This is a genomic window from Pseudomonas sp. NY11955 (assembly GCF_048068035.1).
Classification (GTDB): domain Bacteria; phylum Pseudomonadota; class Gammaproteobacteria; order Pseudomonadales; family Pseudomonadaceae; genus Aquipseudomonas.
Genome location: NZ_JBLUPS010000007.1, coordinates 1 through 115,343, shown reverse-complemented (window position 1 = coordinate 115,343; position 115,343 = coordinate 1). Strand labels below are relative to the sequence as shown.

Annotated in this window: 95 protein-coding genes and 11 tRNA genes (1 of these 106 running past the window's edge); 37 read left to right on the top strand and 69 right to left on the bottom strand. The window is 63.5% G+C overall.

Annotated elements, in window-relative coordinates; genetic code table 11:
* The 3 genes in view from ACNFBR_RS15155 to cobA are tightly spaced (at most 27 nt apart) and all read left to right on the top strand, a layout consistent with a single transcriptional unit that may run on beyond the window.
* Positions 1-161: the final stretch of a nitrate/nitrite transporter gene (locus ACNFBR_RS15155; RefSeq protein ID WP_416735644.1), read on the top strand. It extends 1,051 nt beyond the left edge of the window; the window shows 161 of its 1,212 coding nt (coding positions 1,052-1,212); the start codon falls outside the window, past its left edge; its stop codon occupies positions 159-161.
* Between the two features lie 9 nt (positions 162-170).
* Positions 171-1,841: a protein kinase domain-containing protein gene (locus ACNFBR_RS15150; protein ID WP_416735643.1), complete on the top strand. Its 1,671-nt coding sequence runs from the start codon at positions 171-173 to the stop codon at positions 1,839-1,841.
* Positions 1,842-1,868: 27 nt separating this feature from the next.
* On the top strand, positions 1,869-2,609 hold the full coding sequence (gene cobA, locus ACNFBR_RS15145) for a uroporphyrinogen-III C-methyltransferase (RefSeq protein ID WP_416735642.1): 741 nt from the start codon (positions 1,869-1,871) through the stop codon (positions 2,607-2,609).
* A gap of 78 nt (positions 2,610-2,687) precedes the next feature.
* On the opposite strand, the gene ACNFBR_RS15140 is transcribed toward cobA, so the two are convergent.
* From ACNFBR_RS15140 to ppsA, 8 genes are all read right to left on the bottom strand, one after another.
* Positions 2,688-3,722, bottom strand: a complete 1,035-nt coding sequence (locus tag ACNFBR_RS15140) for an OmpA family protein (RefSeq protein WP_416735641.1) — start codon at positions 3,720-3,722, stop codon at positions 2,688-2,690.
* A 111-nt stretch (positions 3,723-3,833) separates the two neighbouring features.
* Positions 3,834-4,400: an RNA polymerase sigma factor SigX gene (gene sigX, locus ACNFBR_RS15135; protein ID WP_003248665.1), complete on the bottom strand. Its 567-nt coding sequence runs from the start codon at positions 4,398-4,400 to the stop codon at positions 3,834-3,836.
* Between the two features lie 113 nt (positions 4,401-4,513).
* A complete protein-coding gene (locus ACNFBR_RS15130) occupies positions 4,514-5,338 on the bottom strand; it encodes a mechanosensitive ion channel family protein (protein WP_416735640.1) in 825 nt (274 codons plus the stop codon).
* Positions 5,339-5,340: 2 nt separating this feature from the next.
* On the bottom strand, positions 5,341-5,613 hold the full coding sequence (locus tag ACNFBR_RS15125) for a CrfX protein (RefSeq protein ID WP_416735639.1): 273 nt from the start codon (positions 5,611-5,613) through the stop codon (positions 5,341-5,343).
* Positions 5,614-5,802: 189 nt separating this feature from the next.
* A complete protein-coding gene (locus tag ACNFBR_RS15120; RefSeq protein WP_416735638.1) occupies positions 5,803-6,798 on the bottom strand; it encodes a zinc transporter ZntB in 996 nt (331 codons plus the stop codon).
* Positions 6,799-6,825: 27 nt separating this feature from the next.
* Positions 6,826-7,317: a ribonuclease E activity regulator RraA gene (gene rraA / locus ACNFBR_RS15115; RefSeq protein WP_003248652.1), complete on the bottom strand. Its 492-nt coding sequence runs from the start codon at positions 7,315-7,317 to the stop codon at positions 6,826-6,828.
* An 85-nt stretch (positions 7,318-7,402) separates the two neighbouring features.
* Positions 7,403-8,407, bottom strand: coding sequence for an alpha/beta fold hydrolase (locus tag ACNFBR_RS15110; protein WP_416735637.1), 1,005 nt, complete (start codon positions 8,405-8,407; stop codon positions 7,403-7,405).
* A gap of 66 nt (positions 8,408-8,473) precedes the next feature.
* Entirely contained in the window at positions 8,474-10,849 is a 2,376-nt protein-coding gene (gene ppsA, locus ACNFBR_RS15105; protein ID WP_416735636.1) for a phosphoenolpyruvate synthase, read from the bottom strand.
* Positions 10,850-11,040: 191 nt separating this feature from the next.
* Here ppsA and ACNFBR_RS15100 point away from each other — a divergent pair, with 191 nt between their 5' ends.
* The gene (locus ACNFBR_RS15100; RefSeq protein ID WP_016714844.1) at positions 11,041-11,859 is read left to right on the top strand and encodes a pyruvate, water dikinase regulatory protein; all 819 of its coding nucleotides are present in this window, start codon (positions 11,041-11,043) and stop codon (positions 11,857-11,859) included.
* Between the two features lie 164 nt (positions 11,860-12,023).
* On the opposite strand, the gene ACNFBR_RS15095 is transcribed toward ACNFBR_RS15100, so the two are convergent.
* A complete protein-coding gene (locus ACNFBR_RS15095) occupies positions 12,024-16,889 on the bottom strand; it encodes an NAD-glutamate dehydrogenase (protein ID WP_416735635.1) in 4,866 nt (1,621 codons plus the stop codon).
* Positions 16,890-17,163: 274 nt separating this feature from the next.
* Here ACNFBR_RS15095 and ACNFBR_RS15090 point away from each other — a divergent pair, with 274 nt between their 5' ends.
* Positions 17,164-17,517: a hypothetical protein gene (locus ACNFBR_RS15090; protein ID WP_416735634.1), complete on the top strand. Its 354-nt coding sequence runs from the start codon at positions 17,164-17,166 to the stop codon at positions 17,515-17,517.
* Positions 17,518-17,671: 154 nt separating this feature from the next.
* On the opposite strand, the gene ACNFBR_RS15085 is transcribed toward ACNFBR_RS15090, so the two are convergent.
* On the bottom strand, positions 17,672-18,577 hold the full coding sequence (locus ACNFBR_RS15085; protein WP_416735633.1) for a LysR family transcriptional regulator: 906 nt from the start codon (positions 18,575-18,577) through the stop codon (positions 17,672-17,674).
* 123 nt (positions 18,578-18,700) lie between these two features.
* Here ACNFBR_RS15085 and lysA point away from each other — a divergent pair, with 123 nt between their 5' ends.
* The 4 genes from lysA (at position 18,701) to ACNFBR_RS15065 (ending at position 24,077) form a co-directional block, all read left to right on the top strand.
* Positions 18,701-19,933, top strand: a complete 1,233-nt coding sequence (gene lysA / locus ACNFBR_RS15080; protein ID WP_416735632.1) for a diaminopimelate decarboxylase — start codon at positions 18,701-18,703, stop codon at positions 19,931-19,933.
* A 106-nt stretch (positions 19,934-20,039) separates the two neighbouring features.
* A complete protein-coding gene (locus ACNFBR_RS15075; RefSeq protein ID WP_416735631.1) occupies positions 20,040-20,540 on the top strand; it encodes a sigma-70 family RNA polymerase sigma factor in 501 nt (166 codons plus the stop codon).
* 4 nt (positions 20,541-20,544) lie between these two features.
* Positions 20,545-21,480: a FecR domain-containing protein gene (locus ACNFBR_RS15070; RefSeq protein ID WP_416735630.1), complete on the top strand. Its 936-nt coding sequence runs from the start codon at positions 20,545-20,547 to the stop codon at positions 21,478-21,480.
* Positions 21,481-21,590: 110 nt separating this feature from the next.
* Positions 21,591-24,077, top strand: coding sequence for a TonB-dependent siderophore receptor (locus tag ACNFBR_RS15065; RefSeq protein WP_416735629.1), 2,487 nt, complete (start codon positions 21,591-21,593; stop codon positions 24,075-24,077).
* A gap of 154 nt (positions 24,078-24,231) precedes the next feature.
* Here the strand turns inward: ACNFBR_RS15065 and ACNFBR_RS15060 are convergent, their stop codons facing one another.
* Entirely contained in the window at positions 24,232-25,155 is a 924-nt protein-coding gene (locus tag ACNFBR_RS15060; RefSeq protein WP_416735628.1) for a LysR family transcriptional regulator, read from the bottom strand.
* Positions 25,156-25,560: 405 nt separating this feature from the next.
* On the opposite strand from ACNFBR_RS15060, the gene ACNFBR_RS15055 reads away from it, so the two are divergent.
* Both ACNFBR_RS15055 and ACNFBR_RS15050 read left to right on the top strand, forming a co-directional pair.
* Positions 25,561-26,004, top strand: coding sequence for an acetyltransferase (locus tag ACNFBR_RS15055; protein WP_416735627.1), 444 nt, complete (start codon positions 25,561-25,563; stop codon positions 26,002-26,004).
* A gap of 67 nt (positions 26,005-26,071) precedes the next feature.
* Complete coding sequence (locus tag ACNFBR_RS15050; RefSeq protein WP_416735626.1) at positions 26,072-26,809, top strand: GntR family transcriptional regulator; 738 nt, start codon at positions 26,072-26,074, stop codon at positions 26,807-26,809.
* A 62-nt stretch (positions 26,810-26,871) separates the two neighbouring features.
* Here ACNFBR_RS15050 and ACNFBR_RS15045 read toward each other — a convergent pair whose 3' ends face one another.
* Complete coding sequence (locus ACNFBR_RS15045; RefSeq protein WP_416735625.1) at positions 26,872-29,955, bottom strand: MexW/MexI family multidrug efflux RND transporter permease subunit; 3,084 nt, start codon at positions 29,953-29,955, stop codon at positions 26,872-26,874.
* Positions 29,952-31,049 carry an efflux RND transporter periplasmic adaptor subunit gene (locus ACNFBR_RS15040; protein WP_416735624.1) on the bottom strand — a complete coding sequence of 366 codons (1,098 nt, stop codon included), beginning with the start codon at positions 31,047-31,049 and terminating at the stop codon, positions 29,952-29,954. The genes ACNFBR_RS15045 and ACNFBR_RS15040 overlap by 4 nt, the downstream gene beginning before the upstream one ends.
* Positions 31,050-31,133: 84 nt before the next feature.
* Here ACNFBR_RS15040 and soxR point away from each other — a divergent pair, with 84 nt between their 5' ends.
* A complete protein-coding gene (soxR, locus tag ACNFBR_RS15035) occupies positions 31,134-31,589 on the top strand; it encodes a redox-sensitive transcriptional activator SoxR (protein WP_416735623.1) in 456 nt (151 codons plus the stop codon).
* Between the two features lie 43 nt (positions 31,590-31,632).
* Here the strand turns inward: soxR and ACNFBR_RS15030 are convergent, their stop codons facing one another.
* Positions 31,633-31,929 (bottom strand): DUF3144 domain-containing protein, encoded by a 297-nt coding sequence (locus ACNFBR_RS15030; protein ID WP_416735622.1) that lies wholly within the window; start codon positions 31,927-31,929, stop codon positions 31,633-31,635.
* 217 nt (positions 31,930-32,146) lie between these two features.
* Here ACNFBR_RS15030 and ACNFBR_RS15025 point away from each other — a divergent pair, with 217 nt between their 5' ends.
* The 4 genes from ACNFBR_RS15025 to ACNFBR_RS15010 all read left to right on the top strand — a co-directional run bounded on the left by ACNFBR_RS15025 (position 32,147) and on the right by ACNFBR_RS15010 (position 35,935).
* A complete protein-coding gene (locus tag ACNFBR_RS15025) occupies positions 32,147-32,929 on the top strand; it encodes an aldolase (protein WP_416735621.1) in 783 nt (260 codons plus the stop codon).
* 44 nt (positions 32,930-32,973) lie between these two features.
* Positions 32,974-33,867, top strand: coding sequence for a dihydrodipicolinate synthase family protein (locus ACNFBR_RS15020; RefSeq protein ID WP_416735620.1), 894 nt, complete (start codon positions 32,974-32,976; stop codon positions 33,865-33,867).
* Between the two features lie 73 nt (positions 33,868-33,940).
* Positions 33,941-34,675 carry a type 1 glutamine amidotransferase gene (locus ACNFBR_RS15015; protein ID WP_416735619.1) on the top strand — a complete coding sequence of 245 codons (735 nt, stop codon included), beginning with the start codon at positions 33,941-33,943 and terminating at the stop codon, positions 34,673-34,675.
* Positions 34,676-34,717: 42 nt separating this feature from the next.
* Positions 34,718-35,935, top strand: a complete 1,218-nt coding sequence (locus ACNFBR_RS15010) for an MFS transporter (protein WP_416735618.1) — start codon at positions 34,718-34,720, stop codon at positions 35,933-35,935.
* 23 nt (positions 35,936-35,958) lie between these two features.
* Here the strand turns inward: ACNFBR_RS15010 and ACNFBR_RS15005 are convergent, their stop codons facing one another.
* On the bottom strand, positions 35,959-37,269 hold the full coding sequence (locus tag ACNFBR_RS15005) for a phospholipase effector Tle1 domain-containing protein (protein WP_416735617.1): 1,311 nt from the start codon (positions 37,267-37,269) through the stop codon (positions 35,959-35,961).
* Between the two features lie 228 nt (positions 37,270-37,497).
* On the opposite strand from ACNFBR_RS15005, the gene ACNFBR_RS15000 reads away from it, so the two are divergent.
* The 6 genes from ACNFBR_RS15000 to ACNFBR_RS14975 are packed head-to-tail and all read left to right on the top strand — an operon-like array spanning position 37,498 to position 44,312.
* On the top strand, positions 37,498-38,457 hold the full coding sequence (locus ACNFBR_RS15000) for an AAA family ATPase (RefSeq protein WP_012271235.1): 960 nt from the start codon (positions 37,498-37,500) through the stop codon (positions 38,455-38,457).
* A gap of 4 nt (positions 38,458-38,461) precedes the next feature.
* Positions 38,462-39,406, top strand: a complete 945-nt coding sequence (locus tag ACNFBR_RS14995) for a DUF58 domain-containing protein (RefSeq protein ID WP_416735616.1) — start codon at positions 38,462-38,464, stop codon at positions 39,404-39,406.
* Positions 39,403-39,897, top strand: a complete 495-nt coding sequence (locus ACNFBR_RS14990) for a DUF4381 domain-containing protein (RefSeq protein WP_416735615.1) — start codon at positions 39,403-39,405, stop codon at positions 39,895-39,897. Before ACNFBR_RS14995 ends, ACNFBR_RS14990 begins: the two co-directional genes overlap by 4 nt.
* Entirely contained in the window at positions 39,890-40,966 is a 1,077-nt protein-coding gene (locus ACNFBR_RS14985; protein WP_416735614.1) for a vWA domain-containing protein, read from the top strand. Before ACNFBR_RS14990 ends, ACNFBR_RS14985 begins: the two co-directional genes overlap by 8 nt.
* The gene (locus ACNFBR_RS14980; RefSeq protein ID WP_416735613.1) at positions 40,963-42,681 is read left to right on the top strand and encodes a tetratricopeptide repeat protein; all 1,719 of its coding nucleotides are present in this window, start codon (positions 40,963-40,965) and stop codon (positions 42,679-42,681) included. Before ACNFBR_RS14985 ends, ACNFBR_RS14980 begins: the two co-directional genes overlap by 4 nt.
* Positions 42,678-44,312, top strand: a complete 1,635-nt coding sequence (locus tag ACNFBR_RS14975) for a BatD family protein (RefSeq protein WP_416735612.1) — start codon at positions 42,678-42,680, stop codon at positions 44,310-44,312. The genes ACNFBR_RS14980 and ACNFBR_RS14975 overlap by 4 nt, the downstream gene beginning before the upstream one ends.
* 153 nt (positions 44,313-44,465) lie before the next feature.
* Here ACNFBR_RS14975 and ACNFBR_RS14970 read toward each other — a convergent pair whose 3' ends face one another.
* Positions 44,466-45,122, bottom strand: a complete 657-nt coding sequence (locus tag ACNFBR_RS14970; protein ID WP_416735611.1) for an RHS repeat-associated core domain-containing protein — start codon at positions 45,120-45,122, stop codon at positions 44,466-44,468.
* 211 nt (positions 45,123-45,333) lie between these two features.
* Here ACNFBR_RS14970 and ACNFBR_RS14965 point away from each other — a divergent pair, with 211 nt between their 5' ends.
* Genes ACNFBR_RS14965 through ACNFBR_RS14955 form a run of 3 tightly spaced genes read left to right on the top strand, consistent with a single transcriptional unit; the run spans position 45,334 to position 50,803 of the window.
* Positions 45,334-46,572 (top strand): exonuclease SbcCD subunit D C-terminal domain-containing protein, encoded by a 1,239-nt coding sequence (locus ACNFBR_RS14965; RefSeq protein ID WP_416735610.1) that lies wholly within the window; start codon positions 45,334-45,336, stop codon positions 46,570-46,572.
* Positions 46,569-50,213: an AAA family ATPase gene (locus ACNFBR_RS14960; RefSeq protein ID WP_416735609.1), complete on the top strand. Its 3,645-nt coding sequence runs from the start codon at positions 46,569-46,571 to the stop codon at positions 50,211-50,213. The genes ACNFBR_RS14965 and ACNFBR_RS14960 overlap by 4 nt, the downstream gene beginning before the upstream one ends.
* Positions 50,210-50,803, top strand: coding sequence for a glutathione S-transferase (locus tag ACNFBR_RS14955; protein WP_416735608.1), 594 nt, complete (start codon positions 50,210-50,212; stop codon positions 50,801-50,803). The genes ACNFBR_RS14960 and ACNFBR_RS14955 overlap by 4 nt, the downstream gene beginning before the upstream one ends.
* A 13-nt stretch (positions 50,804-50,816) precedes the next feature.
* Here the strand turns inward: ACNFBR_RS14955 and ACNFBR_RS14950 are convergent, their stop codons facing one another.
* The 11 genes from ACNFBR_RS14950 to ACNFBR_RS14900 form a co-directional block, all read right to left on the bottom strand.
* Positions 50,817-50,996 (bottom strand): hypothetical protein, encoded by a 180-nt coding sequence (locus tag ACNFBR_RS14950; protein ID WP_416735607.1) that lies wholly within the window; start codon positions 50,994-50,996, stop codon positions 50,817-50,819.
* Positions 50,997-51,118: 122 nt separating this feature from the next.
* Positions 51,119-52,249 (bottom strand): lactonase family protein, encoded by a 1,131-nt coding sequence (locus ACNFBR_RS14945; protein WP_416735606.1) that lies wholly within the window; start codon positions 52,247-52,249, stop codon positions 51,119-51,121.
* Positions 52,215-52,505: a DUF5629 family protein gene (locus ACNFBR_RS14940; RefSeq protein WP_416735605.1), complete on the bottom strand. Its 291-nt coding sequence runs from the start codon at positions 52,503-52,505 to the stop codon at positions 52,215-52,217. Before ACNFBR_RS14940 ends, ACNFBR_RS14945 begins: the two co-directional genes overlap by 35 nt.
* 150 nt (positions 52,506-52,655) lie before the next feature.
* A complete protein-coding gene (locus ACNFBR_RS14935; RefSeq protein ID WP_416735832.1) occupies positions 52,656-55,031 on the bottom strand; it encodes an efflux RND transporter permease subunit in 2,376 nt (791 codons plus the stop codon).
* A gap of 20 nt (positions 55,032-55,051) precedes the next feature.
* The gene (locus ACNFBR_RS14930) at positions 55,052-56,092 is read right to left on the bottom strand and encodes a WD40/YVTN/BNR-like repeat-containing protein (RefSeq protein ID WP_416735604.1); all 1,041 of its coding nucleotides are present in this window, start codon (positions 56,090-56,092) and stop codon (positions 55,052-55,054) included.
* 275 nt (positions 56,093-56,367) lie between these two features.
* Positions 56,368-59,025: an aminopeptidase N gene (gene pepN, locus ACNFBR_RS14925; protein ID WP_416735603.1), complete on the bottom strand. Its 2,658-nt coding sequence runs from the start codon at positions 59,023-59,025 to the stop codon at positions 56,368-56,370.
* A 13-nt stretch (positions 59,026-59,038) separates the two neighbouring features.
* Complete coding sequence (locus ACNFBR_RS14920) at positions 59,039-59,869, bottom strand: DUF2797 domain-containing protein (protein ID WP_416735602.1); 831 nt, start codon at positions 59,867-59,869, stop codon at positions 59,039-59,041.
* On the bottom strand, positions 59,866-60,126 hold the full coding sequence (locus ACNFBR_RS14915; RefSeq protein WP_003260154.1) for a YeaC family protein: 261 nt from the start codon (positions 60,124-60,126) through the stop codon (positions 59,866-59,868). The genes ACNFBR_RS14920 and ACNFBR_RS14915 overlap by 4 nt, the downstream gene beginning before the upstream one ends.
* Positions 60,127-60,139: 13 nt before the next feature.
* Complete coding sequence (locus tag ACNFBR_RS14910) at positions 60,140-61,042, bottom strand: rhomboid family intramembrane serine protease (RefSeq protein WP_416735601.1); 903 nt, start codon at positions 61,040-61,042, stop codon at positions 60,140-60,142.
* Positions 61,039-62,013 (bottom strand): metallophosphoesterase, encoded by a 975-nt coding sequence (locus ACNFBR_RS14905; RefSeq protein ID WP_416735831.1) that lies wholly within the window; start codon positions 62,011-62,013, stop codon positions 61,039-61,041. Before ACNFBR_RS14905 ends, ACNFBR_RS14910 begins: the two co-directional genes overlap by 4 nt.
* A complete protein-coding gene (locus tag ACNFBR_RS14900; protein ID WP_016485536.1) occupies positions 62,010-62,900 on the bottom strand; it encodes an NAD(+) kinase in 891 nt (296 codons plus the stop codon). Before ACNFBR_RS14900 ends, ACNFBR_RS14905 begins: the two co-directional genes overlap by 4 nt.
* 88 nt (positions 62,901-62,988) lie before the next feature.
* On the opposite strand from ACNFBR_RS14900, the gene ACNFBR_RS14895 reads away from it, so the two are divergent.
* On the top strand, positions 62,989-63,921 hold the full coding sequence (locus ACNFBR_RS14895) for a DUF1853 family protein (protein ID WP_416735600.1): 933 nt from the start codon (positions 62,989-62,991) through the stop codon (positions 63,919-63,921).
* Between the two features lie 207 nt (positions 63,922-64,128).
* The gene (locus ACNFBR_RS14890) at positions 64,129-64,674 is read left to right on the top strand and encodes a cytochrome b (protein ID WP_416735599.1); all 546 of its coding nucleotides are present in this window, start codon (positions 64,129-64,131) and stop codon (positions 64,672-64,674) included.
* Here the strand turns inward: ACNFBR_RS14890 and ACNFBR_RS14885 are convergent.
* Together ACNFBR_RS14885 and ACNFBR_RS14880 are read right to left on the bottom strand one after the other, a co-directional pair.
* Positions 64,665-65,555, bottom strand: a complete 891-nt coding sequence (locus ACNFBR_RS14885) for a 1-aminocyclopropane-1-carboxylate deaminase/D-cysteine desulfhydrase (protein ID WP_416735598.1) — start codon at positions 65,553-65,555, stop codon at positions 64,665-64,667. The two genes, ACNFBR_RS14890 and ACNFBR_RS14885, sit on opposite strands and share 10 nt — an antisense overlap.
* Positions 65,556-65,694: 139 nt before the next feature.
* Complete coding sequence (locus ACNFBR_RS14880; RefSeq protein ID WP_416735597.1) at positions 65,695-67,731, bottom strand: FAD-dependent oxidoreductase; 2,037 nt, start codon at positions 67,729-67,731, stop codon at positions 65,695-65,697.
* 328 nt (positions 67,732-68,059) lie between these two features.
* Here ACNFBR_RS14880 and ACNFBR_RS14875 point away from each other — a divergent pair, with 328 nt between their 5' ends.
* The 4 genes from ACNFBR_RS14875 (at position 68,060) to ACNFBR_RS14860 (ending at position 73,314) form a co-directional block, all read left to right on the top strand.
* Positions 68,060-69,292, top strand: a complete 1,233-nt coding sequence (locus ACNFBR_RS14875) for a TULIP family P47-like protein (RefSeq protein ID WP_416735596.1) — start codon at positions 68,060-68,062, stop codon at positions 69,290-69,292.
* Positions 69,293-69,317: 25 nt separating this feature from the next.
* A complete protein-coding gene (locus ACNFBR_RS14870) occupies positions 69,318-70,961 on the top strand; it encodes a TULIP family P47-like protein (protein WP_416735595.1) in 1,644 nt (547 codons plus the stop codon).
* 189 nt (positions 70,962-71,150) lie between these two features.
* On the top strand, positions 71,151-72,269 hold the full coding sequence (locus ACNFBR_RS14865; protein ID WP_416735594.1) for a nitrilase-related carbon-nitrogen hydrolase: 1,119 nt from the start codon (positions 71,151-71,153) through the stop codon (positions 72,267-72,269).
* Positions 72,270-72,273: 4 nt separating this feature from the next.
* Positions 72,274-73,314, top strand: coding sequence for an AraC family transcriptional regulator (locus tag ACNFBR_RS14860; protein ID WP_416735593.1), 1,041 nt, complete (start codon positions 72,274-72,276; stop codon positions 73,312-73,314).
* A 245-nt stretch (positions 73,315-73,559) separates the two neighbouring features.
* Here ACNFBR_RS14860 and ACNFBR_RS14855 read toward each other — a convergent pair whose 3' ends face one another.
* The 21 genes from ACNFBR_RS14855 to leuC form a co-directional block, all read right to left on the bottom strand.
* The gene (locus ACNFBR_RS14855; protein WP_416735592.1) at positions 73,560-74,372 is read right to left on the bottom strand and encodes a DUF2242 domain-containing protein; all 813 of its coding nucleotides are present in this window, start codon (positions 74,370-74,372) and stop codon (positions 73,560-73,562) included.
* 200 nt (positions 74,373-74,572) lie between these two features.
* Positions 74,573-74,649, bottom strand: a tRNA-Asp gene (locus tag ACNFBR_RS14850).
* A gap of 141 nt (positions 74,650-74,790) precedes the next feature.
* Positions 74,791-74,867 (bottom strand) — tRNA-Asp (locus ACNFBR_RS14845).
* 99 nt (positions 74,868-74,966) lie between these two features.
* Positions 74,967-75,043: transfer RNA gene (locus tag ACNFBR_RS14840), tRNA-Asp, on the bottom strand.
* Positions 75,044-75,108: 65 nt separating this feature from the next.
* Positions 75,109-75,184: transfer RNA gene (locus tag ACNFBR_RS14835), tRNA-Val, on the bottom strand.
* Positions 75,185-75,383: 199 nt separating this feature from the next.
* Complete coding sequence (locus tag ACNFBR_RS14830; protein WP_416735591.1) at positions 75,384-76,157, bottom strand: SDR family oxidoreductase; 774 nt, start codon at positions 76,155-76,157, stop codon at positions 75,384-75,386.
* The gene (locus ACNFBR_RS14825) at positions 76,154-77,365 is read right to left on the bottom strand and encodes an O-succinylhomoserine sulfhydrylase (RefSeq protein WP_416735590.1); all 1,212 of its coding nucleotides are present in this window, start codon (positions 77,363-77,365) and stop codon (positions 76,154-76,156) included. Before ACNFBR_RS14825 ends, ACNFBR_RS14830 begins: the two co-directional genes overlap by 4 nt.
* 16 nt (positions 77,366-77,381) lie before the next feature.
* The gene (gene purF, locus ACNFBR_RS14820) at positions 77,382-78,887 is read right to left on the bottom strand and encodes an amidophosphoribosyltransferase (RefSeq protein WP_416735589.1); all 1,506 of its coding nucleotides are present in this window, start codon (positions 78,885-78,887) and stop codon (positions 77,382-77,384) included.
* A 42-nt stretch (positions 78,888-78,929) separates the two neighbouring features.
* On the bottom strand, positions 78,930-79,487 hold the full coding sequence (locus ACNFBR_RS14815) for a CvpA family protein (protein ID WP_416735588.1): 558 nt from the start codon (positions 79,485-79,487) through the stop codon (positions 78,930-78,932).
* 273 nt (positions 79,488-79,760) lie between these two features.
* Positions 79,761-80,411: an SPOR domain-containing protein gene (locus ACNFBR_RS14810; RefSeq protein ID WP_416735587.1), complete on the bottom strand. Its 651-nt coding sequence runs from the start codon at positions 80,409-80,411 to the stop codon at positions 79,761-79,763.
* A complete protein-coding gene (gene folC / locus ACNFBR_RS14805; protein WP_416735586.1) occupies positions 80,395-81,702 on the bottom strand; it encodes a bifunctional tetrahydrofolate synthase/dihydrofolate synthase in 1,308 nt (435 codons plus the stop codon). Before folC ends, ACNFBR_RS14810 begins: the two co-directional genes overlap by 17 nt.
* On the bottom strand, positions 81,702-82,595 hold the full coding sequence (accD, locus tag ACNFBR_RS14800) for an acetyl-CoA carboxylase, carboxyltransferase subunit beta (RefSeq protein WP_416735585.1): 894 nt from the start codon (positions 82,593-82,595) through the stop codon (positions 81,702-81,704). Before accD ends, folC begins: the two co-directional genes overlap by 1 nt.
* A 222-nt stretch (positions 82,596-82,817) precedes the next feature.
* Positions 82,818-83,438, bottom strand: a complete 621-nt coding sequence (locus ACNFBR_RS14795) for a phosphoribosylanthranilate isomerase (RefSeq protein WP_416735584.1) — start codon at positions 83,436-83,438, stop codon at positions 82,818-82,820.
* Between the two features lie 61 nt (positions 83,439-83,499).
* Complete coding sequence (gene truA, locus ACNFBR_RS14790; protein WP_416735583.1) at positions 83,500-84,360, bottom strand: tRNA pseudouridine(38-40) synthase TruA; 861 nt, start codon at positions 84,358-84,360, stop codon at positions 83,500-83,502.
* A 212-nt stretch (positions 84,361-84,572) separates the two neighbouring features.
* On the bottom strand, positions 84,573-87,308 hold the full coding sequence (locus ACNFBR_RS14785; protein ID WP_416735582.1) for a FimV/HubP family polar landmark protein: 2,736 nt from the start codon (positions 87,306-87,308) through the stop codon (positions 84,573-84,575).
* Positions 87,309-87,379: 71 nt separating this feature from the next.
* Complete coding sequence (locus ACNFBR_RS14780) at positions 87,380-88,384, bottom strand: aspartate-semialdehyde dehydrogenase (RefSeq protein WP_416735581.1); 1,005 nt, start codon at positions 88,382-88,384, stop codon at positions 87,380-87,382.
* 156 nt (positions 88,385-88,540) lie between these two features.
* Positions 88,541-89,653 (bottom strand): aspartate-semialdehyde dehydrogenase, encoded by a 1,113-nt coding sequence (gene asd / locus ACNFBR_RS14775; RefSeq protein ID WP_416735580.1) that lies wholly within the window; start codon positions 89,651-89,653, stop codon positions 88,541-88,543.
* Positions 89,654-89,716: 63 nt separating this feature from the next.
* Positions 89,717-90,799, bottom strand: a complete 1,083-nt coding sequence (gene leuB / locus ACNFBR_RS14770; protein ID WP_013971603.1) for a 3-isopropylmalate dehydrogenase — start codon at positions 90,797-90,799, stop codon at positions 89,717-89,719.
* 54 nt (positions 90,800-90,853) lie between these two features.
* Positions 90,854-91,618, bottom strand: coding sequence for a class I SAM-dependent methyltransferase (locus ACNFBR_RS14765; protein WP_416735579.1), 765 nt, complete (start codon positions 91,616-91,618; stop codon positions 90,854-90,856).
* A gap of 147 nt (positions 91,619-91,765) precedes the next feature.
* Positions 91,766-92,410, bottom strand: coding sequence for a 3-isopropylmalate dehydratase small subunit (gene leuD, locus ACNFBR_RS14760; RefSeq protein ID WP_416735578.1), 645 nt, complete (start codon positions 92,408-92,410; stop codon positions 91,766-91,768).
* On the bottom strand, positions 92,407-93,840 hold the full coding sequence (gene leuC, locus ACNFBR_RS14755) for a 3-isopropylmalate dehydratase large subunit (protein WP_003247191.1): 1,434 nt from the start codon (positions 93,838-93,840) through the stop codon (positions 92,407-92,409). Before leuC ends, leuD begins: the two co-directional genes overlap by 4 nt.
* A 131-nt stretch (positions 93,841-93,971) precedes the next feature.
* Here leuC and ACNFBR_RS14750 point away from each other — a divergent pair, with 131 nt between their 5' ends.
* Both ACNFBR_RS14750 and ACNFBR_RS14745 read left to right on the top strand, forming a co-directional pair.
* Positions 93,972-94,850, top strand: coding sequence for a LysR family transcriptional regulator (locus ACNFBR_RS14750; protein ID WP_416735577.1), 879 nt, complete (start codon positions 93,972-93,974; stop codon positions 94,848-94,850).
* Between the two features lie 62 nt (positions 94,851-94,912).
* Entirely contained in the window at positions 94,913-98,209 is a 3,297-nt protein-coding gene (locus ACNFBR_RS14745) for a PAS domain S-box protein (protein ID WP_416735576.1), read from the top strand.
* 57 nt (positions 98,210-98,266) lie between these two features.
* Here ACNFBR_RS14745 and ACNFBR_RS14740 read toward each other — a convergent pair whose 3' ends face one another.
* The 12 genes from ACNFBR_RS14740 to gltX form a co-directional block, all read right to left on the bottom strand.
* Positions 98,267-98,710, bottom strand: coding sequence for an Hsp20 family protein (locus tag ACNFBR_RS14740; protein ID WP_019473804.1), 444 nt, complete (start codon positions 98,708-98,710; stop codon positions 98,267-98,269).
* A 232-nt stretch (positions 98,711-98,942) separates the two neighbouring features.
* The gene (locus ACNFBR_RS14735) at positions 98,943-99,914 is read right to left on the bottom strand and encodes a tRNA dihydrouridine synthase (protein ID WP_416735575.1); all 972 of its coding nucleotides are present in this window, start codon (positions 99,912-99,914) and stop codon (positions 98,943-98,945) included.
* A 51-nt stretch (positions 99,915-99,965) separates the two neighbouring features.
* A complete protein-coding gene (locus ACNFBR_RS14730) occupies positions 99,966-100,400 on the bottom strand; it encodes an acyl-CoA thioesterase (RefSeq protein ID WP_016500875.1) in 435 nt (144 codons plus the stop codon).
* A gap of 155 nt (positions 100,401-100,555) precedes the next feature.
* On the bottom strand, positions 100,556-101,389 hold the full coding sequence (locus ACNFBR_RS14725) for an alpha/beta fold hydrolase (protein ID WP_416735574.1): 834 nt from the start codon (positions 101,387-101,389) through the stop codon (positions 100,556-100,558).
* Between the two features lie 15 nt (positions 101,390-101,404).
* Positions 101,405-101,944, bottom strand: a complete 540-nt coding sequence (locus ACNFBR_RS14720; protein ID WP_416735573.1) for a TetR/AcrR family transcriptional regulator — start codon at positions 101,942-101,944, stop codon at positions 101,405-101,407.
* 172 nt (positions 101,945-102,116) lie between these two features.
* Positions 102,117-102,192 (bottom strand) — tRNA-Glu (locus tag ACNFBR_RS14715).
* 42 nt (positions 102,193-102,234) lie between these two features.
* Positions 102,235-102,310: transfer RNA gene (locus tag ACNFBR_RS14710), tRNA-Ala, on the bottom strand.
* Positions 102,311-102,372: 62 nt separating this feature from the next.
* Positions 102,373-102,448: transfer RNA gene (locus ACNFBR_RS14705), tRNA-Glu, on the bottom strand.
* A 42-nt stretch (positions 102,449-102,490) separates the two neighbouring features.
* Positions 102,491-102,566 (bottom strand) — tRNA-Ala (locus tag ACNFBR_RS14700).
* A 53-nt stretch (positions 102,567-102,619) separates the two neighbouring features.
* A tRNA-Glu gene (locus tag ACNFBR_RS14695) sits at positions 102,620-102,695 on the bottom strand.
* A 72-nt stretch (positions 102,696-102,767) separates the two neighbouring features.
* Positions 102,768-102,843, bottom strand: a tRNA-Ala gene (locus ACNFBR_RS14690).
* Positions 102,844-103,124: 281 nt separating this feature from the next.
* Positions 103,125-104,606, bottom strand: coding sequence for a glutamate--tRNA ligase (gene gltX, locus ACNFBR_RS14685; protein WP_016715155.1), 1,482 nt, complete (start codon positions 104,604-104,606; stop codon positions 103,125-103,127).
* Between the two features lie 143 nt (positions 104,607-104,749).
* On the opposite strand from gltX, the gene ACNFBR_RS14680 reads away from it, so the two are divergent.
* Positions 104,750-105,805 (top strand): HlyD family secretion protein, encoded by a 1,056-nt coding sequence (locus ACNFBR_RS14680; RefSeq protein WP_416735572.1) that lies wholly within the window; start codon positions 104,750-104,752, stop codon positions 105,803-105,805.
* Between the two features lie 49 nt (positions 105,806-105,854).
* On the top strand, positions 105,855-107,345 hold the full coding sequence (locus ACNFBR_RS14675) for an MDR family MFS transporter (protein ID WP_416735830.1): 1,491 nt from the start codon (positions 105,855-105,857) through the stop codon (positions 107,343-107,345).
* A 200-nt stretch (positions 107,346-107,545) separates the two neighbouring features.
* Here the strand turns inward: ACNFBR_RS14675 and uvrB are convergent, their stop codons facing one another.
* Positions 107,546-109,561, bottom strand: coding sequence for an excinuclease ABC subunit UvrB (gene uvrB / locus ACNFBR_RS14670; protein ID WP_416735571.1), 2,016 nt, complete (start codon positions 109,559-109,561; stop codon positions 107,546-107,548).
* A gap of 287 nt (positions 109,562-109,848) precedes the next feature.
* On the opposite strand from uvrB, the gene ACNFBR_RS14665 reads away from it, so the two are divergent.
* Both ACNFBR_RS14665 and ACNFBR_RS14660 read left to right on the top strand, forming a co-directional pair.
* Positions 109,849-111,045: an amino acid aminotransferase gene (locus ACNFBR_RS14665; RefSeq protein ID WP_416735570.1), complete on the top strand. Its 1,197-nt coding sequence runs from the start codon at positions 109,849-109,851 to the stop codon at positions 111,043-111,045.
* A 62-nt stretch (positions 111,046-111,107) separates the two neighbouring features.
* Positions 111,108-111,183: transfer RNA gene (locus tag ACNFBR_RS14660), tRNA-Asn, on the top strand.
* Between the two features lie 58 nt (positions 111,184-111,241).
* On the opposite strand, the gene ACNFBR_RS14655 is transcribed toward ACNFBR_RS14660, so the two are convergent.
* The 6 genes from ACNFBR_RS14655 to ACNFBR_RS14630 all read right to left on the bottom strand — a co-directional run.
* A complete protein-coding gene (locus tag ACNFBR_RS14655; RefSeq protein WP_416735569.1) occupies positions 111,242-111,643 on the bottom strand; it encodes a cupin domain-containing protein in 402 nt (133 codons plus the stop codon).
* 154 nt (positions 111,644-111,797) lie between these two features.
* Complete coding sequence (locus ACNFBR_RS14650) at positions 111,798-112,358, bottom strand: DUF1285 domain-containing protein (RefSeq protein WP_416735568.1); 561 nt, start codon at positions 112,356-112,358, stop codon at positions 111,798-111,800.
* A gap of 10 nt (positions 112,359-112,368) precedes the next feature.
* Positions 112,369-112,974 carry a DUF4823 domain-containing protein gene (locus ACNFBR_RS14645; RefSeq protein ID WP_416735567.1) on the bottom strand — a complete coding sequence of 202 codons (606 nt, stop codon included), beginning with the start codon at positions 112,972-112,974 and terminating at the stop codon, positions 112,369-112,371.
* A gap of 66 nt (positions 112,975-113,040) precedes the next feature.
* Positions 113,041-114,009, bottom strand: coding sequence for a GTP 3',8-cyclase MoaA (locus tag ACNFBR_RS14640; RefSeq protein WP_416735566.1), 969 nt, complete (start codon positions 114,007-114,009; stop codon positions 113,041-113,043).
* A gap of 209 nt (positions 114,010-114,218) precedes the next feature.
* Positions 114,219-114,854 (bottom strand): TetR/AcrR family transcriptional regulator, encoded by a 636-nt coding sequence (locus ACNFBR_RS14635; RefSeq protein WP_012271171.1) that lies wholly within the window; start codon positions 114,852-114,854, stop codon positions 114,219-114,221.
* A 282-nt stretch (positions 114,855-115,136) separates the two neighbouring features.
* Positions 115,137-115,343: hypothetical protein (locus ACNFBR_RS14630; RefSeq protein WP_416735565.1), on the bottom strand; the 207-nt coding region annotated here is incomplete at its 5' end.

The window sequence follows — 115,343 nt, the reverse complement described above, 5'->3', positions numbered from 1 at the left end:
CGGCAGGGCTTGGCACCATCAAGCAGCACACCGGCGATTACCAGCTAGGGCTGTGGCTGTTCGCCAGCCTGGGCCTACTTGCCTGGTTCGGCCTGCATGGTGTGAAACAGCGCTGGCGCACCACCTGGGGCTCGGCTGCAGTCACTGCGGCGCGAGTCTGAGGCACACCGATGAGCCTGCAACTGAGCTTTGCCCAAGCCAGCGCCATCGGGCCGCGCGCGGAAAACCAGGATGCCCTGCGCCTGGTAACCCCAGCGCCGGAGCTTGCCGCCAGCAAAGGCTACCTGTTCGCCCTGGCCGACGGCGTCAGCCAATGTGCCGACGGTGGCCTGGCGGCGCGGGCCACCCTGCAGGCGCTGGCCCTGGATTACTACGCCACCCCGGCGACCTGGAGCGTGGCCCAGGCCCTCGACCGCCTGTTGTTGGCGCAAAACCGCTGGCTGCGCGCCCAGGGCAGCGGCCAGCCGCTGCTGACCACGCTTAGCGCGCTGGTGTTGCGTGGCCGGCGTTTTACCCTGGCTCATGTTGGCGACTGCCGGGTGTACCGCTGGCACGACGGGAAACTGCAATGCCTGAGCGAAGACCATGTATGGGACCAGCCGGGCATGCACCACGTGCTCAAACGCGCGCTGGGCCTGGACCAGCACCTGCTGGTGGACTACCTGGAAGGTGAGCTGCAACAAGGCGAGTGTTTCTTGCTGCTCAGCGACGGGGTGTGGGCCAGCCTGGGCGAGCAGCACATCCAAGCTGTGCTGCGCGAGCAACCTGACCTGCAACTGGCCGCTGACACCTTGGTTGCCAGCGCGCACCTCAACGGCAGCCAGGACAACGCCAGCGCCTTGCTGGTACACGTCGAGCAACTGGGCACGGCCAACCTGGGCGATACCTTGGCACAGTTGCAACAATGGCCAGTGCCCGGCCCGCTACGCGAAGGCCAGGTGATCGACGGATGGCGGGTTGAAACACTGCATGCGCAGAGCCGCCAGTCCCTGCTGTATCGAGTACGCGATAGCCAGGACCAACCGTGGCTACTCAAAACCCTGCCCACTGCGCGCGAACAGGAGCCGGGGGCTGCGCAAGGGTTGTTGCTGGAAGAGTGGTTCCTGCGCCGTATCGCGGGCCGGCACTTCCCCGAACTGCATGCCGCCAGCCAGCGCCAGCACCTGTACTACGTGATGCGCCAATACCCTGGCCAAAGCCTGGCGGCACTGCTGGCCGAGCACGGCCCACTGCCGCTGACGCAATGGCTGGAGATCGCCCGGCAACTGCTGCAGGCAGTCGGCGTGCTGCATCGGCGCAACCTGCTGCACCGCGACATCAAGCCAGACAACCTGCACTTGGGCCGCGATGGCCAGCTGCGTCTGCTGGACTTCGGCCTGGCCTATTGCCCCGGCCTGTCCGAAGACCCACTGCACGAGCTGCCTGGCACGCCTTCGTACATTGCTCCGGAAGCATTCGACGGCCAGCAACCCAGCCCGCGCCAAGACCTCTATGCAGCGGGCGTGACGCTGTATCACCTGCTGACCGGGCACTACCCGTACGGTGAAGTAGAAGCCTTCCAGCGTCCGCGCTTCGGCCAACCGGTCAACCCTGCGCGCTACCGCCCCGATCTGCCGGAATGGTTGCAACACAACCTGCAGCAAGCGGTGGCGGTCGACCCGGCGCAGCGCTTCGAAACCGCCGAACATTGGCTATTGCTGCTTGAGCGCGGCGACCGCCAGGAACTGCCCAGCCGGCCACGGCCACTGTTGGAGCGCGAACCGCTGAAGGTATGGCGCACCCTGGCCCTGCTGTCGCTGCTGACCAATCTGATACTGCTGCTCGCCCTGCTCAAGGGTTGAGCACACCTTGCCGATGAGGAAACCCTGATGAATGCGAAAGTGTGGCTGGTCGGTGCCGGCCCAGGTGACCCTGAACTGCTCACTCTCAAGGCCGTGCGCGCCTTGCAGCAAGCCGCCGTGGTCATGATCGACGATCTGGTCAACCCTGCGCTGCTGGAGCATTGCCCGCAGGCCCGGGTAATTGCCGTGGGCAAGCGCGGCGGCTGCCGCTCTACACCGCAAGCGTTCATCCAGCGCCTGATGCTGCGCCATGCGCGACAGGGTCGCTGCGTGGTACGGCTCAAGGGCGGCGACCCGTGCATCTTTGGTCGAGGTGGTGAAGAGGCATCGTGGCTGCGAGGGCAAGGTATCGAGGTGGAGTTGGTAAATGGCATCACCGCCGGGTTGGCCGGGGCCACACAGTGCGGGATTTCCCTGACGTCACGGGGTGTGAGCCGAGGCGTGACGCTGGTGACGGCGCATACCCAGGATGACAGCGAGCTGAACTGGGCGGCCTTGGCCCAGGGCGGGACAACGCTGGTGGTGTACATGGGGGTGGCACGGTTGGAGCAGGTGCGCCAGGGGTTGCTGGCGGGAGGCATGGCACCGGAGATGCCGGTGGCGATGATCGAGAATGCCTCGCTGCCGCAACAGCGAGAGTGCAGGAGCGATGTGCGGGGGATGACTGAAGATGCGCGCAGGTTTGGCTTGCGCAGCCCGGCGGTGCTGGTGATTGGGCAGGTGGTTGGCGAGCAGCGGGTTCTGCGACTCGACGCAATCGCGGGCTGAACGCTCCTACAGACCGGATAAATCCCAGGCAAAGAAAAACCCGGCCGAAGCCGGGTTTTTCATGAAACATCAGGCCAATTACTTGGACTGAGCTTCTACCTGAGCTTCAACGCGACGGTTGATAGCACGGCCTTCTTCGGTGGCGTTGTCAGCAACCGGACGGGTTTCGCCGTAGCCAACCGAGTCAACACGGCTGGATTCTACGCCGTACTGCTGGGTCAGCACTTGCTTGACAGCGTTGGCACGACGCTCGGACAGCTTCTGGTTGTAAGCGTCTGGACCCACGGAGTCAGTGTGACCTTCAACCACGGTGGTGGTTTGTGGGTACTGCTTCATGAAGTCAGCCAGGTTCTTGATGTCGCCGTAGCTGTTAGGCTTGACGACCGACTTGTCGAAGTCGAACTTGACGTCCAGCTCAACGCGAACGACTTCGGCAACAGCCGGGCAGCCGTCGGCGTCAACGGTAACGTTGGCCGGGGTGTCTGGGCACTTGTCGACGTTGTCGCAAACGCCGTCGTTGTCGGAGTCGGAGCAGACTTCAGCAACTGGTGCCGGAGCGACTTCAGCTTGCTTCGGGCTACCGCCGAAGTTCAGGCCAACGCCAACGCTCGGGGCCCACTCGGTGTCGCCCTGGTCGATGTTGTACTGAGCTTCTACGCCGGCACGGGCGTAGAACATGTCGGTGATGTACCACTTGGCGCCAGCGCCAACGTTGGCGAAGGTGGAGTGGTCACGACCGCCACGGCCGGTCTGGCCCAGCGACTGGTGCGAGAAACCAGCGGAAACGTACGGACGGATGGCGTCGTACGGGTTGTTGAAGTGGTAAACGGCGTCCAGGGCGGTGTTCGAGCCCTTGATGTTCTTGCCGTCTTCGCCACGAGCGTTGTGCACTTCGTCGTAGCCCAGACGCAGTTCAACGTCGTCGGTCAGGAAGTAACCGATCGAGCCGCCGAACAGGTTGCCGTCGTTCTTGAAGTCGCGCTGGCTGTCGAAGAATTCTTTTTTGTAGAAAACTTCGGTCTCGACGGCGCCTTGACCTTGTGCCATAGCGCCAATCGAAGTGGCGGCTACGAGCGAACCAATGGCCAAGCCCAAGGTGTTTTTCAATTTCATCCGTTAAATCCCCATCTGGTGATAGTTAAGCAGTCCCACCACAAACACGGGGGACAACTCGACGGCAAGTCTAGCAGAACTCGCCGGTTCGTTAGAGATATTTGCACGCCACTAAGTTTCATCGAGGCCGGCAAATTTCTCCCGAAGCTTGTCTAGCGCGCGCTTGTAACGCATTTTCGTCGCGCTCAGGCCCATGTGCATGATGTCGGCAATTTCCTGAAATTCCAGTTCTGCGACAAATCGTAGCACCAGAATTTCCCGGTCAATCGGGTTCACATGCACCAGCCATTTGTCCAGCCCGCCTTTTTCTTCCGGCTTCGGGGCCTTGTCTTCGGACGCCTCTTCAACAGGGTCCAGACTCAAGGCATCCATCAACCGGCGTTTACGGCGCTCCTTGCGGTACTGGGTAATGCACTCGTTGTAGGTGATGCTGTAGAGCCAGGTCTTGAACTTCGACTTACCCTCGAAGTTTTTCAGCCCGTACAGCACTTTGAGCATCACTTCCTGACAGACATCGTCCGCGTCACGGTCGTTCCCCAGATAACGCGCACAGACGTTGAACAGGGTCCGCTGGTAGCGCCGCATGAGCTCCTCATAGGCGCGGGTAACGTGGTACAGCTCCTCATGCGAACGCGCCACCAACTCTTCGTCGGTGAGCTCGCGGGGGTCATAACGCATGGGCGGCGAATGCACTTTATTCAAAACGGATCTGGCCGACAGTCAGGTCAATGTCGCCGCGCGACCCCTTGGGTCGAATTTCGCGGCGGCATACATTAACAGCTTTTGTGCGGTTAGCGGCTATTGACGCGCTGTTCGAGCAGCTCGCGGTTGGACAGCGACACCAGTTCGCCACCATCGGTCAGCAGTGTCGTCTTCACCGTACCGATCTCCTCGATATGCCCTTCAACCTCACCAATCCGCACCTGCTGGCCCACCTGGTACAACTCGCGTACGTAAATACCGGCCAGGATCTGCCCTGCGATTTCACGGCTGCCAAGGCCCATGGCCAGGGCAACGGCCAGACCAACGGTAATCAACCCGATGACGATGACGTGGTTCAGCAGGTCGGTTTTCACCTCCAGCTGGCTGATGGCCACCGAGATGCTGATGATGATCACCAAGCCCTGGGTAATGCGCCCAAGGCCCGCCGAATATTCCAGGCCGATGCCTTCGGCGGCGCCACGCACCAGGCCGTTGGCCACTTGTGCCAGCAGCACGCCAGCCAGCAGCACCAGGGCCGCGCCAAACACCTTGGGCAGGTACAGGGCGAGCATGTCGAGGGTAGCCGAGACCCGCTCCAGGCCCAACGACTCGGCGGCCGATACCAGGAAGATGAGCAGCACGAACCAGTAGACGATCTTGCCGATCAAGGTCGAGATCGGTACTTGGATGCCAACCCGGCCGAGCATCTTGGTGAGGCCGGTGCCGGCCATCAGGCGGTCGAGGCCAAACTTGGCCAACAGTTTGGACAACAGCGTGTCGAGCAGCTTGGCCACCACGAAACCGAGCAGCACCACGACCAGCGCGCCGAACAGGTTGGGGATGAAGTTCGCCACCTTGGTCCAAAGGGCGGTCATCGCGGTGACCAGGCTCTGGGTCCAGAGATCGAGTTCCATATTCAATCGGCCTTATCTGCTTTGCTGCCGGTGGCAGCGTTGCGGGAAGAGTGTCGACGCACCGGCGCGACATGCGCCGAGCCATTATTGACGGCAATCAGCAGCGCCTGGCTCCAGCGGCCAAGCAGGCTGAACAGATCACCCGCACCAACCTGACGGTTGGCGGTTTTCAGCACGCGACCCAGGCAGGCAGCGTCGTCCTGGTCATCCCGGTCATTGCCGGAGGGGGACGCCTTGAGCAGGTCGCGCAGGGATTCTTCAAACGGATCGTGCATAGGCACCTCGCGCAGTGTCAGCAAGAGACGAGATGGCCAGGCAATGGGTCACACATCCCATTGGGACGAATGTTTCAAAATGCACGCGCGGTGGATGCTTCGCGGGCACGCCCGCTCCCACAGGAAGCCTTGCGTTCTCCCGATGGGAGCGGGCGTGCCCGCGAAGAGGCCGGTGCAGGCAGTGCACGGCTATACCCACCGCAACCGCCGAAACAGCCACCACTGCCCCACCGCCAGCCCCAGCACGACGATGCAGGCGAACAAAAAGCCCAACGGGTTCTCCGCCCCGGGGATACCGCCGACATTGATGCCCAGCAGCCCGGTGATGAAGCTCATGGGCAGGAAGATGCAGGTGATGATGCCAAAGCGGTACATGGTGCGGTTCATCCGCTCGCTACGCCGGCGGTCTTCGCTTTCCAGCACCAGCGCAGCACGCTCGCGGGTCAGTTCCAGTTCTTCGAGGTAGCGGATCAGGCTGTTGTTCAGCTCGTTCCAGTAATCGGCATCGGCATCGGCGAACCAGCTCCATTTGCTGCGCGACAACTGGGCGTAGATCTCCCGCTGAGGGGCAAGGAAGCGGCGCAAGCCGGCGGCACGGCGGCGAATTTGCTGCAGGCTGCCCTGCTCTGGGGTATACCGCTCGTCGGATTCGACCTTTTCTTCCTCCAGGTCGACCAGTTCGGAAAGGTCACTGACCAGGCCCTGGACCTTTTCAGTCAGCAGTTCACCCATCAACAGCAACAGTTCAGAGGCCGATTTCGGCCCCCTCCCCTGCTCCAGCAGTTGGAGAATTTCATCGCTGGCACGCAACGGCCGCAGCCGCAGCGAGATCACCCGCTGCGCCTCGGCAAAGATACGTACCGACACCATGTCCTCGGGCTCGGCACCGGGGTTGAGGTTGACCCCACGCAGAAACAGCAACAGCTGTTCGTCCGCCATGGGCAGCAGGCGTGGCCGGGTGTTTTCTTCCAGCAGCAGTTCGCAGGCAAACTCGCTCAGACCACTGTCATGCAGCAGCCAGGTGCGGGTTTGCGGATGGCTGCGGTCCCAGTGCAGCCACAGGCTCTGCTCCGGTTGCAGCTGCAGGTCGTCCAGTTCGGTACGGGCAATCGAGCGCGCGCCGCCTTTGCCATCGAGCACCAGGGCATGCACCAGCCCCCACTGCGCGTTGTCTTCCTCGAACATCAAAGCTCCATCAGCGCGTGCGGCGCATCACTCCGGCATTTTCAGCGGGCTTGGCGAAACCAGCACGCCATTGTTGTCGGCATACACATACTCGCCCGGACGGAAGGTTACCCCGGCGAAGGTCACCACCACGTTGAGGTCGCCGATGCCACGCTTGTCGGTCTTCATGGGGTGGCTGGCCAGGGCCTGCACGCCAACATCGGTCTGGATCAGCACGTCGACGTCACGCACGCAGCCGTAGATCACCAGGCCTTCCCAACCGTTCTTGGCGGCCTTTTCGGCGAGCATGTCGCCGAGCAGCGCACGGCGCAGCGAACCACCGCCATCGACCACCAGCACCTTGCCCTTGCCGTCGAGTTCGACCTGCTCCTTGACCAGCGAGTTGTCCTCGAAGCACTTGATAGTGACGATTTGGCCGCCGAACGAATCGCGGCCGCCAAAATTGCTGAACATCGGCTCCAGCACTTGTACCAGGTCCGGGTAGGCGTCACACAGGTCGGGCGTTACGTAATGCTGCATGGGAAGCTCCTGTCAGTCACAACGAAAGCGGGTATCGGCCAAGGCTACACCTTGGAGGCTGTCGCAGTCATCCGGGACCGGGCAGTCATTTGTATTCATCCTGTACCGGCAACAGCGGGTTGCGCAACCAGCGTTCCACCAGCGGCCACACCTGCACCTGCGCGGCTTTGCTTACCAGCATGTCGACATGCCCGAACGCCTCGAAGCCCTCCTCACGCCCCAGCCGCAGGAACTGCTTGCGCTCGCCCCCCAACTGCTCGAACAGCTTGCGGCAGGCCCACACCGGGTCCTGGAAGTCCCCCGCCCCGGCCACCGCCAGCAAAGGTACATCCACCTCAGCCAGCCCCGCCCACCAATCGTGCTTCTTGTCGCCAAAACGCCCGAACAGGCCATGCCAACGCATGCTTTCCAGGGCCAGGCCAACCGGCTCGTCTTCCGGGCCACGCTTGAAGCGCGGGCCAGATATCTGCCCCCAGCGCTTGAGCAGCAGTTTCGCGCCCCAGGCCAACGGAGGCACTTTCAACGGCCAATAGACGCGGCTGATCTGAGTGCCGAACAATGCCACGCTGGCCACTTGGTCGGCAGCCAGAAAACCACCGCCCAGTGCGGCCACCAGGGTGGTACCACCCAGGGAGTGGCCAAGCCAATGTGGCGCCTGGCCCGATTGCTCGCGCACGAACGCGTTGATCAGCGGCAGGTCATCGCGGGCGTAGGCGGCAACACTGTTGTGCTTCCACGCCTGGTTACGCGGCGACAGGCCGTGGCCGCGCATTTCCGGGATCCACACATCGAAACCGGCGCGCGCAAGATAGGCCCCCAGGCCAATACCTTTGGGCGAATACCAGAAGCGCCGATTGGAGAAACTGCCGTGCAGGAGAATGACCGGCACGCCCTGGGCCTGGCCCTGATCGGCCAGCCCCAGGCGGGTCACAGCCAGCTCGACGCTGGGGTCCGGGCCGTTGCCGGCCTTGATCCGGTACACGTCTTCGCTGAGGTCGCCGCGGCGCTCGGCACTGAGCAGGGCCACGGGAAATAGAGTGCTGCTGCTTTGCATAAGGTTGCTTGGTGCACAAAAAAGGGCGGGATCCATTGCTGGAGCTCGCCCTGGAAAAAACCAGGCGGGGGAACGCCAGACGTCCCCCCGCGTTTTACCGCATCAGGCCGCGCCCTGGCCTTCAGCCAGGAAGAACCAGGTTTCGAGGACCGAATCCGGGTTCAGCGACACGCTTTCGATGCCCTGCTCCATCAGCCACTTGGCCAGGTCCGGGTGGTCCGATGGGCCTTGGCCGCAGATGCCGATGTACTTGCCGGCCTTGTTGCACGCGGCGATGGCGTTGGCCAGCAGCTTCTTCACCGCAGGGTTACGCTCGTCGAACAGGTGGGCAATGATGCCCGAGTCGCGGTCCAGGCCCAAGGTCAGCTGGGTCAGGTCGTTGGAGCCGATCGAGAAGCCATCGAAGTACTCCAGGAACTCTTCGGCGAGGATGGCGTTGGACGGCAGTTCGCACATCATGATCACGCGCAGGCCGTTGTCGCCACGGGCCAGGCCATTTTCAGCGAGCAGGTCTACGACCTGGCTGGCTTCGCCCAGGGTACGCACGAACGGCACCATGATTTCGACGTTGGTCAGCCCCATCTCGTTGCGCACACGCTTCAGCGCACGGCACTCGAGCTCGAAGCAGTCACGGAACGATTCGCTGATGTAACGCGAAGCACCGCGGAAGCCCAGCATCGGGTTTTCTTCTTCCGGCTCGTACAGCTTGCCGCCGATCAGGTTGGCGTACTCGTTGGACTTGAAGTCCGACAGGCGCACGATGACCTTTTTCGGGTAGAAGGCCGCAGCCAGGGTGCTGATGCCCTCGACCAGCTTCTCGACATAGAAGCCGACCGGGTCGTTATAGCCGGCGATGCGCTTGTCGACGCTGTCTTTCAGGTCGGCAGGCAGGCCCGCATAGTTCAGCAGCGCCTTGGGGTGCACACCGATCATGCGGTTGATGATGAACTCCAGGCGCGCCAGGCCAACACCGGCGTTGGGCAGCTGGGCGAAGTCGAAGGCACGGTCCGGGTTGCCGACGTTCATCATGATCTTGAACGGCAGCTCCGGCATGGCATCGACCGAGTTCTGCTTCACGTCGAAGCCCAGCTCACCTTCGAAGATGAAGCCGGTGTCGCCTTCGGCACAGGAAACGGTCACGCCCTGGCCGTCCTTGAGTACCTGGGTGGCGTTGCCGCAACCGACTACCGCCGGAATACCCAGCTCACGGGCGATGATCGCCGCGTGGCAGGTACGGCCACCGCGGTTGGTGACGATGGCGCTGGCGCGCTTCATCACCGGTTCCCAGTCCGGGTCGGTCATGTCGGAGACCAGCACGTCGCCCGGCTGCACCTTGTCCATTTCCGAGACGTCGTTGATCACGCGAACCTTGCCGGCGCCGATGCGCTGGCCGATGGCACGGCCTTCGACCAGCACGGTGCCTTTTTCTTTCAGCAGGTAGCGTTCCATGACATTGGCGCTGGAGCGGCTCTTCACCGTCTCAGGGCGGGCCTGGACGATGTACAGCTTGCCGTCGTCACCGTCCTTGGCCCACTCGATGTCCATTGGGCGCTGGTAGTGCTGCTCGATGATCATGGCCTGCTTGGCCAGCTCGCTGACCTCGGCATCGGTCAGGCAGAAGCGTGCGCGCTCGGCGCGGTCGACTTCGACGGTTTTCACCGAACGGCCGGCCTTGGCTTCTTCGCCATAGACCATCTTGATCGCCTTGCTGCCCAGGTTGCGGCGCAGGATAGCCGGGCGGCCAGCCTGCAGGGTGTTCTTGTGCACGTAGAATTCGTCAGGGTTGACCGCACCCTGCACCACGGTTTCGCCCAGGCCGTAGGCGCCAGTGATGAACACCACATCGCGGAAGCCCGACTCGGTGTCGAGGGTGAACATGACGCCGGCGGTGCCGGTTTCGGAGCGGACCATGCGCTGCACACCGGCAGACAGGGCGACCAGCTTATGGTCGAAGCCCTGGTGCACGCGGTAGGCGATGGCGCGGTCGTTGAACAGCGAAGCGAACACTTCCTTGGCCGCGCGGATCACGTTGTCGACGCCGCGGATGTTGAGGAAGGTTTCCTGCTGGCCGGCGAACGAGGCGTCCGGCAGGTCTTCGGCAGTGGCCGAAGAGCGCACGGCAACGGCCATGTTGTCGTTGCCAGCCGCCATTTCGGCGAAGGCCGTACGGATTTCCGAATCCAGGCGTGGCGGGAATTCGGCTTCCATGACCCACTGGCGAATCTGCGCGCCGGTCTTGGTCAGGGCGTTGATGTCATCCACGTCCAGTGCGTCGAGCGCGGCGTGAATCTTGTCGTTCAGACCACTCTGTTCGAGAAAATCGCGGTACGCCTGCGCCGTAGTGGCAAAGCCGCCCGGCACCGATACACCAGCACCGGCAAGGTTGCTGATCATCTCGCCCAGGGATGCGTTCTTGCCCCCCACATGCTCCACATCATGGACGCCGAGCTTATCGAGGGAAACTACGTACTCTACCAAGGTGATCTCTCCACTAACTGTGTTGGAAAAGCTCAAAAGGCGCCCGCCTGTCTTCTGTGACTTGGCCGGGCGTTTGTGGCCTGTACCTGGAAAATAGGCTCTGCAAATGTGGCAGAATGTCGACAGCCGCATTCGGCAAACCGAACTTATCATATCCAAGAATCGTCATCAGCTTAAGGCCCAGATCGCAAATGAAACGAACCGCGTTCTTCATCTCCGACGGCACCGGTATCACTGCCGAAACCCTGGGCCAGAGTCTGCTGGCACAATTCGAAAGCATTCCGTTCAACAAATTCACCCGTCCCTACATCGATTCGCCCGACAAGGCGCGGACCATGGTCCAGCAAATCAACGCCGCTGCCGAGCGTGACGGGGTCCGCCCGATCATCTTCGACACCATCGTCAACCAGGACATCCGCGAGATCCTGGCGACGTCCAATGGCTTCATGATCGACATCTTTTCTTCGTTTTTATCCCCACTTGAGCAAGAATTGACCGCCCATTCGTCGTATTCCGTGGGCAAATCGCACTCAATCGGCGGCAATTCCAACTACATGGAGCGCATCGAGGCGGTCAATTTCGCCCTGGACAACGACGATGGCGCGCGCACCCACTACTACGACAAGGCCGACCTGATCCTGGTGGGCGTATCGCGCTGCGGCAAGACCCCGACCTGCCTGTACATGGCCATGCAGTTCGGTATTCGCGCCGCCAACTACCCGCTGACCGAAGATGACATGGAGCGCCTGCAGCTGCCGGCGGTGCTGAAAAAGCACCACAACAAGCTGTTCGGCCTGACCATCGACCCCGACCGCCTTACGGCCATCCGCCACGAGCGCAAGCCCAACAGCCGCTATTCCAGCTTTGCCCAGTGCGAGTTCGAAGTGCGTGAAGTGGAGAACCTGTTCCGCCGGGAGAACATCCCCAACATCAACTCCACGCATTTCTCGGTGGAGGAGATTTCGGCGAAGATCCTGGTCGAGAAAGGCGTGGAGCGCAGGTTCAAGTAAGCCTGTACCAGCCCCTTCGCGGGGCAAGCCCGCTCCCACAGGTTCACCACTGCCCTCAGGCTCAGCGGGGTACCTGTGGGAGCGGGCTTGTCCCGCGAAGAGGCCGGTACTGAGAAAAAAAGCCCCGGCATCACTGCCGGGGCTTTTTCATTTCAGCCTGATGATCAGGACGGCACTACCGCCGCCTGTCCGCTCATGGCCAGGTCGACCAGCTCGCGGTTGGCCACCGCGTACATCGCATAGTCGGTGCCGGTGGCATTGCGCAGGTCGTCCAGCATGGCACGCCAGCGTTCCACCATCACCCGGTGCTGCTCGGCCCACAGTGCCACGCGGGCGTCCATGTCTTCCGGTGCATCGGCCATCTGCAGTACCGAGATGGTGATCGCCCGCTGCTGCAGGTCGATGTCGTCGCGGAACGCCTCGCGGGCCAGCGCCTGCCAGTTGTTTTCCACCGGCAGGTTGCTGATTTCCTGCAGGTACCAGGTCAGGTCTAGCGCACTGCCCACGGCGAAGAACGCCTTGGCCACCTGCGCCGGGTCATGGCCGGTGACGTCAGCCGCTTCAATGATCGGCAGCAGGGTATACAGGTGGCTGGTGCCCGCCACCATACGCGCCAGCAACTCCGGTACACCGGCCTCGACAAAGCCCTGGTAGCGCACCATCCAGCGTTCGCGGGTCGGGCCTTCGAGCAGTTCGTCAAGCTTCAGGCCCAATTGCGCGATCTTCGGCCCGAAGTGCGCGGTGTCTCGCCCGGCGTCCTGTTCGTTGCGGCGGCTACGCAGGAACCAACGGGTAGCACGGCGGCCCAGGCGCATCAGCTCGTCCATCAGGGTGAGCTGGATTTCTGCCGGCACCTGGTAGTCCAGTGCCTCGATCTGGCGGAACCAGTGCGGCAGGTGGAAGATGTCGCGCACGATCACATAGGCCCCGGCGACGTTGGCCGGGCTCATGCCGGTCGACTCCTTCAGGCGCTGGACGAAGGTGATGCCCATGTTGTTGACCAGGTCGTTGGCGATCTGGGTGCTGACGATTTCGCGCTTCAGGCGGTGGCGGCGCATGGCCTCGGCGAACTTGCTGACCAGCGACGGCGGGAAGGCGGTTTCCATGTCGCGGGTCAGGTAGTCGTCGTCCGGCACCAGCGACTTGAGCAGTTGCTCCTTGAGGTCGATCTTGCTGTACGAAATCAGCACCGACAGCTCAGCCCTGGTCAGGCCCTGGCCGGCGGCCAGGCGTTCGGCCAACTGCTCTTCGGACGGCAGGAACTCGATGGCGCGGTCCAGCTTGCCACGCGCTTCCAGGTCAGCCATCAAGCGCTTGTACTCGGCAATCCGCTCACGGGCGCGGCGTGCCGCCAGCGATAGCGCCTGGGTCTGCTTGTAGTTGTTGCCCAGCACCAGGCCGGCCACCTCATCGGTCATGCTGCCCAACAGCTGGTTGCGCTGCTTCTCGGTCATGTCGCCACCCTGCACCACTTCGTTGAGCAGGATCTTGATGTTGACCTCGTGGTCGGAGCAGTCCACGCCGCCGGCGTTGTCGATGAAGTCGGTGTTGGTGGCACCGCCGTTCAGGCCGAACTCGACCCGACCGAGCTGGGTCATGCCCAGGTTGCCGCCCTCGCCCACCACCTTGCAGCGCAGTTCGTTGCCGTTGACCCGCAGCGCATCGTTGGCCTTGTCGCCGACATCGGCGTGGCTTTCGCTGCTGGCCTTCACGTAGGTACCGATACCGCCGTTCCAGAGCAAGTCCACCGGGGCCTTGAGCAGCGCGTTGAGCAGCTCGGTCGGTGTCAGGCGGTCTGCTTCGATGGCGAAGCGCTCTTTCATCTGCGGGCTGATGGCGATGCTCTTGGCACTGCGCGGGAAGATCCCGCCGCCTTCGGACATGATGCTGGTGTCGTAGTCGCTCCAGGCCGAACGCGGCAGGTCGAACAGGCGCTTGCGCTCGGCAAAGCTGGACGCCGGCTCAGGGTTCGGGTCGATGAAGATGTGCAGGTGGTTGAACGCCGCCACCAGTTGCAGCTTGTCGGACATCAGCAGGCCGTTGCCGAACACGTCGCCGGCCATGTCGCCCACGCCGATGACGGTAATCGGGTCTTCCTGCACGTTGATGCCGCGCTCGCGGAAGTGGCGCTGCACGCCCACCCAGGCGCCGCGCGCGGTAATGCCCATCTTCTTGTGGTCGTAACCGGCCGAGCCGCCCGAGGCGAAGGCGTCACCCAGCCAGAAGCCGTAGTCGATGGCAATGCCGTTGGCGATGTCGGAGAAGGTCGCGGTGCCCTTGTCCGCCGCCACCACCAGGTACGGGTCGTCATCGTCATGACGTACCACGTTGGCCGGCGGCACCACGCCACCGTCCTTGAGGTTGTCGGTGATGTCCAGCAGGCCGGAGATGAAGATGCGGTAGCACGCCACGCCCTCGGCGGCGATCTCGTCACGGCCGCCGCCGAGCGGCAGGCGGCGCGGCAGGAAGCCGCCCTTGGCACCGACCGGCACGATGACCGAGTTCTTCACTTGCTGGGCTTTGACCAGGCCCAGCACTTCGGTGCGGAAGTCCTCTTCGCGATCGGACCAGCGCAGGCCGCCACGGGCGACGTTGCCAAAGCGCAGGTGCACGCCCTCGACGCGCGGCGAGTAGACGAAGATCTCGAACTTGGGCACCGGCTTGGGCAGTTCCGGGATCAGCTTGGGGTTGAACTTGAAGCTGAAGTACGACTTGTTCTGGCCGTTGGCGTCCGGCTGGTAGAAGTTGGTGCGCAGGGTGGCTTTGATCAGGTCCAGGTAACGGCGCAGGATGCGGTCTTCGTTGAGCACCTGCACGTCATCCAGCGCGGTCAGGATGGCCTGCTCCAGGCGCTGCTGCTTATCGTCCAGGTCGTCCTGGGTGAGCTTGCGCGCCAGGTAGAAGCGGGTCTTGAACAACCGGGTCAGCTCACGGGCGATGTCGGTGTGGTTGTTCAGGGTGCTGGCGATGTAACCCAGGTCGAAGCCCAGGCGGATCTGCTTCAGGTAACGGGCATAAGCACGCAGCAGCGCCACGTCGCGCCATGGCAGGCCGGCAGTCAGCACCAGGCGGTTGAAGGCGTCGTTCTCGGCGTCACCACGGACGATGTGGATGAAGGCGTCTTGCAGGGTGTCGTTGAGCTGCTGGATATCCAGGCTCAGGCCTTCGCTGTAGGTAAAGGCGAAGTCGTGGATCCAGTAGCCACGGCCATTGGCATGGCGCAGGCGGTAGGGGAACTCGCCAAGCACGCGCAAGCCAAGGTTTTCCAGGATCGGCAACACATCGGACAGCGCCAGCGGGGTGTCGGCGTGGTACAGCTTGCAATGCAGGATGCGTTCGCCAACCTGGGTCAGCGGCTGGTAGAAGCTCATCGCCAGCGGCTTGCTTTCCGACAGGTTCAGCACGTGCTGCAGGTCGACCACGGCCGAGTGCGCGGCGAAGCGCTCGCGGTAACCGGCCGGGAAGCCTTTGGGGAAGTCGGCAAGGATGTTGGTGCCCTGGGCTTCGCCGAAGTTCTCCACCACCAGTGCCGAATAGTCATCATGCCACGAGCGGCAAGCCTGGATGACTTCGCGCTCCAGCTGCTGCGGGTCGATGTCGATGCGGTTCTTCGGGTCGACCCGCAGAATCAGTTGCACTCGGGCCAGTACCGATTCGGAGAAGAAGGTCCAGAACTCGCAATCGCTGGCCTTCAGGCGCTCCATCAGCACCTGCTGGATCTTCTGCCGCACTTCGGTGGAGTAGATTTCCCGCGGGACGTAGGCCAGGCAGTAGCAGAAGCGGCCATACGGGTCTTTGCGCAGGAACACGCGGATCTTGTTGCGTTCCTGGATCTGCACGATCGCCATGACCGTGCTGAACAGCTCGTCGATCGGCGTCTGGAACAGGTCGTCGCGCGGCAGCACTTCCAGTACCTGGGCCAGCTCCTTGCCGAGGTGGGCCTTGGGGTCGAAGCCCGAGCGGCGCTCGACTTCGGCCACCTTCACGCGGATGTACGGAATGGCATGCACGCTTTCGCCATACACCGACGAGGTGTACAGGCCCATGAAGCGGTGTTCCTTGACCACCTTGCCGTCGGCGTCCAACTGGCGGATCGAGACGTAGTCCGGATAGGCCGGGCGGTGAACGCGGCTGGGCAGCGCCGCCTTGGCGAACGACAGCAGCAGCGGCTCGTTCAGATAGGCCACGGCGTAATCTTCGATGCGCAGTTCTTCTGCGGTCAGGCCCACGCGCAGCCGGCGCGGCAGGCCGAGGAACGACTGCTCGTCGTAGACCATCTGGCCGCCATCGGCGTCGCCCTTGACGGTGAATTCTTCATAGCCCAGGAAGGTGAAGTGGTTGTCCAGCAGCCATTCGAGGAAGGCCTTGACCTCGCCCTTTTCGTGCTGCGCCGGGCCGAAGGCGGTCTGCTCCACCTGCGCCACCACTTCGCGCAGCTTGGCCTTCATCGGCTCGAAGTCGGCGACCGCCACCCGTACCTCGGCCAGCACCTGCTCGATTTCGCGGGCCAGCACGGTCAACTCGGCGGCGTTGGCGCAGCGGTCGATTTCCAGGTACATCAGCGACTCGTGGCGCACGCCCTCGCCCTGGGTACCCTTGGGCAGCAGTTCCAGCAGCTCGCCCTTGGCACCACGGCGCACGCTGAGCACGGTGGTTTGCAGGGTGTGGATGCTGTAGCCACGGCGGTTGAGCTCGGTGCGCACCGAGTCGACCAGGAACGGCAGGTCGTGGTGCAGCACTTCGACCACGGTGTGGGTCGACTGCCAGCCATTGCGCTCGTAATCTGGGTTGTACACCCGCACTTGCGGGTATTCGGGGTCGAAACGCTCGATGATGCGCCAGGCTGACAGGGTGCAGCCGGCCAGGTCGGAAAGCCTGCGCTGGGTGAGTTCGTCCAGAGAGATGATGCCGAAGAACTGCTCGGCGAACAGCGCCACTTGTGGCAGGGACTGTTCGCTGATGTGCTGCGCCAGGGCCGCTTGCAGTTGATGCTGGAAGTCGGCTTTGCTGGCTGCGGTGAAGAACGCCATCTGTGGTACTCCGCTTGGGCTTTGTAATAGTTGAAGCGTCGCTGCGTGCGCCGTGTACGGATCAACGATAGCCAACCCGTGGCATGGCGGACGGTAAAAACCAGACGTTGAACGTGCGCAGGCACGCCCAGGGCTCGCCGAAGCTTAACGACTGATCGGTCATCTACGCTTGCAGCGCTGCGACAATTTCGGTCAAAGGGGGGTAACTTTACGTTTATGCCTGTACCCAAGACTGTCAGAATTCCCTTCCGTTTCCTTTGATCCGAGCCTGCTCATGCAAATCAACACCGCCCTGCTGTTCGCCACCCCTTGCGATGACGAGGAAGACAACATGGCGACCCTGTGCTGCCACAGCGACAAGGGTCAGATGTTCCTGCTTACCCGCTACCCGGACGAAGACACCGTCGACCTGACCTTGGATGACGAGCCGTCGACGTTGGATGGGCTGAAAGTGACCCTGAGCGCCAAGCGCCTGCTGATCGAAGTGGCGGCCGGCGACCGCGATGCGTTGAAGGGGGATGACGTGCTGGAAATCAACCTGACCAGCGCGCTGAGCGACATGGATGAAGTGAAGGAAACCCTGGAGAACATCCTGGCCGGCACCGGCACCTTCGTCTGCGAGCTCTAGATCCTGAAATTTTGCGCGATCCCCTGTAGGAGCAGCCTTGTGCTGCGAAGAGGCCGGTGCAACATTTTACGAATGTGTCGCTTGCACCGGCCCCTTCGCAGCACAAGGCTGCTCCTACAAGGTTCAGTGCAGCCGCCGAAATTGCCTGGATGGGCTAGGCCAATGCTTGCTGCATTTCTTTAGCCTGTAGCCGCAACGCCTGGCAAAACGGCTCCACCGCCGCCGAAGCCGGCCGGTGGTCCGGGCGTATCAGCATCACCTGGTACGGCACCGACACGCGTAGCCTGCGGATCGGCAGCCCACCCTGGGCCGCTTCCAGCCCGCTCAACGGGTTGATGATCGCCACCCCCAGGCCTTGCCTGACCATGGCGCACACCGAGGCGGCACTGGTGGTCTCGATCACCGTGCGGCGGTTCACCCCCGCCGCACGAAAGTGCTGGTCCAGGCGCTGGCGGTAGGTGTCCAGGCTGGCCAGGTTGATAAAATCGACCTCGTGAAAGTCGCTCAGCTCCAGCTCGGCCTTGGCCAGCAGCGGGTGATGCTCGGGCAACACGCACACCATGTTGGCGCTGAACAGCAGTTCGCCATAAGCGCCGCGCGGAATCTGTTCGACCTCGGTCAGGCCAAGATCATGCTGCTGGGCAACCAGTGACTCCTCCAGCAACGGCGATTCCTGCGCCAGTATGCTCACGCTCACGCCACGGTGCTGTTGGTGAAAACGCTGGCAGGCCTTGGGCAGCAAAGTCTGGGAGAACAGCGGCAGGCAGGTGATGGCCAGCCGCCCTTGCTCGAAATTGCGGATAGCCTGGGCAAAGCGATCGATGCGCTCCAGCCCGACGTAGGCTCGCTCGACCTCCTCGATCAACAGCAGCGCCTGGGCCGTCGCTACCAGGCGCCCACCCTCGCGCTCGAACAAATTCAGCCCGGTCACCTGCTCCAGCCGCGCCAGCTCACGGCTGACGGTGGGCTGTGAGGTGAACAGCAGCCGAGCCGCCCCGGTGACACTGCCTGCGGCCATGATGGCGCGGAACACTTCGATGTGGCGGATGGACAGTTTCACGGCAACACCCGGTGAGTCGACAGTTGGCATATCAGATATGAATGGCTAGCAGAAAAAAAGCTATTTTTCTGAATCCTCGCTTTGGCTCATCCTCGTGGCCTTCCTTATATGAGTAGCGCCACCATGACCGCACCCTTCACTCTCCTGGCCGAGGCTGTCCGCCAGCACGGCTCGCCGCTGTGGGCATACGACACCGGCACCATCGCCGAACGTGTAGAGCAGCTGAAGGTGTTCGACACCGTGCGCTTCGCCCAGAAGGCCAACCCCAACCTGCATGTGCTGCGCCTGATGCGGGCCCATGGGCTGGTGCTCGATGCCGTGTCGCTGGGCGAAATGGAGCGGGCCTTCGCCGCGGGTGCCAGCGTGGACGGTGACCCGGCCGGCGTGGTGCTGACCTGCGACGCACTGGACCGGCCCACCCTGGAACGCGTGGTGGCCTCGAAGATCGAAGTCAACGCCGGCTCCATCGACATGCTGCGCCAACTGGGTGAACGCTCGCCCGGCCACCGCGTGTGGATCCGCATCAACCCAGGCTTCGGCCATGGTCACAGCCGCAAGACCAACACCGGCGGCGAAAACAGCAAGCATGGTATCTGGCACGAAGAGCTGGACGAGGCGCTGGCGTGCATCAAGGCCCATGGCCTGCACCTGGTGGGCGTGCACATGCACATTGGTTCCGGGGTGGACTACCAGCACCTGGAACAGGTGGCCCGCTCGATGATCGAGTTGATCGGCCGCCTGGGCGTGGACATCGAGGCGTTCTCCATCGGCGGCGGGCTCTCCACCCCGTACCGCAACACCGACAAGCCGGTCGACCTGCAGCGCTATGCCCAGACCTGGGCGGTGGCACGCAAGGAAATCGAAGCGATGCTCGGCCACCCCGTACGCATGGAGATCGAACCTGGGCGCTTCCTGGTGGCGGAGTCTGGCTACTTGGTGGCCGAAGTGCGTGCCGTCAAGCAAGTGGGCCGCAATACATTCGTCATGATCGACGCCGGCTTCAACGACTTGATGCGTCCGGCGATGTACGGCGCCTACCACGGCATGACCCTGCTCGATGCCAACGGCCAGCCAGTGGACCGCCCACGCCAGCCGACCGTGGTGGCCGGGCCGCTCTGCGAGTCGGGTGACGTGTTCACCCAGGATGACCAGGAACTGACCCCACAGGACCTGCCCCAGGCACAGGTGGGTGACCTGCTGGTGATTCACGATGCCGGGGCCTATGGCGCGTCGATGTCGTCGAACTACAACAGCCGGCCGCTGCTGCCGGAGTTTCTGATCGAAGGCGGGGCGCTGCGAATGATTCGCCGGCGGCAAACCGTGCAGGACCTCCTGGACCTGGAAGCGGGTTTCTAACCACCGCATCAATGGGGCCGCAGGGCGGCCCCAATGCCCCCTTGCAATCGCCATGGCTCACCGCGACAATGCGATCAATTCCTATTCATATTGCGAATTTGACGCCATGTCGACGCTCGACCATCAGGCCCTGCACCAGCTCTACAGCGAAAACAACGGCTGGCTGAAGGGCTGGCTACGCGCCCGCCTGGGCAACTCCGCCGATGCCTGCGACCTGGCGCACGACACCTTCCTGCGGGTGATGACCGCGCGCACTCAGTGGCCGATCCGCGAGCCGCGCAGCTACCTCAGTGCCATCGCCCGTGCGCTGCTGATCGACAAGGTCCGCCGCCGCACCATCGAACAAGCCTATCTGCAAGCGCTGGCCCTGCGCCCGGAACCAGTGGAGGTATCGCCCGAGGTGCGCTTGTCCATCATCGAAATGCTGGTAGCCGTGGACAGCCTGCTCGACGAACTCGGGGCCAAGACCCGCGCCATCTTTCTAGCGGTGCAACTGGAAGGCCTGACCTACGGTGCCGCGGCCGAGCGCTTCGGCGTATCGGTGACCACCGTGAAGAATCACCTGATCAAGGCCATGACCCGCTGCCTGCTGGCAGTCGAAGGCTGAGGCGATGGAGCTCAAGACACTCGAAGCCGCTGCCACCTGGTATGTACAGCTCAACGACGGCACCCACAGCGAAGCCCGCACCCAAGCCTGGCAGCAGTGGTTGCGGGCCAGCCCGCAACACGCTGCCGCCTGGGCACGGGTAGAAAAGCTGCAGCAGCAATGGGCCATGGTGCCACCGCAGGCGGCGCTGTCCAGCCTCGGCGCGGCTCAGGCGCAGCGGCGCGATGTGCTGAAGGTGCTGAGCCTGCTGCTGGCGATGGGCGGCGGTGGTTGGCTGGCAACCGAGCAGGTGCCCTATCGCGCCCTACTGGCCCAACAACGTACCGGCAGCCGTGAACGCAGCACCCTGCAACTGGCGGACGGCTCGCAGCTGGAGCTGAACGTGGGCACCGCGCTGGATGTGCGCTATGACGCGAAAGTGCGGGCGATCGCGCTGTATCAAGGGGAAATACTGGTTCGCCCGGTCAGCGATCTTCAGCAGCGCCCATTCATCGTGCACACCGATGACGGCAGCGTGCTTGCCCGCAGCACCGAGTTCAGCATCCGCAAGCTTGCGCAGCAGACCCGCGTGGGCGCGCTCCAGGGCAGCGTCGAGGTACGTCCGCAGCGTCACCTTGATCGGCGGCTGCAACTGCAAGCGGGTCAACAAGTGAGTTTTGACCAGGATGACTTCGCCGCCGCCCATGCCCTGCCCGCCGATTCCACGGCCTGGCTGCAGGGCATGCTGAGCGTGAACGACTGGCGCCTGGGCGACTTCATCGAAGAACTGGGGCGCTACCGTCCAGGCGTGCTGCGCTGCGCCTCATCGATCCGGGCCATGAGCATCTCCGGTGCATTCCGCATCGATGATACCGATATCGCCCTGGCCAACCTGCCGAAAACCCTGCCTGTACGGGTGCGCTACCTCAGCCGCTACTGGGTGAACGTGGAGCCAGCCTGAACGAGGGTGAAAAAACTTTCAGCGAAATCTTGCTGATTTCGATTCTCGTCCGTCCCTGACACAAGCCGCGACGACAGCGACTTTCTGCCATGACTCGGAAGGATCACGTAATGCCCCACCTGCACCCCACCCCCGCAACCAAGCTGAGCCAGGCTGTGCGCCTGGTGCTGTTCGGCATGTCCCTGGCCAGCGCGCCGGCCCTGCTGCTGATGCCGGCCCAGGCCATGGCCCAGCGCCAGATCGCCTACCATGTTCCCGCTGGCCCGTTGGGCAATGCCATCACCCAGTTTGGCGTGCAGGCAGGCGTGACCATTTCGTTCGACACCGAACAGACCCGCAACCTGAGCAGTGCAGGCCTGCAAGGCAGCTTCAGCGTCGAGGAAGGGCTGGTGCGCCTGCTGGGCAACAGTGGCTTGCAGGCACAGCGCCAGGGCAACGGTGGCTATGTGCTGGTGCCTGCGGACAACGGCTCGGCCATGGTGCTGGGGCCGCTGAACATCGACGCCAACCGACTGGATGCGACCAGCGAGGGCACCCAGTCCTACACCGCCCGCGCCGTGACCATCGGCAAGGGCGTGCACACCCTGAAGGAAACCCCGCAGTCGGTCACCGTGATGACCCGCAAGATGCTCGACGACCAGAACCTGAACACCCTGGAGCAGGTGCTGGACAAGACCCCGGGCATCACCGTGTACGACTCGCCCATGGGCGGCAAGTACTTCTATTCCCGTGGTTTCAACCTGGACGGCCAGTACCAGTACGACGGTGTGCCGCTGGACGTGGGTGGCAACTACGTGCAGGCCAACAGCTTTTCCAGCGACATGGCGTTCTACGACCGCGTCGAAATCCTCAAAGGCGCGGCCGGGATGATGAAGGGCTCCGGCTCCTCTGCCGGCGGCGTCAACTTCGTGCGCAAGCGTGGTCAGGACAAGGCCACGACCACTGTCACCCTGTCCGCCGGCAGCTGGGACAACTACCGCGGCCAAGTCGACGTAGGCGGCCCGCTGAACGACTCGGGCACCGTGCGGGGCCGCGCTGTGGCAGCGCTGCAGGACCGCCAGTATTTCTATGACACGGCCAAGCGCCAGGACCAGATACTGTACGGCGCCCTCGACTGGGACGTCACCGCTGACACCACTCTGGGCTTTGGCCTAGCCTATGAAGATGTCGATGCCACGCCGTGCTACCACGGCCTGCCGCGCTACGCCGATGGCAGCGACCTGAAGCTATCACGTTCCACCTGCCTGGGAGCCAGCTGGAACGACCTGCAAAGCCAGCGCATCACCGGCTTTGCCGACCTCAAGCACCGCTTCAACGATGACTGGACATTGAACTTTGCCTCGGTCTACACCCACAACAACCAGAACATCGAGTACGGCTATTCCGAAGGTTCGATACCGGTCGGCGCCACCAGCGCCAGCATGGGCCGCTATGCCGGCCGCTTCGATTACGACCAGGACGACTACGGCTTCGATAGCTACGTCGATGGCAAATTCGAAGCTTTCGGCCTGGAGCACGAGCTGATCATCGGCGCCAACGCCAGCCGGCAAAAGACCCATGACTACTTTGCCCTGATGGGGCTGAGCGGCGGCCAGAACCCGTTCGACCCATCTGCTGATTTCCCGCATCCGTCCAAGGCTGATTACCTGGTCGCCCCGCTACGCGGCGGTAGTATTCCCACCGACTCCACTACGACCCAATACGGCACCTACGCCAACCTGCGCCTGAAACTGGCAGAACCGCTGACCCTGGTGCTTGGCGCGCGGGTCAGTTGGTACCGTAACAAGAGCGACTCCTACACCCAGCGCTATGAGTATTGGGTCAACAACCGCAGCCAGGAAAACGGCCAGGTCACACCGTTCGCCGCCCTGTTGTACGACCTCAATGACGAGTGGACCGCCTACGCCAGCTACGCCGACATCTTCCAGCCACAGAGCGACAAGGTGAACGCCGAGCGGCAGCCACTTCAGCCCAAGACCGGTGCCAACTACGAGATCGGTATCAAGGGCGAGCTGCTTGGCGGCGCGCTGAACACCTCGTTCAACCTGTTCCGCACCGTGGAGAATCACCGCGCGGAAAGCGACTACATCGAGACCTGCCCTTCAGGCGACGGGTATTGCTACACCGACAGCGGCAAGGTGCGTGCGCAGGGCTTCGAGGCCGAGATCAGCGGCTCGCCCGTCGAGCGCCTGCAACTGTTGGCGGGCTACACCTACACCCAGACCAAATACCTGAAGACCATCGAGGACAGCGACCCCACCGAGCTGACCTTCACCTCCAGCTTCATCCCACGGCACATGCTCAAAGTGTGGGGTGACTACCAGTTGGGCGGTGCCCTGGAGCGCTGGACCCTCGGCGCCGGCCTGAACAGCCAGAGCGAGAACTTCCGCACCACCCGCAACACCCGCGTCGAGCAGGCGGGCTACACCGTGTGGAACGGCCGCGTGCAATACCGCCTGGACCAGAACTGGACCGTCGCCCTCAACGGCAACAACCTGTTCGACAAAAAGTACTACGCCACCATCGGGGCGCCGGCCTGGGGTAACTTCTATGGCGAACCGCGTAACTTCATGGTGACCTTGCAAGGGGCGTTCTAAGGCCCACCACCGCCCATCCAACGCACGCCGCCATTTGTGTAGGAGCAGCCTTGTGCTGCGAAGAGGCCGGTGCACATTTCAAAAATGTGTCGCCGGCACTGGCCTCTTCGCAGCACAAGGCTGCTCCTACAAAGGGCGACAGCCGCTCCGGCCATCACCCCATGAACGGTTCCCGAACGCCGCTCATGTAGTGCTCCAAGCGGCTGCGCAGCCAGCGCTCGGCGGGGTCGCTGTCGGTGGTACTCAACCAGACCATGGCCAACTCCAGCGCCGTGGTTTCGAACGGCAGCGGCTCTGCCTGCAAGTTGCCCCAGCGCTCCATGCCCTGTGCGGCATAGTCCGGGCAACAGGCCAACAGGTCGGTGCCAGCCAGAATCGCCGGCAGCGAACTGAACTGCGGCACCGACAACACCACCTTGCGCTCGCGGCCAATCTCTTTCAGCCAGTCGTCGACCACACCCTGGGTGTTGGCGGTGGGTGAAACCTGAACGTGCGGGCGGGCACAGAACTCATCCAGTGTCAGTGGCGTGGCCGACTTGTCGGCGCGCACTACCCTGCCCTGCATCGTGCGCAGTACCTTGCGCTTGGCATTGGCCGGCAGCCCCTTGGTCTGGCTGATGCCGACCGTTACATCGCCCGCTGCCAGCAAGTCGGGGATGCGCCAGTAATCCACATGCTGCACGACCACCACCACATTCGGTGCCTCCACCCGCAACGCCCGCAACAACGGCGGCAACAGCCCGGACTCGACGTCATCGGACAAACCGATGCGGAAGGTCATCGTGCTGGTCAGCGGGTCGAAATCGTGGGTCAGGCTGAGGGCGACGGACATCGCATCCAGGGCCGGGGTAAGGTACTTGATCACCTCTTGCGCTCTGGCGGAGGGCTCCATGCGGTTGCCCACACGGACCAGCAACGGGTCGTTGAACATCGCACGCAACCTGGCCAGCGCGGCGCTGACCGTGGGTTGGGCGACGAACAGCTTTTCCGCGGCACGGGTGAGGTTGCGCTCCTGCATCAGTGCTTCGAACACCACCATCAGGTTGATATCGGCTTTGCGCAGTTCGTTGCGGTTCATTGGCGCTCCCGGCCCGTTCTTGTTGTGCGGGTTCAATTCCAGCACCGACAAGCAGCCTAGTCGAGTCAAAACCTGCAGCGAACCCTTTGCGGCTGCCCCAAAGCCTGTGCGAACACCGGCGAAGCCGGTGCCATTCACGGCGTTGGATTGTTCGCGGGCACGCCCGCTCCCATAACAAGAACAGCACCAGGCTCAAAGGTCGGTGACAGGGCCGACACAGACCACGCATCACCACTGTCCCACGCGGCACAATCCGGGTAACCTTGCGCACTCCTCCCTTCCGGCCTCCCCTGCCGTGCACCGCCCAGGCGTTAACTCGCGAAGCGGTCATTCATGATGCCGACACTTGCATGGCCGCCACCTGTTGGCGCGCCTATCCGCCATCAATACACTCAGGATGACCCCATGATCATTCGCCAAGGCATCGCTGCAGACTACCCGCAGCTGCTCGACATCTGGCTGCGCGCCGTACGCGCGACGCACCATTTTCTACAGCCCAGCGACATCGACGCACTACTGCCACAGCTGCGTGACCTGTACTTCCCGGCCGTCGAGCTGTGGGTTGCGACAAGCACCGATGGCCAACCACTGGGCTTCATCGGCTTCAATGAAAACCACGTGGAAATGCTCTTCGTCGAGCCGCAGCGCCACGGCCAGGGCATTGGCCGTGCACTGCTGGATTTCGGCCGCCAGTCGCGCAGCACCCTGAGCGTCGACGTCAACGAGCAGAACCCGCAGGCAACAGGGTTCTACCGCCACTACGGCTTTGTGCAGACCGGCCGCTCGCCGCTGGATGGCGAAGGCCGCCCGTTCCCGTTGCTGCACTTGAGCTTGCCTGCCCAGCAGTGACCAGCAAGCAGATGGGGAGCCGCTGTTAAACTGTCAGCCGATGAAATTTGCGAGACAGACCGAAGGTATGAACCCGACGCGCTACACCCTCGTGGCAAAGGACTTGATGGAAGGCATCGCCAGCGGCCGCTACCCGGTCGGCAGCCTGCTGCCGACCGAGTTCGAGCTGTGCGACCTTTACGGTGTGAGCCGGCATACGGTGCGCGCAGCGATCGACCAGTTGCTCAACCAGGGGCTGGTGTCGCGGCGCAAGCGCGTGGGCACCCGGGTCGAGGCCAGCAGCCCGCGCGGCGGCTATTCGCAATCACTGGCCAGCGTGGCCGACCTTGCGCACCTGGCCGACACCCAGCAGCGGGAAATCCAGGACGTGCGCCATTTCGTCGCCGACCTGAACGAGGCCGCGCGGCTGGGGTTGGTTCCGGGGGAGCGTTACTTCTGCGTATCGAGCATCCGCGTCGACCGCCTGCACAATGCCGCGCCGCTGTGCTGGACCGATGTGTATGCGCAGCGCGACTATGTGGACGTTATCGAACTGGCGCGCGAGCACCCCGACCAGCTGATTGCCGGGCTGATCGAGCAGCACTATGCCCGGGCGATCGCGGTGGTCGACCAGCAGGTGCGGGCAGTGTTGCTGAGCGCTGAAATGGCCCGCGCGCTGGAGGCCGAGGTGGGTTCACCGGGGCTGAAGATCATCCGCCATTACCGTGAGGAAAACGGTGATCTGATGGCGGTTTCCGAGACCGTGCACCCGGATGACCGCTTTACCCTGGTCACCCAGATGCGCCGGGATCGTTCGCCCACCTGACTGCAAAGGCGTACACGATCCCTGGGGCCGCATTGCGGCCCTTTCGCGGCACAAGGCCGCTCCTACAGGGCCTCCAGCTGCCTTTCGGCCTCAATCAACTGCTGAGAACGCAATGTGGTCACCCGATGATCCCGCGCCAGCCACCCATAGATCGTCGGTAGCACGAACAGGGTAAACAACGTCCCCACCAGCATCCCGCACACAATCACCACCCCCAACCCGAAGCGGCTATTGGCCCCCGCGCCGCTGGCGAACAGCAGCGGCAGCACGCCGAAGGTCATCGCCGCGGTGGTCATCAGCACCGGCCGCAGGCGTATTTGCGCAGCACGGACAATGGCGGCAGCACGGTCGAGGTTGTCGCGCACCTGGATCTCGTTGGCGAACTCGACCATCAGGATGCCGTGCTTGCTGATCAAGCCGATCAGCGTCACCAGGCCGATCTGCGTGTAGATGTTCAACGTGGCCCAGCCCAGCGCCAGCGGCAACAGCGCACCGCAGATCGACAGCGGCACCGTCACCAGGATGATCAGCGGGTCGACCAGGCTTTCGTACTGCGCCGCCAGCACCAGGTAGATCACCACCAGGGCCGCGAGAAACGCCCACATCAAGGCAAACCCCTCCTGCACATACTGGCGCGATTCCGATTGCCAGTCGTGGCTGAAGCCCGGCGGCAGTTCGCGGGTGAGCTGTTCGAGAAATGCCACGGCGTTGCCCATCGACACCCCCGGCGCGGGGATGGCCTGCAGGGTACTGGCGTTCTGTTGATCGAACTGCAACAGGCGGTTGGGCGCCACTTCGATATCCAGGTGCACCAGCGTAGCCAGCGGCACCAGGCTGCCGTTTTCGGCGCGCACATATTGACGATTGAGCGCCGCAGGCGTCAGGCGCAGGTCCCGAGTGCTCTGCGGGATCACGTCGTAGGAACGCCCGTACAGGGCGAAGCGATTGAGGTACTGCTCGCCCACCAACACACCCAGCGACTCGCCAATGGCCTGCATGCTGATGCCCAGGCTAGCGGCCTTGGCGCGGTCGACGCGCACCTTGACCACCGGGTTGTTGTAGTCGAGGTCGCTGTCCACCACGGCAAACAGGCCGCTGTCGCGGGCACGCTGCTTGAGCACTTCCATGGTCTGGTACAGCTCGGGATAGTCCTGGGCGCTGCGCAGCACCATCTGCACCGGCAGGCCACCACTGGAGCCCGGCAGCGAAGCGACCTGGAAGGCGAAGATGCTGCTGCCTTCGATATCCGCCACAGCCTGCTGCAACTGTGCCTGCACCTGCGCGGCGGAACGCTCGCGTGCCTGCCAGGCGCTGAGGTTGATACCACCGAAACTGGCGGCCGGGCCGTCGGTGCCGTTGATGATCCAGGTATCGGTGGTTTCGCCGATGGACTTCATCACCTGGTCGAGCTTCAGCGCAAAGCGTTCCGCATAGTCGAGGCTGGCATGCTGCGGCGACTTGATGGCGGTCAGCACCGCCGCCTGGTCCTCGGGCGGGGCCAGCTCGCGCTGGGGCAGCAAGTACAGCCAGGGCAGGCTCAGGCACACCAGCAGCGCCACGCCGCCACTGATCCAGCGATGTGCGAGGGTGTAGGCCAACACCCGCCCATAAGCACCCGTCAACGCCGCGAACAACCGATCGGCCATGTTGGCCATCGCGCCATGCTGCTGTCCGGGTTGCAGCAGCAGTGAGCTCATCACCGGCGACAAGGTCAGCGCCACGATGCCCGAAACGATCACCGCTCCCGCCAAGGTCAGGGCGAATTCACGGAACAGCGTGCCGGTCAGCCCGCCCATCAACCCGATCGGCGCATACACCGCCGCCAGGGTCAGGGTCATGGCGATCACCGGCCCGGCGATTTCCCGTGCCCCGATCAATGCTGCAGCGACCGGCGACCTGCCCTCTTCGATATGGCGGTGCACGTTCTCCACCACCACAATGGCATCGTCCACCACCAAGCCGATGGCCAACACCATCGCCAGCAAGGTCAGCAGGTTGAGGCTGAAGCCGAACAGCCACATCAGGCCCGCGGCACCGAGCATCGACAGCGGGATGGCCACCACCGCAATCAACACGCTGCGCAGCGAACCCAGGCACAGCCAGATCACCAGCACCACGATCAGCATCGCTTCCACCAAGGTGCGCAGCACTTCATGGATCGACGCATCGATGAAGCGCGCGGTCTCGTAGGCCAGCGCCACCGTCACGCCGGGAGGCAAGGTCTGCTGGATCTGCGGCAGCAGTTGGCGAATGCCCTCGACGATCACCAGCGGGTTGCCGGTCGGTGTGGGGAACAGCCCCAGGTGCACGGCAGGCTTGCCGTCCATGGTAGCGCTGGTCTGGGTGGCCGCCGCACTCAGTTCGACGGTGCCGACATCGCGCAAGCGCACCAGGTCGGTGCCATCGTTGCGGATGATCAGCTCACGGAAGTCCTCGACCCGGGTCAGGTCGGTGTCCACCTGGATGTCGGCCAGCACGTACTGCCCGCGCACCTGGCCTGGCGTCGCCTGATAGTTGTTGGCACGCACCGCCTGCGCCACGTCCGCTGCGGTCACCCCACGCCCGGCCATCTGTTCGCTGTCCAGCCACAGGCGCATGGCCAGGCGCTGCCCGCCGAACGACTGCACCTTGGCCACGCCGTCGATGCCGGAGAACTGCGGCTCCACCACCCGCGACAGGTAATCGCTCAGCTCCGGTATCGACAGGCTGTCGCTGGCAAAGCCCACGTAGGCGACCGCCGTGGAGTCGCCAGCCGACAGCTCTACCACTGGGTCGTAGGCCTTTTCCGGCAGGCGATAGCGCACCTGGTTGACCTTGGCCATGGTCTCGGCCAGCGCCTGGGTCGAATCGCGGTTGAGCACCATGCGCAAGGTGATCAGGCTGCGACCCTGCTGCGATGACGACGACAGGTAGTCGATGCCCTCGACCGACGACACCGCCTGGGTGATCGGCTGGGTCACGAAACCCTGCATCAGTTCGGCGGAGGCGCCGGGGTACTCGGTGCTGATGGTAATGGTCGAGCTTTCCAGCAAGGGGTACTGACGGATCGGCAACTTGCCCATGGCAAACAGCCCCATCAGGATGATCAGGCTGCTGACCACCAGCGCCAGCACCGGGCGGCGCACGAAGACATCGGTAAACTTCACGGCTGCAGCCCTCCCTGGCTGGCCTGCAGGCTGTCCTGCATCACAGGCTCGACCGACATGCCATCGCTCAGCTTCAACTGGCCGGAAACCACCACTCGGTCCCCGGGCGCCAGGCCGGAGGTAACCTCCACCCGCCCCTGCCAGCGCTCTCCGGTGCTTACCCGCACCCGGCCGACCCGGGTACCATGCGCCGGGTCCTGGGTAGCGACGAACACTGTCTGGCCGTAAGCGGTGTAGGTGATGGCGGTTTCCGGTACGGCCAGCACGGTCGATGACTGCGCGGCAGCCAGGCGCACGCCAGCGTACATGCCCGGCTGCAACTGCCCGTCCGGGTTCGCCAAGGCCGCCTGCACTTGCACCAGGCGTGCCTGGCTGACCACCGGATCGATCGCCACCACCCGTGCCTGAACGCTTCGCCCGCGCAGCGCATCCACCGTCAGCTCCAGCACTTGCCCGACCTGTACTTCGGGGGCAGCCTGCTCACCCAGCGCAAAATTCACATGCAACTGGCTGATGTCGGCCAGGCTGACGATAGCCTCGCCAGCGCTCAGGTACTGGCCCTGATGTACCCGGCGGATGCCGAGCTTACCGGCAAAGGGTGCGCGAATGGCCTTCTGCGCGATCAATGCCTCGACGTGCTGCAGTTCGCCACTGGCCACGTCCACGGCAGTGGCGGCGTTGTCCAGCAGTTCTTGCGACACGGCATTCATCGCTCGCAACTTGCGGCTGCGCTGCAGCACCACTTCGGCGTTACGCAGCTTGGCCCGCAACTGCACCCGCTGAGCCTGCTCCGGCGCATCGTTGAGCTGCACCAGCAACTGCCCGGCCGTTACCGTCTGCCCCGACTCGAAGGCAATTCGGGTAATGCGCCCCGCCATCTCGGCGGCGACCTGCACCTGGTTGACCGCCTCCAGTTCCCCCGAGGCAATGTTTTGCCGCGCCAACTGCACCTGCTCGGCCGTGGCCAGCGCCACCTTGGTCGCCGGCCACGCCGCCGCAGCGGGTGGAGCCGAACCGCTCCCCACCAGCGCATAGGCTGCGGCCAACACACCGGCAACAGCGCCAGCCCAGGCCAGTAACGTCCGTTTGTTCATGCACAGCTCCGATCATAGGGAAAGCGGTTGCAGGGAAGATCGGGCAGGACTATAAGAGCTCAACTTAACTTGAGGTCAACAGACATGGCAGCGGACAACACGCGGATGCTCACAGTGGGTGAAGTGGCCAAGCGCAGCGGCGTAGCGGTGTCTGCGCTGCATTTCTACGAGAGCAAAGGGCTGATCGCCAGCGTCCGTACCGCAGGCAACCAGCGCCGCTTTCCCTCGCTGGTGCTGCGTACATTGGCGATCATCAAGGTGGCGCAGCGCACAGGCATTCCGCTGGAAAACATAAAGCAAGCGTTCAGCCGCTATGCGCCCAACAGCAAGCTCACGGCAGCGCAATGGGGCGAGATGTCCACGGCCTGGCGCGAAGACCTGAACGCCCGCATTCGCACCCTGGAGGCATTGCGCGATAGCCTCGACAACTGCATTGGTTGCGGCTGCCTGTCACTGGAGGACTGCCCGCTGCGCAACCCGGAGGATGTGCTGGGCAAGGAGGGTTCAGGGGCGCGGATCCTGGAGAAAAAGGCGCGTTAGGCGCTGCAGATTTAGGGGAGTGGCGCGCGCTGGACGCGCGGTGTCACTCGTTCTTGCCCAGCATGTATTGGTCAAAATGCTCGATATGCTCGTCGAGGTTGTCCTCGAGCATCATCCGGTACTGCTCGCAGAAGTACTTCAGAATTTCTTCCCGCGCGGCGCCAAGCTCAGCGCCACTCTTGAAGCTGCGGGCGCTCATCCAGGCACTGAAGCGTGCTGCACCGAAGGTCAGCGAGGCGCTGACCTTGCCCAGGTCCTCGAACTTTTCGATCTGCTGGTTCGCCAGTTCGATATGTGCATCGGCGCGGTCATAAAAAGCCTGGTCGGTCGCTTGGGTCATTGCGTTTCACCTTGTTGCGGTATTGGAGCGGGAGGCCAAGCCTTGCATGTCGCGGCGCACACGTGCAAGGCGCAAATGGGCGTGAGCGAAAGGGCAAGAACGCCGCCACGCATTTGTGTCACGCACAGCTTGATAATGACACCAAGTGTCATTACTATCGAAAAGTGTCCTGGTGACGCCCCACGTCACTCAGCCTTTTCTCAAGCAGGTACCGCCCATGACAACCACCATGCACACACCCAAGGACCAACTGGTCAAACTCGCCCAGCAGCAGATGCTGACGGCACTGACAGACAACACCTACAGCGCCCGGCAAAAGCTCGCCCTCACCTGCCGCATCCTCTTCGACGGCGGCCACGACTCTGGCCTGGCTGGGCAGATCACTGCACGGGCGCAGGAACCTGGCACCTACTACACCCAGCAACTGGGCCTGGGCTTCGACGAAATCGCCGCCTCCAACCTGTTGCTGGTGGATGAAGACCTGACCGTGCTGCAAGGCCGCGGCATGGCCAACCCGGCCAACCGCTTCCACAGTTGGCTGTACCGCGCCCGCCCCGACGTCAATTGCATCATCCACACCCACCCGCTGCACAGCGCTGCCCTGTCGATGCTGGAGGTGCCGTTGGCCATCTCGCACATGGACCTGTGCCCGTTGTTCGACGACTGCGCATTCCTCAAGGAGTGGCCGGGCGTGCCGGTGGGCAACGAAGAAGGCGAAATCATCGCGAAGGCGATTGGCGACAAGCGCGCGATCCTGCTTTCCCATCACGGCCTGCTGATTGCCGGTGGTTCGATCGAAGAAGCCTGCGTGCTCGCACTGCTGTTCGAGCGCGCGGCAAAGATGCAGCTGCTGGCCATGGGCGCCGGTGATATCCGACCCATCCCCGAAGCACTGGGCAAAGAAGCCCACGACTGGATCTCCACCCCAAAACGTCATGGCGCCGCGTTCAGCTACTACGCACGCCGCGCCTTGCGTGCCCATGGCGACTGCCTGGGCTGAACGAAGCTGTACTCTTTCCTCAACAACGGCAAAGGTGCCTGGTCATGTCTACACCTGTTATTCGCGGCGTTATCGGCTACACCATCACTCCCTTCACAACCGACGGCACGCTCGACCTGGATGCCCTGGGCACCTCCATCGACAGCCTGATTGCGGGCGGCGTGCACGCCATCGCACCGCTGGGCAGCACCGGCGAAGGGGCCTACCTGTCCGACGACGAATGGGAAACCGTGGTGCGCTTTAGCCAGGCACGCATTGCCGGGCGCGTCCCTAGCGTGGTCAGCGTCTCCGACTTGACCACCGCCCGCACCGTGCAGCGTGCCCGCCTGGCACAGGCCTGCGGCGCCACGGCCGTGATGGTGCTCCCCATCTCGTATTGGAAGCTCACCGAAGCCGAAGTGGTCGCCCACTACAAGGCCGTCGGTACGGCCATCGACATCCCGATCATGCTTTACAACAACCCCGGCACCAGCGGCACCGACCTGTCGGTGGAACTGATCCTGCGCATCCTCGGCGAAGTGCCCAATGTGACCATGGTCAAGGAAAGCACCGGTGACATTCAGCGCATGCACCGCCTGTTCAAGGCCACCGATGGCCAGGTGGCGTTCTACAACGGTTGCAACCCGCTGACCCTGGAAGCCCTGGTGGCCGGTGCCACCGGTTGGTGTACCGCCGCGCCCAACCTGATCCCGGCACTCAACCTGGCGCTGTGGGACGCCGTACAGCAAGGCGAGCTGGCCGAAGCCCGCGCGCTGTTCTACCGCCAGTACGAGCTGCTGGAGTACATCACCCGCCGTGGCCTGCCCACCACCATCAAGGCCGGCCTGAGCATGCTCGGCCAGTGTGTCGGCGCGCCACGCCTGCCCCTGCAGCCGCTGGATGAGCAAGGCAGTAGCTACCTGAAGGGCTTGTTGAATGCGCTGGGCGCAAGCCACTGACAACCTCGTCACCTGCCCGGCAGCTCCTCGCTGTCGGGTAGTGCCTACTGCCCCCTCAGTCTAGAGAACTGCAATGAAAGTCCACTTTATCGTCCACGAATCGTTCGAAGCGCCTGGGGCATACGAAACCTGGGTCAACGCGCGAGGCCATGAGGCTAGTTACTCCCGTGTCTATGCCAACCAAGCCTTGCCTACGGATGCCAGCCACTTCGACTTGCTGGTCGTGCTCGGCGGGCCGCAAGATCCGGCCACCACCGTCGAGCAATGCCCACACTTCGATGCCGCCGCCGAATGCCGGCTGATACGGCAAGCCATCACTGCCGGCAAAGCCGTCGTCGGCGTGTGCCTGGGCTCCCAGCTGATCGGCGAAGCACTGGGTGCCAGCTTCGATCACAGCCCGGAAAAAGAGATTGGCAAGTTCCCCATCCGCCTGACACACGAAGGCAAGACCAATGACAAAGTCAGCCACTTTGGCGAAACGCTGCACGTCGGCCATTGGCACAACGACATGCCGGGCCTGACGGCAGACGCAAAAGTCCTGGCCACCAGCGAAGGTTGCCCACGCCAGATCGTTGAGTACACCCCGCTGGTATACGGATTCCAGTGCCACATGGAGTTCACCAGCGAAGTAATCGAACGGCTGATTGCCGCTTGCGAAGCTGAATTGGCGACGCTCAGCGACCGCCGCTTCGTGCAACAGCCCGCCACGTTGCGGGCCAACGACTGGGACCAGATGAACCAGAAGCTGTACGTTTTCCTCGACAATCTGGCAGAAGAGCTCTGGGCCACCCGCACCGCGCAAGCGTGACGAAAAACCACAGCACCCAGCGAATTTCCCACAGGTATCGACATGCCCCAAGCTGGCCCCAAGCTGCTCACTCAAATTGCTGCCGTGCACTTCGTCAGCCATGTGCACATCATGCTGATCCCGGCGCTACTGCCCGTGCTGCCTGGCCTGCTGGGGGTGGGCTTCGTCGAGCTCGGCGTAGCCCTGGCGGTGTTCAACATCGTCTCAGCCCTGGTACAGGCCCCGCTGGGTTACGCCGTCGACCGCTATGGCGCACGTAAAGTGCTCAAGGCCGGGCTGTTGCTGGGCAGCCTCAGCTTCCTGCTGCTGGCGGTCAGCCCCAGTCACGCGGTACTGCTGGTGGCAATGGCCATGGCCGGCCTGGCCAATGGTGTGTACCACCCCGCCGACTATGCGCTGCTGGCCAACGGCATCGAGCCAGCGCGCCTGGGCCGGTCGTTCTCTGTTCATACCTTTGCCGGTTTCCTTGGCTCGGCGGTTACGCCGGCACTTTTCCTTGGCATCGCCAGCGTGTTTGGCACACCGGCAGCCCTGGTGGTGGGCGCGGTTTTCGGGGTAGCTGCACTGCTGCTGATATCGATACCGGGCAGTGGTGTGTACCAGGCTGCCGGGCCTTGCGACAAAGGAGGCGCAGGCTCAGCGCCAGCTACAGGCCGCCTGCGCGTGTTCACTCCCATGATCGGCGTGCTGACGGTGCTGTTCATCCTGCTCAACCTGAGCACCAGTGCCATCGAGAAGTTCTCCGTAGCCGCCCTGGTCCAGGGCCAAGGCTTGAACCTGGCCTGGGCCAACACGGCGCTCACCGCCTTTTTGCTGTGCAGCGCTGCCGGTGTGCTGTGCGGTGGCGCCTTGGCCGACCGTACCCGGCGCCATGGCCTGGTGGCTGCACTGGCCTTCGCGCTGGCGGCAGCGCTGACTACGCTGGTGGCCCTGGGGCTGTTGCAGGGCTGGACACTGGTGGTTGTACTGGGTGCCATTGGCCTGCTGACCGGGATCATCGCCCCGTCGCGGGACATGCTGGTCAAGGCGGCGGCGCCGCCTGGGGCCGAGGGTAAAGCCTTCGGGCTGGTGTCGACCGGGTTCAACATCGGCGGCGCCATCGGGCCGGTGGCGTTCGGCTGGATGCTCGACCAACACCTGCCCAACGGGGTTTTCATGGCATCGGTCGTGTTCATGCTACTGACGGTGCTGCTGACCCTGACGCAGGAGGCGTATTCAACCAGGAGACGCACAACAGAACAGCTGGCGCGCCTCCTGTAATGGCCTTTGCAGGTCGCGCTCAATCATTCAGACGGGTTCGCATGCACCGTTCGCCCGCCGGCCCCTGGCCGATTGACGAACAGCACATCCAGCACACTGTTGCGCAAGCCCTTCAATGCATTCCAGTTCGCCGACGCATGGACGTACTTGTCGCGCAACAGCTGCAATTCTTCCTGGTTCAATCCAGGCCGGTCAGTTTCGCCAAGGGCAAACGCATGCAACTTGCAGCTGATTGCCAGCAATTCGTCCGGCAGCCGATGCTCAGCCTGCCCTCCCAACGGCGCAAACGGCACGCCAGCCCGTACCGCCAGCGCCCGCATCACGCTCAAGTAAACCCGGGACAAATGCCCCGCCACTTGCCGCTCGTGGTACACCGCTGCATACACCTGCTTTTGCGCCTCATCCGGCCGGCCGCCGGTAATCGGCTGCTCCCAAGTCAAAACTTGCGGCCTGGGTTCGCCCCTGTCGGCAAACGCCGAAGCCAGCAAGGCACTCACCGTGGCATGCACGCGGCTTTGCTCGGCACGCATGCCCACCGGCACACGCTGGGACTGCGGCTTGCACAGCAGCACCTGCTCCCACGTCGTTTCCGGGTAGCCACCGCCAATATTCGAGTGCACGCCCGGCAGCACGATATCGTGACCACTGCACACCAGTGGGAAGTTATGCCGCCGCTCGTCCCCCGCCACCAGCTGCACTACCTGCCCGGCAATACCCGGCCCCAGCCCTAGGCGCAGGCTGCCATGGCGTTCGTCAGCAGGGTCGAAGTCACCCTGCAACGGCGCGATGATCGCCGCCACGGTGTCAAACAGGCCAATGAAATTGATCGAGGTGTCACACGCCACCGGCAACAGGTCACCTGCGCCATCGTGCAGCAGGTTGGCCAGGTGCCGCACCGCCGCCGCACCACGGCTGAAACCAAACAGATCAAACTCGACCCGTTGCAGCAATGCCTGCGGATGCCCCCGGCGCCACGCCTGCAGTTGCTCGGCCATGCCCTGCAAAGCTTCGGCAACCCGTGCCTCGGCCCCAGTGCGGCCACGCCCGGTGGCCGACGCGTAGACATGGTCGGTTTCACCGGCCAGGGTGCCCACGCCCTCCACATAGCGTTTCAGAAACGCCTGTGGCCCATCGGTATTAACCACGTCCGTCGGATACAGCGCATGCAACAGGGCCACATTGCTCAAAGCATTGCCATAACTGCCGCCCTCGCTTCGCTGCTCATCCATCGCCGAGGCATTGTGCTGGTTGTTACCGGTGCCATCGAAGAACACACCAAAACGCAAGGTGATTGGCGTGGGGATTGGCGTGCTGGCGCTGCTCATTTTCATCATCGTGCCTCCTGCTTGCGCAAAAAGCACAAGCAGGCGCCAACACGCCGTCACGGAACATCAGACAATAGCTAGCTATAGGTAGGACATTTCTGTAGCCGCATGCCCCAGCACAACGATAAATTTACCCGCCGCCATTGGTCGCCGCCCCCCCGGATGGATTAAAGTATCAACCCTTGCCAGGGCGGCCGCCTTCAGACGCCTCAGGCCCCATACCAGGAACCGCCACCGATGGAACACCGTGAAGCGCTGATCGCGCTGCGCACCTTTCTTTCTTCCCAGATCCTAGGCCAGGAAAAACTGGTCGAACGGCTGTTGATCGTGCTGCTGGCCGACGGCCATATGCTGGTCGAAGGTGCCCCGGGCCTGGCCAAGACCAAGGCCATCAAAGAACTCGCCGAAGGCATCGAGGCGCAGTTCCATCGCATCCAGTTCACCCCCGACCTGCTCCCGGCCGACATCACCGGTACCGAAATCTACCGCCCGGAAACCGGCAGCTTCGTGTTCCAGCAGGGGCCGATCTTCCACAACCTGGTACTGGCCGACGAAATCAACCGCGCCCCGGCCAAGGTGCAGTCGGCGCTGCTCGAAGCCATGGCCGAGCGCCAGGTCAGCGTGGGCCGCAGCACCTACGACCTGTCGCCGCTGTTCCTGGTCATGGCCACGCAGAACCCGATCGAACAGGAAGGCACCTACCCGCTGCCCGAAGCCCAGCTCGACCGCTTCCTGATGCACGTAAAAATCGGCTTCCCCGACGCAGCGGTGGAGCGGCGCATCCTGGCGCAAGCCCGCGGCGAGGCCCTGGGCGGCGAGACCAAGCCTGAGCGCCGGGTCAGCCAGCAGGCCATCTTTGCCGCGCGCAAGGAAATCCTCGGCCTGTACATGGCCGACGCGGTGGAGGAATACCTGGTGCAGTTGGTGATGGCCACCCGCACCCCGGCCAAGTTCGACACCGAGCTGGCCGACTGGATCGCCTACGGCGCCAGCCCGCGCGGCTCCATCTCGCTGGACCGCTGCGCGCGTGCCCACGCCTGGTTGGCCGGGCGCGACTTCGTCAGCCCCGAAGACATCCAGGCCGTGCTGTTCGACGTGCTGCGCCACCGCATCATCCTCTCGTTCGAGGCCGAGGCGGCGGGGATCGACCAGGACCGCGTGGTCCAGCGCATCCTCGACGTCGTCGCCGTTGCCTGAGCCCATGCCCACTGCGCAGCTGACCGAACCTGGCATCCGCATCGGCCTTGCCGAGCTGATCGACATGCGCCACCGCGTGCGCGAAATCCAGCTGTTTTCCAAGCCCGGCCAGCGCAGCCCGCTGGTGGGCCTGCACCATTCCAAGCTGCGGGGGCGTGGCGTGGACTTCGACCAGGTGCGCGTGTACCAGGCCGGCGACGATGTGCGCAACATCGACTGGCGGGTCACTGCGCGTACCCAGGAGCCGCACACCAAGCTGTTCCATGAAGAACGCGAGCGCCCCATTTTCATCCTCGTCGAGCAAAGCCAGCGGCTGTTCTTCGGCTCGGGGCTGATGTTCAAGTCCGTGCTGGCGGCCCAGGCCGCAGCGCTGTTCGGCTGGGCCGCGCTGGGCCATAACGACCGCATCGGTGGCCTGGTGTTCGGCGACAACGAACACCACGAAATCAAACCCCGGCGCAGCAAACAGAGCCTGCTGCAACTGCTCAATCGCCTGGCCAAGGTCAACCAGTCGCTGCACACCGAAGCCACCCCCGGCGCCGACAGCCTCGGCCTGGCCCTGCGCCGGGCCCGCGAAGTGCTGCGCCCCGGCAGCCTGGCCATCGTGATCTGCGATGAACGCTCGCTCAGCGCCCAGGTGGAGCAGCACCTGGCCATGCTTTCGCGGCACTGCGACCTGCTGTTGCTGCCGGTGTCCGACCCGCTCGACCATGCCCTGCCCGCCGCCGGCCTGCTGCGCTTCGCCCAGCGCAGCGCCCAGCTGGAACTCGACACCCTCGACGCCAACCTGCGCCAGGCCTACCGCCAGCAGGCCGAAGCCCGCATCGAACGCTGGGAACTGATGGCGCAGAAGCTGCGCGTGATCCTGATGCCGCTGAGCACACAAAGCGAAATGATCGAGCAACTGCGCGAGTACCTGAACGCTCAGCGGCCACGGAGCGCGTCATGAACCCGCTCGACCAATTGCACCCACTGATCGACCCGGCACCGATCAGCCTGTGGCCACCGGCACCGGGCTGGTGGCTGCTGCTGGCCGTGCTGCCGCTGCTGGGCTGGGGCCTGTGGCGGCTGCGCCGCTGGCGCCCAGGCAAGCGCCGCATCGTGCGCGCCGAACAACCCCTGGACCCGGTGCGCGTGGCGGCCCTGGCCGAGCTCGCCCGCCTGCCACGCCCATACGACGGTGCCCCGGCCGGCGCCTGGCTGCAACAAATCAACGCCCTGCTCAAACGCCTGTGCCGCAACCACTACCCAGGCGCCAACAGCCACACTCTCAACGGCCGGCAGTGGCTGGCATTTCTCGACAACCGCTGCCCGGCCGCCGGCCTGACCCGCTGGATGGTACTGGTGGAAGGCGCCTACAAACCCGAGTGCAAGCTCGACGACAAGGCCATCGCCGGGCTCAGCCAAGCCGTCGAAACCTGGATTCGCAAGCATGTTTGAACTGGCCTGGCCGTGGGTCTTCGCCCTGTTGCCGCTGCCCTGGCTGGCGCGCCTGCTGCTGCCCGCCGCCGACAGCGGCGAGCCGGTGCTCAAAGTGGGCTTCCTCGACGAGCTGGAAGGCCTGGCCGGGCGCCGCGCGCGGCTGAACCTGCCAACCTGGCGCCAGCAGGCGCCATTCGTCGTCATCTGGCTGTTGCTGCTGTGCGCCGCCGCTCGCCCGCAATGGCTTGGCGAACCGGTGCCGGTGGCCGCCAGCGGCCGCGACCTGCTGGTGGCGGTGGACGTGTCCGGGTCGATGGACTTCCCCGACATGCAGTGGAACAACGAAGACATCAGCCGCCTCGACCTGGTCAAGGCGCTGATGGGCGACTTCCTGCAGGACCGTGAAGGCGACCGCGTGGGGCTGATCCTGTTCGGCAGCCAGGCGTACCTGCAGGCGCCGCTCACCTTCGACCGGCGCACCGTGCGCACCTTCCTCGATGAAGCGCAGATTGGCATCGCCGGCAAGAACACCGCCATCGGTGACGCCATTGGCCTGGCAGTCAAGCGTCTGCGCCAACGCCCGGCACAAAGCCGGGTGCTGGTACTGATCACCGACGGAGCCAACAATGGCGGACAGATCCACCCACTGACCGCCGCCCGCCTGGCTGCCCAGGAAGGCGTGCGCATCTATACCATTGGTATCGGCGCCAACCCCGAAGCCAGCGGCACGCCCGGCCTGCTCGGCCTCAACCCGAGCCTTGACCTGGACGAAGCCGCACTCAAGGAAATTGCCGACATCACCCACGGTGCCTATTTCCGCGCCCATGACGGCGCCGAGCTGGACGCCATCGGCGACACCCTCGATCAGCTGGAGCCGGTGGCTCAGCAACCGACCCAAGCCCGTACAGCCCAGGCCCTGTACGCCTGGCCATTGGCCCTGGCATTGCTGCTCAGCGTGCTGCTGGTGGTGGCCGTGCAATGGCCCGACAACCTGCTGCAACGCCTGCTGCGCAAGCCACGCTTCCTGCAGCCGCACCCGGAATGGCGCCAGCGCTTGAAGCGCCTGCGCCTGAGGAGACGGCGATGATCGACTTGTGGCCCCAATGGCTGCGCCCGCTCTGGCTGCTGGCGGTGCCCCTGCTCGGCTGGCTGCTGTACAAGCTGTGGCACCGACGCAAACGCGCCGGGCGCTGGCAGATGATCTTGCCGCCTGCCTTCCATGGCGTATTGCTGGGCGGCGGCAGCGGCAGCACCAGCAAGTTGCCGTGGATAGCCCTGGGCCTGGCCTGGACGCTGGTGATCCTGGCCCTGCTCGGGCCCAGCTGGCAGCGTGTGGAAGAAAGCCGCCAACGGCCGGCCGACCCGCTGGTGATCCTGTTGGAGCTGACCCCACAGATGCTCGCCGAAGACAGCCCGCCCAACCGCCTGGAACAGGCCCGACGCAAGATCCTCGACCTGCTCGAACACCGCCGCGACAGCCAGACGGCGCTGGTGGTGTATGCCGGCTCGGCGCACACCCTGGTGCCGCTGTCCGATGACCTGGCCACCACCCGCAACCTGCTGGAAGCGATTGACCCGTCGATCATGCCAAAACCCGGCCAACGCGCCGATTTGGCCGTGCAAAAGGGCCTGGCCCTGCTGGCCCAGAGTGGCCTGGGCCAAGGCCGCTTGCTGCTGATCGGTTCGTCGCTCAGCGCCCCGGAACGTCAAGGTATCAGCCAGGCCCTTGGCCGCCAGGGCCCGAGCCTGCTGATGCTGGGCATCGGCAGCCGCGAAGGTGCGCCGGTGCGCCAGACCAGCGGCGAGTACCTCAAGGACGACCAAGGCGGCATCCTGCTGCCACGGCTGGACAGCGCCAGCCTCAAGGGCTTCATCAGTGGCACCGGCGGACGCTACCGGCATGCCCGCATCGACGACCTCGACCTGCGCGGCCTGGGCCTGTTCGACAACCCGCGCACCGCGCGCAATGACGGCCAGACTCTGCAACTGGACAGTTGGGCCGACCAGGGTTACTGGCTGCTGATTCCGTTGTTGCTGCTGGCCGCCTGCGCCGGCCGTCGTGGCTGGCTGTTCTGCCTGCCGCTGCTGTTGGCCCTGCCACAGCCAAGCCAGGCCTTCGAGTTCAACGACCTGTGGCTGCGTCCCGACCAGCAAGGCCAGCGCCTGCTGGAACAAAACCGCCCAGCCAGCGCCGCTCGCCACTTCCAGAACCCGCAGTGGCGCGGCATGGCCCTGTACCAAGCCGGCGACTATGCCGGTGCCGCCGAGGCATTTTCCCAAGGCGACACCGCCGCAGCCCACTACAATCGAGGCAATGCCCTGGCCCACAGCGGCGAGCTGGAAGCCGCGCTGGATGCCTACGAACAAGCCCTGGAGCGCCAGCCCGACCTGCAAGCCGCACTGGACAACCAGGCACTGGTGCAACAAATGCTGCAGCAGCGTGAAGCCAAGGCCGAGGAACAACCGCCCAGCAGCGATGCCCAAGGCACGCCCGGCAACGAAACCGAAGGCAACAGCAGCTCGGCCAGCAGCCCAGCCCAAGGCACACCCGGCAATGACCCACAAGCCAGCGCCGAACAACCCGGCGAAAGCAGCAGCAACAGCCAGGCCGCACCCGGCAACCAAGCCGGGGGTGACGACAGCGTGATCCAGCCGCCCCAGCGCCCGGTGTCGACCAGCCTCGACACCGAACAGCGCCAGGCCCTGGAACAATGGCTGCGGGAGATCCCCGACAACCCGGCAGAATTGCTGCGGCGCAAATTTTGGTATGAACAGCAATTGCATCAGGAAAACCCACGATGAGTCGCTTCGGCGTCTTTCTCTTCACCCTGCTGTGGGCCGTACTGGCTCAAGCCGAACCGCTGCTGCAAGCCAGCGTCGACCGCACCCGCCTGGAAGCTGGCGAAAGCCTGGAACTGACCCTGGAAAGCCAGGACGTCACTCAATTCGGCAAGCCCGACTTGCGCGCCCTGGAAGGTGACTTCGAAGTGCGCGGCACGCGCCAGCTGAACAGCCTGCACACCCTCGACGGCGAAACCCGCGCCAGCACCCGCTGGATCATCACCCTGCTGCCACGGCGCAGTGGCAGCCTGCGCATTCCCGAGCTGCAACTGGGCCAGTCGCATAGCCAGGCCATCGAACTGCAAGTGCTGCAGGCCGATGCCAGCCGGCCGGACAGTGCCTCTCAGGTATTCATCGAGGCCACCCTCGACAGCACCGACGTCTATGTGCAGGCCCAGGCTGTGCTGACCCTGCGCATCTACCACTCGGTCGCGCTGTACGACGACAGCAGCCTCAGCCCGCTGCAGTTGGAGAACGCCAAGGTCGAGCCGCTGGGAGAATCGCGCACCTATGAAAAGGAAATCAATGGCGTGCGTCACGGCGTGATCGAAACCCGCTATGCGCTGTTTGCCCAGCAAAGCGGCACCCTCGACATCCCGCCACTGACGTTCACCGCCACGGCCGCCGCCAGTAACGATGAAGGCCCGCAGGCTAACGGCAGCGCCCGCGCCGGCCGCCAGGTACAGGTCAGCTCGCTGCCCTTGCGCCTCACCGTACGGCCGATTCCGGCGGCCTGGCCGGCTGGCCTACCGTGGTTGCCCGCCCGCAGCCTGACCCTGGAGGAGCACTGGAACCCCGACCCCAGCAGCCAGCAGGTGCAGATTGGCGACTCGCTGACGCGCAATATCACCTTGCGTGCCGAAGGCCTTTCCAGCACCCAGTTGCCGCCGCTGCCAGCCACCGAGATCATTGGCTTGCGCCGCTACCCCGACCAGCCGCTGCTGCGCAACGAAACCAGCGAACGCGGCATGACCGCCAACCGCGAAGAGCGCGAGGCCCTGGTGCCAACCCACGCCGGCACGCTGGCCCTACCAGCGCTGGAAGTGGCCTGGTGGAACACCCGCGAGGACCACCTGGAACACAGCAGCCTGCCGGCGCGCACGCTGAACGTGCAGGACAACCCGGCGCTGAGCGCTGACACCCCGGCCGGCGACAACAGCAGCGCCAGCACCCTGCTGTGGCCTTGGCAACTGGCCACACTGCTGTTCGCCCTGACCACCGTGCTGGGCTTTGCCCTGTGGTGGCGCGCCCGCTCGCGGCCTGCGGTACTGCGCGCGGCGCAAAACGGGCCAAGCCCGCGCACGCTGCTGGATGACCTCAAGCGCGCGTGCCAGGCCAACGACCCCCAGGCCACGCGCCAGGCGCTGGATGCCTGGGCCCGGCAACAGCCCGAAACCCTGGCCGAGATGGCGGCGCGCTTCGTGCCGTTGTCGGATGCGCTGGATGGGTTGAATGGGGCGTTGTACAGCGAGAGTGGGCAGTTTTGGCAAGGGGAGGATTTGTGGCGGGCAATCGGCACCATTCCGCCGGCCGAGCAGGTGTTGCTACCGGCGGGTGAGAACGGCAGCTTGCCGCCGCTTTATCCCAAGTAATGCGCTATTTGCACGACCCCCGTGGGAGCGGCCTTGTGTCGCGATAGGGGCGCGAAGCGCCCCCAGGATCTTCGCATCACTGCCAAATCGCCGGGGCCGCTTGGCGGCCCTTTCGCGACACAAGGCCGCTCCTAAAGTGAACAGCGCATCGCTCTAGCGAGGCTGAAGGTTGCTACTTTCGCGCAACTCCACACCCAACTCGACAACTGATTGTGTGACAGTCGTGGAACTACGCAGCATTGGCGGAAAAGGATCAGTCGTATTCAACAATGCCTTGATCATCGGTGTGTCCGATGCAACCGACAGATCCAGAACCCGCTTATTCGCTTTGATAGGATGTTGAAATTCAGTAGCCGCTAAAACTTCTACGATGGCTAATTGCTTGTTGTGCAAACTGTTGTTCGCTTGAACATCGCTCGCAATTTTTCTTCTAGTCATCCGCTCCCCTAGCTTATTGAACTCAACCTTCAGTGCCTGACTTGTCCACGCGGGGTTTAACGGTTTTCGGAAAGCACGCCTTGTAGGGGCACCTCTAATGAATGCATCGCCTGTACGCCCGCTTGGATCGCACCTGTTGATTGGGTCATTCGAACAATACGCATAGCTATTGAACCCGCCCTCACCGAACGGGCTGAAGCTGTCCGGCGACCGGAAGCGCATCAGAACCGGGCTGAACGTTCGATACCCATTGCCCAACAGGTAGCTTGCCAGCTCGACGGCCAGACGCTCACCATTGAAGCCAAGTACTGTGCTATTCGATGGCCAATCGGCGTACCCGTATGCCGTATAGATCTGCGTCAGGGTTGCCATCGCCCAGCCTCATTCAAGTGAGCCAGTTGCAGTCTGCTCCAGCACAATTCTTGAACCGAAAACAATGGCACGGCAACTGACAAAAATGTCAGGCGAGCGCAGCCCGTGTGGGAGCGGCCTTGTGTCGCGATTGGGCCGCACAGCGCCCTCATGCTTGAGTTACCATACCGCCCTTCCCCCGCTTGCCCGACTCGACACCAACAGGTCATCCATGCGTCTGTTTCATACCTCCGACTGGCACCTGGGCCAAAGCCTGCACGGCCAGGAACGCGACTTCGAACACGCCTGCTTCCTCGACTGGTTGCTCGGCCAACTGCGCCTGCGCCAGCCCGATGCGCTGCTGATCGCCGGCGATATCTTCGACACGGTCAACCCGCCGGTCAAAGCCCAGGAGCGCCTCTACGACTTCATCGTCCAGGCCCACGAGCAGCAGCCCAAGCTGGACATCGTGATGATCGCCGGCAACCACGACTCCGGTTCGCGCATCGAGTTGCCCGCCGCACTGATGCGCCGCCTGCGCACCCATGCCCTGGGCCGGGTGCACTGGCTGGACGAAGGCCAGCTGGACGCCGATCGCCTGTTGATCCCGCTCACCAACGGCCGTGGCAAGGTCGCCGCCTGGTGCCTGGCCCTGCCGTTCCTGCGCCCGGCCGAGGTGACCGGCCCGCAACTGGGTGACGACTACCTGCAAGGCATCACCCAAGTGCACCAGCAACTGATCGCCGCCGCGCAGAAGAAGCGCAAGAAAGACCAGGCGCTGATCGCCATCAGCCATGCGCACATGGCCGGTGGCTCGGTGTCGGAGGACTCCGAGCGCAGCCTGATCATCGGCAACGCCGAAGCGCTGCCGGCCAAGCTGTTCGACAAGGCCATCAGCTACGTCGCCCTGGGCCACCTGCACAAGCCGCAAAAGGTCAATCGCGAAGAGCGCATCCGTTACAGCGGCTCGCCGATCCCGCTGTCATTCGCCGAAATCAACTACCCGCACCAGGTGCTGGAAGTAGAGCTGGACGGCACCGGCCTGGTCAGCGTCGAACCACGCCCGGTACCGCGCGCCGTGGCCCTGCAACGGGTCGGCCCGGCGCCGCTGGGCGAACTGCTGCAGCAACTGGCCGACCTGCCGGTGATCGACCTGCTCGAAGACCCCAACCGCCAGCCTTGGCTGGAGGTGCGGGTGATACTGGACGAGCCGCAACCCGACCTGCGCCAGCAGATTGAAACTGCACTGCAAGGCAAGGCCGTGCGGCTGATCCGCATCAGCGCCGAATACGCTGGCCGCAATAACGCCGAAGACGATGACCTGGCCTTTGTCGAACTGGCCCAGATGACCCCGCAAGACCTGTTCAGCCGTGCTTGGGAGCAAGCCTACGGCAACCCCGCCGACGAACAGGTGCTGGCCGACTTCGCCCTGCTGTTGCAGGACGTGCAGCAGGAAGAGGAACAGCCATGAAAATTCTCGCCATCCGCCTGAAGAACCTGGCATCCCTGGCCGGTCCGATCGACATCGACTTCACCGCAGAGCCTTTGGCCAGCGCTGGCCTGTTCGCTATCACCGGCCCTACCGGCGCTGGCAAGAGCACCCTGCTCGACGCCCTGTGCCTGGCATTGTTTGGCACTGTACCGCGGCTCAATGACATTGGCCGAGAGGCCAAGGTGCCGGACGCCGACGGCGAAATCCCCACGTCAGACCCACGCAACCTGCTGCGCCGTGGTACCGGCAGCGGTTTTGCCGAGGTTGATTTCATCGGCATCGATGGCCGCCGCTACCGTGCCCGCTGGGAAGCCAATCGCGCCCGCGACAAGGCCAATGGCAAGCTGCAACTCAGCCGCCAGAGCTTCTACGACCTGGACAGCGAGCAGGTGCTGGGCAGCGGCAAGAACGAATACAAGCAGCTGGTCGAAACCCGCCTGGGCCTTAACTTCGAGCAGTTCACCCGCGCGGTGATGCTGGCCCAGAGCGAGTTCGGCGCCTTCCTCAAGGCCGACGACAAAGAGCGCAGCGAGCTGCTGGAAAAGCTCACCAACACGGCCATCTACACCCGCCTGGGCCAGCGCGCGTTCAGCAAGGCGCGCGAAGCCGGCGAGGTGCATAACGCCCTGAAAGACCGCGCCAGCCATCTGCTGCCGATGGCCGCCGAAGCTCGCGCCGAGCTCGACCAGCGCCTGGAGCAGGCGCAGCAGCAGTTCAAGGCCGACCAGGCCGGCGAACGCCAGTTGGAACAGCAACGCAACTGGCTGAACGAACAACGCCAGCTGCAAGCCCAGCACGCCGAAGCCGGCACTGCCCTGCAGGCCGCCGAACAGGATTGGCAACAGCTAGCCGAACCGCGCCTGGACCTGGTACGCCTTGAGCGCCTGGCCCCACAGCGCCACCAGTTCCACCGCCAACAGACACTGACCACACAACGGGCGCCAGTGGCAGCGAGAATCGCTGAACAGCAACAGCAACAAGCCGACCTGCAGGTGCGTACCCGCGAACTTGAACAGGTGCTGGACTCTGCACGCCAAGCGCTGGCCGACAGCCAGGCCCAGCATGGCGAAAACACACCGCGCCTGCGTCAGGCCTTTGCCGCCCAGGACAACCTGGCCCGCCTGGACCAGGAACTGGCCGCACAACGCAGCACCGGCCAACAGGCTGAACAGCAAGTCGCCGACGGCCAGCAGCAGGTGCAGCAGCTGGAAGACAACCAGCAGCGCAGCCTGCAGCAACTGGCCCAGATCGACACCGCGCTGGCCGACAGCCAGCACCTGGCGGGCTTGGCCAATGCCTGGCACGCCTACCTGCCGCAGCTCAAGCAGGTCATGCTGATCGGTGGCCGCCTGGCCAAAGGCCGTGATGAACTGCCCGGCCTGCAGGCCCTGGCCAGCCAGGCCAATGCGCACTTGCAGGCCGAGCGCGACGCCTACGACCTGCTGTTCCGCGAAGCCAAGGCCGAACCCCAGGCGCTGGCGGAGCAGATCGACCTGCTGGGCGGCATGCTGCAAGACAACCGCAAGCAGCAGCGCGCCGTCGAAGAGCTGTCGCGCCTGCATGGCCGTGAACTGGAGCTGCGCCAGCAACTGGATACCGTGCGCGAACGCCAGCAGCAGGCCATGCAGCAACGCCAGCAATTGATTACCGAAGGCACCGCCGCCAAGGCCGAGCTGGAAACTGCCGAGCAAGCGCTGAACCTCACCCGCCAGCTGCTTGAACGCCAGCGGCTGGCGCGTAATACCAGCGTCGAAGAACTGCGCGGCCAGTTACGCGATGGCGAACCCTGCCCCGTGTGCGGCAGCGCCGAGCACCCGTTCCATCAACCCGAAGCGTTGCTGCAAAGCCTGGGTCGCCATGACCAGGCCGAAGAAGACGCCGCACAGAAGCAGGTCGAAACCCTCAACAGCAAGCTGGTGGAACTGCGCACCCAGCTGGGTGTGGTCAATGCCCAGCTCAAGGACTACCAACAGCACCTGCAACAACTGGGCGAACAGCTGCAACCGCTGGTGGCCCAGGTCCAGGCGCACAGCCTGTGGCCGGCGCTCGCGCCGCAGGACGACAAGGCCCGTGGCACCTGGCTCGACAGCCAACTGCGGCGCCTGGACGTAGAAATCGGCCAGGACGAAAAGCGCCAGAGCGCCCTGCTCGCCCTGCAAAAAGACGCCGCCCGCCTCAACCAGCAATTGCAGGCTGCCTACGACGCGCAGCAGCAGGCCCAGCGCCATCTGGAGCAACAACACCAAGCCCTGGCCAACGACGAGCAGCAGTTGCAGCAAGGCCTGAGCGACCTGGCCGGCGTATTGCCCGAGCAAGCCCTCAAGGCCCTCAACGAAGACCCGGCCAATGCCTTCCTCGCCCTCGACCAGCAGATTGCTCAACGTCTGCAGCAACTGGAGCAACGCAAGGACGAACTGGAAGAACAGCAAGCCCGCCAAGCCCAGTTGGACAAGTTGCGCGACCAGCAACAGGCGCGCGTGCAAGGCCAGCAGCAGTTGCAACAGAAACTGGCTGCGCTCGACCAGCTACGCCAGCAAGCCCAGGGCTCGCTCGGCGAGCTGCTCGGCGAACATGCCAGCGCCGAAGCCTGGCAACAACACATGGACACGGCGCTGGAACAAGCCCGCGCCCTGGACGCCGACACCGCCCAGCGTCTGCAGGAGCTGCGCACCCAAGGCGTACAACTGGCCAGCGAGCTCAAGGCCAACGTCCAGCAGCAACAGGCGCTGGACAGCGAGTGCCAACAGCTGCAGGGCCAGATCGCCCAATGGCGCAGCGAGCATCCAGAGCTGGATGACGCCGGGCTTGATCGTTTGCTGGGGATGGATGATGCCCAGGTGAATGAACTGCGCCAGCGCCTGCAAAGCGCCGAAAAGGCCATCGAACAAGGCCGCGTGCTGCTGCAGGAACGTGAGCAGCGCCTGCAGCAGCACGCCGCGCAAATGACCGTGGACACCTCGGTCGAAGCCCTGGAGCAAGCCCTGACCGAGCTGCGCGAACGCCTGGCCCAGCACGAACAACAGTGCGCAGAATTGCGCGCGCAGCAGGCCGACGACCAGCGCCGGCAGCAGGCCCACCAGGCACTGGCGACAGAAATCGATCAGGCTCGCCAGCAATGGCAACGCTGGGGCCGCCTGAATGACCTGATCGGTTCGGCTTCGGGCGATGTGTTCCGCAAGATCGCCCAGGGCTACAACCTCGACTTGCTCCTGCACCACGCCAACGCCCAGCTGCGCCAGCTGGCCCGCCGCTACCGCCTCAAACGCGGCGGCAGTGCCCTGGGCCTGCTGGTGCTGGACACCGAGATGGGCGACGAACTGCGCTCGGTGCACTCGTTGTCGGGCGGGGAAACCTTCCTGGTATCGCTGGCCTTGGCCCTGGGCCTGGCATCAATGGCCTCCAGCACCCTGCGCATCGAATCGCTGTTCATCGACGAAGGCTTCGGCAGCCTCGACCCCGAATCGCTGCAACTGGCCATGGATGCCCTCGACGGCTTGCAGGCCCAGGGCCGCAAGGTGGCGGTGATTTCCCACGTGCAGGAAATGCACGAGCGCATCCCGGTGCAAATCCAGGTGCGGCGCCAGGGCAATGGCCTGAGTGACGTGGAGGTGTGTGGGTGATCCTCTACTCGTTCCGCCGCTGCCCCTGGGCCATGCGCGCGCGCCTGGCCCTGCGCTATGCCGGTTGCGCGGTGGAAATCTGCGAGGTGGCGATGAAGAACAAGCCGGCAGCGTTGCTGGCCTTGTCGCCCAAGGGCACGGTGCCGGTGCTGGATACCGGTGCCGGGGTGCTGGAAGAGAGCCTGGACATCATGCGCTGGGCGCTGGCGCAAAACGACCCGCAGGACTGGCGGCTACAGGCCGACCCTGAGGCCGCGCAGCATGCTGAAACCCTGATTGCGCGCAACGACAGCACGTTCAAGGCGCAGGTGAACCTGTACAAGTATGCCGAGCGTTACCCGGAGCATACCCGCGAGCATTACCGCCAGCAGGCCGAAGCCTGGCTGGCAGAGCTGGAAGGCCTGCTCGAAGGCCGGCCTTACCTGCTGGCCGATCACCCGAGCCTTGCCGATGCCGCATTGCTACCCCTGATGCGCCAGTTTGCCGGGGTCGAACCGCAGTGGTTCGCCGAGGCGGCTTATCCGCGCGTGCGGAGCTGGCTGGAGGGATGGCTGGCTTCGGACCTGTTCAAGTCGGTAATGGCCAAATGAGCCAGTACAGGACTCAGTGGTGCTGTTTGCCACTCAGGGCGGCATGGAAGTTGGCACTCTGGCGCAAGTACTGCTCGGTGTAGCTATGGGTAGCGGAGGCCTTGGCGCTGCTGTCGGCATGGGCATGTGCCGGCAGTACGACCGATGCGGAAATGGCGGATGCGGCAATGACCGGGAAGAGATTGAAGTTCATCTGGGCTGACCTCGACGGCGGTGGTTTGACGTTGGCCCGTTTGGGCCTTGGGTCAAACTTACGCCGCCAAGGCCGAACGCAAAAATTCATTGCGGCAGTATCGATTATCACGCTGATCGATATCACTCGATGAACTTCAGGTCCGAAGGTGCATCCTGCTTCAGCGTCTGCACCGTCTCCAGCAGCTTGCCGCTGCGCGGGTCGCGGCGCATCACCACGATCTGGTTGCTCTTCTGGTTGGCCACCAGCAGGAAGTTGTCACTGGGGTCCAGGGCGAACTCCCGAGGGTGATCGCCTTCCACCGAGCGGCGTTGCAGAAACGCCAACTGGCCATCGTCCTTGCCCACGCTGAACACCACGATTTCGTTGGCGGTGCCGCGGTTGCTCACGTACAGGAAGCGCCCGTCCGCCGACAGGTGCAAGCCTCCCGCCGCCCTGGCAGCAGGGCCTTGCTGTTCGGTCAACGGCAGGCGCTGGCGCTCGAGCAAAGCATCGTCCTTGACATCGAACATCACCACTTCGCCGCTCATCTCCAGCGTCAGGTAGGCATGCCGGCCCTTGGCGTCGAACAGCAGATGGCGGGGCCCGCTGCCTGGCGGCAAGTCTACCGAGGCCGGGATGGCCGGGCTCAACGGCTTGTCCACACTGGCGCCGTCGTAGCGGTAGATGAACACTTTGTCTGCACCCAGGTCGCAGGCATACACATGCTGGCCATCGTGCGACAGTACCAGTGAATGCACATGGGCACCGGCCTGGCGCTCGGGGTTGACCCCACTCGCCTTGTGCCGGGCCTGCTGCACCACGGCCTTGAGCTTGCCGTCCTTGGCCACCGGGATAACCACCAGGCTACCGCCGGGGTCGGGCTTGACCGCGTAGTTGGCCACGAACAGGTATCGCTGGTCACGGCTGAGGCTGGCGTGGGTCGGCTCGTCACCTTGGCTGGCCGCCTGGTTGAGTGGCTTGATCTCACCTTTGGCGCTGACGCTGAAGCTGCTGGCATGGCCAGCTGGGGTTTCATTGACCGCGAACAGCAGGCGTTGGTCGGCCGACAGCACCAGCCACGAAGGGCTGATGCTCTTCACCACTTGTTGTGGCGTGGGGTCGATATGGCCGGTCTTTTCGTCGAACTGGTAGCGGTAGATACCCTGGCTGGCGCCATCGGTGTAGCTGCCCACCAGCAACGTGGCGGCGTGGGCATGGAGTGTCAGGCTCATCAGGCTAGCGGTCAGCAGGCTCGTCCAGGTCCGGTTCATCTTGGTCATCATCCGGGGCGCGAAAGGCACTCATACAGACTAGCCGATGCTCACCGTTGGCATCGCTGAGTTGCCACTCATCACCGCTGGCGATGGCGGCGGCGACTTGCTCGGGGGTGAAGGACCAGCGGCGCAGTTGGCGGCCGTCCATGCATTCGACGGTAAGGCCGGATTCATTGGCGGTGAAATCGAAGGCGTGCAGGCCATCGATCAGGAGCATGTCGCAGGTTTGCAGGGCGGTGGTTAGGGGAGACATGGGGGGACCTGTTGAAGATGTGGCGCCATTATAACCCTGGGGCTGCTTTGCAGCCCATTCGCAGCACAAGGCTGCTCCTACAGGGCGTGCGCGGTCCCCTGTAGGAGCAGCCTTGTGCTGCGAATGGGCCGCAACGCGGCCCCCTGCGATTCAATGGGCGAAAATCGAGCCCCCCTCCTTGCCCACCATTTTTTCCGGCTTGATCAGGAACCGCGCCAGCGCCGGCAGCAGCCACAACGCGCCGAACATGTTCCACAGCAGCATAAAGGTCAGCATCAACCCCATGTCAGCCTGGAACTTGATCGCCGAGAAGATCCAGGTGCATACGCCAATGGCCAGGCACAACCCGGTGAACAGCACCGCCTTGCCGGTCGAGCGCAGGGTCTGGTAATACGCCTCCTGCAACGGCAAGCCGGCGCGCAGGAAGCTTTCCAGGCGGCTGTAGATGTAGATGCCGTAGTCCACGCCAATCCCCACACCCAGCGCCACCACCGGCAAAGTCGCCACCTTCACGCCGATACCCATGTAGGCCATCAGCGCGTTGCCCAACACCGAAGTCAGCACCAGCGGCAGCACGATGCACAGGGTGGCGGCAAACGAGCGGAAGGTGATCAGGCACATCACCGCCACGCAGATGTACACCAGGATCAGGATGGTCAACTCGGCCGACTTGATCACTTCGTTGGTCGCCGCTTCGATTCCGGCGTTGCCCGCCGCCAGCAGGAACTGCAAGCCCTCCTTGTTGTGGCTATCGGCAAACGCCTTGGCCACGGCGGTAACCCGCTCCAGGGTTTCCGCCTTGTGGTCGTTGAGGAACACCAGCACCGGCGCCAGCGAGCAGTCGCCGTTGTACAGGCCATCGGCCCGGGCGATGGAGTTGTTGAGGATGTCCGGGTTGCGCGACAGGGTTTCCCATTTCAGGCTGCCCTCGTTCATGCCCTTGATCACCTGCTTGGACACCGTCACCAGGGAAATCGCCGACTGCACGCCCGGGGTGTTCTGCATGGTCCACATCAGCTCGTCGATCGGCGCCATGGTCGAGTGGATCGAGCATTGCTCCGACGGGGTCTTGACCATGATCACCAGTACATCGGAACTGGTCGAGTAGTTGCTGATGATGAAGTTGTTGTCCTGGTTGTAGCGTGAGTCAGGGCGCAGCTCCGGCGCACCCTGGTCGAGGTCGCCGATCTTCAGGTTCTGGCTGTACCACAGGCCGCCGGCAAAGGCGACCAGCGCCAGCGCCACCGACACCGGCGCCACCTTGGCACTGGCGAAGTTCGACAGCAGGCGCCAGAACGGGTGCTCGCGGGTCGCGTCCTTCTTGCTGCGCTCGATGGCCTTCTTGCTGATGCCGACGTAGGAGATGGCCACCGGCAACAGGATCAGGTTGGTGAACACGATCACCGCCACGCCGATGGAAGCGCCGATGGCCAGCTCGCGAATTACCCCGATGTCGATGATCAGCAGGGTGATGAAACCCACCGCGTCGGCCAGGATGGCGATCATCCCCGGCAGGAACAGTTGCCGGAAGGTGCGCCGCGCAGCGGTGAGGGCGTTGTCGGCATCACTGGACTGCAAGGCGATGCCGTTGATCTTCTGCACCCCGTGGGAAATACCAATGGCGAAGATCAGGAACGGCACCAGCATCGAGTACGGGTCCAGACCAAAGCCCACCGCATGCATCAGCCCCAACTGCCAGACCACCGCCACCAAGGTGGTGATGAGCACGGCGATGGTGCTGCGGATGCACCAGGTGAACCAGTACAACAGCACCCAGGTAATCGCCAGGGCGACGCCAAAGAACATCGCCACCATCACCAGGCCGTCGATCAGGTCACCGACCTTCTTGGCGAAACCGACAATGTGGATTTTCACATTGGGGTTCTGCGCCTGGAACTTGTCGCGGATCTTTTCTTCGAGCAGGTGCGAGAACTGCTGGTAGTCCAGCTTCACCTGCTTGCCTGGGTCTTGCGGGTCGGGGTAACTCTCCAGCAGCGGTACATCGACGATGCTGGACTTGAAGTTGTTGCCCACCAGGCGCCCCACCTGGCCGGACTTGAGCACGTTGTCGCGCAGGGTGTCGAGGCTGTCCTGCGAGCCGTTGTAGGTGTTGGGAATGACCTCGCCACCGGAAAAGCCCTCTTCGGTGACCTCGCTCCAGCGCACGCTGGGGCTCCACAGCGACTTCAGCCCGGCACGGTCGACGCCGGGGATGTAGAACACTTCGTCATGGACTTGGCGCAGGGTCTCCATGTAGTCCTTGTCGAAGATGTCGCCGTTCACCGCCTCCACCGAAATGCGCACGGTATTGCCCAGGTTGGCCAGGTCGTTGCGGTGCTCCATCATCTGTTCGATGAACGGGTGCTGCAGCGGGATCATCTTCTCGAAGCTGGTGGACGGGCGAATCTGCGTGGCCTGCCAGAACAGGAAAATGCTCACCAGCACGCACAGGGCGATGACCACGGGGCGGTTGTTGAAGATCAGGCGTTCGAGCAGCGTGGCCTTGTCCTGGTGATGCGGGTGCATGGTGATGCTCTCCCTGCTGGTCATGGACGCACCTCCCCGGCAACCTGATCAGCCCCTTCGGCGCTGGCCAGGTGCACACCACCCTGCCCCACCAGCAGCAGGCCGCCGTTGGCCAAGCCACTGACGCCGGCCAGGGCGATACGGTCGGCACGGTTGTACACGCTGAAGGTTTGCCCATCATCGGTGCTGCGCAGCACGCTGCCGCCATTGCCAACCAGCACCAGGCTGCCATCTTCGACAAGCGTAGCGCCTGCCAGGCCGAATTCGAGGTTGCCGCGCGCGGCCTTGAGTTCGATCGGCTGCCAGCTGTCACCGAAGTCGCTGGAGCGGAACAGGTTGCCGCGCAGGCCGTAGGCCAGCAGGGTTTGCGCTTTGGCAGTGCCGATCACGCCGAACAGCGAGCCCTCGTAGGGGCCCTGGACCTTGGCCCAGGTCTGGCCATTGTCGGCGGAGCGGAACATGCCGCCCTGCTCGCCGACGATGAACAGGCCAGCATCACGCACCCGGGCGATACCGTTCAGGTGCAGCTGATCGGGGTTGTCGAGCCGCTCGGCCACGTCTTGCCAGTGCTGGCCGCCATCGGTGGTCTCCAGCAGGGCGCCGTAGGCCCCCACGGCAAAACCGTGCTGGGCGTCGAGGAAGGTGATATCGAGCAACGGGGCTTCACGGGCGAGGTCTTCGTATTGCTTGCTCCAGGTTGCGCCGCCGTCGCTGCTGGTGAGGACCTGCGCGTCATGGCCGACGGCCCAGCCACGCTTGTCGTCGAGGAAGAACACCGCCGTGAGCAGTTGCCGGGTAGGCACCCGGGCCTGGGTCCAGGTGCTGCCCTGGTCGTCGGAAAACAGGATATGGCCGCGATCACCCACCACCACCAGGCGCTTGCCGGCATGGGTGGCGCCGATCAACAGGCTTTGGCTGGCCTTGGCCGATTCGGTGGAATACTCATCGGCCGCGGCGGCCTGGGCACTGTCGGCCCACACCCCCAATGCCAATGCCAGCACTGCGCTGGCCGCCCATGGCCAGGCACCGCGCCTGGCTGGCGCCTGTAGCTGTTCCCTCATGACTGCCCCCTGTTGTGTTCTTGTTGGTGGGTCAATGCACTGCAGGCACTGCGAGAAGCCTGATCTAGAGGCCTGCAATAGCTTGAGGGGATCGTAGCGGGGATGTTTGCGCGATTACAACGGGCGGGGTGTTATGTTTTGTTGTCGGCTTTGAACAGCTGGGGCCGCTGTGCGACCCTTCGCGGGCACGCCCGCTCCCACAGGGGTCATGCGATTTCCTGTGGGAGCGGGCGTGCCCGCGAAGGGCTGCACAGCAGCCCCAGGATAAACCAGGCTTACGCCAGGCTCTTGCTCACCACTTCATACACGTCACTGGACAGCTCGCCCGAAGCCAGAATCCGCTCCAGCTCGCCCTTCATCAGGCCCTGGCGCGCAGCGTCATACTTGCGCCAGCGGGTCAGCGGCGCCAGTTGCCGCGAGGCAATCTGTGGGTTCAGTGCATTCAGCTCGATCACCAGGTCCGCCAGGAAGCGATACCCCGAGCCATCAGCCGCATGGAAGTTGACCAGGTTCTGTCCGGCAAAGGCGCCGATCAACGCACGCACCTTGTTCGGGTTCTTCAAGGTGAACGCCGGGTGCTGCATCAGCGCCTTGACCCGCGCCAGCCCGCCCGGCAAGGCGCTTGCCGCCTGCACGCTGAACCACTGGTCCATGACCAGCGGGTTGTCCTTGAAGTGCTCGGCAAAGGCTTCCAGCGCTTTCGCGCGTTCGGCTTCGAACGGCGAGTTGACCAATACTGCCAGCGCGGTCAGGCGCTCGGTCATGTTGTCGCAGTGCTCGAACTGCTCCAGGGTCGCTTCCAGCACCTGCGGCTTGCCGCTCTGCATCAGGTACGACAGGGCGATGTTCTGCAAGCTGCGGCGGGCAAAGTGTTCGGCAGAAGCCACATAAGCGGTGCTGCGCGACACTTCTCGGTTGGCCTGATAGCGCGCCCACAGGGCGTCGAACAGCTGCTCGGCGATCTGCTGGCGGGCGAACTCGCGGGCGGCGTGGATGGCGTCCACATCGGCCACCTGGCTGATCTCGGTGAGGTAGGCCTCACCCGGCAGCGAGAGCATTTCGGCAACCATGGCCGGGTCCAGCGACTCGTTGCCGAGCACGGTGCCCAGGGCGGTGATCAGGCGCTGGTCGAGCTTCAGCGCTTCGCCGCGCTGATGCTGGCCGATCAGCTCCTGCAACACCTGCACCGACAACTGCTGGCCTGCTTCCCAGCGGTTGAAGCCGTCGCTGTCGTGCTGCATCAGGAACATCAGCTGGTCGCGGTCATACGGGAAGCTCAGCTTGACCGGAGCGCTGAAGCCGCGCAGCAGCGACGGCAGCGGCTTGGCCTGGATGCCCTGGAAGGTGAAAGTCTGCTCGGCTTCGGTCACCGACAGCACGCGGCTGGTGCCCTGCGCCGTCGCTTCACCGGCCAGTTGCAGCGGCAGGTCGTTGCCTGCGGCGTCCAGCAGGCCCAGCTCCACCGGGATCACGAACGGCAGTTTTTCAGCCTTGTCCGGGGTCTGCGGGCAGCTCTGGCGGAAGGTCAGGCTGTAGGTTTTCGCAGCCGCGTCATAGGCCTCGCTGACGTCCAGGCGCGGGGTGCCGGCCTGGATGTACCAGCGCTTGAACTGGGTGAAATCGACGCCATTGGCGTCTTCCATGGCCTTGATGAAGTCGTCGGTGGTCACCGCCTGGCCATCGTGGCGTTCGAAGTACAGGTCGCTGCCCTTGCGGAAGCCCTCTGCGCCCAGCAGGGTACGGACCATGCGCACCACTTCGGCGCCCTTCTCGTACACGGTCAGGGTGTAGAAGTTGGAGATTTCGATGAAGCTGTCCGGGCGCACCGGGTGGGCCATGGGGCCGGCGTCTTCGGCGAACTGGTGGGTGCGCAGGTAAGCGACGTCTTCGATGCGCTTGACCGTGCGCGAGTTCATGTCGGCGCTGAACTCGGCATCGCGGAACACCGTGAAACCTTCCTTGAGCGACAGCTGGAACCAGTCACGGCAGGTGACACGGTTGCCCGACCAGTTGTGGAAGTACTCGTGGGCGACCACGCCTTCGACGCGCTGGTGCGCGGCATCGGTGGCGGTTTCGGCACGGGCCAGCACACAGCTGGAGTTGAAGATGTTCAGGCCCTTGTTTTCCATGGCGCCCATGTTGAAGTCGTTGACCGCGACGATCATGAAGATGTCCAGGTCGTACTCGCGACCATAGACCTCTTCGTCCCAGCGCATGGACTTCTTCAGGCTGACCATGGCGTGGTCGCACTTGTCGATGTTCTCGGGCTCGACGTAGATGCGCAGGGTCACATCCCGGCCGGACTGGCGGGTGAAGGTGTCTTCAACGCACCACAGGTCACCGGCCACCAGGGCGAACAGATAGGCCGGCTTCATGAACGGGTCTTCCCAGGTCGCCCAGTGACGGCCGTCTTCGGCCGGCCCGCTGCCAATCGGGTTACCGTTCGACAACAGCACCGGGTAGCGATGCTGCTCGGCGATCACCGTGGTGGTGAAAGTGCTCATCACGTCCGGGCGGTCGAGGTAGTAGGTAATTTTACGGAAGCCCTCGGCCTCGCACTGCGTGCAGAACATCTTGCCCGACTTGTACAGGCCTTCCAGTGCGGTATTGCTTTCCGGGTGAATCTTCACGCTGGTGTCGAGGGTGAAGCGTTCGGTCTTGGGGTGCACGGTCAGGCTGTCGACGTCCAGCTGGTAGTCAGCTGCGTGCAGCTCCTGGTCGTCCAGCGAGGCACGCAGCAGCTCCAGCTGCTGGCCATCGAGCACCAGTGGCGGCAGGCCGGCACCACGTGCCGGGTTGCGGCGCATGACCAGTTGCGCGTGAACCAGGGTGTGGTCCTCGAACAGCTCGAAGGTCAGGTGCGTCTCGTCGATCAGGTACTCGGGCGCCTGGTAATCCTTGAGGTAGATCACTTGCGGTTGTTCGGTACGCATGTGCAGGTCCTTTTTACTGGAGCACGGCCAACTGGTAGGCCGTGTACTTGCGAATATTGATCACACCGGTGTCGAAGATCAGGTACTGGCCCTTGATGCCCAGCAGCGTGCCTTCGGCCACCGGGTCCTTGTCGAGGTTGAAGCTGACGATCTTCTTCGGGTAAGCCTCGACCGGGTAGTTCATCTGTACCACCTCGGCGTCAGGCAGCGGCTGAATGGCCTGCAGACCAAAGCGCCCCTGCAGCTCGCGCAAACCTTCGGCGCAGGCGTCGAAGATCTGCTCGCGAATGGCCGGCAAGTCGAGCACTTCGGCATCGCCCTTTAGCAGCGCACGCCAGTTGGTGCGGTCCGGCACCTGGCTGCGCAGCACGTCTTCGACCAGGCCCGATTGCTGACGGGTGGCCACGCGCATGATCGGCAATGCCTGGCTGGCACCCTGGTCGAGCCAACGGGTGGGCAACTGGGTGGCGCGGGTGATGCCGACCTTGATCCCCGACGAGTTGGCCAGGTAGACCACGTGGTCGGTCATGCAGAACTGTTCACCCCACGACGGCTCGCGGCAGGTGCCGGCGTCGTAGTGGCATTTTTCCGGGGCCATGATGCACACGTCGCACTGGGCCAGCTTGGTCATGCACGGGTAGCAATAACCCTGGCTGAAGCTGGTCTTGGTGCGCTTGCCGCAATGGCTGCAGTGAATGGCGCCGAGGTATTCCAGGCGCAGGCGCTGGCCGATCAGCGGGTTGACCGGCACCTGCGTGTCATCCAGGCGGAAGCTGTATTGCACCACCGGTGCCTGCAGGCTTACCGCCATTTTGCTCAACGAGCCACGAGCGAGTTCGATCAATGTACCGAGTCCGACTTGAACAGAATGTTGGCGATCGGCGCGGACTTCGATGCGCATTCCTGCGGGCCCATGTAGCCGGTGCGCTGGTCTTCTGGCAGGTTTTTCATCTCCCAGGCGATGACCGCCTGCAGCGACAGCTCTTTCTGCTCGGCAGTGAGCTTGCGGCCATCCGACCATTTGCCGATTTCCACGGCCAGTTTCAGGCTTTCGTAGATTTCCGGGGTGATGTTTTCAATCATTTGCGCGAAAGTGGACATAGTGTCTCCTGATTCAAGCCGACAGTTTACGCCGGGCCAGCGCCCCACCCAAGAGCCCGGTCAGGCATCCGATGAGCAGCCCGCCGACGTGGGCGGCGTTGGCGATTTGGCCAAGGCCGAGGGTGCCGACCACACCGGTCAGGCACACCACCAGCCAGATCAGCATCATCACCAGCACGCCCTTGGGCAAGTTGAAGAAACGGTTGGGCGCCAGCCACTGGAACAGCCACACATGCCCGAGCAGGCCGTACAGCACGCCGGACAGGCCGCCGAACAGGCTTGGCCCGCTGGTGTAGTGCTGGGCCAGGTTGGACACCAGGCTGAACAACAGGGTCAGGCCCAGCAGCATCCAGGGGCCTTGGCGCAGTTCGATGCGTTTGCCCAGCTCCCAATACCACAGGCTGTTCATGGCCAGGTGCAGCACGCCGAAGTGCAGCAGCATGGGCGATACCAGGCGCCACCACTGGCCTTGGTCCAGGCTTTGCGCCAGCGGGCTGAAGTACAGGTAGTCGCCCTGGACGCGGAAGTCGAGGAAGGTGAACCAGCTGATGGTGGTGAAGTTGTCGCCCAGGCTGGTGAGGCCGGCGACGATGAAGCACAGCAGCAGAGTAAGGGTGGTGACCTTGCAGGCTTTGGCTTGTTCTAGCAGGGAGGGCTGTGTGGGGCTATTCGCGGCGGTTCGGCGCCCCGACAAGCCCGCTCCCACAGGGTCCTGCGCAAGTTCGAGGTCGGCGTTGCCGTCGGGGTAGCGCTGGTAGAGTTGCAGCACGTCTTGTGCGAGGGTGTCGGGGGCCCAGAGGACTTGGGCATCGCCCTCTTCGCTCACCCGGTGCGGCACTTGCAGGCGCTGCAACAGGTGAACGAAGCCGCTGAGGTCGACCGACAGCGGCAGGCGCATCACTTCAATAATGTTCATTGGTTGGCCTGCGGGCGGTCGACGTCGACCCAGACGAACTTGTGCGGGTCGATGCGGGTTTCATCATCCAGCCGGTAGGCGGCCAGCTTGCCGTAGAGCACGGCGCTGTAGTCCAGGCAGGCCAGGTTGGCGCGGATCGGCGCTGGGCGGCCGCTGCGCCAGTAATGGCCGACGAACAGCAGCGGCTCGTCTTCGTCATAGCGCAGCAAGGCGTTCTTCTGGCTGTGGCTGAGCGGGGTGCTGGCCACCGCCTCGGGCAGGGCATCGGGCTGAAACACGATGTCGCCGTAGGTTTGCGGGTCTTCTTCCCAGAACTTGGTGCGGAAGAACGCGCGGGTCAGGCCGTCACCGCCGGTCAGGGTCAAGCCATCCGGCAGGCGCATGTCGGTGCCGCGCAACAGGCGGTTGCACACCGTGTCGGCAAAACTGCCACTGACCGCCGAGGCCTGGATGAAGTGTTCATCGATGCGTCCGTCGGGGTATTGCTGGCGCAGCGGCTCGATCAGCCGCGGGTCCCAGCAGGCGTGCACCAGGCGGAAGCGCCCGGCGTCAATGAACAGCGGCAGTTGGTAGAACCAGTTGACGAAGTCGTGCCAGTCGCCGGGGTGGTGGGCGAACTGGGTCAGGGTTTCGTCGATCAGCCGGGCATGGCGCGGCGTGTGTTCACGGACATAGGCCTTGCCGCTGCCGGGCAGCGCCGGGGTCACCCAGCCCAGGGCGTTGTACTCGTGGTTGCCCATGATGCAGAACGCCTGCCCGGCTTCGACCATGTCGTGGACGATGTGCAGCGCCTCACGGATACGTGGCCCGCGGTCGACGATATCGCCCAGGAACAGCGCCTGGCGGCGCGGATGACGCCACACGCCGGCCACGCGCTTGTATCCGAGGGTATCGAGCAGGCGTTCAAGGGTCAGCGCACAGCCGTGCACGTCACCGATGATGTCGAAACTTCGCGCCGGATCGAACATCAGTCGTCCCTGCTCCCCAGGCGGCTGCCCCATCCCAGCTTGGTGCGGCAGACTTCGTAGTAGTTGTGGTCCAACGGGTGGATCAGGCGCAGCTTCTGCGGTTTCTTGCTGACCGTGATGGTGTCGCCAGGGGCACAGGTGAAGTGGTTCTGGCCGTCACAGGATACCTGCGGGTAGATCTGCAGGTCCTTGGACACCACGATCTTCAGCTCGCTGTTGCCATCGACCACGATCGGCCGCCCCGACAAGGTGTGCGGATACATCGGCACGATGACGATGGCGTCGAGCTTGGGGTGCATGATCGGGCCGCCGGCGGACAGCGCATAGGCGGTGGAGCCGGTGGGGGTGGCGACGATCAGGCCGTCGGCCTTCTGGCTGCAGACGAACTGGCCGTCGATGTAGATCTCGAATTCGATCATGCGCGTGGACTTGCCTGGGTGCAGCACCACATCGTTCAGTGCATCGCCCTGGCCGATGGCTTCGTGGTGGCGGCGCACCTCGGCCTGCAGCAGAAAGCGGTTTTCCACCAGGTAGTGACCGTCGAGCACCTCGGCGACCTTTTCTTCCAGCTCGTCGGGGCGGATGTCGGTGAGAAAGCCCAGGTTGCCACGGTTGATGCCCAGTACCGGGATGTTGTGCCGGGCCAAGGCGCGGGCGGCGCCCAGCAGGCTGCCGTCGCCGCCGACCACGATGACCAGGTCGCAGACCTCACCCAGCAGCTTGCGGGTGGACGTTTGCAGGCCATGGCCGGGCAGCACTTCGGCGATGGTGTCCTCGAGGATCACATGCAGGTGGCGATCGAGGAGGAATTTTTTCAGTCGGCGAATGGTGTCGAGCACCTGCGAGCTGCCAAGGCGACCGATGATACCGATATTGCGAAATTGCTCCATGGGGCTCCTGCGAGGCTCTGCGGCGGGTGACGATGGGCCGATTATGGGCGAAAGCACCGGTTAGCGGCAAACCGGCTATGCTCGCTGGATGATGCCATTCACCCTACTCCACGACCTGCCCCGGCAACTGCGCCACCCTGCGGTGCGTGACTTGGCCTGGGCCCTGCTGTCGCCGCCCATGCTCAGTGCCCCGCCCTGCCCCCAACGCCACCCGCTGGCAGGCAGCCTGTGGGCGCAGCAGCCGCAACGCCTTGAGCAGTGGTTGCGGGCCCTGGATGACGATGACCGCCCGCTGCGCGAGTGGCTGGCGCAACTGGGCAGTCGGCGCCTGGGGCATTACTACGAGCGCCTGTGGCAATTCGCCCTGGCCCACGCGCCAGGCATCGAACTGCTGGCAGCCAACCTGGCGATTCGCGACGCGGGGCGCACCCTGGGCGAGCTGGACGTGGTGCTGCGCGACCGCGACGGCGTGCACCACCTGGAACTGGCGATCAAGCTGTACCTAGGCCCTGAAAGTGGCGGGCTGGATCCCTATACCTGGCTTGGGCCAGGCTGTCATGACCGGCTGGGGATCAAGCTTGCGCACCTGGCGGGGCACCAGTTGCCCATGTCCAAGGGGCCGCACAGCCGCGAGGTGCTGGCGACGTTGGAAATCGAACAGGTGCAGGCTCATGTGTGGCTCGGCGGCTATCTGTTCTACCCGTGGCCTGGGCATGCCGAGGCGCCGGCGGGCGCCAACCCGCAGCACTTGCGTGGGCGCTGGGTGCGGCGGCGTGACTGGGACATGGCTGAAGGTGAGCGGTGGCAACCGCTGCAACGGCATGCCTGGCTGGCACCGGCACGGGTCGAGGCAGGCGAATGCTGGGCGCTGGAGCAGTTCGCGGCCTGGTTGCATGTGCTGGAGCGGCAGGCGCCGGCGCAGTTGCTGGTGAGGTTGGAGCAGGAGGCTGACGGCGCTTGGCAGGAGGTGGAGCGGGTGTTTCTGGTGGCTGACGGTTGGCCATTTTCAGCCGAGGCATGATGTTGCCTGTGTCGGCCTCTTCGCAGCACAAGGCTGCTCCTACCAGGGGCCGCATTTTACTGTAGGAGCAGCCTTGTGCTGCGAAACGGCCGGCACAGGCAACACAATTTTCACAGACCCAGCGCAAAGATTTGTTCCTGGTAACCCTTACAGTGGTACCTGAGCGCCAGCAAGAGCGCCATTCCGACCTGATGACGAGGACCGATCATGGTTTCATCCACCCCCGCGACCCATTACGCACGCCTGTCCATCGCCCTGCATTGGCTGATGCTGGTGCTGCTGGCCGCTGTCTACGCCCTTATCGAGTTACGTGGCCTGTTCCCCAAGGACAGCGTCGAACGCAACCTGATGAAAGACTTGCACTTCATGCTGGGGCTCAGTGTGTTCGTGCTGGTCTGGCTGCGCCTGGCCATCCGCCTGAGCCGCCCGACACCGCCCATCGTGCCCAAGCCGCCGGCCTGGCAGACCGGCCTTGCGCACTTGATGCACCTTGCGCTGTACCTGCTGATGATCGGCCTGCCGCTGGCCGGCTGGCTGATCCTCAGCGCCGCTGATAAACCGGTGCCATTCTTCGGCCTGGAGCTGCCGCACCTGATCGGACCGAACCCGGACCAGGCCAAGTTCATCAAAGGCTGGCATGAACGCATTGGCAGCTGGGGCTACTGGTTGATCGGCCTGCATGCCCTGGCCGGGCTGTACCACCACTACGTGCAACGCGACAACACGCTGCTGCGCATGCTGCCCTACAAGTAACCACGCCGGCCCTGCAGGCCGCCGGTGTGCACAACGATCAGGCGGGTGCCGGGCGCGAACAGCCCGGCCTCGACCTGATCACGCAGGGCCATCAGGGCCTTGCCCGTGTAGAGGGCTTCAAGCGGCACGCCAGTGTGCTGCTCGCAGTCGACGATGAAGGCCAGCAGCTCATCGTCGAACTTGCCGAAACCACCCCGACAAGCGTCATGTAGCCGGTAGCCATGGGTGCCAGCCAGTGCCGCGACCGCCTCCGGCACACCATGATCCCTGGGCACAGCCAATGCGCCATGCACAACATGTGCACCCGCCTCGGCCAGTACCAGGCCGGCCAGGGTAGTACCTGTTCCGGCAGCCAACCACCAGGCGTCATGGTCAGACCAGCCCAGTGTCGCGATTTGTGCGCGCGCCTGCTGCATGATCAGCGCGCAGCCCTGCGCACCGGCCAGCCCGCCGCCGCCTTCGGGGATGCAGTGCCAGCTCGGGTAACGTGCTTGCCAGGGCGCCCAGAAACCCGCTTCGTTGCGTGCGCGATAGCCGCCATAGCCCAGCCAGTGCAGTTCCATGCCCAGCGCCTGGAGGTCGCGAACGGTTGGTGTGTCCTGGGGCTGGCCGCGCAGCAGGCCGGCGGTGGCGAAACCGAAGCGTTTGCCGGCAGCGGCCAGGGCGTGCAGGTGGTTGGAATGGTTGCCACCGAGGCTGATCAGGCCCGGGGCATTGCTGGCGCTGGCCTGTTGCAAGTGATGGCGCAACTTGAACCACTTGTTGCCGCTGATCAGCGGGTCGATCAGGTCCAGGCGCAGGATGGCGGCTTCGACCTGGGCTTGTTGCAGCCAGGGCAGGATCAGGGGTTGCAGCGGGGCTTGGGGGAGGTCGAAATGCATGGTGCGAGTTTACCGTGAAACACCTCCATGCACGGAGCCTGTAGGAGCAGCCTTGTGCTGCGAAGAGGCCGGTACGGCTAGAGGCCATCTTCGGCTGCAATGGCCTCTTCGCAGCACAAGGCTGCTCCTACAGGAAATCTCAGAGCTCAGCCGCTAGTCTTGAGCCTTGATTGATCGCTCGCTTGGCATCCAGCTCGGCCGCCACATCGGCACCACCAATCAGGTGCACCGACTGCCCCGCCGCCACCAAACCGTCCTGCAACTCACGCAGCGGCTCCTGGCCGGCGCAGATCACCACGTTGTCCACCGCCAGCACCTGCGGCTCGCCATCCCCCACACGAATGTGCAGGCCGGCATCGTCGATGCCCAGGTATTCGACACTGTTAAGCATCTGCACCCGCTTGTTCTTCAACCCGGTGCGGTGAATCCAGCCGGTCGTCTTGCCCAGGCCATCCCCCACCTTGGACTGCTTGCGCTGCAACAGGTACACCTGCCGCGCCGGGGCATGCGGCTCGGCCTTGATCCCCGCCACGCCACCGCGAGCCTCAAGGTCGGTATCGATACCCCACTCTTTCCAGAAGGCGTCACGGTCCTGGCTGCTGGCCACGCCCTGGTGCACCAGGTACTCGGACACATCGAAGCCGATACCACCCGCGCCAATCACCGCGACAGCCTTGCCCACCGGCTTGCGCTCGAGCAGCACGTCCAGGTAGCTGAGCACCTTGGCATGTTCCACGCCCGCAATGGCCGGGGTACGCGGGGCGATACCGGTGGCCAGGATGATTTCATCGAAGCCGCCATCCACCAGCGCCTGTACGTCGACGCGGGTGTTCAGGCGCAAGTCCACACCTGTGCTTTTGACCTTGTTGCGGAAGTAGCGCAGCGTTTCAAAGAACTCTTCCTTGCCCGGCACCCGTTTGGCCACGTTGAACTGGCCACCGATTTCGCTGGCCGCGTCAAACAGGGTCACCGCGTGGCCCCGCTCGGCCGCCACGGTGGCCGCCGCCAGGCCAGCCGGGCCGGCGCCGACCACGGCAATGCGCTTCACCACACGCACGGGCAGGTAGTTGAGTTCGGTTTCGTGGCAGGCACGCGGGTTGACCAGGCAGCTGGTCAGCTTGCCACCGAAGGTGTGGTCGAGGCAGGCCTGGTTGCAGCCAATGCAGGTGTTGATTTCGTCGGCGCGGCCAGCGGCGGCCTTGTTGACGAAATCCGGGTCGGCGAGGAAGGGCCGGGCCATCGAGACCATGTCGGCATCACCCTCGGCCAGCACCGCCTCGGCCACTTCCGGGGTGTTGATACGGTTGGTGGTGATCAGCGGAATGTTCACCACCCCACGCAACTTGGCAGTGACCTTGCTGAATGCCGCACGCGGCACCTTGGTGGCAATCGTAGGAATACGCGCTTCGTGCCAGCCAATGCCAGTGTTGATCAACGTGGCGCCCGCCTGCTCGATGGCCTTGGCCAGCAGCTCGATCTCGTCCCAGGTGCTGCCCCCCTCGACCAGATCGAGCATCGACAGGCGGAAGATGATGATGAAATTCGGCCCGACAGCGCCGCGCACCCGGCTGACGATTTCCACTGCCAGGCGCATGCGGTTTTCATAGCTGCCACCCCAGCGGTCGGTGCGGTGGTTGGTGTGGGCGGCGAGGAACTGGTTGATGAAGTAGCCTTCCGAACCCATGATCTCGACGCCGTCGTAACCGGCGCGCTGGGCCAGTGCCGCGCAATTGACGAAGTCGGCGATCTGTTTCTCGATGCCCGCCTCGTCCAGCTCCTTGGGCTTGAACGGGTTGATCGGCGCTTGAATCGCGCTGGGCGCCACCTGACGTGGGCTGTAGGCGTAGCGCCCGGCATGCAGAATCTGCAGGCAGATCTTGCCACCGGCGGCATGCACCGCCTCGGTGACGATACGGTGCTTGTCGGCCTCTTCCTCGGTGCTGAGCTTGGCCGCGCCGGAATACACCCCGCCTTCATCGTTGGGCGCAATGCCGCCGGTGACCATCAGGCCGACGCCACCCCGGGCGCGCTCGGCAAAGTACGCGGCCATGCGCTCGAAACCGCCTGGGCGCTCTTCGAGGCCGGTGTGCATCGAGCCCATCAGGGTGCGGTTGCGCAAGGTGGTGAAGCCCAGGTCCAGCGGGGCAAGCAGGTGCGGGTAGCGGTCGGCGGCCATGGAAAGGTCCCCAGGTGGCGTGATCACGGTATGCAGGCACCTCACCGGTCGGCGGGGCCCGTCGTTTGTCTGTCAGCGACATTAAACAGCCGTTTGAATTAGCTCAATGATCAAAAATTACAAGTTAATGATCAATATGAACACCAATGGCGAGCCCAAGCAGCAGCACGGCTCAATGACTTGAGCGCTATAAAAGCCGCCTGGCTTGATCGCCAAACGGTCTCCCCGTGCATTTGCCAGGCAACGCGGCTCTGCCAGACTCTTCAAGCACGTCAATCATCCACCCAGGGAACGTGGCGCCTACCCCGTGCGCCCGGAGGGTTCGCTCATGCAGACAAAAGGATGGGACACCATCAGTATCGTTCGCCAGGACAGCGTGAACAGTGACCTGGCAGCCAGTTGGAAAACCCTTGACCACGAATTTTCCTACACCTCGGGCGAAGGCTATGCCTGCCACGGGGTGTTCGACTGCTGGTCGGTGATCAACGGTGGTGGCGGTCGCCTACTGCGCCTGCGCATGCCAATACGTTCCGGCTTTTTCGAGGCGAGCGGCACCAGCCGCTCGCTGGCCGGCGCAGTGGCCATCATCGAGGTCACCTTGTCGCTGCTGCCACAAGGCGACGGTCTATTGCAATTGAAGTCCGCTTTCCTGCACAAGGCCGAGTCCACTGGACAACTGTCAGGGGAAGAAGGTGGCTGGCTGCGGGGCATCACGCTGCAAGACCCTGACGGTACCCTCGGCCCTTTCGCCAGCGTGGTGCTGGACTGCATCTGCAATTACCTGGTCGAACAGCCCGGGCAGTTCACCCATACCTTCGCCACCATCAACTTCAGCAAGACCACCGCCCCGGAATGGGCCAGGCCACGCAAATGCACCTATGCCTACCTCGATTCGGGCTTCCTGGCCATCATGGCGGTCTGTACCGAACGCGATATCAGTGGGCTGCCATTGGATATCGATGTGTCGGGTATTAGCCAGGGCGGGCAGTCGAGCTATGTGCTGTCGCCACGGCTGGTACTGGAGCACCTGATACTGCCCGGGCTGCTGCAGCTTTATCAGGGTGCCACGGCGCAGGACTACCGCCTGGACAATACGCAAATGGTCAATATTCCGACCTTGCGCATGAAGGCCATCAAGTCAGGGGCGATCTGGTACACCCCGGTTGTTTTCGCCGGCTGCAACCCTGCCCGCATGCTGGGTGACTTCATCACCATCGATTATCAGGGTGACTGCGACCTTCACGCCGGTATCGACATGAAGTGGAACGGCTGGCTGAGGATGAAGCTGGTACTCGATGGCAGCACCATCCATTTCGTCAAGCAGTCGTCCGACTTCAGGAAGGAGGTGCATATTCCTTGGTACCTGGCCTGGCTCTCACCCATTGTCAGCCTGATCACCCACATCGTTACCGCTGTGATCTCCGATGACTTGATCAGCGCCATCGCCGCGCGTGGCGGCTCGGTCAAGGCCGATACCATCGATTGCGTGTCCTGGAGCAACGACACGCACACCGCTTCGTCGAGCTACCTCGCCGAAGCCCTCGTCATCAACTACGTGTGACCCCACCACCACAAGGAGCCGTATCATGAGCAATGAAAGCAAGGTCATGCTGTCCGGGTTTGCCCAACCCATCTCGCTGCGCCTCGATCACCTCAACGAAACCGCGCGCCAGACCCTGCGCGAATCGCCCCTGTACCGCAACGCGGCGCTGGTACACAGTTCCGAAGACGCCTTGCAGGCCGCGCAATTGCTGACCAATGCCGCAACACTGGCCAGCCCGGTCACGACCAATGGCTGGGATACCGTGAGCATCTGCAGGGTCAGTGCGCTGAACCAGCGCATAGCACTGGAGAAAACCTACCCCGCCAACATCGACGCCGGAGTCGACAGTTTCTCGCTCAAGGCCGACTTCGATGCCTGGTCGATTACCACCGGTGGCGACGGACGCAACGTCAAGGTGCGCATCCCCTTTGGCTCAGGGACATACAAGGGCCTGGGCGGCAAGACCTATCAGGTCCAGGGGATGTCCGCGGATGTCTACGTCAAACTCAGTTACTTCCCGGCGCCCAATCCGGTATCGGCCTCTGATGGCAAATACGAACTGCAAGTCAACACCCAGGCAACGGACCCTGATGACCCGATCGCGGCAGTGATTGCGCTCAGGGACCCGAACAACGTCCTGAGCAGCATCGACCAGAGTGTGATGCGCGGCGTCATCGAAGATTGGCTGAACCGGCCCGAGAACCTGAAGAAGTTCGACACGCTGTTCAGTACCGTGCTGATCAACAACATGGGCAAGGAAAGCGAGGATTTCAAATGGTTGCGAGCGACCTCGATGAGCTACGCCTACACCGACAAGAACAGTGAGGAAAGCAGCATCTTCGGGGTGCTGGCCATGACCAACGAACGTGACTCCACTGGGTTGCCAAACCAGTTGCCCGCCGTGCTGCTGGCGGCTGACAACAATGCCAACTTCCTCATCAGCCGGGAGATCTTCGTCAAGTATCAGTTGCTGGCGGCATTGCCGTACATCTTCGACGGCACCACCGAGGCCAACTTCACCCTGGATGCGGCAGGCACGTCCATCACTGCCAACGATCTGAAGCTCGACAGCGTCAAGTACGGGGCCATCACTTATCATCCCGTGGCTGAAAAATTCGATATCAACTTCGACGAGTCCTATATCCGTACCGAGTGCAAGGTGCGCACCGACATCTCGCCCGGTATCGTGGCCTACACCCGTATCGTCACCAAGCAGACGTTGCAGCTGGGCGTCAACGACAAGGGCGAACAGGTGATGGTGTATGCCATGGTCGGAGACCCGGATGTGCAAAACACCACCGACATCGCCACCTGGGTGATCGTCACCGAAGCCATTCTGGGCGCGATTGCCGCCGTGGCCACCGCCGTGGCCGGTGGCGTGGGCGGAAAGGTGATGGCGTTGATCGTCGGCATCATCGCGGCACTGGTGGTGGCCATTGTCAGCATCGTCATCCACGTGATCATCGAGCGCGTGGTGGCGGGTGGCGTAACCAACAACATTCCATCCATAGCCCCCATGGTCAAAGTGGCGGCGAACCAAGTCAAATGGCCATTCAGTGAACCGGATGCCTTTGTCCTGACCGATATCAGCTACTCCGGTGCGCTGATTTTCGGCGGCTCGCTGAAGTTGCTGGAGAAATTCTGCATCCAGGACAAACGCCTCGCCCTGGCGACGCTGGCCGCCTGACCTCGGCGACTCAACCCCGGGCCCTAATGCCCGGGGTTGGTTGCACGCCCATCACCATTCCTTTGGTATGATCGAAAGTCGATTGTGCATGGATCAATGCAGCGCGCTGCTCAAACCGCTGAACAGGTTCGAGCTGGCAGCTCATCGCTCCGCATGGCCACTCCACTTTTAGCGAATGCCCAAGGTTTCATGCGAAAACTCCTGGCAAGCGCCCTGGCGCTGGTGATGATCGCCGCACTGTGCGGCTACGGCTTCTGGACCCAACAGCGCCCGGAAGGCCACTACCTGTCTGACCTGCGCATCGAACTGGCACTCAACCATGGCGTGCCGGGCGAGCACGGCAACCTGCTCGGTGTCGAACCGCTGCTATACCCGGGCGACTACCAGAACCTGCAACGCCTGCACCGCAAACTCGCCGCTTACCTGGAGCAAGCCCGTGCCCAAGGGCTGGTCAGCCCGCGTACGGTGGTGGTGCTACCAGAGCACATCGGCACCTGGCTGTGGGCGCGTGGTGAGAAGAACGAGCTGTACCAGGTCACTCAGAGCCGCGAAGCTCAACAATGGCTGGAGCTGAGCAACCCACTGCGCTATGGCCTGGCCATGCTTCGCGCCGACGGCGACGACTGGCGTGCCGATGCACACCTGCGCATGAAGGCCGAGCAAATGGCCGCAGACTACCAGCAGCTGTTCGGCGGCCTTGCCAAGGAGTTTGGCGTCACCTTGGTGGCCGGCTCGATCGTGCTGCCCGAACCCTACGTGAAACAAGGCGTGCTGCATGCCGGCCGTGGTCCGCTGTTCAACAGCAGCGTGGTGTTTGCAGGTGACGGCTCGCTACTGGGCCAGCCCCAGCGCCAGCAATATCCCGACAGTGAAATGCGTCGCTACGTCCACGACGGCCGCCAGCACCCGCTGCAAGTCGTGCAGACCCCGGCCGGTCGCCTGGGGGTGCTGGTGGGCAGCGACAGCTGGTACCCGGAAAACCATTCACAACTGGCACAACAAGCGGTGCAACTGGTCGCCAACCCGGTGTTTCTCAGCGGCAAGGGTAGCTGGCAAGCGCCGTGGCGGGGCAATCGCCATCAACAAGCCAGTGCCGAGCTGGCCTTGCAGCGCGGCGAAGTCAGTGAACAGACCGCGTGGCAGCACCTGACCGAGGCGGCAGGGGCCAGCGTCAGCAGCATGAGCGTGTTCATGCGCGGGCAATTCTGGGAACAGGCCAGTGACGGCCAGGGCTTTGCACGCCAGTCGGGCGAGTTGCTGGCGGGTACCCCAAGCCCTGGCGCCCGCCTGCTGAACCTGTGGTTGTAGGCCCATGGCCCGCCCCCGCGTGCGCCTGGGTGACCTGTCAGTTGGTTTTGTCCAGCCACTGAGCGAAGCCCTGCGCGAGATGGGCCACGACCCTGAGCCCCTGCTGCGCCGCTATGGCCTGGATGCCCCGCGCCTCGCCGAAGCCGGCGCACGTCTGTCGATTCCCCGTTACATGCACCTGGGCCACGCAGCCATCGAACTGAGCGGCGAGGCCGCGCTCGGCTTGCACATGGGGCGCCTGAGCCGCCTGGCACATGCCGGCCTGGCCGGGGTAACCGCCGCCCAGGCACCCACCCTGGGCGAGGCGGCGCGCACCCTGCTGCGCTTCGAGCCACTGTACGCGGCCAACTACCGTGGCCATTCCAGCTTTGTGGAAGATGCCCACGGCGCTTGGTTGCGCTTCTACTCCATCAACCCCTACAACGCCTACAACCGCTTCGTGGTCGATTCACTGCTTGCCGGCTGGCTAGCGCAACTGGCCGACCTGGCCGGCATGGAGATACAGGCGGAACGCCTGGACATTGAATTTTCCGCGCCCGCCTATTCTGCGCGCTATCAGGCGCTGTGCAGCACGCCAGTGCAGTTCGCGGCCGAGGGCAACCAGCTGCGGTTAAGCCGCGCAACACTGCAACTGGCCAACCCCAGGCATTGCCCGAGCACCTGGCAACACCTGCTGCAACTGTGTGAGGCAGAGCTGCTGCAACGCACACGGGTGCGCAGCCTGGGTGAACGCATCACCCACTTGCTGGGCCCACTGCTCAATGGCGGCCGTGAGCCAGACCTGGAAGAAGTGGCGCTGCACTTGCAGTTACCCACCTGGACGCTGCGCCGTAAACTGGCCGAGGAAGGCACGCGCTTTCGCGACGTACTCAACGAAACACGACGCGACCTGGCCGAGACCTACATCCGTGATACGGAGCTGGCGTTTGGCGAGATCGCCTATTTGTTGGGGTTTGCTTCGGCCGAGGCCTTCCAGCGCGCGTTCAAGCGCTGGACGGGCCTTACGCCGGGAGAGTTCCGCCGCAGCCAGCGGCGGGCGGGCTAAAGCTCGGTGGCGTCGTCGGCCGGTTCCGGGGTGTCCAGCTCGTAAGCCTGGGACTCGAGAAGTTCTTCCTGGTATTCATCCATAGCCCTGCGTCCTCTTTACTCATTTTGTCTTCGTAGGTGTCGCCTTCAACCTAAGCAGGTGGGATGAAGGAATGATGACAAGCGTATGAGTGGTAAACGTAGCAGGTGTTCAGGAAGTTATCGCGGGGTGTCTGTAACAGGGGATGTGTCAGCCTGTATCGATCAAAGTGAGGGGGAGGCAGCCTCGGCAGGCTGCGGCTCCTGTTGCACCTGAATCGGCGCAGACTCCACGGGCGGCGCGACCGGCTGCGACCCCTGGCTGTCATCCACCACCGGTGCCGCTACCGCCTCACTTGCCGGGGGCCCAGCCGCAGGTGCGGGTGCGGCCTCTGGAGCCTGGGCAGGTGCCACCGGGTTCGCTGCAGCCTGCTCTGGCAGCCCCAGGTCTACCGCCGGCTTTTCCACCTTCGGTGCCGGTGCGTCAACCTTGGCCTTTTCGACCTTCTTCGGCTTGGGCAGGTAGCTCTCCACCAAGGCGAAATAGCGGTCATAGAACTGCGCCGCAGTCACCGTCTCGCTGGCCACCTTGACCATCGAGTCGTCACTGGAGCCGATCGGCATCGACACCGACCCCAACACGCCTACACCCAGGCTGGCGGAGGTGTTGGACTTTTTCAGCGCGTATCGGTCCTGCAGGGCATTGGCAAACATGGTCGAACGCTGTTCGTCGCTCACATCCGGCGCGCACGTGACGTTGAAGCTGATCTGCAGGTGGTTCTCGCTGTTCTGCTGGAAGCTCTTGTTGCCCACCACCTGGTTGGCACCGCTGCTGGTGATGATGTAGCCCTGGCTGAGCAAGGCACGCCGGGCAGCCTCGCAGGAACCCGCATCGCTTACCGCAAAGCTGCGCGAGAACGTGCCTGAATCATCGAAGTTTTCGTGCTCGTAGACGGCTGCTTTTTTCGAGGAACAACCGGTCACGCCCGCCAGCACCAGGGCCAGCCCGAGCGCACCAAAGACGGAAGATCTGGTCATTGCGAATTCCGGAAATGTCGAGAAGGTGCCTATTGTGCAACACACCGGGCAGGGACAGGAACCGCTGGTCGGTGAAGAACCTGTCAGGTTGATGTAAATCTGGGTAAAGGTAGGCGATTGCCTGGCGCCAAAACGAAAAAAGCGACCCGAAGGTCGCTTTAACGTTGCTTCAAGGCGTTCATGGGGCCTTGAGGCGAAGATGGCGCAGCGGACGGGACTCGAACCCGCGACCCCCGGCGTGACAGGCCGGTATTCTAACCGACTGAACTACCGCTGCGTATCGTTCAGGCTTGCGCCCGATTGAAACCTGGGTCTACCCTTGCGGCGCCATGGCCTCAGGGCAGGCACAAAAAAAGCGATTACGTGATCGCTTCTCTTGTGTTTGCTTCAAGGCGTTCTAGGGACCTTGAAACGAAGATGGCGCAGCGGACGGGACTCGAACCCGCGACCCCCGGCGTGACAGGCCGGTATTCTAACCGACTGAACTACCGCTGCGTATCGTTCAGGCTTGCGCCCGATTGAAACTGGGATCAGCCCAAGGCGTTTGCCTTGTGGCTTCAGACCGGTGCAAGGCACCCATCTGTTACTGAAAAATGGCGCAGCGGACGGGACTCGAACCCGCGACCCCCGGCGTGACAGGCCGGTATTCTAACCGACTGAACTACCGCTGCGCAGTGCGTTCCTCTCTGGCTTTTGGCTTCTTGCGAAACCTGAGCGGCAGGAACATCTCAGGAAGTGGTGGGTGATGACGGGATCGAACCGCCGACCCTCTGCTTGTAAGGCAGATGCTCTCCCGGCTGAGCTAATCACCCTCGCGATGTTGCTTGTTGCGTTTGCTTCGCTGAGGCCGCGAAATTTACGCAGGTGGCGAAGCTAAGTCAATAGCCCCATTGAATTTTTTTCAAAATACAGGAAAAAACGGTTTACCTGCCTTTGGCCTGTATTGGCCGCTTCGCGGGCACGCCCGCCCCCACAGGATCTCTACAGACCTTGAAAGGATAAGCAGCCTATTCAGGTGTAGATCATCTTGCGGGTCATGCCGCCATCGACCACGAACTCCTGGCCGGTGACGAACGCCGCCTGACGCGACAGCAACCAGGCAACCATGGCCGCTACATCCTCCACTGTCCCTACCCTGCCCGTCGGGTGCTGGGCATGGTCGGCTTCGGTCAGTGGCTCGGCGCGGCGCTGCGACGGGTCACGGGCATCGATCCAGCCCGGGCTCACCGCATTGACGCGGATCTCCGGGCCAAGGCTCATGGCCAGCGCATGGGTCAAGGCCACCAGGCCGCCCTTGCTTGCGGCATAAGCCTCAGTGTCGGGTTCGGACTGCCGCGCCCGGGTAGAGGTCAGGTTGACGATGGCCCCGTTGTGCGCACGCAGATACGGCGCACAATGCTTGGCCAGCAACATGGGGCCATTGAGGTTGACCGCCAGTACCCGATTCCACTGCGCCAGGCTCAGGCTTTCCAACGTCTGATTGTGCGGGTTGGCGATGGCCGCGTTACACACCAGCGCGTCCAGCCGGCCAAACTGCCCGAGCACCTCGGACACCCCGGCACTGACCTGGGCTTCGTCGGCGACGTCCATGGTTATGAACCAGGCATTGTCACCCAGTGCCTTGGCCACCTTGGCGCCACGGGGGCGGTCAAGGTCGCTGAGCACCACTTGCCAGCCTTCGCAGATCAACCAGGCGGCAATGCCCAGGCCGATGCCGCGCGCGGCACCGGTCACCAGGGCTACCCGGCCATTGTGGCCCGGGGTGTTGCCGCCAATCTGGATCACAGTGCAGCCAGCCCGCGCGCCAGGTCGGCCCGCAGATCGGCCACATCTTCCAAGCCCACGGCAACGCGGATCAGGCTGTCGCGGATACCCGCGGCTTCACGCTCCTGCGGCGACAGACGGCCGTGGGAGGTGGTAGCCGGATGAGCGATGGTGGTCTTGCTGTCACCCAGGTTGGTGGTGATGGAAATCACCCGGGTGGCGTCGATGAAGCGCCACGCACCCTCTTTGCCGCCCTTGACCTCAAAGCTGACCACCGCACCAAAGCCACTCATCTGGCGCTTGGCCAGTTCGTGCTGCGGGTGGCTAGGCAGGCCTGCGTAATGCACCTTCTCCACGCCGTCTTGCTGCTCCAGCCATTCGGCCAGGGCCTGGGCGCTTTCGCAGTGTGCACGCATGCGCAGGCGCAACGTTTCCAGGCCCTTGGTGAAGATCCACGCGTTGAATGGGCTGAGGGTCGGGCCTGCGGTGCGCAGGAAACCCACCACTTCTTTCATCTGCTCGGCACGGCCGGCAACCACACCGCCCATGCAGCGGCCCTGGCCGTCGATGAACTTGGTGGCCGAGTGGAACACGATATCGGCACCCAGCTTCAGTGGCTGTTGCAGCGCCGGGGTGCTGAAGCAGTTGTCCACCACCAGCATGGCGCCATGAGCATGGGCGATTTCGCTGAGCGCAGTGATATCGACCAGCTCGGCCAGCGGGTTGGACGGCGATTCGACGATCAGCAGCTTGGTGTTGGCCTTGATGGCCTTTTCCCAGCCGGCGAGGTCGACCAGTGGCACGTAGTCCACTTGCACGCCAAAGCGCTTGAAGTACTTCTCGAACAGGCTGATGGTGGAGCCAAATACGCTCTGCGACACCAGCACATGGTCACCGGCGCTGCACAGCGACATCACCACGGCAAGGATCGCCGCCATGCCGGTGGAGGTACCCACGGCCTGCTCGGCACCTTCCATCGCCGCCAGGCGTTCCTCGAAGGCCCGCACAGAGGGGTTGGTGTACCGCGAGTAGACGTTGCCCGGCGTTTCGCCGGCAAAGCGCGCAGCAGCATCGGCCGCCGTGCGGAATACATAGCTGGAGGTCAGGAACAGCGCTTCGCTGTGCTCGCCTTCCGGTGTACGGTTTTGACCAGCGCGCACCGCCAGGGTGTCGAAACCGACACCCTCGAGGTCGCTGTCCAGTCGTCCGGCATCCCATTGATCCGTCATGCCGTCGCTCCCAGAATCAGTTGTTGTAGAGGTCGATGATCGCGCTGACGGCCTGGTTCTTGACCTTGGCCAGATCATTACGGGCCTGCTCGATACGGTCGAGGTAGGCCGCGTCGATATCGCCGGTGACGTATTCACCGTTGAACACCGCGCAATCGAAGTGATCGATCTTGATCTTGCCGCCACCGACCGAATCGATCAGGTCTGGCAGGTCCTGGTAGACCAGCCAATCGGCGCCGATCAACTCGGCCACCTGTTCGGTGGTACGGTTGTGGGCGATCAGTTCGTGAACACTCGGCATGTCGATGCCGTAGACGTTGGGGTAGCGTACCGCAGGGGCTGCGGAGCAGAAGTAGACATTCTTGGCGCCGGCTTCGCGGGCCATCTGAATGATCTGCTTGCAGGTGGTGCCGCGCACGATCGAGTCGTCCACCAGCATCACGTTCTTGCCACGGAACTCCAGTTCGATGGCGTTGAGCTTCTGGCGCACCGACTTCTTGCGCGCGGCCTGGCCGGGCATGATGAAGGTACGGCCGATGTAACGGTTCTTGACGAAGCCTTCGCGGAACTTGACGCCCAGGCGGTTGGCCAGCTCCAGCGCGGCAGTGCGGCTGGTGTCCGGGATCGGGATGACCACGTCGATATCATGCTCAGGGCGCTCGCGCATGATCTTGTCGGCCAGCTTCTCACCCATACGCAGACGGGCCTTGTACACCGAGATACCGTCGATGATCGAGTCCGGGCGAGCCAGGTAGACGTGTTCGAAGATGCACGGCTGCAGCTTCGGTGCTTCGGCGCACTGCTTGGTGAACAGTTGGCCTTCTTCGGTGATGTACACCGCTTCGCCCGGCGCCAGGTCGCGGATCAGGGTGAAGCCGAGCACGTCCAAGGCCACGCTTTCCGAGGCGATCATGTATTCCACGCCTTCGTCGGTGTGACGCTGGCCGAACACGACCGGGCGGATGCCGTGGGGGTCACGGAAACCAACGATGCCGTAGCCGGTGATCATCGCCACCACGGCGTAGCCACCAACGCAGCGGCTGTGCACGTGGGAAACCGCCGCGAACACATCTTCTTCGGTCGGCTGCAGCTTGCCGCGTACGGCCAGTTCATGGGCGAACACGTTCAGCAGCACTTCCGAGTCGGAGTTGGTATTGACGTGACGCAGGTCGGACTCGTAGATCTCCTTGGCCAACTGTTCGACGTTGGTCAGGTTGCCGTTGTGAGCCAGGGTGATGCCGTACGGCGAGTTGACGTAGAACGGCTGGGCCTCGGCCGAGGTCGAGCTGCCCGCTGTCGGGTAGCGCACGTGGCCGATGCCGATGCTGCCCACCAGGCGCTGCATGTGGCGCTGCTGGAACACGTCGCGCACCAGGCCATTATCCTTGCGCAGGAACAACCGGCCGTCATGGCTGGTCACGATACCGGCAGCGTCCTGGCCGCGGTGCTGGAGGACCGTAAGCGCGTCATACAGCGCCTGATTGACGTTCGACTTACCGACGATACCGACGATGCCACACATGCGACGCAACCCCTACTTTGACGAAACTTGAGTGAATAGCGCTCAGGGCTTGGACGGCCCGAGCAACTGTTCCTTGAACGGAAGATCAGCCGGAGCGCTGATCAGCCCACTGGGCGACCACTGGCCGGCGAAACCCAGGATCAGGTTTTTTGACCAGTCGGCGACCAAGAGAAATTGTGGTATCAGGCGCGATTCCTGCCACCAGGTATCTTGTTGAACCGGCCCCAGGCTGATCAGGCCTATGGCCACTACTACCAGCAAGGCCCCGCGCGCGGCGCCGAAGGCCATGCCCAGGAAACGATCGGTGCCGGACAACCCGGTCACGCGGATCAGCTCGCCGACAAGGAAGTTGACCATGGCCCCCACCAGCAAGGTGGCGACGAAAAGAATGGCGCAGCCAGCGATGACGCGCATCGATGGCGTCTGGATATAGCTCTCAAGATACACCGAGAGCGAACCGCCGAACATCCAGGCAACCGCACCGGCAATGATCCAGATGAGCAAGGACAAGGCTTCCTTGACGAAGCCGCGCTTGAGACTGATCAGTGTGGAGACGGCGATGATCGCGATGATCGCCCAATCAACCAAGGTAAATGCCACGGTGCTGCCTGCAGACGTTTGAGGCGGCGCATTTTACCAGAGCGGCGAGGGGTTGGGTAAGCGGAATGTCAGGGGATTGGGTTGGCTTCATCGCCGGCAAGCCAGCGCCCACAGGTACGGCACAACCCTCCTGGTCGGCGCTGTACCTGTAGGAGCAGCCTTGTGCTGCGAAGAGGCCGGTACAGATACTGTATTTGTGTCGCCGGTACCGGCCTCTTCGCAGCACAAGGCTGCTCCTACAGATTCCGCGCAGGCCTTGGCTGGGCCTCGTTATCAGCTGCGCTCAGGCTGGAAGCGCACCACAAAGCCCTTGAGGCTGTTCTGGCGGTTGATGGCATCACGCGTGCGCTCGGCCTCGGCCCGCTCGATCAGCGGCCCCACGTACACCCGATTCATGCCACCCGCCGAGCGGATATAAGCGTTGTAGCCTTGGCTACGCAGCGTTTGCTGCAGCTTTTCGGCTCCGGCGCGGTTGGACAGGCTGGCCAACTGGATCGACCAACTGACCGGCAGGCCATTGACATCGACCTTCGAGGGCGCAGCCGGCGCTGGTGCGGCAGCGGCTTTGGTCTCGACCTTGGGCGCTGGCGCGGGTGCCTGCGGCTTGGGCGACTGAACCTGCGCCTGGGTCTGTGGCGACGGGGTGATGGGTTGGCTGGGCGTGCTCGCCGGCGCAGTGGCCTCGTCGATCACCACCGGCGCCTGCGGCTGCGGCTCCGGCACAACTTGCGGCTCCGGTACGGCAACCGGCTCCACCTTCACTTCCGGCAGGCTGGGCATGGCCGGTGCCTGCGGGGTTTCGACGTGCACCTGGCGCATCTCGTCCTCGCGGGTGAACAGCATCGGCAGAAAAATCACCGCCAGCGCCACCAGCACCAGCGCACCCACCATGCGCTGTTTCATCCCTTTATCCAGCACTGCCATCTACTCCACCCTCCTGGGCGTGCCGCTCCAGCCATTCCAGCGCCTGGGCGACACAGAAAAACGAACCGAACAGCAGGATCTGGTCATCCGCCGTCGCCTGCGCACATTGCCCTTCAAGGGCGGCGTCGACACTGGCATAAGACTTCACCGGCGCACCGAGGTTCGTCAAGGCTGTGGCCAGCTCCGCAGCCGGGCGGCTGCGCGGGGTGTCCAGCGGCGCCACCGCCCAGTCGTCGACCAGGCCCTGCAGCGGCGCGACAACGCCGTCCAGGTCTTTATCGGCGAGCAGGCCGAACACCGCGAGGCGGCGCCCCTTCAGCGGCCGGGCCGCCAGGCGCTGGGCCAGGTATTGCGCCGCATGCGGGTTATGCCCGACATCCAGCAGCAGCTCTACCGGCCTGCCCTGCCAGCTCAGCAGACGGCGGTCCAGACGCCCGGTAATACGGGTATTCAGCAGCGCCTGGCGAACCTGCGCAGCATCCCACGGCAGCCCCATCAGCAGGTAAGCCTGCAGGGCCAGCGTGGCGTTCTCCATGGGCAAGTCAAGCAGAGGCAGGTCCTGCAGCGTTACCTGCGCGCCATCGGCCGCGGTACCACGCCAGCTCCAGCTGCCAGCGGCGCTGTCCAGGTCGAAATCACGACCGCGCAGGAACAGTGGCGCGGCCAGTTCGCCAGCCTTGTCCAGCAACGGCTGTGGTGGGTCCAGGTCGCCGCACAGGGCCGGCTTGCCGGGGCGGAAGATGCCGGCCTTCTCGAAGGCCACCAGCTCGCGGGTATCGCCCAGGTAATCGACATGGTCAACACCGATGCTGGTCACCAGGGCCAGGTCGGCATCCACCACGTTGACGGTGTCCAGGCGACCGCCCAGGCCCACTTCCAGCACCACGGCATCCAGCTGCGACTGGTAGAACAACCAGAACGCGGCCAGCGTACCCATCTCGAAGTAGGTCAGAGAAATATCGCCCCGCGCCGCCTCGACGGCAGCAAAGGCTTCGCACAGGCGCTCATCGCTGGCCTCTTGCCCCTCGATCAGCACCCGCTCGTTGTAACGCAACAGGTGCGGCGAGCTGTACACGCCGACCTTGAGCCCCTGGGTGCGCAGCAACGAAGCCACGAAGGCGCAGGTCGAACCCTTGCCGTTGGTGCCGGTTACCGTCACCACGCGCGGCGCCAGCTTGCCCAGCGCCAACCGGGCAAGCACCTTCTGCGACCGCTCCAGGCCCATGTCGATGGCCGAGGGGTGCAACTGCTCGAGGTAGGCGAGCCATTCGCCCAGGGTTCGTTGTTTCATCACGCGACGGCAGCCGCCTCACGCGCTTGCTCCGGGGTTTGCTGGCCGGTCATTTGCGCCAGCAGGCGGGCCAGACGCGGGCGCAGTTCGCCACGGGAGATGATCAGGTCGATAGCACCGTGTTCCAGCAGGAACTCGCTGCGCTGGAAGCCCTCTGGCAGCTTCTCGCGTACGGTCTGTTCGATCACGCGTGGGCCGGCGAAGCCGATCAGGGCCTTCGGCTCACCGACGATGACATCGCCGAGCATGGCCAGGCTGGCGGAAACGCCACCGTACACTGGGTCGGTCAGGACCGAGATGAACGGGATGCCTTCTTCGCGCAGGCGCGCCAGTACGGCCGAGGTCTTGGCCATCTGCATCAGCGAGATCAGCGCTTCCTGCATGCGCGCACCGCCCGAAGCGGAGAAGCAGACCATCGGGCAGCGATGTTCCAGGGCGTAGTTGGCAGCGCGCACGAAACGCTCGCCGACGATGGCGCCCATGGAACCACCCATGAACGAGAACTCGAAGGCGCTGACCACGATCGGCATGCCCATCAGGGTGCCGCTCATGGAAATCAGCGCGTCTTTTTCGCCGGTCTGTTTCTGCGCGCCGGTCAGGCGATCCTTGTACTTCTTGCCATCACGGAACTTCAGACGGTCGACCGGCTCCAGGTCGGCGCCCAGTTCGGCACGGCCTTCGGCGTCGAGGAAGATATCGATGCGCGCACGTGCGCCGATGCGCATGTGGTGGTTGCACTTGGGGCAGACATCCAGGGTCTTTTCCAGCTCCGGACGATACAGCACGGCCTCGCAGGACGGGCACTTGTGCCACAGGCCCTCAGGCACCGAGCTCTTCTTCACCTCGGAACGCATGATCGAAGGGATCAGTTTGTCGACTAACCAGTTGCTCATGCTTTCTTTCTCCAGTATTGGCAGGCGCGGGTCGGCATCACCGGCCCTGCCCTGCCCTTGAGCTCAAAATCTTTTACGAAACGATGATGGACCGGCCGCCGGGGCTTCCAGCGCGCCACTCCACCGCTAATGTATTGTCTTGCCGCCGCAGGTGCGGGCGGCGGCCCCGCAGGGCTGCGAAAGCTATGGACGATGGCGCGCAGCCAGCCGTCACATCTGCCATCACGCCTGTTTCACCGCGCGCATGAACGCCTCGATCTTCGCCGCGTCCTTGATGCCCTTTGCCTGTTCGACGCCACCACTGACATCCACCGCATAAGGCCGTACCTGGGCAATGGCCTGGCCAACGTTATCGGCCGACAAGCCGCCCGCAAGGATGATCGGCTTGCTCAGGCGTGCCGGTACCAGTGACCAGTCGAACGCTTCGCCGGTTCCCCCAGGCACGCCCGCCACGTAGGTATCCAGCAAAATGCCGCGAGCACCCGCGTAATGCTGGCAGGCCGCCTCCAGGTCGTCGCCCGGGCGCACACGCAGGGCCTTGATCCAGGGGCGGTGGTAGCCTTCGCAGTCCTGCGGGGTTTCATCGCCGTGGAACTGTAGCAGGTCCAACGGAACTACTTCGAGGATCTCGTTCAGTTCGCAGCGCGAGGCGTTGACGAACAGCCCAACCGTGGTCACGAACGGCGGCAACTCGGCGATGATCGCCCGCGCCTGGCGCACATCCACCGCACGCGGGCTCTTGTCATAGAAGACCAGGCCGATGGCATCGGCCCCCGCCTCGGCAGCGGCCAGTGCATCTTCGATGCGGGTAATCCCGCAGATCTTGCTGCGAACATTGCTCATGGAACGCGAACCCTGGTTATTGCGGTGAAAGGCCGGATGTTAGCAAATGACTTTTCGCCCGTCAGTCTGCCAACGCCTCGTAACCGCTCAAAAAGTGTGGGCCGATGTAACGCTTGGGCAGCGCAAATTCCTCGGGGTACTCCACCTGCACCAGATAAAGCCCGTATGGATGGGCGGTTACCCCACCTTCGCGGCGGTTGCGCCCTTCCAGCACCTCGCGTGCCCAGGTAACCGGGCGTTCGCCGGCGCCAATGGCCATCAGCACACCGGCAATGTTGCGCACCATGTGGTGCAGGAAGGCGGTGGCACGCACGTCCAGCACGATCATTTGGCCATGGCGGGTAACGCGCAGGTGGTAGATGTGCTTGACCGGTGACTTGGCCTGGCACTGGCTGGCGCGGAAGGCGCTGAAGTCATGGGTGCCAAGCAGGAACTGCGCGGCCTCGGCCATGCGCTCGACATCCAGCGGACGGTGGTTCCAGGTCACTTCCTCGGCCAGGTGCGCCGGGCGAATCGGGTCGTTGTAGATGACGTAGCGGTAGCGACGGGCGCAGGCCTTGAAACGGGCATGAAAGTCAGCCGGCATCGGCTGCGACCAGACCACGCTGATGTCGTGCGGCAGGTTGAAGTTGGTGCCCATGGTCCAGGCACGCTCGTCGCGCACGGCACGGGTGTCGAAGTGCACCACCTGCCCGCAGCCATGGACACCGGCGTCGGTACGCCCGGCGCAGATCACCGAAATCGGCTCGTTGGCAACTTTGGACAAGGCTTGTTCCAGGGCCTGCTGCACACTCGGCACACCGCTGGCCTGGCGCTGCCAGCCGCGGTAGCGCGCGCCCTTGTATTCCACGCCCAGGGCGATACGGGAGAAGCCTTCGGCCGCGGATTCGGCAGTAGCGGTGTCGATGATGTCCAAGCGCATGAAACCTGTGGGGTGTACGGAATGGCGGGGATTATAACGACAACGGCAGCCGTGTAGGGCTGCCGTTGGATGTGCACTGCGTTTGAGGGCCTCTTCGCGGGCAAGCCCGCTCCCACAGAGACCCCACAGCCCCCACAGAGCCCACAGATCTCAACTCATGCGAGCACCCTATGGGAGCGGGCATGCCCGCGAAGAGGCCCGCGCAGGCAACCTCAGACCAGGCGAGAGAGCATGTCTTCGGCTTCCTGGCGCTGGCTGTCATCGCCGTCCTTGACCACTTCATCAAGAATGTCGCGCGCGCCTTGGCTGTCGCCCATGTCGATATAGGCACGGGCCAGGTCGAGCTTGGTGGCCACTTCGTCACTGCCGGAGAAGAAGTCGAAGTCCAGGTCGTCCAGAGGCTCTGGTTCTGGCTGCGCAACCGCGTCCTCGCTGGTGAAATGCGGTTCCAGCGATGGCGACTCGAGGCTCTGCGACAGCTTGTCCAGTTCGGCGTTGACGTCGCTCAGCTCCGAGGCAAAGCTTTTGGCCGCTGGGGAATCGTCTTCGAGCGACAGGGACAAGTCGAAGTCCGACGGCATGTCGAACTCGGACACCGGATCAAACTCCGGCACGCTGTCGAAGGCGGCCAGTTCAGCGGCGACATCCACCGGGTCTTGTGCCAGTGCATCCGGCGCAGCCGGGGCGACCGGCTCGCTGACGTCGAGATCGAAATCAGACAGGTCCACAGCAGGCTGCGGCTCGGCCTGAGCCAGCATGGCCTCGAAATCAGCGTCGGCGCTGTCTTGCAGCTCGGCATCCACGGCAAACGGCTGTTCTTCTGGTTGAGCCTCTTCCAGCTCGGGCTCGTCCAGCACAGGCTCGGCAATGACCAACTCGTCGGGCACAGGCTCCTGAGCCATCGGTTCGTCCAGCAACGGCGCTGCCAGCGGGTCTTCCTCGGGCAGATCTTCGCCCAGGCTCAGGTCGAAAGCGCTGCCCAGGTCCTGCTCATCCAGGCCCGCTGCATCGAGCGTCGGCACTTCATCGAAGGCATCCAGCTCCGCTTCAGGCGCTGCTTGCACGGCAACCTCTGGCTCAGCCTCCACTTGCGGCTCGAATTCAGGCACCTCGTCCGGCACCACATCGGCAACCACCGGGGCTTCGGGCTCATCGTGCAGCAGCTCCTGCACGTACTGCTCATCCATCTCGGCCGCCAGCGCCGCCGCACCCAGGCCGGCAGCAGCCAGGCCGAGCATGGCTGGGTAACGGTCTTTCAGGCCGGCGACTTCGGCAACGTTGCGCTCGCTGGCCAGCAGCTGGCGCTCCTGCTCGGCGAACGCGCTCTGGTCACCCTGGCGGGCGTAAACATCCATCAACTTCAGGCGCAGGTCGTCACGCTCCGGCGCTGCGGCCACGGCTGGTTCCAGCAGATCGGTGGCGCGGTTCAGACGGCCTTCGGCCACGCATTGATCGACTTCCGCCAACAGTGCGGCGTGCGGATCTGCCTGGGGTTCGAATTCGGGCTGCGCCTCGGCAACGGGTGCCGAGACTTTTTCCGCGGCGACGGCAGCAGCAGCGGAAGCTGCGACCACAGCCGGCGACAGGGTCACGCTCGGCTCCGACACTTCGACGCCGTCGAGGCTCTCGGTATCGTTGTCGAAACCTGCACCCTGCTCTTCTTCCAGCGCTCGCGCCATGCGCAGGTGTTTTTCAGCTTCTTGCTGGGCCTTGCGCTTGCGCGCCAGCAGCCACAACAGCAGCGCCAGCACCAGGATGCTGGAGCCGGCAATCAGCCCCAACAGCCACGGGTTGCCCAGGAACTGATCGAGCGCACCATTGGGCTGGCTGACAGGCGCTGGCTTGGCGGCGGGCGCCGGCTTCGCCGCAGTATCGACGGCAGTAGGGGCTGGCTTGACCACGGGCTGGGCCGCAGTAGCGGCAGCCGCGGCCGGGGCCGCTGCACCCTGGCCTTCGAGGCGCGCCAGCTGGTTGTTCTTCAGCTCGATCAGGCGCTGCAGCTTGTCCAGTTGGCTCTGCAGGTCGGCCATGCGGCTTTTCAGTTCTTCGTTGTCGCGACGGCTGGTGTCCAGGCTTTCCTGGGCCACGGCCAGCTTGTCATTCAACGCCTTGGCCTGGCTGGCACCGGCCTGGTTACCCGGGCTGACCAGGCGCAGGTTGTCGCCTTGGGCGATACGCGACGGCGCGGCCTCGGCGGCGCCACGGCGGGTGGCATCCAGCTGGCGGGCACGCGGGCCCAGGCGGCGGCCTTCACGCCAGGCGGCATACTGTTCGGCCACCTCGCTGTTCGCCTCGCCCTGCACAATGCTCTGAATCTGCTGCTGGTCGGGCAGGCGCAGTACCTGGCCAACCTTCAGCTGGTTGATGTTATTGCCGATGAAGGCGTCCGGGTTCAACGCCTGGATCGCGATCATGGTCTGCTGGATCGACCCACCCTGGGTGTTGCGCGCGGCAATCTGCCACAAGGTGTCGCGGCGCTGGGTGGTGTAGCTGCTGGGGCCGGTCGTAGCCGGTGTGACATTGCCCGCCGCCGCTTTGTCGCCCTGGGCCTTGGCCTGGTCGAGCAGCACGCTGTAGTCACGCAGCAGACGGCCCTGCGGCCACATCACCTGGACCAGGAACTTGACCACCGGCCCTGGCAACGGCTGGCTGGAAGTCACCCGCAGCACGCTCTTGCCGTTGGGGTTGATCACCGGTGTGAAGGTCAGGTCTTCGAGGTAGCTTGGAAACGCCACCCCGGCCTTGCTGAACTCTTCCGGTGGCGCCAGGCTCGGCGCTACTTCGGCGGCCTTGAGGTCGCGCACGTCGAGCAATTCGATCTCGGCGTCCAGCGGCTGATTCTGTGCCGACTTCAGGGTCAGCTCCCCCAGGCCCAGCGCATTCGCCATGCCAGACGACAGCGCAGATGCTGCAGCCATGGCCAGAACCAGTTTGCGAATTCGAAGCATGACCTCTTCCCTTGTATGAATCGTCCCGAAACCTGCATGCGGAGCAGGACAAAAGTGCTCGCCAGTATCTTTTACGGCATGTGTTTAATCAACAATTGCGCCACTTGCACGGCATTGAGCGCGGCGCCTTTGCGCACATTGTCAGTGGTGAGCCAGAGGTTGAGCTGCTGGTCTTCATCAACGCCGTGCCGTACACGACCAACATAGACCACGTCTTGGCCCACTGCGTCACCTACCGGGGTCGGATAATCATCACGCTCCACCAGCTCGACACTGTCAGCTGCCTCCAGGGCCTGGTTGACCGCCTCCAGATCGACTGGGCGACGGCTCTGCACGGCCACACTGAAGCTATCGCCGAAAAACACCGGGACTTGAACGCAGCTCACGGAAATCTTCAGTTCAGGCAAGCCCAGCAGCACGCGCAACTCGCTGACCAGGCGGCGCTCCAGCGCGGTATGGCCCTGTTCATCGGCTGCACCCACCTGGGCCAGCAGGTTGAACGCTACCTGGCGATCGAAGAAGCGCGGCTCCAGTGGCCGGGCGTTGAGCAGCTCGGCCGTTTGCCGGGCCAGTTCGCTGACCGCTTCGCGGCCTTGTGCAGACACCGCCAGCGCTGCCATCACCTGTACCCGCTCGATGTCCAGCAGGCCTTTGAGCGGCGCCAGCGCGACCGCCAGGGCAACCGCGGCCGAGCACGGGCTGACAATGCGTGCCGGCAGCGTCAGGCCTGCCAGGCGTTTGGCGTTAGCTTCAGGCACCAGGGCCAGGGCGTCGTCCAGGCCACCGGACAGGTCGATGACCGTGCAGCCCGCCTGCAGCGCCTTGCCGGCAAAGCTGCGGCTGACTGCGGCGCCAGTGGCGAAGAAGGCCAGCTTGGCCTGGGTGAAGTCGAAGCTGTCGACCTCACGCACCTTGAGCTTCTTGCCGGCGAACATCACGCTGCTGCCCGCCGACTCCATGCTGGCCAGCAGGTGCAGGGTGGCGACCGGGAACGCCAGTTCTTCGAGCACCTGTACCAGGGTTTCACCGACGCTGCCGGTGGCGCCGACGACGGCGATATCGAATGTAGGGTTCATGATGCGGGCTGCCTCAGGCGAAACGGGAGCGGCACTTTACTCGCATTACCCGGGTGAGGCCAATGTCACCTACTGCCCCCTGTGTGAGCAGCCATTCACAGGCATAAAAAAACCCGCGCTGTCACCAGCACGGGTTTTACGGTCAAACCAGAACGATCAACGCTCCAGCAGAATCCGCAGCATGCGGCGCAGCGGTTCGGCGGCGCCCCACAGCAGCTGGTCACCAACGGTGAACGCGCCCAGGTACTGCGAACCCATGTTCAGCTTGCGCAGGCGGCCAACCGGGATGTTCAGGGTACCGGTGACCTTGGTCGGGGTCAGTTCCTGCATGCTGATTTCACGCTGGTTAGGCACCAGTTTCACCCAAGGGTTGTGCTGGCTGATCATGCCTTCGATGTCGGCGATCGGCACGTCCTTGTTCAGCTTGATGGTCAGCGCCTGGCTGTGGCAACGCATGGCGCCGATGCGCACGCAGATGCCGTCGACCGGGATCGGGCTCTTGAAGCGGCCGAGGATCTTGTTGGTCTCGGCCTGGGCCTTCCACTCCTCGCGGCTCTGGCCGTTCGGCAGTTCCTTGTCGATCCACGGGATCAGGCTGCCCGCCAGCGGCACGCCGAAGTTTTCAGTCGGGAACGCTTCGCCGCGCATGGTCTCGGCAACCTTGCGGTCGATGTCGAGGATGGCGCTGGCCGGGTTGGCCAGGTCATCGGCCACTGCCGCGTGGGTCGCGCCCATCTGCTTGATCAGCTCGCGCATGTTCTGCGCACCGGCACCCGAGGCTGCCTGGTAGGTCATGGCGCTCATCCACTCGACCAGGCCGGCTTCGAACAGGCCACCCAGGCCCATCAGCATCAGGCTGACGGTGCAGTTGCCGCCGATGTAGTTCTTGGTGCCGGCGTCCAGCTGCTGGTCGATGACCTTGCGGTTGACCGGGTCGAGGATGATCACCGCGTCATCCTGCATGCGCAGGGACGAAGCGGCGTCGATCCAGTAACCCTGCCAGCCGGCTTCACGCAGCTTGGGGAAGACCTCGTTGGTGTAGTCGCCGCCCTGGCAGGTCAGGATCACGTCGAGGGTCTTGAGTTCTTCAATCGAATAAGCGTCCTTGAGTGGCGCTGTATCCTTGCCCACGTTCGGGCCCTGGCCGCCAACATTGGAGGTAGTGAAGAACACCGGCTCGATGAGGTCGAAATCCTGCTCCTCCAGCATCCGCTGCATGAGCACGGAACCGACCATACCGCGCCAACCGATCAGACCTACACGTTTCATCGCAACTACACCTTTGCTAAAAGTGGGCCGCCACCGGGAATGTTGGGTGGCGGGCCAGAGAGATTACAGATTCCGCAGCGCTGCGACTACTGCGTCGCCCATTTCCTGCGTACCAACTTTGCGGCAGCCTTCCGAGAAGATGTCGCCGGTGCGCAGGCCTTGGTCCAGCACCAGGCTCACGGCCTTCTCGATCGCCTCGGCGGCAGCCGACTGATTGAAGCTGTAACGCAGCATCATCGACACCGACAGGATGGTCGCCAGCGGGTTGGCGATGCCAAGGCCTGCGATATCCGGCGCCGAGCCGTGGCACGGCTCGTACATGCCCTTGTTGTCGGCATCCAGCGATGCCGAAGGCAGCATGCCGATGGAACCGGTCAGCATGGAAGCTTCATCCGACAGAATGTCACCGAACATGTTGTCGGTCACCATCACGTCGAACTGTTTAGGGGCACGCACCAGCTGCATGGCCGCGTTGTCGACGTACATGTGGCTCAGTTCCACGTCCGGGTAGTCCTTGGCCACGTCTTCGACCACTTCGCGCCACAGCTGGCTGGAGGCCAGGACGTTGGCCTTGTCCACCGAGCACAGCTTCTTGCCGCGCACGCGGGCCATGTCGAAGCCGACACGGGCGATGCGGCGCACTTCGCTTTCGCTGTATGGCAGGGTGTCGTAGGCCTGGCGCTCGCCACCTTCCAGCTCGCGCTGGCCACGCGGGGCGCCGAAGTAGATGCCGCCAGTCAGCTCACGGACGATGAGGATGTCCAGGCCCGAGACGATTTCCGGCTTCAGCGACGAGGCATCGGCCAGTTGCGGGTAGAGGATGGCCGGGCGCAGGTTGGCGAACAGGCCCAGTTGCGAACGGATCTTCAGCAAGCCGCGTTCCGGGCGGATGTCACGCTCGATCTTGTCCCACTTCGGCCCGCCCACGGCGCCCAGCAGCACGGCATCGGCCTTGCGCGCACGCTCCAGGGTTTCGTCGGCCAGCGGTACGCCGTGCTTGTCGATGGCGGCGCCGCCGATCACGTCGTGCTCCAGGCTGAAACCGAGCTGGAACTTGTCGTTGGCCAGCTCCAGCACCTTGACCGCTTCGGCCATGATTTCCGGGCCAATACCGTCACCTGGGAGAATCAGAATCTGCTTGCTCATGCTTTCCTCTATCCATTCACGCGGTGCGGCCAAACGGGCCCCACCGAAAAGTGCTTAACGCTCGGCCCACAACACCAGCACATCGGTGCTGAACGAGCCATCGGCCTCGATTTGATAATACTGCCGTACTTCTTCGCCCATGGCTTGCTGCAATTGGCGGATGGCCACCCGCATCGGTTCAGGGGTGCGCATGCGCTCTACCCAAGTGTTCCACTCCAAGCGCAGCGGCTGACGGGCGTGGCTGCGCACATGCAGGCCGGCTTCGCTGACCTGGCGTTGCCACTCGGCGGCGGAGTAGTCGCGCACGTGGCTGGTGTCGCGCAATACCTCGACCGTTTGCAGGTAGGTGTCGAGCAACGGGCTGCCCGGCGACATCACATCGATGAACGCCGCCACGCCACCTGGCTTGAGCACCCGGCGCACTTCGCGCAGGGCCAGGCCCAGGTCGCTCCAGTGGTGGGCCGAGTAGCGGCTGAAGACGAACTCGAACGAGGCATCGGCGAACGGCAAACGTTCGGCAGCGCCACGTTCGGTGGTGATATTGGCCAGGCCGCGTTCGGCGGCGGCGCTGGCGACCACGTCGAGCATGGATTGCGAGAGGTCGTAGGCGACCACCCCGGCGACCAGCGGAGCGACGTGGAAACTGACATGACCGGCACCGCAGCCCAGGTCCAGCACACGGGCATGGGCCTGCCCCGCCAGCTCGGCCTGCAGCAGGGCGAACTCACTGCCCTGGGCGTGCACGGCGCTGCTGAGGTAGGCGCTGGCCTGTTCGCCGAACTGGCGTTGGACCACATCGGTGTGTTGGGTGCTGGTCATGTCTCAATCCTTTAGATTTTTGTTGCCTGTGCCGGCCCTTTCGCGGGCATGCCCGCTCCCACAGGTACCGCACCGCCCACAGGGAGGGTGATATCCCTGTGGAAGCGGGCGTGCCCGCGAAGAGGCCGGTACTGTCACCTGCAAACTTCAGGCATCACGGAACAACCAAGGCTGCCCGGCGCGGTGCTTGCCTTCGAAGGCCTTGATCGCCTCGCTGTCCTGCAAGGTCAGGCCGATATCGTCCAGGCCGTTGAGCAGGCAGTGCTTGCGGAATGCATCGATCTCGAAGTGCAACACCTTGCCATCCGGGCGGGTCACCGCCTGCGCTTGCAGGTCGATGGTCAACTGGTAGCCCGGGTTGGCTTCGACCTGCTTGAACAACTCGTCCACTTCCTCATCGCTGAGGATGATCGGCAGCAAGCCGTTCTTGAAGCTGTTGTTGAAGAAGATGTCGGCAAAGCTCGGCGCGATGATGCTGCGGAAGCCATACTCGTCCAGCGCCCAAGGGGCGTGCTCACGGCTGGAGCCGCAACCGAAGTTCTCCCGCGCCAGCAACACGCTGGCACCCTGGTAGCGCGCGTGGTTGAGCACGAACTCCTGGTTCACCGGGCGCTTGCTGTTGTCCTGGTAGGGCTGGCCCACGTCCAGGTAACGCCATTCGTCGAACAGGTTCGGGCCAAAGCCGGTGCGCTTGATCGACTTCAAGAACTGCTTGGGGATGATCTGGTCGGTGTCGACGTTGGCACGGTCCAACGGCGCGACGAGGCCAGTGTGCTGGGTAAAGGCTTTCATGCTGCGCTCCCTTGGATCAACTCGCGGACATCGATGAAGTGGCCGGCTACCGCGGCGGCGGCGGCCATGGCCGGGCTGACCAGGTGGGTACGGCCACCGGCGCCCTGACGGCCTTCGAAGTTGCGGTTGGAGGTGGACGCGCAGTGCTCGCCGCTCTCCAGGCGGTCCGGGTTCATCGCCAGGCACATCGAGCAGCCTGGTTCACGCCATTCGAAACCGGCTTCGAGGAAGATCTTGTCCAGGCCTTCACGCTCGGCCTGGGCCTTGACCAGGCCCGACCCCGGCACGACGATGGCTTGCTTGACGCTGGCGGCCACCTTGCGGCCCTTGGCGATTTCCGCTGCGGCGCGCAGGTCTTCGATGCGCGAGTTGGTGCACGAGCCAATGAACACACGGTCCAGCTTGATATCGGTGATCGCCTGGTTGGCGGTCAGGCCCATGTACTTCAAGGCACGCTCGATCGAACCACGCTTGACCAGGTCGGCTTCGGCGGCCGGGTCCGGCACGCGCTGGTCGACGGCCAGGACCATCTCGGGCGAAGTGCCCCAGCTGACCTGTGGCTTGATCTGGCTGGCATCGAGCTCGACCACGGTGTCGAACACTGCGTCGTCATCCGACACCAGGTCTTTCCACGATTCGACGGCCTGCTTCCACTGCTCGCCTTTCGGCGCGTACGGGCGGCCTTCGACGTAGGCAACGGTGGTGGCGTCGGTCGCCACCAGGCCCACACGGGCACCGGCTTCGATGGACATGTTGCAGATGGTCATGCGGCCTTCCATCGACAATTCGCGGATGGCGCTGCCCGCGAATTCCATGGCGTGGCCGTTGCCACCGGCGGTGCCGATCTTACCGATCACCGCCAGCACGATGTCCTTGGCGGTAACGCCGGCCGGCAATTGGCCTTCCACGCGCACCAGCATGTTCTTCATCTTCTTGGCGACCAGGCACTGGGTGGCGAGCACGTGCTCGACTTCGGAGGTGCCGATGCCATGGGCCAAGGCACCGAAAGCGCCGTGGGTGGAGGTGTGCGAGTCGCCGCAGACCACGGTCATGCCTGGCAAGGTGGCGCCCTGCTCCGGGCTGATGACGTGGACGATGCCTTGGCGCTCGTCATTCATCTTGAATTCGACGATGCCGTATTCGTCACAGTTCTCGTCGAGGGTCTGCACCTGCAGGCGCGACACCTGGTCGACGATGGCCTCGATACCGCCCTTGCGCTCTGGCGTGGTCGGCACGTTATGGTCGGGCGTGGCGATGTTGGCGTCGATGCGCCACGGCTTGCGGTTGGCCAGCCGCAGGCCTTCGAAGGCCTGGGGCGACGTCACTTCGTGGATGATGTGGCGGTCGATGTAGATCAAGGACGAGCCGTCATCGCGGCGCTTGACCTCATGGGCTTCCCAGAGTTTGTCGTAGAGCGTTTTGCCAGCCATCAGACTGTTCCTCATCAGCGTCTTTCTATGCCAAAGACCCCTTGGCTTGTACGGACGATGCTATGGGGTTAGATTGAATAACTCAAATTCATAATTTTTATGCTTTGGATAACCCAAAGGAATACAACACTATGGACCTGGCCAACCTCAGTGCCTTTATCGCCATTGCCGAAACGGGCAGCTTTTCTGGCGCGGCCGAACGCCTGTTCCTGACCCAGCCGGCCATCAGCAAACGCATCGCCGGCCTGGAGCAGCAGCTGGATGTGCGCCTGTTCGACCGCCTGGGCCGCGAGGTGACCCTGACCGAGGCCGGGCGCGCCCTGCTGCCACGGGCCTACCAGATCCTCAATGTCCTTGATGATACCCGACGGGCACTGACCAATCTGACCGGGGCCGTGAGCGGTCGCCTGACCCTGGCCACCAGCCATCACATCGGCCTGCACCGCCTGCCCCCGCTGCTTCGGGCGTTCACCCGCCAGTACCCAGCGGTGGCGCTGGATATTCAGTTCATGGATTCGGAACAGGCCTACGACGAGATTCTGCATGGCCGCGCCGAAATCGCCGTGATCACCCTCGCGCCCGAGCCGCACCACCTGGTCAAGGCCGTGCCGGTGTGGGACGACGCCCTGGACTTCGTCGCCGCCCCCGAGCACCCACTGGCCAACAACCAGGCAGTCAGCCTGGCCGACGTCGCGCGCCACCCTGCGGTGTTCCCCGGTGGCAATACCTTTACCCACCATATTGTCCAGCGCCTGTTCGAAAGCCAGGGCCTGACACCGAATATCGCCATGAGCACCAACTACCTGGAAACCATCAAGATGATGGTGTCGATCGGCCTGGCCTGGAGCGTGCTGCCGCGCACCATGCTCGACGAACAGGTTGCACCCATCGCTTTGCCCGGCATACAGCTGTCGCGCCAGCTAGGCTACATTTTGCACACGGAGCGTACGCTATCGAACGCGGCCAGGGCATTCATGGCCCTGCTCGACAGCCACGCAGGGTCCGCCTGACCGGCCATCAGCCAGGTATTTCCGATTCCAAGGACGCGTCATACGCCAAAGGTCTGGTACCGATGCCCAAATCAGCAAACCGCTTTTTGCGCCTGCCGCGAATACCTGCGGCCGATCCCCAGGAGTCCGAGCAAGCCTGGCAGAACGCCCCACAACTGCTGGCCGCGCTCAACGGCGCGCGCCTGGGCGCCTGGCTATGGGACATAGAGAGTGGCAGGGTCAGTTGGTCACGGGGCACACAGGCCTTGTTCGGCTTCGACCCGCAGCGGCCATTGCCCGCCGATATTGACTACCTCGACCTGCTGCCCGAGGAAGACCGTGCCCGCACGCGCCAGGTATTCCAGGCGGTGTTCAACGGCGAACCGGTGGAACAGGCCATGCGCCACCGCATCCGCTGGCCGGACGGCAGCCTGCATTGGCTGGAGATCAACGGCAGCCTGACCCACGACCCGCACGGCCGCCCGCAGATGATCGGGGTAATCCGCGAGATCACCCGCCAGCGCGAACGGGAAACGGCCCTGATCAATTCGGAAAAGCGCTTCGCCACGCTGTTCCATCTCAGCCCCAACGCCATTTTGCTGACCCGCCGCCACGACGGCATGATCTTCGAGGTCAACCAGCACTTCGAAGACATGTTCGGCTGGCCCGGCAGCCAGGTGATCGGCAAGACCAGCCTGGAGCTGGGCCTGTGGGTCAACCCCGAACAGCGCCACCAGGTCATGGAGTCGACCCGTGCCAGCGGCGGCCCGCTGATCATGGAGGTGCAATTCCGCGCCACCAGCGGCAAGGTGCATGACGGCATCCTCTGCACTCAGGGTATCGAGCTGGAAGGCGTGACCTTCCTGATCAGTACCTTCGTCGACACCACCGAACGCAAGCGTGCCGAGCAGGCCCTGAAAGACAGCCAGGAGCGCCTGGACCTGGCCCTGGACTCGGCGCAGCTGGGCACCTGGGACTGGCACATCCCCAGCGGCATGCTCTACGGCTCGGCCCGCGCCGCGCAGTTGCACGGCCTGCCGCCGATCCCTTTCCATGAATCGTTCGATGCGTTTTTCGAAGGGGTACCTGAACAAGAACGCAATTCGATGCGCCAGGCCTACCGCAGCCTGCGCGAAGGGCCCGCCGGCAACTACCAGATCACCTACCGGGTGCAGCTGGAAAACGGCATTTCACGCTACATCGAAAGCCGTGCGCGTCTGTACCGCGACGACCAGGGCAAGCCGCTGCGCATGGCAGGCACCCTGCTCGACATCACCGACCAGGTGGAGCGCGAGCAGCGTCTGAGTGCCTCGGAAGAGAAATTCGCCAGCCTGTTCCAGGTCAGCCCCGACCCGATCTGCGTCACCCGCCAGGACACCGGTCAGTTCATCGAGATCAACCCGGCATTCACCCAGACCTTCGGCTGGAGCAGCGAACAGGTGCTGGGCCGTACCGCAGAGGAAATCGGCCTGTGGGCCGAGTCCATCGAGCGTGCGCAACGTATCGAGCGGGTGATCCGCGAACAAGCCCTGAGCAACGTCGCCGTGGTGGTCAACCACCGCAATGGCGCGCCCTTGACCTGTGTGATTTCCAGCCGCCTGATCACCGTCGACGACCAGCCCTGCAGCGTTACTACCCTGCGCGACATCACCCAGCAACAACGCGCCGAGGCCGCGCTGAAGTCCAGCGAGGAGAAGTTCGCCAAAGCCTTCCACTCCAGCCCCGACGCCATCACCATTACCGAACGCCACAGCGGCCGCTACCTGGAAATCAACGACGGCTTTTGCCGCCTGACCGGCTACAGCGCCGCCGAAGTGGTCGGCCACACGGTTTACGAGATCGGCATCTGGGCCGACGACAAGCAACGCAGCGCGCTGCTGGCCGAATTGCGCGAGCGCGGTCGTGTGCACCACCGCGAGATGCTCGGGCGCAACAAGCGGGGCGACATCCTCACCGTGGAGGTGTCGGTGGAACCGATCACCCTCAACGAAGTGGACTGCCTGCTGCTGAATGCCCGCGATGTCAGCCAACTGAAGAACGCCCAGGCTCAGATACGCCACCTGGCCTACCACGACCCGCTGACCAACCTGCCCAACCGCGCCCTGCTGATGGACCGCCTGAGCCAGCAGATCGCCCTGCTCAAGCGCCACAACCTGCGCGGCGCCCTGCTGTTCCTCGACCTCGACCACTTCAAGCACATCAACGACTCGCTGGGCCACCCGGTGGGCGATACCGTGCTCAAGATCATCACCGCCCGGCTGGAGGCCAGCGTGCGCCTGGAAGACACCGTGGCGCGCCTGGGTGGCGACGAATTCGTGGTACTGCTCAGCGGCCTGGAAGGCAGCCGCGAACTGGTGGAAGAGAAAGTCCGCGAACTGGCCGACACCCTGCGCGAGCTGCTGGCCGAGCCGATGTCGCTGGATGGCCAGCGCCTGCAGGTAACGCCGAGCATCGGCGTAGCGCTGATCCCCGACCACGGCGCCACCCCGGCCGATTTGCTCAAGCGCGCCGATATCGCCCTGTACCGGGCCAAGGACTCCGGGCGCAACACCACCCAACTGTTCCACACCACCATGCAGAAGGCCGCCAGCGAGCGCTTGCGCATGGAAAACGACCTGCGCCTGGCGTTGGCCCGTGGCGAACTGGCGCTGCACTTCCAACCGCAGGTGGATGCCCGCGATAACCGTATCGTCGGCGCCGAAGTGCTGTTGCGTTGGCACCACCCGCAACTGGGCCAGCAACCGCCCGCGCAGTTCATCCAGGTATTGGAAGAAAGCGGCCTGATCCTTGAAGTTGGCAGCTGGATTCTCGACGAAGCCTGTGACGCCTGCGCCCGCATGCTGACCGACGGACTGATCGACGCCGACGATTTCAGCCTATGCGTGAACATCAGCCCACGGCAGTTCCGTCAGAACGACTTTGTCGGCCGGGTGTTGCGCAGCCTGGACGACTACCGGCTGCCGCGGCAGATGCTGAAGCTGGAAATCACCGAAGGCATTGTGATCCAGAACCTGGAAGACACCATCAGCAAGATGCGCGAGCTGAAACGCTATGGGGTAAGTTTTGCCATGGATGACTTCGGCACCGGCTATTCCTCGCTGACGTACCTCAAACGCCTGCCTGTGGATGCGCTGAAGATCGACCAGACCTTCGTGCGCGATGCACCGGTCGACCCCAACGACGCGGAGATCGTCCGCGCCATCGTCGCCATGGCCCGCAGCCTGGACCTGGCGGTGATTGCCGAAGGGGTTGAGCTGACCGAACAGCTGGAGTTCCTCGAACGGCTGGGGTGCCACTTGTACCAGGGGTATCTGCACAGCCGACCGCTGCCGCTGCCGGAGTTTCGGCAGATGCTGCTGGAGGCGCCGGCGGACTATTGAGCCCGCGCGCAAACGCAAGAAGGGCACCCGAGGGTGCCCTTCTTCACATCTGCGCTGTCAGTTCAGCGCTGGCTTGTCGCCATTGATCGGGATGCGTTTGGCCTTGGCTTCTTCAGGCACGATGCGCAGCAGGTCGATGCTGAGCAGGCCATTGGCCAGGCCGGCGGCCTTGACTTCGATATGGTCGGCCAGGCGGAACGACAGCTTGAAGGCGCGTTGCGCGATACCCTGATGCAGGTAGGTCACTTCAGCGGCGCCATTGTCGCGCTTGCCACCGGTCACGGTCAGGACACCTTTTTCGACCTGCAGGTCGAGGTCCTGCTCCTGGAAACCGGCTGCGGCAACCACGATGCGGTAGTGGTCTTCGCCATGCTTTTCCACGTTGTAGGGCGGGTAGCTGCTACCGGCCTCGTTACGTGCCGCGGATTCGAACAGGTCGTTGAAACGGTCGAAACCAACGGAATGGCGGAACAGTGGAGCGAGAGAGAAAGCGGTGGTCATGGTCATAAACTCCTGAGATTCAGCAAGTAAGTCATTACGCGACCCGACTTCGGCATCGCGTACTCAAGAGATATGGCCTAGGGGAATGCTTTCAAGGGAAGGGCTAAAAAATTTTTCGGGGCCAGCGGCCTGTAGGAGCAGCCTTGTGCTGCGAAGAGGCCCTTACTGCCATGGAACACCTTTGCCCATACCGGCCCTTTCGCAGCACAAGGCTGCTCCTACAGAAACCGGGTCAGGCGACACAAACCTCCAAGGCCTGCTCTTCAACCCCCAGTAACCGGCTGATTCGCGCGCAGTCATCTTCCCGGCGCAACTCGGCGAACAGCACCACCGCCTCCGGGTAACTGCGGGTCAGCATCGCCAGCCACTGTTTCATCCGCCCCGGCGCATAGCGCGGCGACAACTTGGCCTGGGCCTGGCGCCAGAACTCGCGCAACAGCGGCAACAGGTCATCCCAGCTCATCGGCCGATAGTCACGCCCATCACGTGCCGCTGCGATCTGCAGGCCCAGGTCTGGGCGCGATACCAGCCCACGACCGAGCATGATGTCTTCGGCGCCACTGACCTCACGGCAACGCCGCCAGTCATCGACGGTCCAGATCTCGCCATTGGCGAACACCGGCACCTTGACCACATCCTGCACCCGCGCCACCCACTCCCAATGCGCTGGCGGCTTGTAGCCCTCGACCTTGGTCCGCGCGTGCACCACCAGGTGCGCCGAGCCGCCTTCGGCCAGCGCCGTGGCGCACTCCAGCGCGCCATCGGGGCTGTCGAAGCCCAGGCGCATCTTCGAGGTCACCGGGATATTCGCCGGCACCGCACGGCGCACTTCACGCACGATCGCGTGCAACAACTCCGGCTCCTTGAGCAGTACGGCACCGCCGCGCGACTTGTTCACCGTCTTGGCTGGGCAGCCGAAGTTCAGGTCAATCACCGGCGCCCCCAGCTCGCACGCCAGCGCGGCGTTTTCCGCCAGGCACACTGGGTCCGAGCCCAGCAACTGCACGCGCATGGGCACCCCGGCAGCCGTGCGCGCGCCATGGCGCAGCTCGGGTGCCAGCTTGTCGAACGAAGACGCCGGCAGCAGGCGGTCGCACACGCGAATGAACTCGGTGACGCACCAGTCAATACCGCCCACGCGGGTCAGCACGTCGCGCAGGATGTTGTCGACCAGCCCCTCCATGGGGGCCAGGGCAATTTGCATGTCGGGGTCTCGGCGGAAAAAGCCGGCAGTCTAACAAAAAATGCCGGCGTTTCAGGCACCGATCAGCGCCGGACCGTAGCCCTCGACGAATTCCGCCGGCATGCGCTTGGGCTTGCCGCTGGACAGCTCGATGCAGGCGAAGGTGGTTTGCGCACGCAACAGGGTCACACCGTCACGCGGGCGCTTGAGCTGGAAACGCCGGGTCATGCGCAGGCGCTGGTCCCAGTCGATGATCCAGGTGGCCAGTTGCAGCTCGTCGTCCTCGTAGGCGGCGGCCAGGTAGTCGATTTCGTGACGTACCACGGCCATCGCCCGGTCCAGGCGCCGATACTCGGCCAGGTCCAGCCCCAGGCGTTGGGAGTGGCGCCAGGCGCAACGCTCCAGCCAGGTGACATAGACGGCGTTGTTGGCGTGGCCGAGGCCGTCGATATCCTCGCTACCCACGCGCAGGTCGATGACGAAGGGTGTTGCCAGGTCCCAGCTCATGCACACTCCTGTGACTCGAAAATGTAACATTCCCTTGTAGGAGCAGCCTTGTGCTGCGAAGAGGCCCTCGTTAGCAGTGCATCTGTCGCGGCTCAAAGGGCCTCTTCGCAGCGCAAGGCCGCTCCTACAGGATTCGCACAGAGTGTAACGGATGCTCAAGCGCTTTGGCGCGCAGGCAAAGCAGCCCGGGCCAGCAATTCGAGTACTGCTTCGCCCAGGCGCGGGTCAGCCAGCACCCGCTGGTGGCCGCCCTCTTCCAGCAGCACCAATCGGCTGTCGAACCAGGCCTTGTGGATGACATGAGCCTCATCGGCAGCCACCAAGGCATCATCGGCGGCATGTACCACCAGCCCTGGCAGCTCCAGCTGGTAACCGGTCACATCCAGCCGCGCAATCTGCATGCCCACATCCCGCTCGATCTGGCGAATGAACGCCGCACGCGCCCGTGCTGGCAGCCCCAGGCGATGGGCAAAACCTCGCAACACGCCTAGCAGCCGCGCCGGGGCCGCAATGCTAACCGCCGACTCCGTGCGCAAGCCCATCTGCAGGGCCAGCAACACGCTGGCGCCGCCCATGGAATGGCCAATCACCGCACGCAGCGGTGGCAACTCGGCGGCAGCCTCCAGCAGTGCCCGGGCAAACAGCACCACATTGGCCTGCTCGCCAGGTGAACGGCCGTGCCCCGGCCCTTCCAGTGATACCACCGTGTGCCCGGCCTGGACCAAGGTTTCGATCAACGCGGCAAACTGGGTCGGGCGCCCTTCCCAACCGTGCATCAGCAGTACGGTCGGCCCTTTACCCCAGCGCAGGGCGGACAGGCCAAAGCGCAGGGTAATGCGCTCGGCGCTGGCAAGCACGGGCAACTCCCAATCCCGCGGCGGCAGGTTGCGCGGGGTCATGAAGGCTCGGCGCATCTTGCCCGCGACATGCTCAGGGGCCAGGCGGCCCAGGGTGCCATTGACACCACGAATCCAGCTCAGGGTAGTCATCGCCATGCTCCAGGGTTAAAGCACCGCCGATTTGGCGGCGCGCAGAATACGGTCAGACAAGTCACTGGTACCCAAGGCACGCGCCAACGCCAGGCCACCGACCATCAGGGCCAGGTCGGCCAGCGCTTTATCGGCATCCTCAGGGCAATCAACCATCGCGGCGGTCATCAATTCGATGTGCTCGGCCAGTACTTCGCGGAAGACCTCGGGCAGGCGCTGCATTTCGCCCAGCGAGTTAGGCAGCGGGCACGCGTGCACTTCGGCATCCCGGTGCTTGCGTGACAGGTAGAAGGCACCGGCCAGGGCACGCCGCCCAGCACCATCGAGGTTGGGGTCGATCTGGGCGAGCAAGGCGCGGCGCTCACCCAACAGCTGGCGGAATGCTTCGAGCATCAGCTCGTCCTTGCTGTCGAAGTGGGCATAGAAGCCGCCGACCGTCAGGCCTGCCGCGCCCATCACCTGACTGACGCTGGGCTCGGCCGGGCCATGCTGGATCAGCGCACTGCGCGCAGCTTCCAGAATGCGTTCACGGGTTCTGCTCTTCTTGTCGCTCATCAGGGCACTCGCCATGCAAAATATGATGATCGAAATATTATTCTCATCATATTTTTTGGCAAGCAAAATTTTACGCCACTTGTCAGCTGCGAACTTTTCGGAAGGGAGAAAAACAAAAGGCCCATTCAATAAGCGAATGAGCCTTTAAAGTCCCGCAAAACGCGGGTAAATATGGCGTCCCCTAGGGGACTCGAACCCCTGTTACCGCCGTGAAAGGGCGGTGTCCTAGGCCACTAGACGAAGGGGACGTAACCTTCGCGAAGATCCACTTGCGTGAACCCTGGCAGAAATGGTGGAGCTAAGCGGGATCGAACCGCTGACCTCCTGCATGCCATGCAGGCGCTCTCCCAGCTGAGCTATAGCCCCGAAACAAAAGGCTCATCAATAATCGACGAGCCTTTTTAAGCCCTGCAAAACGCAGGAAAAAGTGGCGTCCCCTAGGGGACTCGAACCCCTGTTACCGCCGTGAAAGGGCGGTGTCCTAGGCCACTAGACGAAGGGGACGTAACCTTCGTGCCGATCCGCTAACGCGAACCGCGGCAAAATTGGTGGAGCTAAGCGGGATCGAACCGCTGACCTCCTGCATGCCATGCAGGCGCTCTCCCAGCTGAGCTATAGCCCCGGATTTCTAGCCTCGCGGCCCAGCGACATCGTGAAACATCGCTTGTGCAAAACTGGCGTCCCCTAGGGGACTCGAACCCCTGTTACCGCCGTGAAAGGGCGGTGTCCTAGGCCACTAGACGAAGGGGACGAACCTTCTTACCTTCAAGACCCGGTTGCTGGACCCGGTCTTGCTTATCAGCCTTGGCTGCTAAGCGGAATTTGGTGGAGCTAAGCGGGATCGAACCGCTGACCTCCTGCATGCCATGCAGGCGCTCTCCCAGCTGAGCTATAGCCCCACAATGTCGCTTTGAACCGAATCGCTGGCTGGGTGCCTGGCGTTTCGTTTTCGTTCATCGCTGTGGACGGGGCGCATATTAAGATCGGATTGCACAGCTGTCAAACTAATTTTTTAAAATATTCAAAAAAATTTTCACAGATAACAATCACTTACCGCCCTGCCCCAGTTCTCAGAGGTTTAGCTGAACCTGTAGGAGCGGGCTTGCCCGCGAATGCGATGGTAAATTCAACACCGCATTCGCGGGCAAGCCCGCTCCTACAGGTCAGGGATAACGCTGAATCAGGCGATAGAGGCCAGCAGCTTTTCCCACTCTTTGTTTTCTTTCTTCGACACGCCACCCAGCAGGTCCAGGGCCTGGCGCAGGCGGTAGCGGGTCAGGTCGGGGCCGAGGATTTCCATGGCGTCCAATACCGAAACCGAGCTGGCCTGGCCGGTGATGGCGGCGAACATCAACGGCATGGCGTCACGCAGTTTCAACTCCAATGCCTCGACCACGGCCTGAATGCAACCGGTGATGCGCTCTTTTTCCCACTGGCGCAGGCTTTCGAGCTTCCACAGGATCAGCTGGATCACCTGGCGCACCTGGTCGGCCGACAGCTTCTTGCTTTCGAACAGCTTGGCATCCAGCTTCAATGCGCCTTCGAAGAAGAACCCACCCAGCGGGGCAACCTGGCTGAAGGTTTCGACGCGGCCCTGCACATGCGGGGCGATCTTCATCATGTAGTCGCTGTTGAACGCCCACTTCTGCAGGCGCGCGGCAAACTCCTCGACCGGCAGCTCGCGCAGCCACTGGCCGTTGAGCCAGGACAGCTTCTCGATGTCGAAGATCGGGCCACCCAGCGAGATACGCGACAGGTCGAAGTGCTCGACCATTTCGGCCAGGGAGAACTTCTCGCGCTCGTCCGGCATCGACCAGCCCATGCGGCCCAGGTAGTTGAGCATGGCTTCCGGCATGAAGCCCATGCGCTCGTAGAAGGTGACCGAAGTCGGGTTCTTGCGCTTGGACAGCTTGGACTTGTCCGGGTTACGCAACAGCGGCATGTAGCACAGCTTGGGTTGCTCCCAGCCGAAGTACTCGTACAGCTTGATCAGCTTGGGCGCCGACGGCAGCCACTCTTCCCCACGCAGCACATGGGTGATGCCCATCAGGTGGTCGTCGACCACGTTGGCCAGGAAGTACGTCGGCAGGCCGTCGTTCTTCATCAGCACCTGCATGTCCATGCGGTCCCACGGGATTTCGACATCGCCGCGCAGCATGTCCGGGACCACGCACATGCCTTCGCTCGGCACCTTCATACGGATCACGTGTGGCTCGCCAGCGGCCAGGCGGCGCTGTACTTCCTCGGCGCTCAGCAGCAGTGCGCGGCCGTCGTAGCGCGGGGTTTCGCCGCGGGCTTGCTGCTCGGCACGCATCTGGTCCAGCTCTTCAGCGGTGCAGAAGCAGTAGAAGGCGTGGCCAGCGTCAACCAATTCCTTGGCGTATTTGGCGTAGATCTCGCCACGCTCGCTCTGCCGGTACGGGCCGTGCGGGCCGCCGACGTCCGGGCCTTCGTTCCATTCGATGCCGAGCCAGCGCAGGGCGTCGAAGATCTGCTGCTCCGACTCGCGCGTGGAGCGCAGCTGGTCGGTGTCTTCGATGCGCAGGATGAACTCACCGCCGTGCTGCTTGGCAAAGCAGTAGTTGAACAGGGCGATGTAGGCGGTGCCGACATGGGGGTCGCCGGTCGGCGATGGCGCGATACGCGTGCGTACGGTGGTCATGGAGGGTCTCGAACGAAAGATGAAACAAAGGCGGGATGTTAGCAGGAGGCAGGCACCGGGCTCCAGCAATGGCGCGAACGTCACTTGTCGACAGGCCCTGCGGCGCTGTTAAATTTATTTACATTTCTGGAACGATAGTCCCCATGCCTGCCCAACTCAAACGCCGCCTGGCGATCTTCTTCACCCTGGTGGCCATCGTCGCCCTCGCCTTCCTGGCCCACTGGTACTTCAAAGGCCGCTTCTACGAGAGCACCGACAATGCCTACGTGCAGGGCGAGATCACCCGCATCTCCAGCCAGCTCGGCGCACGTATCGACAGCGTGCCGGTCGAGGACAACCAGCATGTCAACAAGGGCGACCTGCTGGTGCGCCTGGAGGCCGCCGACTTCGAACTGGCAGTCGAACGTGCCCGCGCCGCCTTGGCCACCCGCGAGGCCGAGTACGCACAAGCGCAAAGTCGCCTGACCCAGCAAGGCAGCCTGATTGCCGCCGGCCAGGCGCAGGTGGCGGCCAACCAGGCCACGTTCGACCGTTCACGACTGGACCTGAGCCGCGCCGAGAAGCTGCGCAAGCCGGGCTATGTCTCTGAAGAGCGGGTCACCACCCTGTCGGCCGACAGCCACGTTGCCGGGTCCCAGGTCGACAAGGCCCGCGCCGACCTGCAAAGCCAGCGCCAGCAGGTCAATGCGCTGAACGCCGACCTGAAACGCCTCGATGCGCAAATCGCCAATGCCCGCGCCGACCTGGCCCAGGCGGAACTGAACCTGACCCGTTGCGAAATCCGCGCCCCCATCAACGGCACCATCGGCCAGCGCAATGCGCGCAATGGCCAGGTGGTGCAGGCTGGCGCCTACCTGCTGTCGATCGTGCCGGACGAAGACATCTGGGTGCAGGCCAACTTCAAGGAAACCCAGATCGGCCAAATGCAGCCCGGTCAGCGCGTCGAGCTGTTGTTCGACAGCTACCCCGACACACCGATCGAGGGCCGAGTGGACAGCCTGTTCGCCGCTTCCGGCGCGCAATTCAGCCTGCTGCCGCCAGACAACGCCACCGGCAACTTCACCAAGGTGGTGCAGCGTATCCCGGTGAAACTCACCTTCGGCGCCGACAACCCGCTGCATGGGCGTATCCGCCCCGGCATGTCGGTCACCGCCACCGTCGACTTGCGCCGCGAAGACGAAGGCCAGCATGGCCGGTGACCCGCTGCTGCGCCCCACTGCGGAGCCGACCCGGCGCGACTGGATCGCCGTGATGAGCGTGATGCTCGGTGCCTTCATGGCGGTGCTGGACATCCAGATCACCAACTCCTCGTTGAAGGACATCCAGGGCGCACTGTCGGCGACGCTGGAAGAAGGCTCATGGATTTCCACCTCGTACCTGGTGGCGGAAATCATCATGATCCCGCTGACCGCCTGGCTGGTGCAGCTGCTGTCGGCGCGGCGCCTGGCCGTGTGGGTATCCGGCGGCTTCCTGCTGTCGTCGCTGCTGTGCTCGATGGCCTGGAACCTGGAGAGCATGATCCTGTTCCGTGCCCTACAGGGCTTCACTGGCGGCGCGCTGATCCCGCTGGCCTTCACCCTGACGCTGATCAAGCTGCCCGAGCACCACCGCGCCAAAGGCATGGCGATGTTCGCCATGACCGCCACGTTCGCCCCCTCCATCGGCCCCACCCTGGGCGGCTGGCTGACCGAGAACTGGGGTTGGGAATACATCTTCTACATCAACATCCCACCGGGCCTGGTGATGATCGCCGGCCTGCTCTACGGGCTGGAGAAGAAGGAGGCGCACTGGGAACTGCTGAAAAGCACCGATTACGCCGGCATCGTCACCCTGGGCGTGGGGTTGGGCTGCCTGCAGGTGTTTCTCGAGGAAGGTCACCGCAAGGACTGGCTGGAGTCGAACCTGATCGTCGGCCTTGGCAGCATCGCCCTGGTCAGCCTGATCACCTTCGTAATCCTGCAGTTTTCCAAACCGCACCCGCTGATCAACCTGCGTATCCTGGGTAACCGTAACTTCGGCCTGTCGAGCATCGCCAGCCTGGGCATGGGCGTGGGCCTGTACGGGTCGATCTACTTGTTGCCGCTGTACCTGGCGCAGGTGCAGGGCTACAACGCCCTGCAGATTGGCGAAGTGATCATGTGGATGGGTATTCCGCAGCTGTTCCTGATCCCATTGGTGCCGCAACTGATGAAGGTGGTGTCACCCAAGGTGCTGTGCGCGTTGGGGTTTTGCCTGTTCGGTGCCGCCAGCTTCGGCTCGGGTGTGCTCAACCCGGACTTTGCCGGGCCGCAGTTCAACCATATCCAGATCATCCGCGCCCTGGGCCAACCGATGATCATGGTGACCATTTCGCTGATCGCCACGGCGTATATCCAGCCGCAGGATGCCGGGTCGGCGTCGAGCCTGTTCAATATCCTGCGTAACCTGGGCGGGGCCATTGGCATTGCGCTGCTAGCCACCCTGCTGGATGCACGGACCAAGGTGTATTTCGACTACCTGCGCGAATCGGTGGTGCCGAGCAACCCGCAAGTGGCGGAGCGACTGGCGCAACTGGCGGAACGCCTGGGCAATGACAATGCGGCGCTGGGCAAGCTGAGCGAGATAACCCACCAGCAGGCGTTGATCATGGCTTACAACGATGCGTTCCACTTTGTCGGGATCGGCTTGGCGGTGAGCATGGTGGCGGTGTTGCTGACCCGCAAGCTGCCGCAGGGGCTGAAGGCCGGGGAAGCCCACTGAGTTAGCTGTTCGCGGGCTTGCCCGCTCCCACAGGGATTGCTGTAGGAGCAGCCTTGTGCTGCGAAAGGGCTTGAATACCCCAAGAAGAATTAAGCCAATAATGGCCTCTTCGCAGCACAAGGCTGCTCCTACACAGGGCTGTGTGGTAGCTGTGGGAGCGGGCAAGCCCGCGAAGAGGCCGGTGCAGCCAACGAACGCGATCAGCTGGTAATCAAGCGCTCGCGCAGTTGGGCAATCTCGTCGCGCAACTGCGCCGCCGCTTCGAATTCCAGGTCGCGGGCGAACTGCATCATCTTCTCTTCCAGTTGCTTGATGCGCTTGGTGATTTCGCCCGGCGTACGCAATTCGGCCTCGTAACGGGCGCTCTCCTCCGCGGCCTTGGCCATGCCCTTGCGCTTCTTGCTACGCGCGCCAGGCACTGTGGCGCCTTCCAGAATGTCGGTGATGTCCTTGACCACACCTTTGGGCACAATGCCGTTGGCCTGGTTGAAGGCAATCTGCTTCTCGCGGCGGCGCTCGGTTTCATCGATCGCTCGCTGCATCGAGCCCGTCACATTGTCGGCGTAGAGGATGGCACGACCATTGAGGTTACGCGCAGCACGACCAATGGTCTGAATCAGCGAGCGCTCGGAACGCAGGAAGCCTTCCTTGTCTGCATCGAGGATCGCCACCAGCGACACCTCGGGCATGTCCAGGCCTTCGCGCAGCAGGTTGATGCCCACCAGCACATCGAAGGTGCCCAGACGCAGGTCACGGATAATCTCCACCCGCTCCACAGTGTCGATGTCCGAGTGCAGGTAGCGCACCCGCACGTCGTGGTCGGCCAGGTAGTCGGTAAGGTCCTCGGCCATGCGCTTGGTGAGCGTGGTGGCCAACACCCGATCGCCCTGCGCAACGCGTTTGCGAATTTCCGACAGCAGGTCGTCGACCTGGGTCAGCGCCGGGCGCACCTCGACCTGCGGGTCGACCAGACCGGTCGGGCGCACCACCTGCTCCACCACCCGCCCGGCATGTTCAGCCTCATAGGGGCCTGGGGTGGCCGAAACGAAAATGGTCTGCGGGCTGACATCCTCCCACTCGTCGAATCGCATCGGCCGGTTGTCCAGCGCCGAAGGCATTCGGAAGCCATACTCGACCAGGGTTTCCTTGCGCGAGCGGTCGCCTTTGTACATGGCGCCAACCTGCGGAACGCTGACGTGGGACTCGTCGATCACCAGCAACGCATCGGCCGGCAGGTAGTCGTACAGCGTAGGTGGCGGCGCCCCGGCCGGGCGCCCGGACAGGTAGCGCGAGTAGTTTTCGATGCCATTGCAGTAGCCAAGCTCGAGGATCATCTCCAGGTCGAAGCGGGTGCGTTGCTCCAGGCGCTGCGCCTCGACCAGCTTGTTGGCCTTGTGCAGGTACTCCAGGCGCTCCTTCAATTCTTCCTTGATGCCCTCCACGGCTTCCAGCAGGGTTTCACGCGGGGTGACATAGTGGCTCTTGGGGTAGAAGGTGAAACGCGGCAGCTTGCGGAAAACCTCGCCGGTCAGCGGGTCGAAAGCGGCGATGTTCTCCACTTCGTCATCGAACAGCTCGATGCGGATGGCCTCCAGGTCCGATTCCGCTGGGAAAATGTCGATCACGTCGCCGCGCACGCGGAAGGTGGCCCGGGCAAAGTCCATTTCGTTGCGGGTGTACTGCAGGTCCGCCAGGCGGCGCAGCAGCGCGCGCTGGTCGAGCTTGTCGCCACGGTCTACGTGCAGGACCATTTTCAGGTAGGTCTCGGGGCTGCCCAGGCCATAGATGCACGACACGGTGGTGACGATGATCGCGTCGCGCCGCTCCAGCAGCGCCTTGGTCGCCGACAGCCGCATCTGCTCGATGTGGTCGTTGATCGAGGCGTCCTTCTCGATGAAGGTATCCGATGAGGGTACGTAGGCTTCCGGCTGGTAATAGTCGTAGTAGGAGACGAAGTATTCCACCGCATTGTTGGGGAAGAACGCCTTGAACTCACCGTACAGCTGCGCGGCCAAGGTCTTGTTCGGCGCCAGCACCAGGGTCGGGCGCTGCACCTGCTGGATGACGTTGGCAATGCTGAAGGTCTTGCCTGAGCCCGTCACGCCGAGCAGCGTCTGGTGCGACAGCCCCGCCTCGATGCCTTCGACCAACTGGCGGATGGCCTCGGGCTGGTCGCCGGCCGGCTGGAAACGGGTGACGAGCTGGAACTCGGACATGACGGACCTCGCGGTGCTGCAGCAACTGTAAATTTAGCCAGTAGTCTATACCCAAATGCGCCCGCCCGGGGGCGCTTTCAAGGCACAGCTGTGAACGCGTGTAACGGTGGACCCGGCAATTAGACCAATGGTCGAAAAAAATTTGCGCAAATAACCTGAAAAGCTGCGCCAGAGTGTCGCGGTGACCGGTCGGTATCACTATACTGACTCCCCGTTTGTGCACCGCTTCAGTGCATTCGGCTGGAGCGTGTACGTCCTATCACTCTCCAATCAGAGCCGAAGTAACAATGAGCCTGTTTTCCGCTGTCGAGCTGGCACCCCGCGACCCTATCCTGGGCCTCAACGAAGCATTCAACGCCGACCCACGTACCGACAAGGTCAACCTGGGCGTGGGCGTGTACTGCAATGAGGAAGGCCGCATCCCGCTGCTGCGCGCCGTGATCGAAGCCGAGACCCAGCGTGCCGCACAGCACGCCTCGCGCGGCTACCTGCCGATCGACGGCATCGCCACCTACGACCAGGCCGTACAAAAGCTGATCTTCGGCGCCGAGTCGCCACTGCTGGCCGCTGGCCGCGTGGTCACCGTGCAGGCCGTCGGCGGTACCGGCGCACTGAAAATCGGTGCCGACTTCCTCAAGCGCATCTCGCCCAACGCCGTGGTCGCCATCAGCGATCCAAGCTGGGAAAACCACCGTGCGCTGTTCGAGTCGGCCGGCTTCCCGGTGCAGACCTACCGCTACTACGATGCGCCGACCAACGACGTCAACCGCGCCGGCATGCTCGAAGACCTCAACGCCCTGCCGTCCGGCTCGATCGTGGTGCTGCACGCCTGCTGCCACAACCCGACCGGCGTCGACCTGAGCCTGGACGACTGGAAAAACGTGCTGGAAGTGGTCAAGGCCAAGGGCCACGTACCGTTCCTCGACATGGCCTACCAGGGCTTCGGTGACGGCATCGCCGAAGACGCCTTCGCCGTGCGCCTGTTCGCCGAGTCGGGCCTGGAGTTCTTCGTTTCCAGCTCGTTCTCCAAGTCGTTCTCGCTGTACGGCGAGCGCGTCGGCGCACTGTCGGTCGTCACCGCCTCCAAGGACGAGAGCACGCGCGTGCTGTCGCAGGTCAAGCGCGTAATCCGCACCACCTACTCCAACCCGCCAACCCACGGCGCAACCATCGTTGCCACCGTGCTGAACAGCGCCGAACTGCGCCAGATGTGGGAAACCGAGCTGGCTGAAATGCGTGAGCGCATTCACGGCATGCGCAAGCAGATGGTTTCGCTGCTGGCCGAATACGGCGCCAACCGCGACTTCAGCTTCGTTGGCCGCCAGGTAGGCATGTTCTCCTACTCGGGCCTGACCGTTGATCAAGTCGCTCGCCTGAAGAACGACTTTGGCATCTACGCCCTGGATACTGGCCGTATCGCCGTGGCCGCACTGAACCAAAGCAACATCCACGTGGTCACCAAGGCGATCGTCGAGGTGCTGTAACTCATTGTTTTGCCTTGGGGTGGCTTGACTTCCCCTGGGCAATCAGTAAGATACGCGCAGATTCCGCGATAGCTCAGTCGGTAGAGCAAATGACTGTTAATCATTGGGTCCCTGGTTCGAGTCCAGGTCGCGGAGCCAAACACTGAAAAAGCCCCCGGGTGCGCAAGCAACCGGGGGCTTTTTCGTTGCATCGTATTTACTGGCCTAGCGCCTCTGTCACCGGCTTGCCCTCGTCCACCAGGCTCCAGACCAGCAGCTTGGCCGGCTGGGTCTTGCTGGCATTGCGTGACACGCCATGCACGGTGCCAGGCGCCTCGTACCAGTACTCGCCGGCCTTGTAGGTCTTTTCCTGCTCATTGTTGAGCTTCGATACCACCGTCCCCTCCAACACATAGGCCATCACTGCGCCTGGGTGCTGGTGCGCGGGCGATGCTTCGCCGGGGGCGTAGCTGACGGTAAGCATGACGGCGGTTTTGCCGGGGGCGTTCGAGGGTTGCTGTTGCTGCAGGACTTTGACCTGATCGGCAACGTCGCCATGGGCCCAGACGGGGGACTGGGCGGCGAGCAGAGCGAAAAGGACGAGGCTCAGGGGTTTCATGCTGGGGTTCTCCTGGATGGCAATTGCCAGCAGGTTAGGCCCTGATTGGCTGAAGACAAATGGCCAATTCGAGGTAAAAGCAGGGGGCCGATTTTTCCTGTGGCGGCCTCCTCGCGGGCTTGCCCCATAAGAGGCCTGCACCGTTAACAAGAAGTCAGCTACTACGCCCAATCGGGTAGAACTCACCCTGGCTCCACACCCCAAGCCATTCCTCACCATCGATTTCACGCGGCACGGCCAGCGCCACCAGTTGGTAGAACACATTACGGTGAATCAGGGCTTCGAGGTTACTGCGCATCAGCACATACGGCGATGGCTCCTGCGTCACCGGATCGATCACCACCCGCAGGGGGTTATCCGGCCCGGCATCCACCTGGTCCTCGACATTGCTGGTAAAGCGCAGCACTTGCTGTTCGCCTTCGCCCTGCACTTCCAGCAGCACGGCCACGAACGGCGCATCGTCGACACGAATGCCAACCTTCTCTACCGGGGTAATCAGAAAATAGTCATCGCCATCGCGGCGAATGATGGTAGAAAACAGCCGCACCATCGGCTTGCGCCCGATCGGCGTGCCCAGGTAGTACCAGGTGCCATCGCGGGCGATGCGCATGTCGATGTCACCGCAGAAATCCGGGTTCCACAGATGCACCGGCGGCAGCCCCTTGGCTTTAGGGATCTGCGCCAGAAGGTCGTTGGCCTTGCCGGAGTCGCTCATCACGCTTGCCTCATTCACTCATGCCCAGAAGGCTACGAGCGTACTCGCGCATTGGCGCGCCAAGCAAATCCTCTGGGGTGTTGTCGTGGAACGTCAACAAACCGCCACGGCTCTTGATGCGTGCAGTGTCGATCAGGTAGCGGGTGCTGGTTTCGATCAGCATCATCTGCACCACGCCAGTGTCCCAGCCCAGGCGGTCTACGGCCTGTTCGTCATACCACTCGTCACCGTTGCCGATGCGGTCGTCGGTGCGTGCGAAACGGGTGTACAACACGTAGTCGGCACCTACCGAGCGCGCCTGGGCAATGGCCTCTTCCAGGCCCAGCGGGCCCTGGGCGCGGCGCACCATTGGGAAATACTCGACGAAGCTCTTGAAGGCTTGCTCGGCCACTGCGTTCTGCCGTGGCACCGGCCCCTTGCCCGGCGGCACGAAGGCGCCCTGGCCGATGAAGATGAACGAATCAGGCTGCAGGCGGATAGACAGGGTGCGACGGGTTTCGCTGTGATCCAGCAGGCCGGCATCGCTCATGTGATAGCGGACGCCCTCGCCCATATCGCTGACATTCATGCAGCCGCCCAGCGCCATCAGCGCCAGCGGCAAGACCAGGCTACGCATCTTTCCTCCAGTGACCGGCGACGAAAAACCGGCGAATGGCTGGCGGATGCAGCTTTTGCGCCAGCTTCAGCCACCAATCACCTTCATGATCGTCACGCCCCCGGAAAACGCCAGGTCCTGCTTGTCTGCCAACGCTTTGACCAGCAACCGCTGCAGGGCTGGCAGCGCCTGATGGCGCGGCTGCTCCAGCAGGTCACCGACGAAATGGCGGTTGCCTGACGACAGGCAGCCATGCAACCAGCCCGTGGAAGACAGGCGCAAGCGTGAGCAGGTACGGCAAAACGGCACGCTCTCATTGGCGATGACACCGAAATAGCCCTTGCCGGGGATTTGATAACGCAAGGCGGTAGCGTCCAGCGGCGCGTCGACCTGGGCATAGGCGTGCTGGCCGCCAATCAGCGCGAGCAGCTGGTCGAGGCTGACGAACTGTTGCAGGAAGGCATTATTGTCACGGGCCAGGTGGCCCATGCGCATCAGCTCGATGAAACGCAGCTCGAAGCCGCGCTCCAGGCAGTAATCCAGCAGCGGCAGCACCTGGTCGAGGTTTTGCCCACGCATCGGCACCATGTTCACCTTCACTCGCATGCCCAAGGCGCTGGCCTGCTGCATACCGGCCAGCACGCTGGCCAGGTCGCCGCCCCGGGCGATGCGACGGAAGGCTTGCGGGTCGAGGGTATCGAGGGAAACGTTCAGGCGACGAATACCGGCAGCCTGCAGCTGAGGCAGTTTACGCCCTAGCAGTTGGCCATTGGTGGTCAGCGAGATATCGTCGAGGTCGAGCTTGGCCACAGCCCCCAGGAAGGTGTCCAGCCGCGGGCTGACCAGCGGTTCACCACCGGTGATGCGCAGGCGCTCGATACCGGCGGCTTCGATCAGGTAAGCCACGCCACGGGCCAAGGCGTCAGCCGAGAGTTCGTCCTGCGCCGCCACCAGGCGCTTACCGTCGGGCACGCAATAGGTGCAGGCGTAATTGCAGGCAGCCGTCAGGCTGACGCGCAGGTTGCGAAAACGCCTGCCTTGACGATCGACGATCATGATTGACTCCGGCATGGATGAAGGGGCCGGCGAAACCTGACTCAAAAATCAGGTTTTTGCAAGCCCCTGCACATCGTCGAAAGCCAGCGGCCCTTTGTAGGAGCAGCCTTGTGCTACGAAGGGGCCGGTACAGCCACGTAGATATGTGCGGGAGAGAGCGGCCCTTTCGCAGCACAAGGCTGCTCCTACAGGTAGTGCGAACTACCGATTCAGTTCGTCGGTTCCGGGTCGCGTTTGCGCTTGTTGCCCATGCGCACGCCGATGTCCATCAAGAACTGGAAGAAGCCTTCCTGGTCTTCCAGCACATTGCTCCAGAACGGCGAGTGGTACAGCGCCACGGCGCCATGCACCAGCGCCCAGGCGGCGCAGTAGTGGAAGTACGGCGGTACGTCTTCAAGCTTGCCTTCGCTGATACGGCCTTTGATCAGCTGGGTCAGGCGGTCGAAGTTGGAGGCACGAATGCTGTGCAGCTGCTCGACCATTTCCGGTACCTGGTTGCCTTTGACCACCTTTTCTTCAAGGCGGTCGAACAGCCGATAACGTTGTGGGTCGCGCATGCGGAACTCGAAGTAGGCGCGCGACAGGGCTTCCTTGTCGCGGTCGACATCGGCCGAGTGCAACAGCGCATTCAGGTCGCGCTCGTAGTCGAGCATCAGGCGCAGGTAAATCTCCGCCTTGGACTTGAAATGCTTGTAGATCGTGCCTTTGCCGATGCCCACGGCGTCGGCGATCATCTCGACGGTGACGCTGTCTTCGCCCTGTTCGAGAAACAGCTTGAGCGCGGTGTCGAGGATTTCCTGTTCGCGACGGCGAAACTCACGGACCTTACGAGGTTCTTTCTGCATGGGAAGGACTGGATGACAATCGAAGCGGTTTATTATGCCTAACTTGCGGGAAATTGCACGGATCATCCACGCATGTCTGTGTTTCACGATGCATACGGCCATGCGCTACGGGAGGAACGAATCGTTGGCGTATTCCAAATCTGTTTAAAAAACGACCAATATGCACTGGCACTGCGCCAAACCTGACCAATACTTGAAGTGTTGGCGCGGCGCATCCCCCCCAAGTGGCGCGCCGATAAAGGTGCTCAGGGACCGCGTACCTTTGTTTTACTCCTAATGGTCTTAACCCGGATTCCCCCCCCAGAACCCGGGTTTTTTTTGCTTACGCGACGGGCCGCAAAGCGGCCCGCACTCCCGCTCGATATTTGTACTGTGCTTTTGATCTTGATCTTGATCTTGATCTTGATCTTGATCTTGATCTTGATCTTGATCTTGATCTTGATCTTGATCTTGATCTTGATCTTGATCTTGATCTTGATCTTGATCTTG

Bases quoted from the DNA above. Each gene is read 5' to 3' on its own strand.
- ACNFBR_RS15000 (WP_012271235.1), top strand. From the start codon at position 37,498: ATGGAACACCGTGAAGCGCTGATCGCGCTGCGCACCTTTCTTTCTTCC.
- pepN (WP_416735603.1), bottom strand. From the start codon at position 59,025: ATGCGTACCGAACAACCGCAAGTGATCTACCTCAAGGATTACCAGGCG.
- ACNFBR_RS14650 (WP_416735568.1), bottom strand. From the start codon at position 112,358: ATGAGCGACTCCGGCAAGGCCAACGACCTTCTGGCGCAGATCCCTAAA.
- ACNFBR_RS14655 (WP_416735569.1), bottom strand. From the start codon at position 111,643: ATGAAACCCCTGAGCCTCGTCCTTTTCGCTCTGCTCGCCGCCCAGTCC.
- ACNFBR_RS14740 (WP_019473804.1), bottom strand. From the start codon at position 98,710: ATGACCACCGCTTTCTCTCTCGCTCCACTGTTCCGCCATTCCGTTGGT.
- ACNFBR_RS14665 (WP_416735570.1), top strand. From the start codon at position 109,849: ATGAGCCTGTTTTCCGCTGTCGAGCTGGCACCCCGCGACCCTATCCTG.
- ACNFBR_RS14965 (WP_416735610.1), top strand. From the start codon at position 45,334: ATGCGTCTGTTTCATACCTCCGACTGGCACCTGGGCCAAAGCCTGCAC.
- ACNFBR_RS14975 (WP_416735612.1), top strand. From the start codon at position 42,678: ATGAGTCGCTTCGGCGTCTTTCTCTTCACCCTGCTGTGGGCCGTACTG.
- ACNFBR_RS14985 (WP_416735614.1), top strand. From the start codon at position 39,890: ATGTTTGAACTGGCCTGGCCGTGGGTCTTCGCCCTGTTGCCGCTGCCC.
- ACNFBR_RS15055 (WP_416735627.1), top strand. From the start codon at position 25,561: ATGATCATTCGCCAAGGCATCGCTGCAGACTACCCGCAGCTGCTCGAC.
- gltX (WP_016715155.1), bottom strand. From the start codon at position 104,606: ATGACCACCGTACGCACGCGTATCGCGCCATCGCCGACCGGCGACCCC.
- ACNFBR_RS14750 (WP_416735577.1), top strand. From the start codon at position 93,972: ATGGACCTGGCCAACCTCAGTGCCTTTATCGCCATTGCCGAAACGGGC.
- ACNFBR_RS14890 (WP_416735599.1), top strand. From the start codon at position 64,129: ATGGTTTCATCCACCCCCGCGACCCATTACGCACGCCTGTCCATCGCC.
- folC (WP_416735586.1), bottom strand. From the start codon at position 81,702: ATGAAACAACGAACCCTGGGCGAATGGCTCGCCTACCTCGAGCAGTTG.
- ACNFBR_RS14960 (WP_416735609.1), top strand. From the start codon at position 46,569: ATGAAAATTCTCGCCATCCGCCTGAAGAACCTGGCATCCCTGGCCGGT.
- cobA (WP_416735642.1), top strand. From the start codon at position 1,869: ATGAATGCGAAAGTGTGGCTGGTCGGTGCCGGCCCAGGTGACCCTGAA.
- ACNFBR_RS14645 (WP_416735567.1), bottom strand. From the start codon at position 112,974: ATGCGTAGCCTGGTCTTGCCGCTGGCGCTGATGGCGCTGGGCGGCTGC.
- ACNFBR_RS15100 (WP_016714844.1), top strand. From the start codon at position 11,041: ATGAAACGAACCGCGTTCTTCATCTCCGACGGCACCGGTATCACTGCC.
- ACNFBR_RS14900 (WP_016485536.1), bottom strand. From the start codon at position 62,900: ATGGAGCAATTTCGCAATATCGGTATCATCGGTCGCCTTGGCAGCTCG.
- ACNFBR_RS14870 (WP_416735595.1), top strand. From the start codon at position 69,318: ATGAGCAATGAAAGCAAGGTCATGCTGTCCGGGTTTGCCCAACCCATC.
- ACNFBR_RS15020 (WP_416735620.1), top strand. From the start codon at position 32,974: ATGTCTACACCTGTTATTCGCGGCGTTATCGGCTACACCATCACTCCC.
- ACNFBR_RS15130 (WP_416735640.1), bottom strand. From the start codon at position 5,338: ATGGAACTCGATCTCTGGACCCAGAGCCTGGTCACCGCGATGACCGCC.
- ACNFBR_RS14915 (WP_003260154.1), bottom strand. From the start codon at position 60,126: ATGTCCACTTTCGCGCAAATGATTGAAAACATCACCCCGGAAATCTAC.
- ACNFBR_RS15070 (WP_416735630.1), top strand. From the start codon at position 20,545: ATGGAGCTCAAGACACTCGAAGCCGCTGCCACCTGGTATGTACAGCTC.
- ACNFBR_RS15090 (WP_416735634.1), top strand. From the start codon at position 17,164: ATGCAAATCAACACCGCCCTGCTGTTCGCCACCCCTTGCGATGACGAG.
- uvrB (WP_416735571.1), bottom strand. From the start codon at position 109,561: ATGTCCGAGTTCCAGCTCGTCACCCGTTTCCAGCCGGCCGGCGACCAG.
- ACNFBR_RS14860 (WP_416735593.1), top strand. From the start codon at position 72,274: ATGGCCCGCCCCCGCGTGCGCCTGGGTGACCTGTCAGTTGGTTTTGTC.
- ACNFBR_RS14720 (WP_416735573.1), bottom strand. From the start codon at position 101,944: ATGAGCGACAAGAAGAGCAGAACCCGTGAACGCATTCTGGAAGCTGCG.
- ACNFBR_RS14950 (WP_416735607.1), bottom strand. From the start codon at position 50,996: ATGAACTTCAATCTCTTCCCGGTCATTGCCGCATCCGCCATTTCCGCA.
- ACNFBR_RS14785 (WP_416735582.1), bottom strand. From the start codon at position 87,308: ATGCTTCGAATTCGCAAACTGGTTCTGGCCATGGCTGCAGCATCTGCG.
- ACNFBR_RS14940 (WP_416735605.1), bottom strand. From the start codon at position 52,505: ATGTCTCCCCTAACCACCGCCCTGCAAACCTGCGACATGCTCCTGATC.
- purF (WP_416735589.1), bottom strand. From the start codon at position 78,887: ATGTGTGGCATCGTCGGTATCGTCGGTAAGTCGAACGTCAATCAGGCG.
- truA (WP_416735583.1), bottom strand. From the start codon at position 84,360: ATGCGCTTGGACATCATCGACACCGCTACTGCCGAATCCGCGGCCGAA.
- ACNFBR_RS14865 (WP_416735594.1), top strand. From the start codon at position 71,151: ATGCGAAAACTCCTGGCAAGCGCCCTGGCGCTGGTGATGATCGCCGCA.
- ACNFBR_RS14745 (WP_416735576.1), top strand. From the start codon at position 94,913: ATGCCCAAATCAGCAAACCGCTTTTTGCGCCTGCCGCGAATACCTGCG.
- asd (WP_416735580.1), bottom strand. From the start codon at position 89,653: ATGAAACGTGTAGGTCTGATCGGTTGGCGCGGTATGGTCGGTTCCGTG.
- ACNFBR_RS15140 (WP_416735641.1), bottom strand. From the start codon at position 3,722: ATGAAATTGAAAAACACCTTGGGCTTGGCCATTGGTTCGCTCGTAGCC.
- ACNFBR_RS15025 (WP_416735621.1), top strand. From the start codon at position 32,147: ATGACAACCACCATGCACACACCCAAGGACCAACTGGTCAAACTCGCC.
- ACNFBR_RS14640 (WP_416735566.1), bottom strand. From the start codon at position 114,009: ATGATCGTCGATCGTCAAGGCAGGCGTTTTCGCAACCTGCGCGTCAGC.
- ACNFBR_RS15010 (WP_416735618.1), top strand. From the start codon at position 34,718: ATGCCCCAAGCTGGCCCCAAGCTGCTCACTCAAATTGCTGCCGTGCAC.
- leuD (WP_416735578.1), bottom strand. From the start codon at position 92,410: ATGAAAGCCTTTACCCAGCACACTGGCCTCGTCGCGCCGTTGGACCGT.
- ACNFBR_RS14945 (WP_416735606.1), bottom strand. From the start codon at position 52,249: ATGAACCGGACCTGGACGAGCCTGCTGACCGCTAGCCTGATGAGCCTG.
- ACNFBR_RS14730 (WP_016500875.1), bottom strand. From the start codon at position 100,400: ATGAGCTGGGACCTGGCAACACCCTTCGTCATCGACCTGCGCGTGGGT.
- ACNFBR_RS15005 (WP_416735617.1), bottom strand. From the start codon at position 37,269: ATGATGAAAATGAGCAGCGCCAGCACGCCAATCCCCACGCCAATCACC.
- accD (WP_416735585.1), bottom strand. From the start codon at position 82,595: ATGAGCAACTGGTTAGTCGACAAACTGATCCCTTCGATCATGCGTTCC.
- ACNFBR_RS14680 (WP_416735572.1), top strand. From the start codon at position 104,750: ATGCCTGCCCAACTCAAACGCCGCCTGGCGATCTTCTTCACCCTGGTG.
- ACNFBR_RS14875 (WP_416735596.1), top strand. From the start codon at position 68,060: ATGCAGACAAAAGGATGGGACACCATCAGTATCGTTCGCCAGGACAGC.
- lysA (WP_416735632.1), top strand. From the start codon at position 18,701: ATGACCGCACCCTTCACTCTCCTGGCCGAGGCTGTCCGCCAGCACGGC.
- ACNFBR_RS14795 (WP_416735584.1), bottom strand. From the start codon at position 83,438: ATGAGCAATGTTCGCAGCAAGATCTGCGGGATTACCCGCATCGAAGAT.
- ACNFBR_RS15120 (WP_416735638.1), bottom strand. From the start codon at position 6,798: ATGTTCGAGGAAGACAACGCGCAGTGGGGGCTGGTGCATGCCCTGGTG.
- ACNFBR_RS14885 (WP_416735598.1), bottom strand. From the start codon at position 65,555: ATGCATTTCGACCTCCCCCAAGCCCCGCTGCAACCCCTGATCCTGCCC.
- ACNFBR_RS14990 (WP_416735615.1), top strand. From the start codon at position 39,403: ATGAACCCGCTCGACCAATTGCACCCACTGATCGACCCGGCACCGATC.
- ACNFBR_RS14970 (WP_416735611.1), bottom strand. From the start codon at position 45,122: ATGGCAACCCTGACGCAGATCTATACGGCATACGGGTACGCCGATTGG.
- ACNFBR_RS14735 (WP_416735575.1), bottom strand. From the start codon at position 99,914: ATGCAAATTGCCCTGGCCCCCATGGAGGGGCTGGTCGACAACATCCTG.
- ACNFBR_RS15075 (WP_416735631.1), top strand. From the start codon at position 20,040: ATGTCGACGCTCGACCATCAGGCCCTGCACCAGCTCTACAGCGAAAAC.
- sigX (WP_003248665.1), bottom strand. From the start codon at position 4,400: ATGCGTTATGACCCCCGCGAGCTCACCGACGAAGAGTTGGTGGCGCGT.
- ACNFBR_RS15150 (WP_416735643.1), top strand. From the start codon at position 171: ATGAGCCTGCAACTGAGCTTTGCCCAAGCCAGCGCCATCGGGCCGCGC.
- ACNFBR_RS15040 (WP_416735624.1), bottom strand. From the start codon at position 31,049: ATGAACAAACGGACGTTACTGGCCTGGGCTGGCGCTGTTGCCGGTGTG.
- ACNFBR_RS14935 (WP_416735832.1), bottom strand. From the start codon at position 55,031: ATGCACCCGCATCACCAGGACAAGGCCACGCTGCTCGAACGCCTGATC.
- ACNFBR_RS14635 (WP_012271171.1), bottom strand. From the start codon at position 114,854: ATGCAGAAAGAACCTCGTAAGGTCCGTGAGTTTCGCCGTCGCGAACAG.
- leuB (WP_013971603.1), bottom strand. From the start codon at position 90,799: ATGAGCAAGCAGATTCTGATTCTCCCAGGTGACGGTATTGGCCCGGAA.
- ACNFBR_RS15125 (WP_416735639.1), bottom strand. From the start codon at position 5,613: ATGCACGATCCGTTTGAAGAATCCCTGCGCGACCTGCTCAAGGCGTCC.
- ACNFBR_RS14995 (WP_416735616.1), top strand. From the start codon at position 38,462: ATGCCCACTGCGCAGCTGACCGAACCTGGCATCCGCATCGGCCTTGCC.
- ACNFBR_RS14765 (WP_416735579.1), bottom strand. From the start codon at position 91,618: ATGACCAGCACCCAACACACCGATGTGGTCCAACGCCAGTTCGGCGAA.
- ACNFBR_RS14780 (WP_416735581.1), bottom strand. From the start codon at position 88,384: ATGAACCCTACATTCGATATCGCCGTCGTCGGCGCCACCGGCAGCGTC.
- ACNFBR_RS15015 (WP_416735619.1), top strand. From the start codon at position 33,941: ATGAAAGTCCACTTTATCGTCCACGAATCGTTCGAAGCGCCTGGGGCA.
- ACNFBR_RS14980 (WP_416735613.1), top strand. From the start codon at position 40,963: ATGATCGACTTGTGGCCCCAATGGCTGCGCCCGCTCTGGCTGCTGGCG.
- ACNFBR_RS15095 (WP_416735635.1), bottom strand. From the start codon at position 16,889: ATGGCGTTCTTCACCGCAGCCAGCAAAGCCGACTTCCAGCATCAACTG.
- ACNFBR_RS15060 (WP_416735628.1), bottom strand. From the start codon at position 25,155: ATGAACCGCAACGAACTGCGCAAAGCCGATATCAACCTGATGGTGGTG.
- leuC (WP_003247191.1), bottom strand. From the start codon at position 93,840: ATGGCTGGCAAAACGCTCTACGACAAACTCTGGGAAGCCCATGAGGTC.
- ACNFBR_RS14895 (WP_416735600.1), top strand. From the start codon at position 62,989: ATGATGCCATTCACCCTACTCCACGACCTGCCCCGGCAACTGCGCCAC.
- rraA (WP_003248652.1), bottom strand. From the start codon at position 7,317: ATGCAGCATTACGTAACGCCCGACCTGTGTGACGCCTACCCGGACCTG.
- ACNFBR_RS14725 (WP_416735574.1), bottom strand. From the start codon at position 101,389: ATGACTACCCTGAGCTGGATTCGTGGTGTCAATGGCACCCTGGGCCGC.
- ACNFBR_RS14930 (WP_416735604.1), bottom strand. From the start codon at position 56,092: ATGAGGGAACAGCTACAGGCGCCAGCCAGGCGCGGTGCCTGGCCATGG.
- ACNFBR_RS15050 (WP_416735626.1), top strand. From the start codon at position 26,072: ATGAACCCGACGCGCTACACCCTCGTGGCAAAGGACTTGATGGAAGGC.
- ACNFBR_RS14810 (WP_416735587.1), bottom strand. From the start codon at position 80,411: ATGGCAGTGCTGGATAAAGGGATGAAACAGCGCATGGTGGGTGCGCTG.
- ACNFBR_RS14825 (WP_416735590.1), bottom strand. From the start codon at position 77,365: ATGACGGATCAATGGGATGCCGGACGACTGGACAGCGACCTCGAGGGT.
- ACNFBR_RS15110 (WP_416735637.1), bottom strand. From the start codon at position 8,407: ATGGATCCCGCCCTTTTTTGTGCACCAAGCAACCTTATGCAAAGCAGC.
- ACNFBR_RS14910 (WP_416735601.1), bottom strand. From the start codon at position 61,042: ATGAACATTATTGAAGTGATGCGCCTGCCGCTGTCGGTCGACCTCAGC.
- soxR (WP_416735623.1), top strand. From the start codon at position 31,134: ATGGCAGCGGACAACACGCGGATGCTCACAGTGGGTGAAGTGGCCAAG.
- ACNFBR_RS15065 (WP_416735629.1), top strand. From the start codon at position 21,591: ATGCCCCACCTGCACCCCACCCCCGCAACCAAGCTGAGCCAGGCTGTG.
- ACNFBR_RS15030 (WP_416735622.1), bottom strand. From the start codon at position 31,929: ATGACCCAAGCGACCGACCAGGCTTTTTATGACCGCGCCGATGCACAT.
- ACNFBR_RS14880 (WP_416735597.1), bottom strand. From the start codon at position 67,731: ATGGCCGCCGACCGCTACCCGCACCTGCTTGCCCCGCTGGACCTGGGC.
- ACNFBR_RS14855 (WP_416735592.1), bottom strand. From the start codon at position 74,372: ATGACCAGATCTTCCGTCTTTGGTGCGCTCGGGCTGGCCCTGGTGCTG.